At 48.6% G+C, this 115,343-nt stretch carries 99 protein-coding genes and 1 pseudogene (1 of these 100 running past the window's edge); 47 read left to right on the top strand and 53 right to left on the bottom strand.

From position 1 onward, the window contains the following. Positions 1–24 carry the 3' portion of an alanine dehydrogenase gene (locus tag G459_RS0116045; RefSeq protein ID WP_026968551.1) on the top strand. Its footprint begins 1,188 nt before the window's first position, so only the last 24 of its 1,212 coding nucleotides appear in the window; its start codon lies beyond the left edge, outside the window; its stop codon occupies positions 22–24. Here the strand turns inward: G459_RS0116045 and G459_RS0116040 are convergent, their stop codons facing one another. Then, positions 25–498: a response regulator gene (locus G459_RS0116040; protein ID WP_026968550.1), complete on the bottom strand. Its 474-nt coding sequence runs from the start codon at positions 496–498 to the stop codon at positions 25–27. Between the two features lie 210 nt (positions 499–708). Here G459_RS0116040 and G459_RS29480 point away from each other — a divergent pair, with 210 nt between their 5' ends. From G459_RS29480 to G459_RS0116015, 5 genes are all read left to right on the top strand, one after another. After that, entirely contained in the window at positions 709–2,985 is a 2,277-nt protein-coding gene (locus G459_RS29480) for an Rv1355c family protein (RefSeq protein WP_084454540.1), read from the top strand. A gap of 2 nt (positions 2,986–2,987) precedes the next feature. After that, on the top strand, positions 2,988–3,698 hold the full coding sequence (locus tag G459_RS0116030) for a hypothetical protein (RefSeq protein ID WP_026968549.1): 711 nt from the start codon (positions 2,988–2,990) through the stop codon (positions 3,696–3,698). Continuing rightward, the gene (locus G459_RS0116025) at positions 3,691–5,805 is read left to right on the top strand and encodes a sensor histidine kinase (RefSeq protein ID WP_035456185.1); all 2,115 of its coding nucleotides are present in this window, start codon (positions 3,691–3,693) and stop codon (positions 5,803–5,805) included. Before G459_RS0116030 ends, G459_RS0116025 begins: the two co-directional genes overlap by 8 nt. Then, on the top strand, positions 5,795–6,889 hold the full coding sequence (locus G459_RS0116020; RefSeq protein ID WP_026968547.1) for a hybrid sensor histidine kinase/response regulator: 1,095 nt from the start codon (positions 5,795–5,797) through the stop codon (positions 6,887–6,889). Before G459_RS0116025 ends, G459_RS0116020 begins: the two co-directional genes overlap by 11 nt. Before the next feature lie 71 nt (positions 6,890–6,960). Continuing rightward, a complete protein-coding gene (locus G459_RS0116015) occupies positions 6,961–7,500 on the top strand; it encodes an inorganic diphosphatase (protein ID WP_026968546.1) in 540 nt (179 codons plus the stop codon). A gap of 16 nt (positions 7,501–7,516) precedes the next feature. On the opposite strand, the gene G459_RS0116010 is transcribed toward G459_RS0116015, so the two are convergent. Both G459_RS0116010 and G459_RS0116005 read right to left on the bottom strand, forming a co-directional pair. Then, a complete protein-coding gene (locus G459_RS0116010) occupies positions 7,517–7,975 on the bottom strand; it encodes a hypothetical protein (RefSeq protein WP_026968545.1) in 459 nt (152 codons plus the stop codon). Continuing rightward, positions 7,962–8,567 (bottom strand): acyl carrier protein phosphodiesterase, encoded by a 606-nt coding sequence (locus G459_RS0116005; protein WP_026968544.1) that lies wholly within the window; start codon positions 8,565–8,567, stop codon positions 7,962–7,964. The genes G459_RS0116010 and G459_RS0116005 overlap by 14 nt, the downstream gene beginning before the upstream one ends. A 62-nt stretch (positions 8,568–8,629) precedes the next feature. Between G459_RS0116005 and G459_RS0116000 the strand changes: the two genes are divergently transcribed. Next, complete coding sequence (locus tag G459_RS0116000) at positions 8,630–10,555, top strand: AAA domain-containing protein (protein ID WP_026968543.1); 1,926 nt, start codon at positions 8,630–8,632, stop codon at positions 10,553–10,555. Between the two features lie 80 nt (positions 10,556–10,635). Here the strand turns inward: G459_RS0116000 and G459_RS0115995 are convergent, their stop codons facing one another. After that, positions 10,636–11,790: a DEAD/DEAH box helicase gene (locus tag G459_RS0115995; RefSeq protein ID WP_026968542.1), complete on the bottom strand. Its 1,155-nt coding sequence runs from the start codon at positions 11,788–11,790 to the stop codon at positions 10,636–10,638. Positions 11,791–11,999: 209 nt separating this feature from the next. Here G459_RS0115995 and G459_RS27745 point away from each other — a divergent pair, with 209 nt between their 5' ends. From G459_RS27745 to G459_RS0115975, 4 genes are all read left to right on the top strand, one after another. Beyond that, the gene (locus G459_RS27745) at positions 12,000–14,540 is read left to right on the top strand and encodes a DUF7133 domain-containing protein (protein WP_035456182.1); all 2,541 of its coding nucleotides are present in this window, start codon (positions 12,000–12,002) and stop codon (positions 14,538–14,540) included. 16 nt (positions 14,541–14,556) lie between these two features. Next, complete coding sequence (locus tag G459_RS0115985) at positions 14,557–15,639, top strand: sugar phosphate isomerase/epimerase family protein (RefSeq protein WP_026968541.1); 1,083 nt, start codon at positions 14,557–14,559, stop codon at positions 15,637–15,639. Positions 15,640–15,731: 92 nt separating this feature from the next. Further along, positions 15,732–16,439: a DUF2071 domain-containing protein gene (locus tag G459_RS0115980; protein ID WP_026968540.1), complete on the top strand. Its 708-nt coding sequence runs from the start codon at positions 15,732–15,734 to the stop codon at positions 16,437–16,439. Between the two features lie 94 nt (positions 16,440–16,533). Continuing rightward, positions 16,534–17,328 (top strand): SDR family NAD(P)-dependent oxidoreductase, encoded by a 795-nt coding sequence (locus tag G459_RS0115975; RefSeq protein WP_026968539.1) that lies wholly within the window; start codon positions 16,534–16,536, stop codon positions 17,326–17,328. A 139-nt stretch (positions 17,329–17,467) separates the two neighbouring features. Here the strand turns inward: G459_RS0115975 and G459_RS0115970 are convergent, their stop codons facing one another. After that, positions 17,468–18,799 (bottom strand): GntP family permease, encoded by a 1,332-nt coding sequence (locus tag G459_RS0115970; RefSeq protein ID WP_026968538.1) that lies wholly within the window; start codon positions 18,797–18,799, stop codon positions 17,468–17,470. A 179-nt stretch (positions 18,800–18,978) separates the two neighbouring features. Between G459_RS0115970 and G459_RS27740 the strand changes: the two genes are divergently transcribed. Then, positions 18,979–21,030, top strand: coding sequence for a family 20 glycosylhydrolase (locus tag G459_RS27740; protein WP_051315266.1), 2,052 nt, complete (start codon positions 18,979–18,981; stop codon positions 21,028–21,030). 47 nt (positions 21,031–21,077) lie between these two features. Here G459_RS27740 and G459_RS0115960 read toward each other — a convergent pair whose 3' ends face one another. The 6 genes from G459_RS0115960 to G459_RS0115930 all read right to left on the bottom strand — a co-directional run bounded on the left by G459_RS0115960 (position 21,078) and on the right by G459_RS0115930 (position 25,826). After that, complete coding sequence (locus G459_RS0115960; protein WP_026968537.1) at positions 21,078–21,551, bottom strand: acyl-CoA thioesterase; 474 nt, start codon at positions 21,549–21,551, stop codon at positions 21,078–21,080. Positions 21,552–21,601: 50 nt separating this feature from the next. Beyond that, positions 21,602–22,039, bottom strand: coding sequence for a cupin domain-containing protein (locus tag G459_RS0115955; RefSeq protein ID WP_026968536.1), 438 nt, complete (start codon positions 22,037–22,039; stop codon positions 21,602–21,604). A gap of 15 nt (positions 22,040–22,054) precedes the next feature. Beyond that, a complete protein-coding gene (locus G459_RS0115950; RefSeq protein ID WP_026968535.1) occupies positions 22,055–23,344 on the bottom strand; it encodes an MgtC/SapB family protein in 1,290 nt (429 codons plus the stop codon). Positions 23,345–23,372: 28 nt separating this feature from the next. Continuing rightward, the gene (locus tag G459_RS30275; protein ID WP_051315265.1) at positions 23,373–24,002 is read right to left on the bottom strand and encodes a hypothetical protein; all 630 of its coding nucleotides are present in this window, start codon (positions 24,000–24,002) and stop codon (positions 23,373–23,375) included. A 206-nt stretch (positions 24,003–24,208) separates the two neighbouring features. Then, complete coding sequence (locus G459_RS0115940) at positions 24,209–25,096, bottom strand: dienelactone hydrolase family protein (RefSeq protein WP_026968534.1); 888 nt, start codon at positions 25,094–25,096, stop codon at positions 24,209–24,211. Positions 25,097–25,358: 262 nt separating this feature from the next. Continuing rightward, a complete protein-coding gene (locus G459_RS0115930; protein WP_026968533.1) occupies positions 25,359–25,826 on the bottom strand; it encodes a YehS family protein in 468 nt (155 codons plus the stop codon). A gap of 282 nt (positions 25,827–26,108) precedes the next feature. Between G459_RS0115930 and G459_RS0115925 the strand changes: the two genes are divergently transcribed. Further along, positions 26,109–28,280 (top strand): B12-binding domain-containing radical SAM protein, encoded by a 2,172-nt coding sequence (locus G459_RS0115925; RefSeq protein WP_026968532.1) that lies wholly within the window; start codon positions 26,109–26,111, stop codon positions 28,278–28,280. Positions 28,281–28,506: 226 nt separating this feature from the next. After that, positions 28,507–29,202: an SIMPL domain-containing protein gene (locus G459_RS0115915; protein WP_026968531.1), complete on the top strand. Its 696-nt coding sequence runs from the start codon at positions 28,507–28,509 to the stop codon at positions 29,200–29,202. Between the two features lie 157 nt (positions 29,203–29,359). On the opposite strand, the gene G459_RS0115910 is transcribed toward G459_RS0115915, so the two are convergent. After that, on the bottom strand, positions 29,360–31,339 hold the full coding sequence (locus tag G459_RS0115910; protein ID WP_026968530.1) for a tetratricopeptide repeat-containing sensor histidine kinase: 1,980 nt from the start codon (positions 31,337–31,339) through the stop codon (positions 29,360–29,362). Positions 31,340–31,480: 141 nt separating this feature from the next. Further along, entirely contained in the window at positions 31,481–32,053 is a 573-nt protein-coding gene (locus G459_RS0115900) for a Pycsar system effector family protein (RefSeq protein WP_026968529.1), read from the bottom strand. A 224-nt stretch (positions 32,054–32,277) separates the two neighbouring features. Between G459_RS0115900 and G459_RS0115895 the strand changes: the two genes are divergently transcribed. After that, the gene (locus tag G459_RS0115895) at positions 32,278–33,540 is read left to right on the top strand and encodes a hypothetical protein (RefSeq protein ID WP_026968528.1); all 1,263 of its coding nucleotides are present in this window, start codon (positions 32,278–32,280) and stop codon (positions 33,538–33,540) included. 13 nt (positions 33,541–33,553) lie between these two features. On the opposite strand, the gene G459_RS0115890 is transcribed toward G459_RS0115895, so the two are convergent. The 9 genes from G459_RS0115890 to G459_RS0115850 all read right to left on the bottom strand — a co-directional run bounded on the left by G459_RS0115890 (position 33,554) and on the right by G459_RS0115850 (position 41,861). Beyond that, positions 33,554–35,152 carry an ATP-dependent DNA ligase gene (locus G459_RS0115890; RefSeq protein WP_026968527.1) on the bottom strand — a complete coding sequence of 533 codons (1,599 nt, stop codon included), beginning with the start codon at positions 35,150–35,152 and terminating at the stop codon, positions 33,554–33,556. After that, entirely contained in the window at positions 35,149–36,174 is a 1,026-nt protein-coding gene (locus G459_RS0115885) for a ligase-associated DNA damage response exonuclease (RefSeq protein WP_035456177.1), read from the bottom strand. The genes G459_RS0115890 and G459_RS0115885 overlap by 4 nt, the downstream gene beginning before the upstream one ends. A gap of 124 nt (positions 36,175–36,298) precedes the next feature. Beyond that, the gene (locus G459_RS27730; protein WP_051315264.1) at positions 36,299–37,618 is read right to left on the bottom strand and encodes a polysaccharide deacetylase family protein; all 1,320 of its coding nucleotides are present in this window, start codon (positions 37,616–37,618) and stop codon (positions 36,299–36,301) included. Positions 37,619–37,794: 176 nt separating this feature from the next. Further along, complete coding sequence (locus G459_RS0115875; RefSeq protein ID WP_026968525.1) at positions 37,795–38,121, bottom strand: low molecular weight protein tyrosine phosphatase family protein; 327 nt, start codon at positions 38,119–38,121, stop codon at positions 37,795–37,797. Between the two features lie 75 nt (positions 38,122–38,196). Continuing rightward, positions 38,197–38,562, bottom strand: a complete 366-nt coding sequence (locus tag G459_RS0115870; RefSeq protein ID WP_026968524.1) for a VOC family protein — start codon at positions 38,560–38,562, stop codon at positions 38,197–38,199. A gap of 62 nt (positions 38,563–38,624) precedes the next feature. Next, positions 38,625–39,593, bottom strand: coding sequence for a Kelch repeat-containing protein (locus G459_RS0115865; RefSeq protein ID WP_026968523.1), 969 nt, complete (start codon positions 39,591–39,593; stop codon positions 38,625–38,627). 211 nt (positions 39,594–39,804) lie between these two features. Next, positions 39,805–40,377: a YdeI/OmpD-associated family protein gene (locus tag G459_RS0115860; RefSeq protein WP_026968522.1), complete on the bottom strand. Its 573-nt coding sequence runs from the start codon at positions 40,375–40,377 to the stop codon at positions 39,805–39,807. 109 nt (positions 40,378–40,486) lie between these two features. Further along, positions 40,487–41,371: an EamA family transporter gene (locus G459_RS0115855; RefSeq protein WP_026968521.1), complete on the bottom strand. Its 885-nt coding sequence runs from the start codon at positions 41,369–41,371 to the stop codon at positions 40,487–40,489. A 7-nt stretch (positions 41,372–41,378) separates the two neighbouring features. Continuing rightward, positions 41,379–41,861 (bottom strand): MarR family winged helix-turn-helix transcriptional regulator, encoded by a 483-nt coding sequence (locus tag G459_RS0115850; protein WP_035456175.1) that lies wholly within the window; start codon positions 41,859–41,861, stop codon positions 41,379–41,381. 624 nt (positions 41,862–42,485) lie between these two features. On the opposite strand from G459_RS0115850, the gene G459_RS0115845 reads away from it, so the two are divergent. Both G459_RS0115845 and G459_RS0115840 read left to right on the top strand, forming a co-directional pair. Further along, positions 42,486–45,611, top strand: a complete 3,126-nt coding sequence (locus G459_RS0115845) for a SusC/RagA family TonB-linked outer membrane protein (RefSeq protein WP_026968519.1) — start codon at positions 42,486–42,488, stop codon at positions 45,609–45,611. A gap of 33 nt (positions 45,612–45,644) precedes the next feature. Further along, a complete protein-coding gene (locus tag G459_RS0115840) occupies positions 45,645–47,222 on the top strand; it encodes a SusD/RagB family nutrient-binding outer membrane lipoprotein (protein ID WP_026968518.1) in 1,578 nt (525 codons plus the stop codon). A gap of 198 nt (positions 47,223–47,420) precedes the next feature. On the opposite strand, the gene G459_RS0115835 is transcribed toward G459_RS0115840, so the two are convergent. The 8 genes from G459_RS0115835 to G459_RS0115800 all read right to left on the bottom strand — a co-directional run bounded on the left by G459_RS0115835 (position 47,421) and on the right by G459_RS0115800 (position 58,730). Further along, positions 47,421–48,746, bottom strand: coding sequence for a vanadium-dependent haloperoxidase (locus tag G459_RS0115835; protein WP_026968517.1), 1,326 nt, complete (start codon positions 48,744–48,746; stop codon positions 47,421–47,423). Continuing rightward, the gene (locus G459_RS0115830; RefSeq protein WP_026968516.1) at positions 48,743–52,021 is read right to left on the bottom strand and encodes a VCBS repeat-containing protein; all 3,279 of its coding nucleotides are present in this window, start codon (positions 52,019–52,021) and stop codon (positions 48,743–48,745) included. The genes G459_RS0115835 and G459_RS0115830 overlap by 4 nt, the downstream gene beginning before the upstream one ends. A gap of 323 nt (positions 52,022–52,344) precedes the next feature. Beyond that, the gene (locus G459_RS0115825) at positions 52,345–53,193 is read right to left on the bottom strand and encodes a prephenate dehydrogenase (RefSeq protein WP_026968515.1); all 849 of its coding nucleotides are present in this window, start codon (positions 53,191–53,193) and stop codon (positions 52,345–52,347) included. A 100-nt stretch (positions 53,194–53,293) separates the two neighbouring features. Then, positions 53,294–54,439, bottom strand: coding sequence for a pyridoxal phosphate-dependent aminotransferase (locus G459_RS0115820; protein ID WP_026968514.1), 1,146 nt, complete (start codon positions 54,437–54,439; stop codon positions 53,294–53,296). Further along, positions 54,439–55,260 carry a prephenate dehydratase gene (locus tag G459_RS0115815; protein WP_035456173.1) on the bottom strand — a complete coding sequence of 274 codons (822 nt, stop codon included), beginning with the start codon at positions 55,258–55,260 and terminating at the stop codon, positions 54,439–54,441. Before G459_RS0115815 ends, G459_RS0115820 begins: the two co-directional genes overlap by 1 nt. Further along, positions 55,257–56,489 (bottom strand): 3-phosphoshikimate 1-carboxyvinyltransferase, encoded by a 1,233-nt coding sequence (locus G459_RS0115810; protein ID WP_035456170.1) that lies wholly within the window; start codon positions 56,487–56,489, stop codon positions 55,257–55,259. The genes G459_RS0115815 and G459_RS0115810 overlap by 4 nt, the downstream gene beginning before the upstream one ends. An 18-nt stretch (positions 56,490–56,507) precedes the next feature. Next, on the bottom strand, positions 56,508–57,551 hold the full coding sequence (gene aroB, locus G459_RS0115805; RefSeq protein WP_026968511.1) for a 3-dehydroquinate synthase: 1,044 nt from the start codon (positions 57,549–57,551) through the stop codon (positions 56,508–56,510). A gap of 81 nt (positions 57,552–57,632) precedes the next feature. Beyond that, positions 57,633–58,730, bottom strand: coding sequence for a chorismate mutase (locus tag G459_RS0115800; RefSeq protein ID WP_026968510.1), 1,098 nt, complete (start codon positions 58,728–58,730; stop codon positions 57,633–57,635). 607 nt (positions 58,731–59,337) lie between these two features. Here G459_RS0115800 and G459_RS0115795 point away from each other — a divergent pair. Together G459_RS0115795 and lysS are read left to right on the top strand one after the other, a co-directional pair. Beyond that, positions 59,338–60,519 carry a proline dehydrogenase family protein gene (locus tag G459_RS0115795; protein WP_026968509.1) on the top strand — a complete coding sequence of 394 codons (1,182 nt, stop codon included), beginning with the start codon at positions 59,338–59,340 and terminating at the stop codon, positions 60,517–60,519. Positions 60,520–60,593: 74 nt separating this feature from the next. Further along, positions 60,594–62,297, top strand: coding sequence for a lysine--tRNA ligase (gene lysS / locus G459_RS0115790; protein WP_026968508.1), 1,704 nt, complete (start codon positions 60,594–60,596; stop codon positions 62,295–62,297). A gap of 98 nt (positions 62,298–62,395) precedes the next feature. Here the strand turns inward: lysS and G459_RS0115785 are convergent, their stop codons facing one another. Together G459_RS0115785 and G459_RS0115780 are read right to left on the bottom strand one after the other, a co-directional pair. Further along, entirely contained in the window at positions 62,396–63,874 is a 1,479-nt protein-coding gene (locus G459_RS0115785) for an alpha-amylase (RefSeq protein WP_026968507.1), read from the bottom strand. A gap of 286 nt (positions 63,875–64,160) precedes the next feature. Continuing rightward, positions 64,161–64,904 carry a DUF4197 domain-containing protein gene (locus G459_RS0115780; protein WP_026968506.1) on the bottom strand — a complete coding sequence of 248 codons (744 nt, stop codon included), beginning with the start codon at positions 64,902–64,904 and terminating at the stop codon, positions 64,161–64,163. A gap of 261 nt (positions 64,905–65,165) precedes the next feature. Between G459_RS0115780 and G459_RS0115775 the strand changes: the two genes are divergently transcribed. After that, complete coding sequence (locus G459_RS0115775; RefSeq protein WP_026968505.1) at positions 65,166–66,380, top strand: arginine deiminase; 1,215 nt, start codon at positions 65,166–65,168, stop codon at positions 66,378–66,380. 76 nt (positions 66,381–66,456) lie between these two features. Here G459_RS0115775 and G459_RS0115770 read toward each other — a convergent pair whose 3' ends face one another. Continuing rightward, the gene (locus G459_RS0115770) at positions 66,457–68,985 is read right to left on the bottom strand and encodes a putative LPS assembly protein LptD (protein WP_245588192.1); all 2,529 of its coding nucleotides are present in this window, start codon (positions 68,983–68,985) and stop codon (positions 66,457–66,459) included. A gap of 265 nt (positions 68,986–69,250) precedes the next feature. Here G459_RS0115770 and G459_RS0115765 point away from each other — a divergent pair, with 265 nt between their 5' ends. The 3 genes from G459_RS0115765 to G459_RS0115755 all read left to right on the top strand — a co-directional run bounded on the left by G459_RS0115765 (position 69,251) and on the right by G459_RS0115755 (position 72,684). Further along, the gene (locus G459_RS0115765) at positions 69,251–70,051 is read left to right on the top strand and encodes an N-acetylmuramoyl-L-alanine amidase family protein (RefSeq protein WP_026968503.1); all 801 of its coding nucleotides are present in this window, start codon (positions 69,251–69,253) and stop codon (positions 70,049–70,051) included. 132 nt (positions 70,052–70,183) lie between these two features. Beyond that, entirely contained in the window at positions 70,184–71,800 is a 1,617-nt protein-coding gene (locus G459_RS0115760) for an acyl-CoA carboxylase subunit beta (RefSeq protein ID WP_026968502.1), read from the top strand. A gap of 38 nt (positions 71,801–71,838) precedes the next feature. Continuing rightward, positions 71,839–72,684 carry a transglutaminase-like domain-containing protein gene (locus tag G459_RS0115755; RefSeq protein ID WP_026968501.1) on the top strand — a complete coding sequence of 282 codons (846 nt, stop codon included), beginning with the start codon at positions 71,839–71,841 and terminating at the stop codon, positions 72,682–72,684. On the opposite strand, the gene G459_RS0115750 is transcribed toward G459_RS0115755, so the two are convergent. Together G459_RS0115750 and G459_RS0115745 are read right to left on the bottom strand one after the other, a co-directional pair. Then, positions 72,678–73,256 carry a redoxin domain-containing protein gene (locus G459_RS0115750; RefSeq protein ID WP_026968500.1) on the bottom strand — a complete coding sequence of 193 codons (579 nt, stop codon included), beginning with the start codon at positions 73,254–73,256 and terminating at the stop codon, positions 72,678–72,680. The two genes, G459_RS0115755 and G459_RS0115750, sit on opposite strands and share 7 nt — an antisense overlap. Positions 73,257–73,260: 4 nt before the next feature. Beyond that, positions 73,261–73,890, bottom strand: a complete 630-nt coding sequence (locus G459_RS0115745) for a 4'-phosphopantetheinyl transferase family protein (protein WP_026968499.1) — start codon at positions 73,888–73,890, stop codon at positions 73,261–73,263. A 36-nt stretch (positions 73,891–73,926) separates the two neighbouring features. On the opposite strand from G459_RS0115745, the gene G459_RS0115740 reads away from it, so the two are divergent. From G459_RS0115740 to G459_RS0115725, 4 genes are read left to right on the top strand one after another with little or no spacing between them, the layout of a single operon-like run. Beyond that, positions 73,927–74,847, top strand: coding sequence for a WD40 repeat domain-containing protein (locus tag G459_RS0115740; RefSeq protein ID WP_026968498.1), 921 nt, complete (start codon positions 73,927–73,929; stop codon positions 74,845–74,847). Beyond that, on the top strand, positions 74,844–75,839 hold the full coding sequence (locus G459_RS29060; RefSeq protein WP_051315263.1) for a DivIVA domain-containing protein: 996 nt from the start codon (positions 74,844–74,846) through the stop codon (positions 75,837–75,839). The genes G459_RS0115740 and G459_RS29060 overlap by 4 nt, the downstream gene beginning before the upstream one ends. Then, positions 75,839–76,204, top strand: a complete 366-nt coding sequence (folB, locus tag G459_RS0115730; protein WP_026968497.1) for a dihydroneopterin aldolase — start codon at positions 75,839–75,841, stop codon at positions 76,202–76,204. The genes G459_RS29060 and folB overlap by 1 nt, the downstream gene beginning before the upstream one ends. A gap of 9 nt (positions 76,205–76,213) precedes the next feature. Beyond that, positions 76,214–76,669 (top strand): DUF4268 domain-containing protein, encoded by a 456-nt coding sequence (locus tag G459_RS0115725; protein ID WP_026968496.1) that lies wholly within the window; start codon positions 76,214–76,216, stop codon positions 76,667–76,669. A gap of 128 nt (positions 76,670–76,797) precedes the next feature. On the opposite strand, the gene G459_RS0115720 is transcribed toward G459_RS0115725, so the two are convergent. Together G459_RS0115720 and G459_RS0115715 are read right to left on the bottom strand one after the other, a co-directional pair. After that, on the bottom strand, positions 76,798–77,292 hold the full coding sequence (locus G459_RS0115720; RefSeq protein WP_026968495.1) for a DUF6265 family protein: 495 nt from the start codon (positions 77,290–77,292) through the stop codon (positions 76,798–76,800). A gap of 34 nt (positions 77,293–77,326) precedes the next feature. Then, positions 77,327–77,641, bottom strand: a complete 315-nt coding sequence (locus G459_RS0115715; protein WP_026968494.1) for a HesB/IscA family protein — start codon at positions 77,639–77,641, stop codon at positions 77,327–77,329. Positions 77,642–77,754: 113 nt separating this feature from the next. On the opposite strand from G459_RS0115715, the gene G459_RS0115710 reads away from it, so the two are divergent. The 5 genes from G459_RS0115710 to dtd all read left to right on the top strand — a co-directional run bounded on the left by G459_RS0115710 (position 77,755) and on the right by dtd (position 80,622). Continuing rightward, positions 77,755–78,276: a DUF7935 family protein gene (locus G459_RS0115710; protein WP_026968493.1), complete on the top strand. Its 522-nt coding sequence runs from the start codon at positions 77,755–77,757 to the stop codon at positions 78,274–78,276. A gap of 4 nt (positions 78,277–78,280) precedes the next feature. Then, positions 78,281–78,691 (top strand): YkvA family protein, encoded by a 411-nt coding sequence (locus G459_RS0115705; RefSeq protein WP_026968492.1) that lies wholly within the window; start codon positions 78,281–78,283, stop codon positions 78,689–78,691. 29 nt (positions 78,692–78,720) lie between these two features. Beyond that, a complete protein-coding gene (locus tag G459_RS0115700; RefSeq protein ID WP_026968491.1) occupies positions 78,721–79,344 on the top strand; it encodes a thioredoxin family protein in 624 nt (207 codons plus the stop codon). Positions 79,345–79,453: 109 nt separating this feature from the next. Next, on the top strand, positions 79,454–80,173 hold the full coding sequence (locus tag G459_RS0115695; protein ID WP_026968490.1) for an NAD-dependent epimerase/dehydratase family protein: 720 nt from the start codon (positions 79,454–79,456) through the stop codon (positions 80,171–80,173). Continuing rightward, positions 80,170–80,622, top strand: a complete 453-nt coding sequence (gene dtd / locus G459_RS0115690) for a D-aminoacyl-tRNA deacylase (RefSeq protein WP_026968489.1) — start codon at positions 80,170–80,172, stop codon at positions 80,620–80,622. Before G459_RS0115695 ends, dtd begins: the two co-directional genes overlap by 4 nt. Before the next feature lie 2 nt (positions 80,623–80,624). Here dtd and G459_RS27715 read toward each other — a convergent pair whose 3' ends face one another. The 3 genes from G459_RS27715 to mce all read right to left on the bottom strand — a co-directional run bounded on the left by G459_RS27715 (position 80,625) and on the right by mce (position 82,525). Next, the gene (locus G459_RS27715; protein WP_051315262.1) at positions 80,625–80,822 is read right to left on the bottom strand and encodes a hypothetical protein; all 198 of its coding nucleotides are present in this window, start codon (positions 80,820–80,822) and stop codon (positions 80,625–80,627) included. Between the two features lie 145 nt (positions 80,823–80,967). Then, complete coding sequence (gene thiL / locus G459_RS0115680; protein ID WP_026968488.1) at positions 80,968–81,996, bottom strand: thiamine-phosphate kinase; 1,029 nt, start codon at positions 81,994–81,996, stop codon at positions 80,968–80,970. A 130-nt stretch (positions 81,997–82,126) separates the two neighbouring features. Then, on the bottom strand, positions 82,127–82,525 hold the full coding sequence (gene mce, locus G459_RS0115675; RefSeq protein WP_026968487.1) for a methylmalonyl-CoA epimerase: 399 nt from the start codon (positions 82,523–82,525) through the stop codon (positions 82,127–82,129). Between the two features lie 90 nt (positions 82,526–82,615). On the opposite strand from mce, the gene G459_RS0115670 reads away from it, so the two are divergent. The 4 genes from G459_RS0115670 (at position 82,616) to G459_RS29900 (ending at position 85,519) form a co-directional block, all read left to right on the top strand. Continuing rightward, on the top strand, positions 82,616–82,942 hold the full coding sequence (locus G459_RS0115670) for a HesB/IscA family protein (RefSeq protein ID WP_026968486.1): 327 nt from the start codon (positions 82,616–82,618) through the stop codon (positions 82,940–82,942). Positions 82,943–83,120: 178 nt separating this feature from the next. Then, complete coding sequence (gene gcvT / locus G459_RS0115660; protein WP_026968485.1) at positions 83,121–84,215, top strand: glycine cleavage system aminomethyltransferase GcvT; 1,095 nt, start codon at positions 83,121–83,123, stop codon at positions 84,213–84,215. Further along, positions 84,215–84,922, top strand: coding sequence for a 2-phosphosulfolactate phosphatase (locus tag G459_RS0115655; RefSeq protein ID WP_026968484.1), 708 nt, complete (start codon positions 84,215–84,217; stop codon positions 84,920–84,922). The genes gcvT and G459_RS0115655 overlap by 1 nt, the downstream gene beginning before the upstream one ends. Positions 84,923–85,306: 384 nt before the next feature. Then, entirely contained in the window at positions 85,307–85,519 is a 213-nt protein-coding gene (locus G459_RS29900) for a hypothetical protein (RefSeq protein ID WP_157373362.1), read from the top strand. 38 nt (positions 85,520–85,557) lie between these two features. On the opposite strand, the gene G459_RS0115645 is transcribed toward G459_RS29900, so the two are convergent. Then, the gene (locus G459_RS0115645; protein ID WP_026968482.1) at positions 85,558–85,896 is read right to left on the bottom strand and encodes a nucleotide pyrophosphohydrolase; all 339 of its coding nucleotides are present in this window, start codon (positions 85,894–85,896) and stop codon (positions 85,558–85,560) included. Positions 85,897–86,029: 133 nt separating this feature from the next. On the opposite strand from G459_RS0115645, the gene G459_RS0115640 reads away from it, so the two are divergent. Together G459_RS0115640 and G459_RS0115635 are read left to right on the top strand one after the other, a co-directional pair. Further along, a complete protein-coding gene (locus G459_RS0115640) occupies positions 86,030–86,647 on the top strand; it encodes a MarC family protein (protein WP_026968481.1) in 618 nt (205 codons plus the stop codon). Between the two features lie 43 nt (positions 86,648–86,690). After that, entirely contained in the window at positions 86,691–88,247 is a 1,557-nt protein-coding gene (locus G459_RS0115635) for a M81 family metallopeptidase (RefSeq protein WP_026968480.1), read from the top strand. An 88-nt stretch (positions 88,248–88,335) separates the two neighbouring features. Here G459_RS0115635 and G459_RS0115630 read toward each other — a convergent pair whose 3' ends face one another. The 3 genes from G459_RS0115630 to G459_RS0115620 all read right to left on the bottom strand — a co-directional run bounded on the left by G459_RS0115630 (position 88,336) and on the right by G459_RS0115620 (position 90,224). Beyond that, positions 88,336–88,911 (bottom strand): DUF4136 domain-containing protein, encoded by a 576-nt coding sequence (locus G459_RS0115630; RefSeq protein WP_026968479.1) that lies wholly within the window; start codon positions 88,909–88,911, stop codon positions 88,336–88,338. Positions 88,912–88,992: 81 nt separating this feature from the next. Further along, on the bottom strand, positions 88,993–89,589 hold the full coding sequence (locus G459_RS0115625; protein WP_035456162.1) for an outer membrane beta-barrel protein: 597 nt from the start codon (positions 89,587–89,589) through the stop codon (positions 88,993–88,995). Positions 89,590–89,603: 14 nt separating this feature from the next. Then, complete coding sequence (locus G459_RS0115620; RefSeq protein ID WP_026968477.1) at positions 89,604–90,224, bottom strand: DUF4136 domain-containing protein; 621 nt, start codon at positions 90,222–90,224, stop codon at positions 89,604–89,606. Between the two features lie 169 nt (positions 90,225–90,393). On the opposite strand from G459_RS0115620, the gene G459_RS0115615 reads away from it, so the two are divergent. After that, complete coding sequence (locus tag G459_RS0115615) at positions 90,394–90,771, top strand: iron chaperone (RefSeq protein ID WP_026968476.1); 378 nt, start codon at positions 90,394–90,396, stop codon at positions 90,769–90,771. Here the strand turns inward: G459_RS0115615 and G459_RS0115610 are convergent. After that, the gene (locus G459_RS0115610; RefSeq protein WP_026968475.1) at positions 90,768–92,036 is read right to left on the bottom strand and encodes an aminotransferase class V-fold PLP-dependent enzyme; all 1,269 of its coding nucleotides are present in this window, start codon (positions 92,034–92,036) and stop codon (positions 90,768–90,770) included. The two genes, G459_RS0115615 and G459_RS0115610, sit on opposite strands and share 4 nt — an antisense overlap. A gap of 82 nt (positions 92,037–92,118) precedes the next feature. Continuing rightward, complete coding sequence (locus G459_RS0115605; protein WP_026968474.1) at positions 92,119–93,591, bottom strand: ATP-binding cassette domain-containing protein; 1,473 nt, start codon at positions 93,589–93,591, stop codon at positions 92,119–92,121. 175 nt (positions 93,592–93,766) lie between these two features. On the opposite strand from G459_RS0115605, the gene G459_RS0115600 reads away from it, so the two are divergent. Then, complete coding sequence (locus G459_RS0115600) at positions 93,767–94,519, top strand: DUF3575 domain-containing protein (protein ID WP_026968473.1); 753 nt, start codon at positions 93,767–93,769, stop codon at positions 94,517–94,519. A gap of 121 nt (positions 94,520–94,640) precedes the next feature. On the opposite strand, the gene G459_RS0115595 is transcribed toward G459_RS0115600, so the two are convergent. Beyond that, positions 94,641–95,018 (bottom strand): hypothetical protein, encoded by a 378-nt coding sequence (locus G459_RS0115595; protein ID WP_026968472.1) that lies wholly within the window; start codon positions 95,016–95,018, stop codon positions 94,641–94,643. Continuing rightward, a complete protein-coding gene (rlmD, locus tag G459_RS0115590; RefSeq protein WP_026968471.1) occupies positions 95,015–96,421 on the bottom strand; it encodes a 23S rRNA (uracil(1939)-C(5))-methyltransferase RlmD in 1,407 nt (468 codons plus the stop codon). The genes G459_RS0115595 and rlmD overlap by 4 nt, the downstream gene beginning before the upstream one ends. 134 nt (positions 96,422–96,555) lie before the next feature. Here rlmD and G459_RS0115585 point away from each other — a divergent pair, with 134 nt between their 5' ends. From G459_RS0115585 to G459_RS0115570, 4 genes are all read left to right on the top strand, one after another. Beyond that, positions 96,556–97,368: an SDR family oxidoreductase gene (locus G459_RS0115585; protein ID WP_026968470.1), complete on the top strand. Its 813-nt coding sequence runs from the start codon at positions 96,556–96,558 to the stop codon at positions 97,366–97,368. After that, positions 97,369–101,271: an AAA domain-containing protein gene (locus G459_RS0115580; protein ID WP_026968469.1), complete on the top strand. Its 3,903-nt coding sequence runs from the start codon at positions 97,369–97,371 to the stop codon at positions 101,269–101,271. 163 nt (positions 101,272–101,434) lie between these two features. Further along, complete coding sequence (locus tag G459_RS0115575) at positions 101,435–101,770, top strand: helix-turn-helix domain-containing protein (protein ID WP_026968468.1); 336 nt, start codon at positions 101,435–101,437, stop codon at positions 101,768–101,770. Beyond that, on the top strand, positions 101,764–103,065 hold the full coding sequence (locus G459_RS0115570) for a type II toxin-antitoxin system HipA family toxin (protein WP_026968467.1): 1,302 nt from the start codon (positions 101,764–101,766) through the stop codon (positions 103,063–103,065). Before G459_RS0115575 ends, G459_RS0115570 begins: the two co-directional genes overlap by 7 nt. A 2-nt stretch (positions 103,066–103,067) precedes the next feature. Here G459_RS0115570 and G459_RS0115565 read toward each other — a convergent pair whose 3' ends face one another. The 5 genes from G459_RS0115565 to G459_RS0115545 form a co-directional block, all read right to left on the bottom strand. Next, entirely contained in the window at positions 103,068–103,952 is an 885-nt protein-coding gene (locus tag G459_RS0115565; RefSeq protein ID WP_026968466.1) for a DUF72 domain-containing protein, read from the bottom strand. A gap of 23 nt (positions 103,953–103,975) precedes the next feature. Continuing rightward, positions 103,976–104,746, bottom strand: coding sequence for a YdcF family protein (locus tag G459_RS0115560; RefSeq protein ID WP_026968465.1), 771 nt, complete (start codon positions 104,744–104,746; stop codon positions 103,976–103,978). A gap of 136 nt (positions 104,747–104,882) precedes the next feature. Next, complete coding sequence (locus G459_RS0115555; protein WP_026968464.1) at positions 104,883–107,057, bottom strand: c-type cytochrome domain-containing protein; 2,175 nt, start codon at positions 107,055–107,057, stop codon at positions 104,883–104,885. Between the two features lie 33 nt (positions 107,058–107,090). After that, positions 107,091–108,545 (bottom strand): DUF1501 domain-containing protein, encoded by a 1,455-nt coding sequence (locus tag G459_RS0115550; protein WP_026968463.1) that lies wholly within the window; start codon positions 108,543–108,545, stop codon positions 107,091–107,093. 1 nt (position 108,546) lies between these two features. Further along, a complete protein-coding gene (locus G459_RS0115545; protein WP_026968462.1) occupies positions 108,547–110,862 on the bottom strand; it encodes a PSD1 and planctomycete cytochrome C domain-containing protein in 2,316 nt (771 codons plus the stop codon). A 402-nt stretch (positions 110,863–111,264) separates the two neighbouring features. Between G459_RS0115545 and G459_RS0115535 the strand changes: the two genes are divergently transcribed. The 3 genes and pseudogenes from G459_RS0115535 to G459_RS27710 all read left to right on the top strand — a co-directional run. After that, complete coding sequence (locus G459_RS0115535) at positions 111,265–114,210, top strand: FAD-binding and (Fe-S)-binding domain-containing protein (protein WP_026968460.1); 2,946 nt, start codon at positions 111,265–111,267, stop codon at positions 114,208–114,210. A gap of 3 nt (positions 114,211–114,213) precedes the next feature. Continuing rightward, the gene (locus G459_RS0115530) at positions 114,214–115,008 is read left to right on the top strand and encodes a hypothetical protein (protein ID WP_026968459.1); all 795 of its coding nucleotides are present in this window, start codon (positions 114,214–114,216) and stop codon (positions 115,006–115,008) included. Then, a pseudogene (locus G459_RS27710) lies at positions 115,008–115,343 on the top strand (transposase family protein); the annotation flags it as partial. The gene G459_RS0115530 and the pseudogene G459_RS27710, both read left to right, overlap by 1 nt.

The raw sequence follows: 115,343 nt of genomic DNA, 5'->3' as shown, positions 1-115,343 counted from the left end.
CTGCTGCTTGCAGCTCGCTATTGATCAGGAGAGCAGGTTTTGACGGAGTAAAAACTCCAGTTGCTCATTGGTTTTGAGCAAAGCGGCCGTCAGTCGCTCGTTTTCCCTTCTCAGTGCATAGACCTCAAAGGCATTCTTGATGACCGTCCTCAGATAGTCTTCTTCCCAGGGCTTGGTAAGGTAGTGGTACACCTGTCCTTTGTTGATCGCGTCGATCACAGCTTGGATGTCGGTGTATCCGGTCAGCAGCAGACGGATCGGTTTGGGATGGATGGGGATAATGCTTTCCAAAAATTCCACTCCTGTTTTTTCAGGCATTCTCTGATCGGTGATGATCAGGTCAATATCCTCCCTGGCAAGAATCTCCTCACCTTCTTTCGCAGATATCGCCAGAAAAATCTTGTAATCCCTCCTGAATGTTGCTTTGAAGGCCTGGAGGTTATTTTCTTCGTCGTCTACGTATAGAATTTTAATTTTTTCGTCAGGCTGATTTTCCATCCAAAGGGTACCTTAAAAGGGGGGTGATTTTTGACACTCCAAATATTCTGTTTTTCGAACGGAAAACAAATTAGGGAGATTAATTCTGTTAGTTGAGCGCTAAGCTAGGTAGAATTTAGTTCTTTTTTGATATAAATTAGGAGCAGATTAAGTTGACTTCAGTCTGAAAAAATTAACTTTACTGAGCTTTATCACCCCTAAAGTCGAATTATGCTCACCAACCCCAGGATTGATCAAGCAGATCAAGCCCGACCTGTAATTCTCAATCCAAGTGTTTTAAATGATTGGGAAGAGATTCAAAAATTGAGATCTAACGAGTTTATTTATACTATAGATCCGATCGATAGTCAGGTGTCGGATTTAATAAAAGCAGATCACGCAGAGATCCAACTTTCGAAGGAAGAGATAGCCCAAAAGGTCGAGGATTTTTTTCGTGAAAGAGCGAGAGACTTTTATGGAAACTGGGTTTTTTACCCATGGAAAAACACCCTGGTGCATGTGCTGCCAGAGGAAGAATTCATCAAAGTCAGAACCCTACGAAACAACTACAAGATTACTCCGTCAGAGCAAGCCGAGCTTGGGACAAAAAAAGTCGGTATCGTGGGCTTGTCGGTGGGCCAAAGTATTGCCTTGGCAATGGCTCTGGAGAGAAGTTGTGGGGAAATGCGGCTTGCAGACTTCGATACCCTAGAGCTGAGCAATCTTAATCGGCTAAAGGCTGGAGTCACCAGTCTCGGAATTGAGAAAGTAGTGATCGCGGCGAGAGAGATAGCCGAGATAGATCCCTATTTGCGTGTGACTCTTTTCCGTGATGGAATCAATGAAGAGAACATCGAGGATTTTCTGACCGCCAACGGGAAGCTCGATCTTCTCGTGGACGAATGCGATAGTCTCGATATCAAAGTTTTACTGAGAGAACGTGCCAAGCCAGCGCACATCCCTGTGATCATGGAGACCTCTGACAGAGGGATGCTTGACATAGAGCGCTTCGATTCTCATCCCGATCGGCCGATTTTTCACGGCATGCTCGATGGCATTACCAAGGCAGAATTAGCCAATCTCACCAATAAGGAGCGGGTAGCGATAGTTTTGAAAATCACCGGTTTGGAGACACTTTCGCTCAGGATGAAGGCCTCTCTTTTGGAGATTGGCTCTACTATCACCTCCTGGCCACAATTAGCCTCGGGAGTTTTCCTGGGCGGAGCTTCTGTAGCACATGTGGGACGTAGGCTGCTTCTGGGGGACAATGTGCCCTCAGGAAGATTTTATGTGGATTTTGATGACATTATTAAGATAGACCAGCCTCAGGAAGAGGTGGTTGTCCCCACTTTTCAAAATGTTTCGGCGTTTTCGAAACGACTCTTGGAACAGCTGCCGGGTGATATCTTGCAGTCAGGCTATATCCTTTCTCCAGAGGAGCTCAAGAAGATCCTTTCCTCCGCCAACATGGCTCCATCGGGAGGGAATATCCAACCCTGGATTTGGGTGTTTGACCGAAAGGGAATACTTCATCTTTTCCACGACCAAGCGAGGAGCCACTCCATGCTCGATTACAAAGGGACAGGCTCTTTGATTGCTTTTGGTGCAGCGCTGGAGAATCTTAGACTCGCTGCGGCAAAAGAGGGGATTGAAATTGAGCTCATAAACCAAATTCGTGAATTTGAGGAGGAGTTAATCTGCTCTATTCGTTTTGTGGCAAAACTGAAGAACCCGATTCTTGTGCCACATCATGAGCTGTCCGATGGGATATCCATTCGATGCACGAACAGAAAGAATCTCAGCAGACAGTTGCTTGAGCCAGCCCAATTGAAGGAATTGACGGCTTTTGCGCAAGAAAATGGAGTCACCATCAAAATCACCGAAGATAAAGATGATCTCGAAGCGCTCGCGGAGATCGTGGGCGGTATGGACCGGATGCGTTTTTTCCACGAGGATGGTTTGTTGGATTTTATCAAAGAAGTGAGATGGACTGAAAAAGACGCCATCGAAACAAAAGATGGAATAGACATCGCCACGCTGGAGATGTCTGCTACCGACAGAGCTGCCATGGGACTGCTCAAAGATCCGCGAACGGTGAAGTTTTTCAGAAAGTTTCTGATGGGCTTTGGCCTTACCAAGATTTCAAAAGATACCCTGACCACCTCGTCGGCCATCATGCTTTTGCAGGGGAAACAGTTTTCTCCGGCCACCTATCTCGAAGGCGGAAAGGTGCTTCAACGGGTTTGGATAAAAGCAAACATGATGGGAATAAGTGTTCAGCCGGTGGCTGCCATGCTGTTTATTTTCCAGAAGGTACTTACTGAGGCCAACCATGGGTTTACCAAGAGCGAGGAGAATGAAATTAAAAAATTGAAAATAAAATTCGACCGCTTATTCAAAAACGACAATGGATTGCAAGATTTGTTTATGTTTAGACTAAACAAAGCTGGTGAGCCGAGCGTGAGAGCCATCCGTCGCGAAGTCGAAGATACCTTAATTCTTGTTTGACAATGTTTAAGTTTAAGGCGTTTAGGGCAATAGACGAGCCGGAACGGTGTGAGAAATTTGTAAAAGGGCATGCCGATGTGTTAAAGCAATATGGCGTCACTAAAGTCACCTCCTCCAACAATGATTGGGCTCTTAATCCATTTGTCTATGTTGTCACCGTCGAATTGCAGGATACTGGAGAGGTCGTGAGCGGACTGAGAATTCACATCGCCCATCCGAACTATCCCTTGCCTATGGAGATGGCCGTTTCGCAGGTCGATCACAAGATCTTCGGATTGGTAAAGGACTACTCGATCGAAGGGACAGGAGAGGTATCTGGACTGTGGAATTCCAAGTCGATCTCCGGCTACGGTGTGGGAGCAGTTCTTTTGATCCGGGCCGGTATTGCGATCGTCAGCCAACTGAAGTTGGGTTCCCTGCTGGCCTTGGTAGCGGAATATACCCTCAAACCATCTCTTCAGAAAGGTTTTGAGATTGAAGAAGGAATTGGCAATTCAGGCACTTTTTTTTACCCTAAGCTTGACTTGGTCGCTACTTCCATCGTGATGAAAGATCCCTACAATCTGCCGAAGGCCGATGAAGTGGAGCGGGAAATCATCCAAGGCATGAGGAATAATTTGCAATGCTCCAAAACCGAGATTGGACCGAAAGGAGAGTTTTTAGTTGAATATGATTTAGTACTTTCAAATCCAGATTGGAGAAAAGATGTATAAAATAGTTGCTTTGTTATTTAGCCTGGGATTTTTTATCTCCAACCAGATTTTTCCAGAGGAGAGGGCGGCTAAGATTGAATGCTTTTCCTATTTGATGGCTGAAAAAGAAGCGAGTATAGACGATGTATTGACTCAGGTCAATCAGTTTTTAGACAACGATTGCGAGACGTTTAATTTTGGAATCAATGACCAAGTAGTCTGGGTGAAAATTGACACCAAAGAACTCCGTTCATTCTCCAATCCTCTTTTGGCTTTGAATTCAGCTTCTCTGGATTATGTGTATTTGTTTCCGGTCAAGGCCGGCAAAGCGGGAAGAAGTCTGGTCAGCGGAAGGCTCGACGGGATCGAAAACAGGTATTTCAAATCCCATAAGATCGTCTTTCAGCTTACAGAGTTGGAGAAAGAATCCGATTATTTGCTTCTGAAAATTGAAAACACAGACAAGAAAATCTTCACAGGCTCATTTGTCGAGGATTCGGATTTTAAGTCCATTCTTGATTTTGAAAATATACTTTTCGGACTGTTGACAGGAGTCTTTGTGGGACTGTTTTTCTATAACCTGTTTTTGTATTTCTCTGTCAAGGACAAGCTTTATCTGGTATATGTCATTCATACCGCACTGGTTTGGGTGGCGCAGGCTTCCATCTTGGGATTTACCCAGATCTTGCTTTGGCCGGAATGGGACTGGATGAACTCCCGATCCATCGTCATATTCTCCTCGCTCGTAAGCGTGGTCGGGATTTGGTTTTTGAGATTGTTTCTACTTACCAAACAGCACCTCCCGAGACTGGATTTTGGATTTAATATCATTTATCTGGTATACGCGTTCATTCTGAGTAACGCGCTGTTTTTTTCGCCTACTCTTAGCTACCGGTCGATCCTGATCACCCAGTCTGTCGTGGTCTGGTATGTTCTTTTCGTTGCCTGGTCTACGCTCCGGATGGGGTACCGGCCCGCCCGCTACTATCTTCTGGCCTGGTCGATATTTATGATCGGTATATTTCTTTTCGTTTTCAGCGAAATGGGTTTTATTCCAACCAACAATCTGACGGCGTATATCATGCCTTTAGGTTCGGCTTTGGAGGTGGTATTGCTTTCATTTGCCTTGGCGGATAAGATCAACATTCTCAAAAAGGAAAAGGAAGAAGAACAAGCCGAAAAACTCAAAGCGCTGCATGAGAACGAGCTCCTAATCAAGGAACAAAACAACATGCTGGAGGAGAAAGTGAGAATCCGGACAGATGAGCTGGAGCAAACATTAAGAACACTCCAGAATACCCAGAGCCAACTCGTCAACCAGGAGAAAATGGCTTCTTTGGGTCAATTGACGGCTGGTATCGCGCATGAGATCAACAACCCGATCAACTTTGTAAGCTCCAACATCACGCCTCTCAAGCGCGACATCAAGGACATCATGGAAGTGATCGGGTTTTACAGGGAATCGGGCGAAAGGGAATTTTCTGATAAGACCAAGAAGGAGGCCAAGCAACTCGAAGAAGAATTGGAGCTGGAGTATGTGCTGGAGGAAGTAGAGCAGCTACTCAAGGGAATGGATGACGGGGCCAAGCGGACTGTGGAGATCGTCAAAGGACTTCGGATTTTTTCCCGTGTGGATGAACAGGATGTTAAAAAGGTCGACCTGCACGACGGGATCAATAGCACGATCATCTTGCTTAATAGCTCCATACCGGGTAAAATCAGAATCATCAGGGAATTTGCTGAATTGCCGATGGTAGAGTGCCTTGCTGGGAAGATGAACCAGGTGTTTATGAATATCCTCAACAACGCTGTTCATGCGCTGGCTGACAACTTGGATAAAATACCCGATCCCAAAATCACCATTCGCACAAGAGCCTTTGTGGATCATGTCGTGGTGGAGATCGAAGACAACGGGCCGGGCATGCCTGAGCATGTGAAACAGCGGATTTTTGAACCTTTTTTCACTACAAAAGCCGTCGGAAGGGGTACAGGTTTGGGGCTTTCCATAGTTTATTCTATTATTGAAAACCACAAGGGAACTCTGGAAGTAAATACCGAGGAAGGCCAGGGCACTACTTTTATTATTTCGCTTCCGATTTACCAAAATGCCCCAAAGTATGAGTCATAAAATTCACGTACTCTATATTGACGATGAGGACAATAACCTCAAGTCCTTTAGAGCGACCTTGCGAAAGGACTTCAAGATTTTTACAGCGATTGATGCTGAGGAAGGGCTACGAATAGCTAAAGAGGAAGAGATACACGTCGTGATTGCTGATCAGCGGATGCCTGGATTGACGGGTACCGAATTTTTTGAGCAGATGGTAAAGATCAATCCCGACCCGATCCGAATCCTGCTCACCGGGTATTCGGATATTGCCAGCGTGATCGACGCGATCAACAAGGGGGAGGTTTACCGCTTTATTGATAAGCCCTGGAATATCGAGCAGATCAAAAACTCCATCAAAAACGCCGCGGATATTTACTTCATGCGCCGCGAGCTCAAGGAGAAAAATCTCAAGCTTCAGAAGTTGCATTCGGAGATGAACCAGTTCGTCTACAGCTTGTCGCATGAGCTCAGAGGCCCGCTGATGAGCATTTCGGGGGTTTCCAAGCTGGCCAAGATGGAGCTGAGCGAGCCTAATGTGCTGGAGTATTTTGAGATGATCGACTCGGCTACCGGAAAACTGGATGATTTCATCTACAAGATGTTGGACTTCTATCGCTCTACCAAGATCGATCATAAGATCACCAAGATCGACTTTAGGGAGACAGTCGATCATCAAATGGCGGCCTATCGGGAGAAATTTGATTTGACTCATTTTCATGTCGACGTCCAAGTCAACCAGCGCGATGAATTCTACTCCGACGACGCCAAGATCCGGGTGATTCTCAACAACCTTTTCGGCAATGCCGTCCAGTTTCAAAAAGAAGAAGGCGAAAAAAGAATTAGCCTTACCGTCGATGTTTCGGATGGAAAGGCAGTCATCGTGGTGGAAGACAACGGGATCGGCATCGAGGAGCGATATAAGGAGGAAGTGTTTAACCTCTTTGCCAGAGCTACCCAAAAGAATGTGGGCACGGGGCTCGGTCTCTACATGGTCAAAGAAGCCGTGGAGCAGATGGGCGGACAAGTTATTCTCGATTCGGAACCGAATGTGGGGACTACTATGACCGTCAATCTTCCGACTTTGAATAAAGAGGAATTTTAAAAGCTGGAATTTGCTTTCGGATTGTATCTTTGCGCCGGCATTTAGCCATTTTTTATCAAAAATAAAAAGATATGATTAACCCTTGGCATGACGTCAACATTGGGAAAAACGCTCCTGAATTTGTAATGGGCGTGATTGAAATCCCAAAAGGTTCCAAAGGAAAGTATGAACTCGATAAGAAAACCGGCATGTTGATGCTTGACCGCGTTTTGTTTTCGGCAGTTCACTATCCGGCAAACTATGGTTTTATCCCGCAGACATTTTGCGAAGATCATGACCCGCTCGATATTTTGATTATTTCCCAGATCGACATCCCTTCTATGACGCTCGTGCCAGCCAAAGTCATCGGTGTGATGCGGATGGTAGACGGCGGAGAAGCAGATGACAAGATCATCGCTGTAGCGGCCGGAGATCAGTCGGTGAACTACATCAACGACATCGATGAGCTTCCTCCCCACTTGATGAAAGAGGTTCACCGTTTCTTTGAAGATTACAAAAAGTTGGAAAACAAGGAAGTGAAAGTGGAAGACTTCCTTGGCAAAGAGGACGCCATGCGAATCATCAGAGAAAGTATCGACCTCTACGACAAGAATTTCAGAACCAGAAAATAATCCAAAGCCTGAGCGATCAGGCTTTTTTCATTTTTATCATCTGCCTGGCCGCTTTTTTCTTCAAGTAGTTGACCAATTCGGTGTAGGATTCGTGCTCGTGGTTGGATACCGAGATAGAGTTTTTGTCCTGAAAAGCAATCGTCACTTGCTTGAATTCCCTCTTGTTAGCCAAGATGGTTTCCTCCTCCCAAGCCAAAATCTCGGTGACAGGGTACGTCCTTGTCATTCCCCGAAGCGGCAGCCGGACTGTGATCTGTTCCTTGCCGGCAGAGATAAATCTCCAGCCAGCCATCATCTTCACCAGCAGCATCAGGATGACCAGCGTGATCAGCGAACAGGCGATCAGGTAGAACCAAAGCCCAAAGGAACCCTTGTAGGAAAAGTCCCGCAGCAAAAGCACCAAGCCGGTCATCAAGACCAATAAAACGACGCTTAAAGAAATGTAAGTGGATACTTTTGGCTTAATGATGACCATGGATGCGCTGCAGTTCGAAGAGTTTTTGTCGGGCAAAAGTCTCCAATTCTGCGAAGAATGCGAAGAAAATTACCTCAAATTCCGCTTCTTTTTCCAATAGCACTTCCGGCGCTTCGTCCATCTTGGAGTCGAAAACGGTCCGTCTGCTCAGTCCGCTGAGTGATTTTTGGATGCCTGAGATCTCGCGATATTGGTACAGCCAGTTTTGGCTTTTCATCCAATAAAACATCTCGCCAAATCTAGCAGGGAGTTCCTCCAAGTGACGGTCCAGGATTTCATAGGTCTGATTTACAAATATTTCCAACGGAACTGAGGAGAAATGTGCCCAATTTTTTCCCAAAAAATAATCAAAGAAAATATCAGTAATCACGGTTGAGTAGTGCCGGAACTTGGGTCTGAGGTAGCTTTGTCCAGCCCGCACCAGCGGATGTGAGTCGGTAAAAGAGTCAATCTCACGGTGCAGTAAGATTCCCGTCTTTACGTTTCCCTGATAGCGAAGCAACTCCTTTCCTTTTACAAAATCAGCTGCCATATTTCCCACCAGGATTTCTTCCTGACCAAAAGACAGATAGGCGTGGGCTAAAAAGTTCATCTTATTTTTTCCGGAATAAAGCCTCCGGTTTTTGTTTAGTTTGTACCCTAAAGTAAGGATTGATGCCGAATATCATCGAAGAACTCAAGCAAAGTCTCAAACTTCTCAAGCTCGAATGGTCGGAGGATTTGGCGCAGTACAAGAGGAAATTTCTCAACACTTCCCTCGCCGAAAAGAAGAAGGAAGGCATCACTTGGCATCCGATTCATCTAAAAAAGACCAAGATCGGCATGGGCGAGCGGCTGATCGTGGAGGTGGAGAGATTGGACGCGAGTAGCCCATCGGCCTTTTCTTCGGGAAAATCGGTGACTTTCTTCTCAACTCACGAAGGCTATCAAGGCGCCGAAAACCGTGTCAATGGCGTGGTAAATCAGGTTTTTCGCAATTCCATGGTGGTCACGCTTCAGGCAGATGAAGTCCCCGACTGGATGCAGGATAGCAGACTGGGCGTGGATTTGCTGTTTGATGAAGCCAGCTACCGGGAGATGGAGTTTGCACTCAAGAAAGTGATCGCAGGCGAAACTCCCCGACTCGCCGAGCTTCGGGACATCGCTTTGGGAGAGAAGAATCCTCGGTTCAACCAAGAGTATCCGATAGAGCTGCCCAATCTCAACTTTTCCCAAAACCTAGCCTGTCAAAAGATCGCTGCCGCGCAGGACTTTGCGGTCGTTCACGGCCCACCGGGCACGGGCAAGACGACGACTTTGATCGCTGCGATCCGGCAAGCGGTGGAGAAAGGCTTGAGCATCTTGGTCACCGCACCCAGCAATGCCGCGGTGGACTTGCTCGTGGAGAAGTTGGTCGATGCCGACGTATCTACCCTGCGATTGGGGCATCCTGCTCGGGTGGAAGAAAAGATCCTCAGTCAGACCTTGGATGCCAAGATAGCCAATCATGAGAGCTATCGGGATCTGAAAAAGCTCCGCAAAGAAACCGAGGAATACCTCAAACTGGCCAAGCAATACAGGCGAAACTTTGGGCACGAGGAGCGCATGCAGCGCAAATTGATGTACCAGGAAGTGTCCCGAATCCGGGAGGCAGCGGGCCATCTGGAAGACTACATCCGCTCGGATATCTTTCAGAAGACGCAGGTTTTTGCCAGTACGCTGGTTGGGGCATCCAATTACAACCTGAAAGGCATGCTGTTCGACGTTGTTTTTATCGATGAGGCTGCGCAAGGGCTGGAAGCCGCTACTTGGATCCCGATCTTGAAGGCAAAAAAGGTGGTCTTCGCAGGAGATCATTGCCAGCTTCCACCGACGATCAAGTCCTATGAAGCTGCGAAAGCCGGACTTTCGGTGACCCTTTTTGAGAAAATAATCGAGCGTCAGCCCATGACTGCCGAGATGCTTCAGGTCCAATATAGGATGCCGACAGACATCATGGGTTTTTCAAATGCATGGTTTTACGAAGGGAAATTGCAGGCGGCTGAAAACACCCAAACCCACGCTTTTTCGGCTGACGAGCCGGTCCTGGAATGGATCGACACGGCAGGTTCGGGCTACACAGACCAGCAGGAGGCCGAAAGTCTCAGTACCTTCAATCCCGAGGAGGCGAGATTTGCCTGCACTTACCTCAACGAGACGATCAAACGAATTGGGATTGCGCGTTTCAAACAAGAAAACTGGTCGATTGGCTTGATCGCTCCGTATGGAGCACAGGTGCGGATGTTGCGAAATCTGATCTTCGAAACCTTTGACTATCCGAATTTGAAAGCCTTCTCCGACCTGATCACGATTGATACTGTGGATGGATTTCAGGGGCAGGAGCGGGATCTGATGCTGATTTCCCTGACCCGATCCAACGAGAAAGGCGAGATTGGTTTTCTCTCCGACACCCGTCGGATGAACGTCGCCCTGACCCGAGCCAAACGAAAACTGATCCTGATAGGCGACAGCGGTACCTTGGCTCAAAATCCTTTTTTCGACGCGCTGCTCCGCTATTTCGAAGAAAAAGGCGCCTATCGAAGCGTGTATGAGTTTCTATGATCGGTCGACCGACCACTGTCAACGGTCCACGGCCCGCCAGTAGGATTGTTGGTCGAGCAATTCATTTGGGCGACGGAAAATTAAGAAAGGGGTTCCTCCGTCGCCTTGCCGAAATCTTCCGCGTGAGTCAACTGAACCCACTTGCCCATCTTCTTTTGGATTACTTTGAAGTGGTGCATTTCCTCTGGGGTGATCAGGGAGATGGCTTCGCCTTCAGCACCGGCCCGGCCAGTTCGACCGATGCGGTGGATGTAGTCTTTTGGCGATCGGGGCAGTTCGTAATTGATCACCAGAGGAAGAAACTGGATGTCAATTCCTCTCGCAGCCAGATCGGTAGCGACCAATACCCGGGTCTTCCCGGATTTGAATCTGGCAAGTGCCTCTGTTCTTGCGCCCTGGCTTTTGTCTCCGTGGAAAGCAATCGCTTCTATGCCGTTTTTGACCAGTTTTCCGACGACATTGTCTGCCGTTCGTATTGAGGAAGCGAAAATCAGGATTTGCTTCCAATGCCCTGAGTTGATGAGTTGGCGGAGGAAAGGGCCCTTTTCTTCAGCATTGACCCGATAGGCTTTTTGGTCAATCTGATCCGGGGTGAAGTTGGGTGCCTCGACCTGGACTTTCACCGGATCCTTGAGCAGCTTTTTAGTCAAAACTTCCACTTCCTCATCCATCGTCGCCGAAAAGAGAATGTTCTGTCTTCGGCCTGGCAGCAAGTCGAGGATATGCTCCACTTCCTCTCGGAAACCCATATTCAAGACTTTGTCTGCTTCATCCAACACGAGCGTATGTATGCGCGAGATACCTACAGAGTTCCTACCGATTAGGTCGATCAAGCGACCCGGAGTTGCGATCAGAATCTCCACTCCATGGAGTTTCATCATCTGCGGATTGATGGAAACCCCGCCAAAAACCGCCATCGATTTGATATTTCGGGGCAAGAACCGACTGAAATTCTCAGTCACCTCTGCGACCTGCACAGCGAGCTCACGGGTGGGGACGATCACCAAAACGGGGACGAATCGCTCGGTCGGTGCATCCTTGGCCAGCAAACGCTGAAGGATGGGAAGGATGTAAGCGGCGGTCTTTCCTGAACCTGTCGGTGCGAGACCGAGTAGGTCTTTTTGCTGAAGAATGGCCGGAATGGCCTCGACCTGGATCGGGTAGGGGCTTTCGTATTTTGCCCGCTCGGTGGCGGTGATCAGTTCTTTGGAAAGGCCTAGCTCGGAAAAATTCATAGTCGGGATTTTGCGCAAAGTTAGCATAAGTCTGCGAAAGCTTCCTTTTTTCAGCTGTTGGCCGATCTTCGAGGCCGTCTACCCGCCAATTGATTTCTCTACAGAATTGACCTTGTAAATCAGCGGAATAAAAACCAACTTGGAAAAACCTGAGGATGAGGGGGGAATTGCTTTTTCATCCTGACAAAAACCCAAAATACCAGTAATCCATGCTTCGAAGTGCCCTGCTGTGCTGTTCGGTTGTGATGCTTTTTTTTATTGCCTGTAAGGAATCCGGGCCGTTGCCCGAAACCCCCGAGAGTCCCGCACGAACTGCCGAGGAGGAAGCTCTGACTTTCCAGATCGAGCAGGGGTTTGAAATTCAGTTGGTTGCCTCCGAACCGCTTGTGGAATCTCCGGTGATCATTCAGTTTGACGAAGATGGCCGACTGTGGGTAGTAGAGATGCGGGGATATATGAGTGATTTCGAAGGCTCAGAGGAAAACCAACCCGTCGGTTCGGTGGCGATCTTGGAAGATACGGACGGCGATGGTCAGATGGACAAGCGGACCGTTTACCTGGATTCTTTGATCATGCCGAGAGCGTTGGGACTCTTCAAAAACGGAGCATTAGTTGCTGAAAATAACTCACTTTGGATCACCCAAGACCTCGATGGCGACTGGCAGGCTGATTCTAAAGTCCTCCTAGACTCAACTTACGCCGCCAATGGAATTCCGGAGCATTCGGACAATGGCTTTGTCAGAAACGTCGACAACTGGTATTACAGCGCCAAATCCAGTCTTCGCTACCGACTTCAGGATGGGGAATGGATTCGGGATTCGACGGAGTTACGCGGGCAGTGGGGGATTTCCCAAGATGACCGAGGTCGGCTGATTTACAACTACAACTGGTCTCAACTACATGGAGACTTGGTCCCTGCCAATTATTTATCCCGAAATAAGAATCACCAACCGTCTACCGGAATCGACCACGGTCTGACCATCGATCGGAAGATCTTTCCCATCCGATCCAATCCCGCAATCAATCGGGGCTATATCCCGGGGACACTGGACAGTGCTGGGCGACTGTTGGAGTTTACTTCAGCTTCCGCGCCGACGGTATATCGCAGTCACCTTTTTCCGAAGGAGTATCTGGGAAATGTCTTTGTGATGGAAAATGCCGGAAACTTGGTCAAGCGCAATGTCGTCGCCGAAAACGGAGCCTTGTTGGAGGCCCATGATCCCAATCCGGGAAAGGAATTTTTTGCGTCGACTGATGAGCGCTTTCGACCCGTGAATGCTACGGTCGGGCCGGATGGAGGATTGTACGTTGCCGACATGTATCAGGGTATCGTGCAGCATGGCTCGTACATGACGCCCTACCTGCAGGAGCAAACCAAAAAGCGGGGACTGGACTCTCCCGGGCATATGGGGCGGATTTGGAGAGTGGTGCCAAAGGGCTTTGATCCTGCGCAATTTCCGAAGTTGTCTAAAGCGAGCAATAAAGAATTGATCGACTACCTCAGCTACGAAGATGGCTGGTTTCGGGACATGGCACAGCGGATTTTGGTCGAAAGAAATGATCCGACTTCAGTTGTTGGATTGGAAGGGTTAGTGAAAAATGGGAAATCCGACCTGGGGCGTTTCCATGCACTTTGGACCTTGGAAGGGATGGGAAAAGTCAATGCGGAGCTTCTGTTGGAAGTGTTGAAAAGCGATTCAGATCTGCTGAAAGCGACGGCTTTACGACAACTTGAGAAACCTGCTTTTGAAAGCCCCGATCTCTTGGCCCAAGTGGAAAAAGTAGTGAACGCTTGGCCGGATAAGATTTCAGAAACGTTGGCACTTCAGTTGGCGCTGAGTTCGGCTGTTTTCCCAACCGAAACCCGAACGAAAATCATTTCTGGGATTTTTGAACAGCACGGACACCTGGCGCTCATACGCGACGCGATCCTCAGTAGTTTGGAGGGAGAGGAGTTTGTTTTATTGAAAAGGCTAGCCGCTTCTCCGACTTGGACAGAAGCAAATACCGACCGGGAGATTTTCCTTGAGATGCTGACGACTGCGGTAGTGAACAATGGAAAACCGGAGGAAATCAGCGGCCTTTTGACCTTGGCAGACGCAGAGCAGATAGGCTGGAAGGAAACAGTGATCCTCACCGGAATCGCCATCAAGGCGGCAGATATCGAAGCTCCGGGATTTGTCAAGCTAAGTGAAAGCCCTTCGATTTTCTCAAGAAAGGACTTTCCCTTGGATCAAAACCGAACAGCGATGCTGAAGCGCATCTTTTCCTGGCCGGGATATCAACCCGAAAGCAAGCTTGCCGTAGCCGGAGATTTGGACGAAAAAGCAATGAAGCAGTTTGCAGTTGGGCGGACCAAATTCCTGACTTCCTGCGCCGGATGCCATGGCAGCAATGGCAAAGGTGCTGCGAGAATGGGGCCGCCGCTGGCCGGGTCGGAGTGGGTGACTGGTGATGAAGTCAAGCTTTCGCTGATCTTGCTCCACGGAATCGAGGGGCCGATCGAGGTCGCTGGCAAAACGTATGATGCACCCGAAATCCTGCCCGTGATGCCGTCTCATTCGACGATGGATGACGGAGATATCGCTGCGATCCTGACGTATATTCGAAATGAATGGGGAAACCAAGCGCCGCCGGTTACCGGTCGCACCGTGAGTTCTACCCGCCACCTCAATCAGGGCCGTGTCTATCCCTGGTCGGCCAATGAATTGAAAAAGCACATAGCTGGCACTGCCGCTCCAAAACCCTAACCCAAAATCCTACCCCATGGACACCTATCCCAACACTTCCCAATCGAGACGGGAATTTCTCAAAAAGTCCAGTCTAGCTGCCGCGGCGATGACTTTTCCTTTTTCGGCTTTGCCGGAAAGTCTCAAAGGCGTGCCCATGGGCGTGGTGGTTCATTCCTACAGTCGTTACGGTTCCAAGGTCGAAAGTCCAACCTATCCGGGTTTCAAGGATGCTATTGACTTAATGCGCCATTGCCATTCGATCGGTGCTGGGGGGATTCAGACGACCGTGGGAGGTTGGGCGGAAGATTTTGGAAAGAAAGTCAGACATGAGCGGGAAAAACTGGGGATGTATCTGGAGGGAAGTATCGGTTTGCCGAAAACTTCCGATGATCTGGCGCGGTTTGAAACCGAACTTTTGGTAGCCAAAGAAGCAGGCGCTGCGATCTTGCGTACAGCCTGTCTCAGTGGTCGTCGCTATGAAACCTTTAAGACGGAAGCGGACTGGTTGACTTTCAAGGAAAACTCGCTGAAGTCAATCCGCCTAGCAGAGCCAATTGTGAGGAAGCACCAGATGAAGTTGGCGGTGGAAAATCACAAGGACTGGAAAGCCGCTGAACTCAAGCAAATCATCGAAGACCTGAGCAGTGAGTGGGTGGGAGTGACGCTGGACTTTGGAAACAATGTCTCCCTGCTGGAGGATCCGATGGAGGTGATCCGGACCTTGGCACCTTTTGCGTTTTCCACCCATGTGAAGGATATGGGGGTGAAGGCTTTTGATAAGGGTTTCCTGCTCTCGGAGGTTCCTTTGGGGACCGGGATCGTGGATCTGAAAGAAGCGGTGAGCTTGTGCCAAAAATACAATCCCGCGGTGACGTTCAGTCTGGAGATGATCACCCGCGATCCGCTGCAGATTCCCTGTTTGGAGGAAAGCTATTGGGCGACTTTCGATAATCCTTCCGCCCAAGAGCTAGCTAAAACGCTGCGACTCGTTCGTGATCATACTTATCCCAGTTCACTTCCTGAAGTTACGAATCTGAATCCCGAGCAAAAACTCGCATACGAGGAGGAGAATGTGATCAGGTGTCTGGCGTACTCTAAAAAAGAATTGTTGGGTTAAATTGTCAACTGATTGACGTCGAATATCGTTGTCTGCGGCGATGAATCCACGATACATCGACTTTTAACCAATGTGTGAAAAACGAATACCAAATGAAAATTCCTGCAATTCACGGATACATCGACAGAAGAATACTAATCAACTTTACGGCTGACCCAAAAGCTGTGGAGAAGATCATTCCGTTTCCTTTTCGGCCAAAGATTTATAAAGACAAAGCAATCGTCGGTATTTGTCTAATTCGCCTAAAAGACATAAAGCCTAAAGGACTTCCTGACTTTGTAGGAGTTAACTCGGAAAATGGTGCCCACAGAATTGCTGTTGAATGGGATGAAAAAGGTGAAACAAAATCAGGTGTTTTTATTCCTCGAAGGGATACGTCCTTGAAATTAAACGAGTTTGTAGGAGGGCGAATATTTCCAGGGAAACACTATCATGCAAAATTCAACGTAGAAGAAAAAAATGGAAAGTATCACATTGAATTTAAAAGTTCTGATGACACTGAAATATTAATTCATGCTGGCGAAACGCAACTTTTTGACAGTGAATCTATTTTCGGAACACTAAGAAATGCTTCTGATTTTTTTGAAAATGGCGATCTTGGTTATTCACCAAACAAAGAGAAATTTGATGGGCTAAGATTGAAAGCATACAGATGGGAAGTAAAACCACTTGACGTATTGAAAGTGAAATCCAGCTTTTTTGAAAATAAAGAAGTTTTCCCGGAAGGTTCAGTGAAATTTGACAACGCATTGCTCATGACAAATATTGAACACGAATGGAAAAGCGAGACAGACAAATAGTCGCTGGTTTGAATAAGCTCCAATTTATTTCCAAAAGGGGTTGACTGTCGTCTGTCTACTGTTTACCAAAAACTCTAAATCCTAAAACAACCCCATGTCCCAACTCGACTTCTCCCAACTCCCCGGAATCTCACTTTTTTCACTCAAAGGCAAATCAGCCATCATTACAGGCGGTACCAAAGGCCTTGGTTTGGCCATGGCCGCCGGACTGGCCTCTGCCGGAGCAAATGTACTTTTGGTAAGTAGAAATGCTTCTGACGGCGACGCGGCTGCAGCTGAAATCGCGGCCCAATACGGCGTGAAGGCATTGACCTTTGCCGCCGATGTGGTGGACAAAACGGCCATGGAAGCCATGGCAAAGTTTGCAGCCGACTCTTTTGGAAGCATCGATATTCTGATCAATTCTGCTGGCATCAACATCCGAGGAGCCATAGACGAATTGAGTTACGAAGATTTTACGAAGGTGATGGATATCAACGTAACCGGCACCTGGCTGGCAAGCCGAGCCGTGACGCCGTTTATGAAAGATCAAAAGAGTGGCTCGATCATCAACTTGGCAAGTACACTGGGTTTGGTGGGATTGTCCAACCGCACGCCCTATGCCTCCAGCAAAGGAGCAGTGGTGCAGATGACGCGGGCTCTGGCTTTGGAGCTTGCGCCCTGGAATATTACGGTGAATGCGATCTGTCCGGGGCCGTTTTTGACGGAAATGAATCTGCCGATTGCGGACACCGAAGAGGGTAAAAAGTTTGTCGTGGGTGCCACTGCGCTGGGAAGATGGGGAGAATTAAAAGAGATCCAGGGAGCGGCTATTTTCTTGGCCTCCGCCGCCGGAACCTATCTCGTTGGCTCGATGCTTACCGTGGATGGGGGATGGACGGCGAGGTGAAGAATTATGAATTAAAAATGTAAAATGAAGAATGGGGACAGAGTGAGAATTGGCTTTTAGTTTCTTTTGTCTTGGAATTTAGAGGCTTGCAGAATAGAAGTGCAATTTCTAATCTGCAAGTCTAATTTTTTAATTGTTTTTATCCCAAAATCAAGCTCAGCACATAGACTGCAAAAATAGCTGTAACTCCAGCGATGATAGTCCCAAGGCTGTGGGAAAGATTGCCCTGCTTGGTGGTCATGCCGGAGAGCTGGGTGACGACCCAAAAACCGCTGTCATTGGCGTGGGATATCGCCAAGGCTCCCGCACCGATCGCCACAGTGGTAAAGACCTTCATGATTTCTGAATCAAGACCCAAAGGGCCTAAAATTGGAGCGATGATCGAAGCTGTGGTGATCATCGCAACGGTAGTAGAACCTTGGGCGGTTTTAAGTCCAAAGGCTATCAGAAAGGGAAGAAAAATCCCCCAGTTCGCATCGCTCATGGAGGAGGTGACCATGTCACCTACACCAGAGTTTTGTAGCATTTTCCCAAACACTGCCCCTGCACCGGTGATCAAAATGACAGGTGCCGCCACCAAGATCGATTCTCCGATCCAGCCTGTGGACGAAAGCAGCTTTCGGTCGAACTTTTTCGGTAAAGTAAAGGACAGGATCGCTCCAATCAAAAGTGAAATGACGGGTGTTCCCAAAAACAAGATGACCGAAATTAATTTTCCCTCACCAAATGGCTTGGTAGGATAGTTGGCAATGGAGGCGAGGATGATCAGAAAAAGCGGTAACAGGATAGGGAGAAGAGATGAACCAAAAGTTGGTCGGTCTTTTTTGGGAATTTCAAGATTTTCTGTCAAAAGCTGGGGTCTAAGTGGGATTTTAGTCACCCATTTTTGTACAAAAAAGTAAAGCGGGATCAGCGTAATCAGAGAAACCAAACCTCCATAAAAGATCACCAGGCCAAGATCTGCTCCCAGAATTCCCGCCGTAGCAATCGGTCCGGGAGTAGGAGGAACCAAAGAGTGACTCGCCATAGCACCTAAAGACACTGCCACAATGGTGGCCGCGTAGGAAATGGTGCTACGTGCAGAAAGTGACTTGGCGATCGGGTTCATCATGATGATGGTGCTGTCCCCAAACACAGGAATGGATAAAACCCAGCCACTTAGCATCAGAGATAGATTCACCGACTTTTCTCCGACCCATTTCAACACCTTCTCGGCGATGACCATGGCCCCGCCTGTTTTTTCAAGAAAGGTTCCCAGAATCACCCCCAGCAAGATCAGCAAACCGACGCTTCCCATCACCCCGCCAAATCCATCCGAGATCGATTTGATAATAAGTTCCGAAGGCATCTGCATCATCAACCCGTATAAAATCGCTCCTACAAAAAGTGCCAGAAATGGGTGAATGTCGTATTTGACGATGGCAATCAGGATCAGGGCCAGGGCGACCAGGATTATCAGAAGTGTCAGCATTTTGGGTTTGTTGTGGTTAAAGGTTTCCCAACCGGATATTTTTCCAAATTGGAGAATCTAAAAATTAGGCAAAAATGAGGAATATCAAAGGCCGATCATGGATTTCCACCGAATCACAGAATTTTTAGGTGCTAGTGCCCCAGATTTTCCTAATTTTTGGGAAAAATCCAAAACAACCCATGCGCTTCTTTCAACTTGCTGCTGTTGCGGCACTTTTTCTCGTGGTGATCTCCTGCGAAACCAAACCCAAATCCGACGCGAAATTCTTGATTTTGCCCAGCCCGATGACCTTCGAAATTACCGGAGAGTCTCGACTGGATGTCGCGGAGATCGAGCAATCGCTGAAACTGGCAAAAGATAGGTACGTTGCCGCGGAAGACGAACTCGACACCGAAAGCGATGAGGTTGCTTTGGTGCTCGACCCCGCCTCTGGGATTGCTTCAGAGGGCTACGAATTGGAGATTTCCGAGGAGCTTCTGGAGATAAAAGCCAGCACGAAGGCAGGTCTTTGGTATGGGCTGATGACGCTTTCGCAGTTGTTGGAAGACGCCAAGGATCAGGATGCGGCGCTTCCGATCTGCAAGATAACCGACGCTCCGGCCTTGGCCTATCGTGCGGTTCATCTGGATGTGAAGCATCATTTGGAGAAGAAGGAGTATTACTACGAACTGATGGATCGCTTTGCTGCGCAAAAAATCAATGCCGTTATCGTCGAAATCGAAGACAAACTCCGCTATGAACTTCAGCCGAAAGTGGGCTCATCGGATGCTTTTTCCATAGCCGACTGGAAGGCAATCAGCGACTATGCAATGGCGAGAAACATTCGGATCAGCCCGCTGGTGCAAGGTCTTGGACATGCTTCCTTTATCCTAAAGCATGAAGAATACAAGCCTCTTCGTGACGATCCTGAAAGCGATTGGGCTTTTAACCCGCTCGACGAAGAAACTTATAAAGTTCAGTTTAACCTCTACGAAGATGCGCTGAAGGCCTTCCCTTACGTCAATTACCTGCATGTGGGTGGAGATGAAGTCCACACGACAGGGCGTGGCAGTGGGAAATCTCCGCTGGAGCTTCAGCTGACTTGGCTCAACCGGGTGAGTGACTATGCTGCGCAAAAAGGGCTGACTCCGATCTTTTGGGATGACATGCCGCTGAAGAATGCGGAGGTTTACAATTCGATCTACAATCTCAAGTTGACCGGGGCGGAAGTGGACAGCATTTGGACTGCTAACGAACCAAACCTGAATAAGTACGTTGACATGTTTCCAAAAAACTGCGTGTACATGCGCTGGAACTATGACGCGCCTGAGTCTCCGGGGAATATCCGCGCAATCAAATGGTTTTCTGACAATGGACTAAAAGTCATGGGAGCAACCGCAGGCCAAACTCGCTGGAACCTCCTGCCGCAGGATCAAAGCAACACCAACAACATTCGGGATTTTGCCCTGATCTCAATCCGCAACAAGGCGGATGGCCTGCTCCTGACCCTTTGGGATGACGACTCTCCGCATTTTGAACTTTATGGGAGAGGCATTGCAATCTTCGCGGAGTACACTTGGTCCGGGGAAAAGCGAAATACACAGGAACTGCATGCTGCGTACCGTCAGCGCACTTTTGGCCCCGCTCTGGCGGGTGCGGATATGGAGTTTATCAATCAACTAGAGGAGCCGGTTGCTTTCTGGAAAAATGCGCTGTTAGACACAAAGCGGGACAGAAACCAATTAAGAAAATACCAGAATCCAATGGAGGAAGCCGTCATTCCTTTTCCAAATGCCGATTCGGCGGGAGCTTGGACGCAAAAATATCAAGAGAAGGTCGCGCTTGCCAAAGCCAATCAGGCGGCAATTGACTCAGTCCTTCAGGTGATCCAGCAGAGCAAGAAGCTTGCGGTGAGGAATTCCTACACCCTCGAGGTCTATGAGCAAGTCGCTCAGGCCGCGCAATTCTCTAATCGGGCTCTGATCACCCTCGCGGAACTGGATGAACCCAGCGGAGAGAAAAGAAGCCAAGCCCAAGCCAAATTGGCCGGAATGCAGGAGGAGTGGAGCGCAATCCAAGGCCAACTCGAGGCAGTCTATGGTAAAACCCGACAGCTGAATAAACCCGCGGACTATATTCTGGATCAAGACCACCACGTTCATTTGGCCAATCAGGCACTGAAGTTTTCAGATTGGCAGTTTTATGTGGAGGGCTTGTTTTTGGAGAAGGTGGAGGGTGAATTGAAGAAATAGCGCAAACAAAAAGGCCTGCCGAGCTTCAAACTCGACAGGCCTTTTTTTTACTCATTAAAGAACGGCCGCATTTCTTCGTGGATTTCTCCGCGGAGTTTTTTCAGCTTTTCGGCGTATTCTTCTAGTTTCTTTTCTTGTTCTGTCTTTGGAATCCAAGGCTTTACTTTTTTGGGATTGCCATTTTCATCCACAGCGACAAAAATGATGATGCAGTGCGTCTTTTTCTCAAATTTTTTCTCCGAAAAAGCCCTCGAATACACCTCTACCATGATGTGAATGCTTGAGCTTCCGGTCAGGATCACCTGACAGTCGATCTTGATCAGTTCGCCGATGCTGATGGGTTTGTAGAAGCGGATGCCCCCAACATACACCGTCACGCAATAGCTTTCGGCCCAGGTTCGCGCACATGTGTAAGCGGCCTGATCGATCCATTTCATCACGGAGCCTCCGTGGACTTTTCCGCCAAAGTTGACGTCTCCGGGTTCGCTGATAAACTGAAAGGTGGTCTTGTGTGAGGGCATGATAGAAAATGTTGAATTGAGAATTTTTGAATTAGGAATATATGGCACCTTTAATTCGAAACAGAATCTTTTACGACGATTTTCATTTCGTCGGCTCCGGCGTAGAAAACGAGGATCTCGGCGGGCACATCCCCTTTGTTGACTCCATGATGAATCGTGTTGACTACCTCGATGATCGGATCACCGGCTTTCATTTCCAATACGTTTCCTTTCACATCCACCACGGTCAGTTCACCTGAGAGCAAAACTCCGGCATTGATCACCGGATGATAGTGATTGGGTAGCGTGGAGTGGGGAGGTATGGTGACTTTGACGATTGTGATTTTTGGCTTTCCGGCAGGGTAGGCAGGGAGCGAGTCTCCATTCCAGGAGAGATAAGACTCGGCGACGAGTTCGGAGACAGGATTTCCGGACGCAGGTTTTTCTTTTCCGCAGGAAAAAAGTAAGAATGATGACGTCAAAAACGTGAGCAGAGTGCGAAGGGTCATGGTTTTGGGAAAGAGTTAGATGAGGAAAAGCAAGGTAGCCAAAGCCACGAGAAACATGGTGCCATAGCCGATCAGGAGGTTTTTCCGCAGGGCGGCACTTCCTGCGTAGATGCCGATTCCCATCTTGACCAAGGTATTGGATATCGAAGCAACCAGCACTGCAATCGCAGCGATCCCAAGATCCAAAGAACCTCCGGCAAGCTTGGACATGCTGATGGTGATCGCATCGATGTCGGAAAATCCCGCCACCGCACTCGAAATAATCGTTCCGCTGTTACCGAGATTTTCATTGGCGTAGCTGACCAGCAGCAGAATCAAGCTATAGATTACCCCAAAGACCAGCGCTCCTTTCAGATCCAGTGGCTTTTTGAGTGGGATTTCCGCGTTTTCGTCTGTCTTGTTTTGCCTTTTGAAAAAGATATAAAGGGTAATCCCGATCGCAGCCAGGAAGATCGAGCTGATGGCAGGAAGCAGTTTAATGAAGAGGTCTTGACTGAAGATAGACGTCCAGATCCCCACGCGGACAAACATGATCGACGACGCAGCCAAAATGGCTGTGGCGCAGCTTGCGGAGAGGGCTTCGTTTTCTTTGCTTTTTTTGGCATAGATCCAAGTCACGGCTGTGCTGGATACCAAGCCGCCGAGGATGCCTCCGAGTAGGATTCCTTTTTTGGCTCCAAGGAATTTGGTCAAGATGTAGCCGACCAATCCAAGACCGGAGGTCAGGATGATCACCCAGCCAATTTCTTTCGGATTCAGGACGTCGTATGGACCAAAGGTTTGGTCCGGTAAAAACGGAAAAATCAACAGTGCGATCACCACAAACCGGATGAAGTCGTACATCTCCTCGGCGGTGATCTTTCCCACGATCGCCTTGATCCGGAACTTGGAGGAAAGCACTAAAAGGATCAAAACCGTAATCATAAGGCTGATCTCGATCATGCCGATCAAGGTCATGGAGCCAAGTACAAAGGCCAAAAGAGAGCTGAACTCTGTGGTCGCCCCGTGGTCTCCCTGAGTGGCGGTAAACCAATAGGACACTGCGATCAATAGTGATACTCCCAGAAAAAAGGCGAAATAGACCCAAGGCGAAAAAAGGAAATTGAAAAGAGCGGCGATAAATCCCAGGAGAACCAAGAAGACGAAGGTGCGAATCCCTGCGTAGCTCTGTGAATCCTCCTTCATCGCGCTGTATTGGCGCTCTAAGCCAATCACACTGCCGATGCCAATGGCTACCAGCAGGCGGATGATAAAATCCCCCTGAGAAAGTGAAAAAGATTCCTGATCGATGAGTAATGTTTCCAAGTTTAAGTTTTTAACGGAAGTGAAGACCTCAATCTTCCTCTACGTAGTATTGAACTTCCAAGAATACCTCGCTGGCCTTGCCAGCTTCCTCGGACTGATTCAGTGAAGTGAGCATTCCTCCGAGTCGTAGTTTTCGTTCGGGAAGCGGGGATTTCTCCTTGTGATGAGCTACGGTCATGACGACGTGGCCTTCGTCGGAGGTCAGTTCATATACGTCGTAGGCGGAGACGATCGGCACAATGGCGAAACTCGTCACTGCATCGACGATCACGGGAACCATGATGGAGCCGCCGAAGTCGGTGGTGGAGCTGATTTTTTTTGGAGTGCCGACCACCGTGGTGCTGATGCCCGCTTTGCCGAGTCCGGCAAATTGCTCCAAGGTCATGTGCACCGGATGGTATTTTTCATAAAGATCAAACAGCGCAGTATCGAGATGGGCTAAGACCCGCTCTTTGGAGTGATTATCCAAAGTTGAAATAGACATCATCAAGTACAGGATCATCGCCTGCGGATCGTGCGTCACTCCTGCGACCTTTCCCAGCTCAGCGGGGGTCACGACGCCGTCTTTGGCATGGCTCAGAAAGTTGAAAAATCTACCGCCGTTGTCAAACGATTCGATGGCTTCCTTAAAGGTGTGAAAAGGGATGATTTGTTTCATTCGGTGACGGGATTGAAGAGAATACCTACCAAATATTCGGAATTAAAAGAATAGAAGCAAGAGCCTGGATTCCGTCCATCTTAGGCCAGGCTGGAGTCAATCTGGAAATAGCGGAGTTTGGTGAGTGATAGATGGAAATATTGCAAGCAGAGCAGAGGTCTCTAGAGCACGAGTTAAATGAAAAAGGAGGCTTTCGCCCCCTTTTGTTACTTGAGATTTTCCTTGAAAAAAGCGATTGTCTTGTCCCAGGCCTTGGTGGCTGCGGCTTCGTCATACCTTGGAGTGGTATTGTTGTGAAAGCCGTGGTTTACACCCGGATAGTTGATCATTTCGTATTTTTTGTTGTTGGCTTTGAGCGCTTCCTCATACGCTGGCCAGCCCGCATTGACCCGCTCGTCGAGTTCGCCGTAGATTACCAGCAGAGGAGCATTGATCTTTGGTACATCTTCTACCGGCGGTTGCCCTCCGTAGTAAGGAACCGCTGCACCCAGATCAGGGACTCTCACAGCCATCATATTGGAGATCCAGCCACCAAAGCAAAAGCCGACCACGCCGACGTTGCCATCGCAGTCAGGATGTTTCTTGAGGTATTCGTAGGCGGCGATGAAGTCCTCCAACATGGAGTTTCGGTCGAGTTTTGCCTGCAAGGTGCGGCCTTCGTCGTCATTGCCGGGATAGCCGCCTAGCGGAGTCAGCGCGTCCGGGGCAATGGAGATAAAACCCGCTACGGCACATCTTCTTCCCACGTCCTCGATGTAGGGATTGAGGCCGCGGTTTTCATGGACTACTACGATTCCCGGGGATTTGCCGCTTCCGGCTGGCTTGGAAAGCAGCCCTTTGATCTGACCACCGCCTTTGGGAGAGTCATACATGACATAGTCGGAGCTTTGCAGCCGCGTGTCATTGGGTTCGATGGTTTTGGTATTGACGTAGTCGGGCATCATGGAACTCATGAGCGCCGTCACGGTGATGCCGCCGACGGCATAGACAGAAAGCTTTTCCACAAAAGTCCTGCGGTCGAGCTTGTTGTGACAATAGTAGTCATAGAGGTCAAAAGCCTCCTGAGGGATATCTTCCTTTCGTAATTTGTCCATGGGTTTATGGTTTGGTTAGTTCTGATAAGTTATTTAAAAGAATTGGAAGATTTGAAAAATTGGGTGAAGCGGTTAGAATGATTGAGAAATCGGAAGATCTGAAAATTGAAAAATCGCTGAGACCGATGAACGGTTCCATCAGCACAAGCGGTCGGCATAAAAGTGCATGGGAGTTTCCGAGCGCTCTATCGGAACGCCTGTGCTTTTTTTGCGCGAAATCAGAGGTTTCGATGGAATTGAAAACTTGATTCGCGGTGCGTTTTTATTCAGACGTCGGTCTCAGCTTCATCTGCAATCCCTGAAGGAAATTGCGCAAGACCTGATCCTTGCATTGTCTGTATTGGGATTGAGTTGGATTGCGGAAAAAGGCGCTGAGCTCGTGCTTGCTCAGGCGAAAGCCTCTTAGGCCGAAGATCTCCAGCATGTCGTCATCCTTCATGTTGAGGGCGATTTTCAGTTTTCTCAGGATTGCATTGTTGTCCAGGGACTTCTCGGCAACAGGGACACCATCCTCTTTTGGACCGCGCTTCAGGATAATCAGGCCGTTTAAGAACGCCGCCAAATCCTTGTCGTAGATCGCTTTAAACCCCTCGTCTTCATCCCGCTTGAGCCAGTTGCTGACTTCTTCCCGAGTGACTTTTAATCCTCCCTTGCTGAAAATATCTATCATTACAAAGTCATTGAAATCAAAAGAATAGCGAAGGGTGCGGAGGGTGTCGTTGTTGCTCATGGGAGCAAAGATCGTTTTTTTACTCGAGAGGAGATTGATTTTTCACCACTGATGCCACCGGGAAAATCGGAGAGAGCACAAAGATTTTCACCGCAGAGTCGCAAAGACTGCAGAGAGATTTTTTAGATTTTTCAACTACCCGTGTTTATTCTAGAGAATTAGCAGAGCACAGTCGACTGAGGTCTCAACACCCGACTGTTAACCAAACATAATCTTCCGCGCCCTCAGCGTCATTGCGGTGAATTATTTTTCCGACCTTTGGCCTGTTCAACTCCCAAGCCCTTGTCCACAAAAGTACTTTTTGTCACCCCGCCATTTACCCAGCTCAATACGCCCTATCCGGCGACGGCTTACCTGAAAGGTTTTTTGAACACCCTCCAGGTAGAGTCCAACCAAGCGGATTTGGGAATCGAGGTGATCCTGAAGCTTTTCTCCAAAAAAGGATTGACAAAGGTTTTTGAGATCGCTGGACAAAAGGTGGATGAACTCTCCGAGAACGCTGCCCGGATCCTGCGGATGAAAGCTGCCTACCTCCAGACCATCGGGACGGTGATTGATTTTCTTCAGGACAAAAATCCGACACTGGCTTACCACATTTCGGAAGGAGATTTTCTTCCCGAAGCGGGACGCTTTGAGCAGTTGGATGATATGGAATGGGCGTTTGGATCGCTGGGAGTTCGTGACAAAGCCCGATACCTGGCTACACTTTACCTCGAAGATATCGGCGACTTGATCACCGAGGCGGTGGATCCACATTTCGGATTTAGCCGCTATGCCGAGCGGCTGGGGATGTCAGCACTGAGTTTTGACGAGATGAAAGAGGCCCTGAACCAGCCTTTGAGCCTGATTGATTCGATTCTGCTGGAGACATTGGAGGAGAAAATCCAGACCTATCAGCCCGAATCAGTTGCTTTTTCGGTTCCCTTTCCCGGCAATCTCTACGGCGCGCTCAAGTGTGGACAATATTTGAAACAAAATCATCCGACAATAGCCCGCTGGATGGGTGGAGGCTACCCGAATACGGAACTTCGATCTCTGAAAGATCCGCGGGTTTTTGACTATGTCGACTTCATTACGCTGGACGACGGAGAAGCACCGGTTCGCTTGCTGTTGGAACATCTTGACGGGAAGATCCCTGTTTCCGAACTGAAGAGGACCTTTGTGAGGATCGATGGGCAGGTGAAGTTTTTGAATAATTCTGCGGTCAGGGATCTGCCTCAGAGGGAAGTCGGGACGCCGGACTACAGCGATCTTAGGCTGCGGGACTACCTCTCAGTGATCGAAGTAGCCAATCCGATGCATAGGCTGTGGAGCGATGGACGGTGGAATAAGTTAACTCTGGCCCACGGCTGCTATTGGGGAAAATGCACCTTCTGCGACATTTCGTTGGACTATATCGGCCGCTACGAACCGATCAACGCCACCATCTTGTGCGACCGGATCGAGGAGATCATGGCTCAGACCGGCACGAACGGATTTCATTTCGTGGACGAAGCTGCGCCGCCGGCCCTAATGCGCGACTTGGCGATCGAGATTTTGCGCCGCGGATTGGTGGTGGTCTGGTGGACGAATATCCGATTCGAAAGCAGCTTTACGGCTGACTTGTGTCGACTGCTTCGGGCGTCGGGCTGTATCGCGGTTTCAGGAGGACTTGAGGTTGCCTCTGACCGGCTTTTGGCGTTGATCAAGAAGGGCGTGACTGTGGCGCAGGTTGCCCAAGTGGCCAATCATTTTACCCAAGCGGGCATCATGGTTCACGCGTATCTGATGTACGGCTATCCGTCTCAGACCGCCCAGGAGACGTTGGATTCCATGGAGATGGTGAGGCAGCTTTTTGAAGCAGGTGTGCTGCAATCGGGTTTTTGGCACCGCTTTGCGATGACCGCGCACAGTCCGGTGGGCTTGGATCCGAAGGCTTTTGGTGTCAGGAGAACCGATCTTTCCGACGGATCTTTTGCCAACAACGAGCTGGACTTTGACGATCCTGTGGGAGTCGACCATGGGCTTTTTTCCGAAGGGCTGCGAAAGTCGCTCTTTAACTACATGCACGGAGTTGGATTTGAGATTCCGTTGAAAAACTGGTTTGAAACCAAAGTGCCGCCAACTTCGATCCCCAAGAAATACATCGAGAGGCAGATTCAGAGTGAGGTGGGACTGGCCTACAAGGATCAGAATCGCATCGTCTGGATCGGTTCCCAACCCGAACTGATGGAGACGGATCCGGAGCTTTGTGATGTGATATTTTCCGGGAAAAAGGAGGATTTTGCGATCGAACTACCGCTAGAGCTTGGAGAGTGGGTGTGCTGGTTGCTGGCGAAAGTCAGCTACGAAGAAAGCCTTAACACGCTGAAAACCATCCGCGAAAACTACGAGGCGGAACTTGGAGAGTTTGACGAAATGCTGGAATCCGAAGTTTGGGAAATCCTGCGGGAACATGGGTTATTGGTGTTTTAGACTTTCTGATTTTTGATCTGCGATTGCCGTGCGCAGCGCAGCTGCTAGCTCACTCGGGTAGTACGAACAATTCCTCCGAATTCAAGACCGTCCAACTTCCAACCTCAGACGTCCCCCTCTTTCTTAATTTTCCTAAATTCATTGAAGGAAAGTAGAGCTTTCTGTAGCATCTCTATTTTTGGTGCGTCTTTTGACAAAGTATTCATGGAATTAAACTAAAACCACAATGAAAAGACTCCTGACTTTAACTCTCGCATTAGCTTTGGCTTCACCGCTTTTTGCCCAGCAAATCCAACAAATCCCTCTGATCGAGGTCGAGGGCTATGCCGAAAAGAAGGTCGCTCCTGATGAAGCGATATTCTCAATCTCCCTCGAAGAAAAGGCGATGAAGGTCGACGATGCAGTCAATGTCCTGAACAAAAAGACCGAAAACCTAGCAGATGCCCTGAAAAAAGGAAGAATAAAAGACTACAAACTCGTAGCTGACAATTACTCTGTAGACGTTAACCGCATCTATCGTACAGGAACTCAAAAAGACAGCGGCTATGTGGCCCGTCAGAGCTTGCGCATTGTTACTTCTGCTACGAATGAGGACCTTCAGAAGATCGTGGACGCGATCCAAGGTGCCGGCGACATGAGCTATCATCTGGGTTTTGGTATATCAGAGGCGACTCGCAAATCTCTTGAAAACACGTTGCTGACGGAAGCTTTGAAGGATGCAGAAGCTAGAGCGAATCTGATCGGGACCACGCTGAATCTGAAAGGACTTCGGGTATTTAACGTGACTATGGAGCAAAACTTCAATCCTCAGCCGATGTACCGGGCTAATGCCAAAGTAGCAACGGCGGAGTCGGCCGATATGCTGGTGGAGACCGACGAGCAGTCTCTGACCAAGCGCGTATTTGTGAAGTACACTTATTAAAAAGGGATCTGATTTATTTTAGCAGGATTCTGGATAAACGACCGCGGGTGTTCTTACTCGCGGTTTTTTTGTGGATAGATGTTCTGCAACGCCGACCTGAGTGCGAACACGCTTTGTGGCAACAATCTCAGGTCTCGCCAACTTCAATGTTTGGATTTCAGCTTTCTGTTTTTCCCAACAGGATTCTGAACGTAGTCCCCGTTCCGACTTCGCTTTCGGCCAGTATTTTGGCACCGATACTCTCGGCAAACTCCCGGCTGAGCATCAGGCCGATGCCGGTTCCGGATTCGCCTTCGGTTCCCTTTTGCGAGCTTACCCGATCGGAAAATAGCTTGGATATCATCTCCTGAGGCATTCCTGTTCCGGTGTCCGTGATCCTTATTTCGCTGTCGGTGGGATAGTCCACGGTAATTTTTCCTTCGGAAGGGGTGAACTTGATCGCGTTCATCAGGATGTTTCTGACGATAAAACTCAACCGCTCCCTGTCGGAATTCACCATCATTCCTGTCTTGAATTCCTGGCTTAGATTTAGGTTTTTTTGGCTGGCCTGAGACTTTAGCAGGCTGGTGCTCTCTTCGACCAATGCGCCGAGATCAAACGTGGTCAGCTGGACCTTGTCAGAGCCCAGCTGGGAGTGCGCCCACATGAGGAGGTTGTTCAGCATTAGCGACAGCGAGTTCGTCTCTCTGGCAACCAGCGGCATTACCTCAAAAAGCTCCTCCTCAGAGAGGATTTTTTTATCCCAAAGCTGAATAATGCTGTGCAGCGAGGAAAAAGGCGCCCTGAGGTCGTGTGAGATCACCGAGAAAATTTTGTCCCGAAACCGGTTGGCCTCCGTCAACTCCAGATTGGTGGTGTGCAGCCGATCCGCTTGCTCGATGATCTGCGTGTTTTGGTTGGTCGCCAATAAGTGAGCCTCCTCCAGTTGGTTGTGCGCCAGTCTGAGCGCGCGGTGATTTCGCTTCTGAATCCAAAATAAAGCTCCCAGTACTGCCAACAGGATGCCTGTTCCTAGCAACAGTTCATTTCGCCGCTGGAGTGAGAGGTCAAGGTATTCTTGCTCTTGGATGAGACGCTGGTTTTCGAGTTCTTTTTTTTCTGACTCATATTGGATCAGGAGTTCTTCGCGGATTTTTTGACGGTTGTCGTTAAATACGGCTTTGTCGGCTTCATTCTTCACCACGAGGTAGTCGTAGGCTTTTTTGAAGTTATTTTGACCCAGGGCGGCTTCGATCAGATATTCGGAGCTTATGGAAATGTAAAAATGCGATCCGGCGACTTTGGCTGTGCGGTAGGCCTGTAGGGCGTATTCTTCCGCCAGCGCAAAGTTTTTTTCCGTCAGGTAGTAGTTGGAGAGTTCGTGGAGTACGGCCAGTTTGTTTTCGGTATCCTGACTCGCATCGGCGATGGAAAGTGCCCTGACGAGATAGCCCTTTGCCATCTCCCGATCGTCCAGGCTCAGCTGCGAGAGCTGGGTGAGCGTCTTCACCAGCCCGTTGTAGTCCTTGAGTTCTTCTTTGATGCGGAGCGACTCATGCAGGTAGTTGAGGGCTTCTTCGAGATCTTCTTTTTTCTGTGTTTGGGACCAAAGATCTTTGTAGTAATTGCCGAGGTTGTTGTAGATCATCGACTGGCCTCTCAGATTTTTGGTGGCAATGCCAAAGATGAGCGCGGTCTCATACATACCGGCCGCTTTGCCCATTTCTCCATTTCGGTAGTAGACGTTGCCGATGTTCAGGTTGGACTCCAGCATTCCCGTCGAGTCTTGAAGACTCTGGCGGATCTTGAGAGCTTTGAGGTGCGTTTTGAGAGCTTCTTCATAGTCTGAACTGATCAACTGAGCCACGCCCATGATGTTGAGGGCATTCCCTTTGATCTTCTCCAGTCCCAGGCGTTCGGCCAGTTGGATAGAGGTCTGGGCGTAAAGGATCGCTGTGTCCTGCTCGAAGCCGTAGTAGTGCTTTGCCAGATCAAGATAAAGCACAGCCTTGGTCGAGTCGCTTTCTGTGGTAGCGATCACGTTTCGGATACTGTCAGGAAAAGTTTGTGGGGATTGTAGGCCAGTCCAGAAGGATAGTAAAGCAAGCAGCATCAGGGCAATCGTCGGGTGGAAATTGGGGATGGAGTAAATATGCATTCTTCAACCCAAAATCCAAGTTTTGCCGGGTTTGAAATCTGCTGGTTATTTGGCAAAAGCGAGCGTTTTAATGCGATTATTCGGTTTAGGGCTCACCCAGGCTTTTTTTCCAGAGGAGAAATCCGAAGAAAGAAATCAGATCTATAGCACTACAAAGCCGACAAAGATCAAAATCCCGACGGTCAGGCCAAGCACGAATATTTCATAGGCCTTGCGGATGAGGCGGTATTTTTTATTTAAAACTTTTCCCTGATAGTAAAGCGAAATGGACATCTGATCCATGATTGAGGCTCTATTTCCGAGCAAGCGGTGAGTTTCGGCGAGGTAGTCATCCATGGTGTACTTGGCGCTTTCGCCGAAAAAAAGTAAGCTGGATTTGCCGATTTCTCCGGTTTTTTTGTCCGCTCCAATGATCGAAGGCTTAGCGGCCTGTACGGCCAGCATGGTAGAGGTCAGGATTATACTCAGAAATACGAGGACGGGGCCGATGGTATACAGCGAATCAATCTCGAGCCGCTGGGACACTGTACCGTAGCCCAAGACTGCGACCGTAGAGGAAATCACCAGCGAGTTGATCGTGATGATGATGTTGGCTTTGTTGTCTGCGATCTGGAGCAGATTGCAGTTGTTTTTGAAAGCGACTCGATAGAAGGTCTGCTTGTCACGCTGAGTTTTGTCTTTTTCTTTCGGTTTCTCAGGTAGCGGTGTTTCCATATTCTCGGATATTTCTTTGAATTTAAGCAATAATCCAAACTGCCCGTATTTTATCTCTCCTATCAATTTAGAAATAATTGGATTTTTTGGAGGCAGACTTCACCGCTTTGATTCGAAGTCACTTACAAGCTTCTCTTGAAGCAGAAGATCAATATTTTATTTTTAGTTGGTAAATCGAAAAAACTTTTTGATTTTCAGCTTTTCGGTTTCTAACATTCTCGTTCATGCATTCAGAATCACCTCGTTGGTCACTTTTTGGCCGTGTCGCTTTTCGGATCGTCTTTATCTACCTCCTTCTCAATTTCGCTCCGTTTGCAAAGTATTTGCCGGGGATATTCGCTCCGCTGACTATTTTCCTCAACGAGCATTTCTTTCACATCCGTCCCCAGCTAAACCAAATCGGAAACGGGTCAGGGGACACGAGTTTCGCATGGGCCTCAATTTTTACGTATATGCTCTTGGCTGTGACTGGTGGTTTGTTGTGGTCTGCAATAGACAGGAGAAAGGCAAATTACGTCGACTGGAATTACTGGCTCTGCCTCATCTTGCGGTACAGCCTCGCCGGGGTTTCTTTTTCCTATGGCATATCAAAAGTCTTTGCATTACAAATGCGTTTTCCTTCGATGAGCGAGTTGGCCACGCCACTCGGTGACTACTTGCCCATGCGTCTTTCTTGGATGTTTATTGGGTACAGCGAGCCATATCAGATCTTTTCAGGGATTGCTGAGGTATTGGTTGGGCTGCTGTTGCTTTGGAGAAGGACGGCACTTTTGGGTGCAATCCTGGCGGTGGGGGTCTTTGCCAACGTGGTCATGTTGAATTTCAGCTATGATATCCCGGTGAAGATCGATTCATTTCATTTACTGATTGTTAGTCTATTTCTCGTCTGGCAAGAGCGGGAGCGGCTTTTTGCTTTTTTTGTCCAAAACAAGGTCGCTTTACCGTCTTCCTTCTATGAAAAATCTTGGCCAAAAAAGTGGCAGAGATTCTTACGAATCGGTGTAAAGGTGCTTTTCTTTTTTCTCTATTTCGTTCAACATATCTATTACGACTACAACTCCTTTATCGAAAGGAAGACGAGCAGTACCATGATCGTGGGTCCTGTGGATCCGGGGTTTTACCATGTCGAGCTATTTGTGAACAACGGTGACACCATCCCGGAAAACATGGCGGACTCGCTGCGGTGGCGCGATCTAATCTTTGATTACAACGGGCAAGGAAGTCTCGCCGCCCATGACACCAGCCTGTTCATGAACTATGGCAGGGCCTATTTCATCTATCAGGCGGACAGTCTGGGAAAGGAGATGGTATGGAGGAGTCTGGGACGGCGTGCGGCGACATTTTCGATGGACTTTCCTTCAGAGGATCGAATGATTTTAAATGGTACCAAGGGCCAGGACTCGCTACATGTGGTGCTGCGAAAGCTAGAAAGGCACTTTCCCCTGGCCGAGCGGCAGTTTCACTGGATCAATGAATCGAGTCGCTGAGGCGTGCCGGCTATCACTTTGGAATCAATGCCTTCAGATCATCCAGCGTATTTGCGTCGGCTACTTTCTTGTCCCGGCGCCAGCGCAGGATCCTGGGAAACCGGACGGCCACGCCGCTTTTATGACGGTTGGATAGAGCAATCCCCTCAAAAGCCAGCTCAAACACCAGCGTTGGTTCTACGCTGCGGACGGGGCCAAACCGCTCCAGTGTCGTGCGCTTGATGATGTTGTCGACCTGTGCAAACTCCTGGTCGGTAAGGCCGGAATAGGCTTTGGCGAAGGTGACTAGCTCCTTTTCTCCTTTTTCGTTCAGATGCCAGAGTCCAAACGTGTAGTCGGTAAAGAGATTTGTTCGCCTGCCATGACCGCGCATCGCGTAGGTCAGCACTGCATCGATGGTGAGCGGATCGATCTTCCATTTCCACCAATCTCCCTTTTTGCGTCCCACCTGGTAGCTGGCTGATTTCTTTTTGAGCATCAATCCTTCGCTGCGCTTTTCTCTGGATCTTCCCCGCTCGGTGATCACCTCCTCCCAAGACGTGAAGTTCATCTGATGCGAAAGTTGGAGGACTGGATAGTTTGCTGCTTGGACCAAAGCCTCCAGCAGAATCCGACGTTCCCGATAGCTTTGGCTTCTGATGTCTTGGCCGTGAAACTCTAAGAGGTCATACGCTTTGAATATCACCGGGACTTTTGCCAGAACAGCCTTGCTGACATTTTTTCTGCCGATTCGGGTTTGTAGGTCGTTGAACAGGCCGACCTGGTCGTCGACAAAAGCCAATATCTCGCCGTCAATCACGGTTCCTTCGGGAAGAACATTGGCCAGTTCGGCGATTTCGGGATATTTTTCGGTGACAAGTTCCTCTCCGCGAGACCAGATGAATATCTCGTTTTTTCTAAAAATCACCTGCCCGCGTATCCCATCCCATTTATGCTCTGCTGCCCAATCTGAGATGTCGCCCAGTTCATGGATCTCGTTTTCGAGTGCATAGGCGAGATAAAAGGGGTAAGGTTTGGAGACATAGGCCTGTTCGTTTCTTCCAAAGACCAACTCCTCAAACGTGGTATCATTCGCGCTCCAGTTGCCCATCAAGCGGTAAGCGAGTTCGTCTTCTGGAACCGATGTGACCTGCGAAAGCGCCCTGGTCATCAACTTCTGACTGATCCCGATTCGGAAGGATCCCGTCAGAAGTTTGGTGAATACAAACCGGGAATAGTAGTCCAGCTGCATCCAAGTGTGCTGGACATATTCTTTTTTTTCGGGATCTGTTTTGGACTTCAGTTGGACGAGTTCACGGAGAATTGCGCTCAGAGACTTGTCGCTGGTATGTTCATCATTTGGGACGACGAGCGCGATCGACTCTGCCAGATCTCCGACGATGTGATAGCTCTCCTCAAAAAGCCAAAGGGGAATCTCCGCAAGTTCGGCAGCATAAGCCCGGAGCAAGGTGGTATTCACCGGACGCGGGGGCCGTCGATGGGATAGGATCGCGATCGTTGCCAGTTTGTCGCTTTCATCTGCTTGCGCAAAATACCCCGCCAAAGCAGCTACTTTCTGGCTGGTTTTATTAGTGGCATCCAGCTTTTCGATGAGTTCTGCAAATTTTCTCATGTCGACTGAGCGGGTTCAACTGTCGTGATTTCTTCCTTTTCGCCCTCGTAATCTGTATTTTCTACGCTCGCATCATATCCGAGTTCTCGCAGGTATCTGCTGAAGATATCGGTATAGCCGTGCGTGCAGATTACCCGGCTGGCTTCGCTGGCCTTGATACTTTGGAGAAGTCCCTGCCAATCGCAATGGTCGGACAGGACGAAGCCTTTGTCCGTCGCTCGCCGTGCCCTAGCTCCGCGAAAAGCCATCCAACCGCTGCAAGTGCCGGTTTCGAATGGCACCAGCTTTCGCATCCATGGGGTGCCGTGTGCACTCGGAGGTGCGATCACGACGCTTCCCCGGATATCGCTTGCGGGAGTGCTTGGGGTGATGAGGGTTGTCTTGGGCAGCTCCAACTGAGGACGAAGCACCTCAGTCATGTTTTCCACCGCGCCGTGGGTAAAGATTTGACCTATGGAAGTGTCGAGGTGCTTGAGGATTCGCTGGGCTTTACCCAGTGTATAGCCAAAAAGAACCGAGGTTTTGCCGTCTTCTTTGTTGCTTTGCCACCAAGAGTTGATTTCCTCAAAGACAAGCGCTTGTGGCTTCCACTTGAATGCAGGCAGGCCAAAGGTGCACTCGGTAATCATTGTGTGGCATTTGATCAACTCGTAGGGCGTGCAGACGCCGTCATTCTCTGTCTTATAATCTCCGGTGAAGACCCATACTTCGCCTTTGTATTCGACACGAACCTGGGAGGAGCCGATGATATGTCCTGCTGGGTGGAGAGTGAAGATGACTCCATTGATCTGGAAAGGCTCATTCCAGCCGATTCCTTGCACGTTGATCTCGCCTAGACGATGGCGGATGATGGGGATATTGCTGTGATGCGTCAGGTACTTGTTGTGTCCAAATCTGGCGTGATCGGAATGCCCATGCGTGATGATCGCGCGATTTACCGGCTTCCACGGATCGATGTAGACCTGAGCTTGCGGGCAGTAGATTCCTTTGGCGTCGAATATTAAAAGGTCTGATCGCTTCATTGACAAGTGATTGACTGAGTGCCGGCTGATTAAATCCAAGGCAGATTTTAATAGTATCAGACTATCATTTTCTTGCGCCTCAGCAATAAACTCACTCAGAAACTATCGAAGATCTTACGATTTTTCACGAACCTCTGTTCAGAGAAACGGCCTCGCTTCCAGGCTTTATCTCATAAGACACAAAAGCTCCCAGCTCATCCTGCTGAATTTCAAGCGAGCGGCTTTTGCCAGTTTGAGTCAATTGCACGGATGTCCAATCAGCCGGAATATAGGTTTTAAGCGTAAGAGGGACGGAGTAGACTCCCGGATCTAGAGTAGATGAAAGGCTGAGGTTGATAACGTCTTTTTCGACTTTGCTGCTGACTTGCGTGGCTTTTCTTTCCCGAAGATATTTGGTCACATCGCGGAAAGTGGCAACCCAAAGATCGGCTTCCTTGGCTTTCATGTAAGAGAAATATTCCACGAGTTCCGGACGGGTTTTAGGCTCCCAACCCAGATTTTCGACGCCGTGGATGACCAGTACCAGCCAGTTGTTGTCGTGCGTCATGACTGTGTCCACCCAAGCTTTCATCTGATGGATATCAATGCGGGTCACGGGACCGCGCTGCCACTGGACATACTCTTTGGTGGATTGGCCAGGAGTCATCTTGCTTCCCCGGTTGATCTCCTCCAGCCAGTCTTCCGGCATCCGGTTTCGCAGTGCAGGATAGACGGTGTGGGCGTATTCCATGACCCGTTCGTTCTCTGTGCCATAGGGTCCCTCAGCACTGAAGGTGGACTCGGGACCGATGAATTTCAGCAAGTCAGCTTTGCTCTGCTCCAGCTCATACATCAGGTTGACTTCATCCAAAGCCGCCAATCGGGGATGGGTGACCGTGTGGGAAGCGATCTCATGGCCTTGGGCGGAATAGGCCTTGTACTGCTCCCAAGTGGTGGTGTCTTCGACGTTGTTGTGAAAGACCACCTCATCGGTGTCTTTCATCGTTCCCTGACGGATTTTTGCGTAGCCTTCATCGATCAGCGCATGTGCTTCGGCTACTTTTCCCTGCTCAAAAAGTGAACCCGCACGCGCGTGATAGTCTTCAGCCTCGCTGGTGCCGGTAAAGGCAATCAAGGAAGCCCGCTCAAAGAAGTTACTCGAGTCGGTCTTGATCTTCGCTGTTTCGGAAATGATCTCCTGTGGATCTCTCCCGATGAATTTTCCTTTGCAGGAGCCTTCGACTTTTCCCGTGATAATGTAAAACGTCCCGGGAAGGCCCAAGCTGTCCATGATCGGTTTGGCGATGGTGAGTTGGTTGATGATGCCGTCGTCGTAGGTTATGGAGATTGCACCTTTTTTATTTCCCTGGAATTTGGTGATTTCGGTGTGACCGATCATTGGGTCGGCTGGCGTGCAAGCCAAAGCGGATAGGGCTAACAGAAGCAGGGCAAAAGCTGGTTTCATAATGGGCGTGATGATTCGATGCCTAAAATGCTGAAAAAGTGGCAGTAGCGTAAGACCGCTGATCAAGTTTTATGAGGATTGGAGGAGGTAAGTCGCCGCCGGACTTTGAAACTTGAAGGTACAGCTGCACTCAGTTGGAGGCTGCGTGTTGTGGGAGATACGCTTTTATTAAATCTTTAAATACTATCTAAATACGGCGACACGGAGGTTTGGATGCTCTCAACGAGCTCTTCGTCCATGAAGCGGTATTCGTCCGGTATATCAAGGACGACTATCGTTTTGCCGATCATATCCTCTGGAAATTTTTCAAGCAGCCGTTGCTTATGCCGTTTTTCCATCGCAAAAATCAAATCTGCCCATTCCAGCAATTTTCTGTTCACCTTGATCTTAGCAGAAGGTTCTGTCCCTGCCGATCTCACCTCGAGGCCATGTTTTCCCTTGTAGATAGCTTCTGCTGTAGGACTTCTCCAGATATTCCTGCTGCAAATAAAAAGTATGTTCATTGTTGGTTCGGCTATTCGGATAGCCTCCGATTTTTACGGAGCTATATGGAAAGAGGTCTGACTTTTAATTAGTTGTCAGGTGTTTAGGTTAAAGTGGGGATTGTAGATTAAGCCGATGACGTTTCCAAAAGGGTCTTTTACTGTCGCCGTCATTATCTCTCCGCCGACATTCTCGGGCTTTTCGTTTTCGGTTGCTCCCAGGTCAATGAGTCGATCATAGGCTTGCTGGACATCTTCTACGCCCCAATAAGAGACCACACTTTCGGCCTTATTTGTATTGGGAACCTCCTCGGGTTGGAGTCCCAATTCATACCCCGCAATGTTGAATCCCACATAGAAGGGCTCGTTGAAATAGGGATTTGTTTCAAATGCCGCTGCGTACCATTCGGTCGCTTTCTGAATATCTCCGACTTTGTAGATGGTTGTTCTTAGCCCTAACATGTTTATCTCTTACGCAATTTGTTTATAAGCAAAATGTAATCTTCGATTCGATCCTCTAGTCCTTATTTCTTCCACTCTATCACTTCCATTTCGCTGAGTTCTGGACCACCGCCGCGGTTGGCGGAGCCCGCTTGCACGTAGATCTTTCCATCGAGAAAGACGGTGCCGGTTCCGTGCCTTCCTTGGAGGAGGTTCGGCAGCTTACTCCAGGTGTTGGTGCGTGTGTCGAGTACTTCCACTTCGGAATGTGCGGGAACCTGCACGCCGCTTTCTCCATTCATCACTATCAGATAGGGGCCGATGCCCAGGTTGGAGTTTCCCGCCCGCTCAGTTGGGATTCCGGCATCGATGGTCGTCCAGGTTCCGGTTTTGAAGTCGTAAAAGTCCACTTCCTTGATCGTCGTGTCGATCACCCGGTTGATCTTGGCGTGGGAAGTTCGGCCACCGGCGAGGTAGAGGCGGTCTCCGACCATGGCTGCGCTCACATGATCTCTTGCTCTTGGGGCGTCCGCGAGCGTTGTCCATTTTCCTGTTTGGGGATCCAGCTCGTCAAACCAACCCACAAAACCGTCCCAGTGGCCATCCTGAATCCCGCAGACCAAGTAGATCTTGTCGTTTCTCACAAAACCCCCCGCAGAACCGCGCAGTCGATCTTTTGGAATTTCCGGACCTTCTCTCCATGTTTTGGTTTTGGGGTTGAAGATCAGCGCATTTGCGATCGGAGTTTCGTGCGGATAGCCGCCGGTGAAGGCGCCGATCACCCAGATTTCATGGTTGTAGGAGACTGCCTGGAAATGGCTGATCTCCATCGGCGCGTCGGCAACTTTTGTCCAAGTGTTGGTCTTGGGATCGTATTCTTCCACCGGCCTTTCGCTCCGTCCGCCGAGGGAGTACAGCTTACCATCACATTCTACAAAGGAATTTTCATGGCGCGGAGTCGCTTCGTTGGTGGCTTGGACGACCGTCCACGTCTCTTGGGAATATGCCTCAAGGCTAAAAAGTAAGAGAAAAGCGAAGAATAGATTTTTCATATGGTTACAATTTGATGGTTAGAGGGCACACGGAATCTCGCTTGTATCATGATCATTTCACAAAGTTATGCTCGATCTCGTGGGGGAGGATTGATTGACGGCAATAAGTTAGTAAAAGCAATCTGGACTAACTTCGAACCGAAATACAAATCCAGTCACATCGCGTCGCAGGATTAAAATACAGCCGTCGCGTCCTGCTATAGATTGTTGCTCAAAATTGCTTTGGTTTCTGGCGTTTGGATGCTAGCTCCGCGATTTCGTTGATGCGACTTTGTCGGGTTTCAGGTCGTTTTGCAAAGACGAGCCATGCCAGCATCATCTTCCGCACGGACTTGCTGAGGCTTTCGTAGAACTCCCTGGCTCCGGGGTTGGCGTTCAAAGCATCCGCAAAGTCCTGCGGCACGATCAGTTCTTCAACTTGATCCAAGATCGTCCAAGAGCCGTTTTGCTTGGCGATCTCGATACAATCCAATCCCGCCTGGGCCATGAATCCTGCTTCAATCAGCTTCGAGATCTTGTCCTTGTTGATCTTAGACCAAGTACTTTTTGCTTTGCGCTTGCTAAAAAACTGGTGGGAAGTCTCATGGTCTATCTTGATTTTTTTGCTGTCGATCCAGCCATAGCAAAGTGCAATGTCGACGGACTCGCTCCAGGTGAGGGAAGGTTTTTGCGAAGCTTTACTATAAAATACCACCCAAACCGAAGACTTGGCTATGTGGTACTGCTCTAGCCATGTTCGCCATTCGGCGGCATTTCTGGGGTAAAATACTTCGGCTTCTTGCATTTGGCTAAGGTGCAAAAAGTTCCGGAAACCAGCCTGTTCGCTATTAGCTGGAAAGCCTTTTTTATCCCTAAATCGAGAATGAGGGGGTATTCCAGACTCACCTCGAGAGCTAAGTCGGGAGTAGGTCTCGTTTCTTTGACTTGATCAGATTCATCATGACAATGGACGTGAGCATGATGGCTATCCCGACGACCTGAGTCGTGCTCAGACTTTCATCGAGGATAAAATGGGCTGAAATAACCGCCATGGGAAGCTCGACCGTCATCAACAGACTGCTGGTGGTGGCTCCGATTTTTGGAATACCGATGGCGAATAGGACCGGAGGAAGGATCGTTCCGAAAACGGCTAGAAAAACGCCCCATTCCAGCAGTTCAAGTCCAAGATGATGGTCAAAAACCAGGGTTTGCGCGTTGACGAGGAGAATGGATATTGCGGATCCGGTCATCGTCCAAGCACTTTTGTTTTGCCAGTTGACGTCTTTGCCGATTCTGCTGTTTGACACAATGTATGCGGCATAGACCATCGACGCGAGCAAGACATAACCGATTCCTTCTATCGGTAAGGAGATGTCTTGGCTTGGGGTAAGTCCGCTAGCCAGCAGGGTTCCAATCAAAATCAGGACAGTGATCGCAAATTCGGATCGTGATGGCTTCTTTTTGAACACAGCCCATTCGAGCAGAATACTGATCCAGGTAAACTGCATCAGCAGCACGATCGCCACGGATGCGGAGATGTACTTGACCGACAGGTAGTAGAAATAGGTGGAGATGCCAATGAACACTCCGGTGAATAGGAGATAGGGGATTTCCTTGCGTGTCGCGTTTTCTTTTTTGGAAAAAAAGAAGACCAGCCACAATACTACCGCACCGATCAGTGCTTGGACAAACGAGATCTCAGCGGCATTGTAGCCCTGTCGATAGGCCAATTTGACAAAGGAAGTGAGGACCCCAAAACTGATCGCTCCGCCGAGTACCATCAAAATGTTTTTGAGCATCTGACTTCTATAGTAAGTTTTCCAAGGTTCGGTCTTTGTAGCTTTTCCGGGAGATTTGCTTCTCCAGTTTGGTCAAAGCTTCCAGGAAGCTGGGGTTGTCTTCCAGCATTTGCAGCGTGGTCAATACGCCGGCGTCCCAGTATTTTTCGAATTCTTCAAATGTGCTTTTTGCTTTTTCTGTAAGCGTGAGGCTTTGCTTTCTTGAGTCGGTGAGGTCGGTCTCGGCTTGCACATAACCTTTCTGTCGCATGTTGCGGATGATTTTTACCACCGCGGGATGGGACAGTTGCAGCCGTTCGGCGATCTCGGTGATGGTGAGCGTCTGATGCTTTTGAAGGAGCAAAAAAACCAAATGCCAATTGGGCTCGATATCGGCTCCCACTGCTTTGTAAAAATCCCGGGTACTGTAAAGCAGGTTGTCACATAGCCGCTTGATGCGGCTATGTAATCCTGCAGGTCCAATCTCTGTAAGAAAATCTTGTTCTCCCATTCCGAATCGTATAACTGGTTACGTAAAATTAGTCAAATAAAACGTAACTGGTTACAGGAAGAGGCGTTTTTAGTGACGAAACTTTCTTAGGGTTTGTAGGTTTGACTATGCGTGGCAACAGTTCTAGCTGGACGGTTATTCTTTGTGGAAGAAGCATTGGGTGATTCCGATGTGGAATTGGACTCTGTTAGGGTTTCGAAATCGATCTAAAACCTTCTGGTGGCCATTTTAAATATTGTGAAAGTGTCTAAAAAATTTCCGTTTTTTCACTTTTCTAATCAAAACTTGTTCAAAATGTAATTGAAGTGTGTTTGGGAAAATGAAAAATAATCTCTATTCAAAATCTCTTGTCTAAAAAAATTAACAAAGAATTATTGTTTTGGACAAAAATATCTGATTTTCATTTTGTAAGCGTAAATCATTTTTCTAGCTTTAAAATGCGAACCAAAGGGGCTTGAGTCGCTGATCTTTTATTCTCTTAGTCCTTTTTAGATTGACAGGTTTAGGGTTGTGTACCCTGGTGTAGATATATGGTGCAAGATTCTCTTGATCTTATTTCCGTAAAAGCATCCGGTCTTCCGGATAGTCCAAACAATTTATTTCTAACCATTTTACTACCTACTTATGAGAAAGGTTTTACCCATTGCTTTCGCTCTGGTGGTATTACTGAGTCTATCAAGCTCAGTCTATAGCCAACAGCGGGTATTGAAGGGGAAGGTCACTGCGTCGGCAGATGGACTTCCCATGCCAGGAGTCACGGTCCTGGACAAGAGTAATCAGTCGGGAACCACCACCAACGTGGATGGTGAGTACTCGATCTCGGTGACCGAGCAGTCGGTTTTGGTATTTTCATTTATTGGGTTCACCAGCAAGGAGTTTACCGTCGGGAATCAATCCGAGCTGAATGTGGTCCTGGATGAGGAAGCCAGTGAATTGAATGAAGTAGTCGTGACAGCCTTTGGTTTGGAGCGCGAAAAGAAAGCCCTCGGTTACTCAGTGACCCAACTCGACGGGGACAGATTTACCGAAGCCAGAGCGATCAACGCCGGTAATGCGCTTTCAGGAAAAGTGGCGGGGGTGAATGTGACTCCACCGGCTACTGGTGCTGCGGGTTCTACCCGAGTGGTAATCCGGGGAGGATCTTCCCTGACCGGAAATGACCAGCCGCTCTATGTAGTCAATGGTATTCCGATCGAATCTGGAAACCTTGGCAACGCAGGGATGTGGGGTGGCAATGACTCCGGTGACGGACTTGCTTCGATCTCACCGGATGACATCGAGAGCATGTCTGTATTGAAAGGAAATGCTGCCGCTGCCCTCTACGGTGCCAGAGCTGCCAATGGTGTAATCCTGATTACAACCAAAAGCGGAAAGGCAAGAAAAGGCATTGGCGTGTCTTTCAATTCAAGCATTATGTTTGACAATGTATGGGATCAGACCAACTGGCAAAGAACTTATGGCCCGGGCCGTGACGGCAGAGTGTCGTCCTCTTCTACAGAAGCGATGGAAGATGCTACCAACGGTTGGGGATCGATGTACAATGGATCTCCGGTGGTTCAGTTTGACAATGTATCCAGACCTTATTCTTATACAGGCGAGGGACTTTCTGACTTCTATGAGACAGCCTACACCTTGACTAACTCCATCGCGTTCGATGGTGGAAACGAAAGCACCAACTACCGTTTTTCATTCTCTGATTTGACAAACGATGACATCATGCCAAATGCCGAATTCAAAAGAAGAGTGGCCAATGTCAATGTCAACAGCAAGTTGGGCAAGTTTACCCTGGCGGTAAATGGTCAATACACTTTCCAGAAGGCCTTGAACAGACCTAGACTTTCTGATTCCCCGGGTAACGCCAACTTCTCCATGTTGGTGAAGCCTGGTCATATTCCTTTGGATGTGATGAAAGGAGATCCTAACAAACCTGGCGCAAATCCTGACGGAACTGAGCTCCGCTATCAGCAAAACACCTTCTCTACCAACCCTTATTGGGCAGCCTATCAGTTCTACCGTGAAGATGAGACCAACAGACTGTTGGGAAATATGTCTTTGCAGTACGATATCACAGATTGGTTGTATGTGAGAGGCCGTGTAGGTTTGGATTTCCAATCCAGAGTGGATGACAGCTCCGAGCCTTATGGTACGGCTTACAAGCCAAGAGGTGATTACAACGTCACCGAGAGAACCATCAGAGAGGACAATGCTGATTTGTTTATCGGATTCAATAAGACCTTTGGTGACTTTGCTTTAGACGGCTTTGTTGGTGGAAACAGGATGAGAAGAACTGCCGAAAGCCTTAGAGGTGGTGGAAATGACCTAGTTATTCCTTATTGGCATTCTGTGAAAAACGTAGCCGCTCCGACGATCGATTACGTCTTCTCTGAGTATGGAATCAACTCCTACTTTGCTGCAGCTAACCTGGCTTACAAAAACATGATTTTCTTGAACGTTACCGCTCGTGAAGATCATTTTTCAACCCTTTCCCCAGAAAATTTCAAGCTGTTTTACCCATCTGTCAGCGCAGCAGCAGTGATCAGTGATATGATTACTCTTCCTGAAGTGATCACTTTTGCAAAAGTGAGAGGTTCATGGGGCCAAGCGGGTGGTGGAGCACCAAATCCTTATGCACTCAATCTGACATATGGATTGGTTGGTAACGGTCACATGGGTGGAAACTTGGGTCAAATAAACAATGGATCTATTCCTAACTCTACCCTGAAGCCTTATACTTCTACCGAATACGAAATCGGTGCTGATTTGAGGTTTTTCAAAAACAGACTTGGACTGGATGTCGCGTATTACAATAGATTGACCAATGATGATATCCTCAATACTGGTATCTCCAGTACTTCAGGATTTGGATCCACTACTGTCAATATCGGTGAATTGCGAAACAAAGGGATTGAATTGTTGTTGAACATCACTCCGATTTCGAAAGAATTCAGATGGGATATTTCCTTCAACTTTGCCAACAACCGATCTGAGGTCTTGAGCTTGGGCGAAAACGCTGCCGGCGAGGCAATTGAATTTATTAATTTGGGCAACAGCCGTCTACAGCGAGAAGCAATCCGACACATTGTGGGCGAACCACTTGGTATGATTGCCGGCTACAAGCAACTTACGATCGACGGTCAGAAAGTATATGATGCCAATGGCTTCCCTGTGACTACTGCTGGCTTGGAAACTTTGGCCGAAGGCCGTCACCCAATCTCCGGCGGTATCAGCAATACCTTCAGCTACAAAGGATTCAGACTGTACACCCTGATTGATTTCAGAAGTGGAGGTAGCATGGTGTCCGGTACCAACTATTTCGCTTATTCCTACGGATTGCATGAAGAAACCCTGGTGGGAAGAGATGGCAACCTGACTGTGTCTGGAGTAGATGTGAACGGTGAAGCTAATACTTGGACTATCGGTGCAGATGCTGCCAATGCTGCCAATTATACCCTCGATCAGTACTACAACCGATATGCTATGGTGACTGAAAACATCGTGTACGATGCCTCATTTGCCAAACTTAGAGAGTTGAACTTCGGCTATACTTTCTCAAGCAGTTTCTTGAAAAACACTCCGATTCAGACCCTTTCTCTCTCCTTTGTAGGCAGAAATCTGGCGCTGTTGTGGTCTAATGTCCCTAACGTAGATCCTGAATCTGCCTATGCAGTGGACGGCAACTCACAAGGTTTGGAATATTTCGGCATGCCTACCAACAGAAGTTTCGGCTTTAACCTATCGGCTACTTTCTAATCAATTGGTAAAACCAAAAAACACACGCGAATTATGAAATTTACTAATAAACTAGCGGCTATTCTTCTGGCAGGTTCTATTGGGCTTTTTTCCTCTTGTGACGAAAGCGCCCTCTTGGACTTGAACGTAGACAAGAATGCAGCCACTACTATAGATATGGCCTATCTGTTCTCTTTGGGTACTTTGAGAATAGCTTCAGAATATGAAAATACCCGGGTGCCGATGCTCTATGCGGCTACGATGATTCAGCACACAGCTTCTACAGCAAGTTATTTCAGCGGTGACAAATACTTGTATAATGCCCAATACAGCGGAGCTTATATGGAAAGTCACTACACCAATGTGGTTAGATTGCTTCAGCACGTAATCACTCAGACTCAGGATGATCCTACCATGGATAATTTCCGTGCGGCATCCATCGTGTTGCAAGTATTCGATCTGCACAGAATGACCGATATCTACGGTGATATCCCTTATTCTGAAGCTGGAAAAGGTTTGGACGGTCCAGAATATTGGTTTCCAAAGTATGACAGCCAGCAGGAAGTCTATTCTGCAATGATCGCTGATTTGCTTGAAGCCAGAGCGTTATTTTCTGAATCTGCAAGAGGATTTGGAGCTCAAGACTTTATTTATGAAGGTGATATCGCCAAGTGGAGAAAATTTACCAACTCACTTTTGATGAGAATCGCCATGCGTATGAGCAATGTGGATGCAGCAAGAGCTCAGGAAGTGTTTGTGGAAGCCAGCAACAGCGGGGCTTTTGAATCTATCGATGATATGGCAACTATCCAATTTGCAACCGGGCCCCAGGGTGTGAACAGAAATGGTCTGAATGACGGCTACTGGGGAAATAACAAGTACTCTAGAGATTGCAAGATTTCGGAAACTTTCCTAGAGTGGATGAGAACCAATAACGATCCAAGACTTACCATTGTTGCTGGAGCTACCGGTAACCCAGATGACCCGTCTACCTGGGATACTGATGCTGCTGCGCAAAAAGGTTTGCCTAATGGATATACCTCCACCACGCTTAGACCGCTTTTGTCGCCAGAAGAGCTTGCAGAGTTTAACTCTCTTACCAATGGTAACTGGATTTTCTCTATGCTAAACCTGAAATATCTTGATTGGGAAGATCCATATTACTTGATCTCTTATGCTGAGGTGGAATTGATGAAAGCTGAGGCTTCGTTGAAAGGCTGGATCGCTTCAGATGCTTCTGAGCATTTTAACAAAGGTGTGACTGCTGCTATCAGATCTTGGGAGTTGTTTGATCCTTCCTTTGCCAGAACTCCACAGGAAATCCAGGCCTATATCTCAGGAAGAGGCTTTGCTGCGGCAGGCAATGAAGACAAACTCCGCCTGATCGGTGAGGAATACTGGGCTGCTACTTACTTGAATGACATTGAGTCTTGGTCCAACTGGAGAAGAACCGGCTATCCGGAACTGACTCCGACCCAGGATCCAAATGCATTCGAGGGCAACTTTATACCTAGAAGATTGAAATACTGGGAAAATGAAATTGGTTCCAATCCTGCAAACTATCAGGATGCTGCCACCAGAATGGGCGGCGATCTATTCGCCACCAAAATGTGGTGGGACGGAGGAAATTAATTTCTCCCTGAGTTTATTGAAAGAGGTTCTGGATGCGTCCAGGGCCTCTTTTTTTTGCTGAAAAGTTTTTGGACTGAGGAGATGTCGTGCTCTAAGAGTTTTGGATTGGTCGGTAAGCTCCCCACAGAATTCGCCGATAAACGGATCGAGTCGTAGCTATCCGGTATTCCCCAAAAGCTCAGATCAAGCTCTTTGGCTTTATTTGGCTAGATTTTCCCAGATCGATGTGCCGATCTTTTTCCCTTGGGAGACTCCGTTTTCGATCGCATCCCGGAAGTGAATTCCTCCATAGAGCCGTGAAATGGCTGCTTCGTCAGAAGCCTGAAAAAACGAGCTAAATTCCCGCTCAGGCAAGCCGAAATACACTTCAGAATTGTCGGTGAACGCGAAGTCGTCTCCCAAATAGGCCGTTAGGATAACGGAAGCGGCACTGCTGATTACGGAGTGTCCAGAGGAATATTCCGGAAATGGAGGAGTCTGGAGTAGTGGCTTCCAACTTTGATCAATGTGCTGATTGATCACCGTCTCTGGACGGATTCGATGCGTGTCGTATTTGGCCTTCCAGCAAGAGACGAAGGCGTCGTGGAGGGTCATGCCAAGCAGGGCATGGAGGTAAGTGGTTTCGGTAAAATCCAGCCGGGCTTTTTGAGCTGCGATGCCTGTGATCCCCATCCAATGTCCTCCCGGCGAGATTTTCTTCACACCTATCGACATGTGTCCCGCAAACTCCACCTTGAAAGGATTGCAATCCCAGAAATTAGCGATCAAGCGCTCTTCTGTGCTGAGATTTTTACCCAGCTCGTAGACTTCCATGGTCTGTTTTTGAAAAGAACTACCTGTCTCCATGTTAAATGCCGCCATTGGAAGTGGAGCAAAGTCATTGAGATTTTGAAGGAAAAAGGTCCTCATGGTTTTCCATTCCGGCTCTATTGCCGACATGTATGCTGGCGGCGTGGGATACCAATAGCCGGGACCTTCCACCGGCGTATAGCGGTTCATAGCGGTGAGTTGCAGATAGCCGTCAGTCTTGGCGGAGGCCAGTACCTGGTCGGCGATTGACTTTGCAAAAGCCATATGAGCCTCCAGATTCTTGGTGTTGACGATCTTGGTTTTTAGTCCCCACTCTTTCCAGTCGTTTTGTTTTTCCCGAAGCAAGTAGCCCGAAGGCATGACTTTCTCCCCCACCAAAAACATCGCATAGATCGCAGCAAACTCTGGAGAAGCTACTTTTTCCAAGGAAAGAGGAGACATTTGACCCTGGATCTTGGACTGTCTCAGGATGTCTGCGTGCTTGAAGTTCACTCCCGATTCTTGGAGAACCCGATAAGGAGCCAGATTGGTGTAAGCGTAGATTCTGGCTGCCACGGGCGGGCTGGCCACATCCGTCACCATGACTGTGGTGATGTGAAAAAGCTGCTCCGCGTAGATCTTTGACCAATCCGGTTGCTTCTTTTGGGCCAAAAGAAACGGGCTGCTCCACGTCAAAAGCAGAAGAAAGATGACATGCTTGAGATACTTTTTCATCGTATTTGGTAAGCTTCGACTCTTTGTTGATTCACTCCGAAGACGAGAATGTTGTCATCGCCAATCTTGAGATCGACGATTGATTTGATGTCACCTTTGATCGCTAGGCCGGACTCTTTGAGACTCAATGGGCTGAAATTACCGGTGCCGTCCCCCAGCAAAACCAAGCCCAATCCAGCATCGATTTTCCCGATTCGGATGCGGCTTTGACTTTGATTTCCTCCCAAGACCACATCCAGATTGCCATCTCCGTTCACGTCCGTCACCAGTTGGGCATAGACGGGGAAGCTTTGTGCCATCCGAGGCAGGGCGTGAGGTACGAAACCAGCTTCAGTGTTTTCAAAATAAGTCGATTCGAGATGGTTGGCTTCCAAAAGCTGGGCTTGGGAGAGCTCTGCTGGGGTGAAAAGGTCCGTGAGTTTTGCCTTGGAGTAGGAGGCATAGTCCGTAAACTTGCTCCTCATTCCGACCATCTGATCGAGCAGCTCGTCGCGGCTGGCGTAAGGGTAGTAAGCATCATCGATGAAGCATTCCAAAATCGGATCGATGCTGCCATTTTGGTCAAAGTCGGCGGCATAGAGGCGCAGTGACTTTTTCGGATTGGCTACAAGCTGGGTGTTGAGACCGAAGTTTCCTGCAAAGAGATCCAAGTCCCCATCTCCGTCAAAGTCTGCTTGCACGAGACTGTTCCACCAGCCGGACGTGTTGGTGGGGAAGTATCGCTCGGACTGGTCTTCAAAGCGTCCGTCCTGGTTGATCAGCGCTTTTGGACTGAGGTATTCGCCGACGATGACCAAGTCTTTGACCTGGTCCCCATTGAGATCCTGTGCTACGGCGGAGGTGATCATGCCGAGTTTTCCCTGAAGGGGCAGTGCCTCTTCTATTAACGTAAATGCGCCTTTGCCGTCGTTGAGCAAAAGTTTAGAGCTTGGGATCTCGGGGTATCTTCCCGGAATCAACCTCGCTCCGACGAATAAATCCAGAAAGCCATCTCCATTGAAATCCAAAGCTACCGCAGCTCCGGTGCTGATCCGGTAATTGGGAAAATTGGGTTTGGGTACCAGGACGCCATTGCCGTCATTCAGAAATAGACGGTCGCGCAGCGATTCGTCCTCACTGGTATAGTCGTGATATCCCCCGCTCCCGATGAAAAGATCGGTTTTTCCGTCGCCATTGAAATCTTCAAACAGCGCAACAGCATCTGTAAACTCAGATGCAGATCTAAAACCCCGGTAGGGAGCCCAAGTGAGATCCTTGTAGGAAAAGATCTTCGCGGGGAAACCTTTGCTGCCGCCAATAAACAACTCGTCGATTCCGTTTCCATCCAGATCCGCTTTGGCCATCACAGGCCCGAGGTGACTGGGCATGGTGATCATCAGCGGCTGGCGCTTGAAGTCGTTGTAGGAAGCTGATCCGGCCACGAAATCGGGAGATGAAGCTAGTTTGGTCAAGAGACCTTCACTCTTGTCAACGGGTCGATAGGACAGAAGTCCATCTTCCTTTTCAATCTTCAGTAATTGATTCAGACCCGGCTTTGACAAGGTCTGAACAGACTGGTCGGGCCAGATGACCTGTAGGCTGTCTAGCTGCTGATCTTCTCCAAAACCAAGATGAAGGCGAAAGGTGCTGGAGGACTGAAATCCCCGGGTTGGATTTAATTCAAGTACTTGCGTATGTCCTTTTGAGAACGCGGCGAGCTTTGAGCCGACGCCAAACCGGTTTTTGGAGTTTTCTCGCAGCTCTACTTGTAGCCAAGAGCCGGCGTTACTTTTGTTTTCAAAGATTCCTGCAGCTTCATTCAGGCGGGAAACCACGAGATCTAGGTCGCCGTCGTTGTCCAGATCGGCATATGCGGCACCTGACGAGAAGTCTTTGGCTGCAAAGCCTGCTTCCGTCGAGCGATTGGAGAATTCGAGATCTCCCTGATTTTCGAAGAAATAATCATGGACAGGTGTGGAGGTCATCGAGGTCACTAGGTGAAGCGTGTCGGCTTTTTCTCCGGCTATCGCCTGCTTGAAATAATAGTCCCCTTTGTACTTCAAGAAGTCCCGATTGGTATAGTCGCGGTAGTAGCCATTGGTGATGAAGAGGTCTTTGGTCCCGTCATTGTTCGCGTCAAAAAATAGCGCCGACCAGCTCCAGTCCGTGTTGGAGATGCCTGCCATCTGCCCGATCTCGGAAAACGCCCCGCTGCCCTGATTGAGCTGAAGCATGTTACGCATGTTTTGATGGTGAAAGCCCTGCTTGATCATCAGCGCATACTGCTCGTAGTTTTCTGGACCGTAGAGGAGTTTTTGGCGCTGATTGTCCTCGGGCAGCATGTCCAGCGTGAAGACATCCGGCAGTCCGTCGTTGTTGATGTCGGCGATATCCGCGCCCATGGAGAAGTGGGAGATGTGCTGGAAGTTTTCCGTGAGACGATCCGAAAAAGTCCCGTCTCCGTTGTTGATGTACAGGTAGTCAGGCTCGATGTAATCGTTGGTCACCAGCAGGTCGGGCCAGCCGTCCTGATTGATGTCAGCCGCCAGTACAGCCAGGCCAAATCCCAAGGAGTAACCCTTGATACCGGCTTTTTCGCTGATGTCCTGGAATTTTCCATCGACGTTTTCATACAGCTTGTCTCCAGCATAAGGATGCCGCTTGGCCCGCGCTGAGTCAAATTCAATGGCATTGACAACCTGGATGTGGTGGTTAAGGAGAAACAAATCCAGATCTCCGTCAATGTCGAAATCAAAAAACAGTCCCTGGGTGCTGTTGGACGGGTCGGCGATGCCGAATTCTTCCGATTGCTCTGCAAACTTGAACTTGCCAAGGTTGATCCAGAGTTCATTTTTTCGTTTCTCTGGTGCGCCTTTGCCAGAGTAGCAGACATAAATGTCCAGCAGTCCGTCGCCGTTCACGTCAGCCATGCTTACGCCGGTCGTCCAGGTGCTTTTTCCAGCTACTCCCGCAGACTTGGTGATGTCTTCAAACTTCAATCCGCCCAGGTTGCGGTAGAGTTTGTTGTCGGTCATATTTCCGGTAAAGAAAATGTCGTCCAGTCCGTCGTTGTCCAAATCTCCTACGGCGACGCCTCCTCCGTTGTAGAAGTATTCGTACCGTAGAATGTTGTTTTTGTCGTTCTCCGAAAGCTGATTTTTGAAAGTGATATTACTTTTCTTGGGGGGGACGGCTTCGAATTTTGACGAAAATGCCTGTCCCAGTGCGAGCTGGACGAGACAGGTGAGGAAGATCGTTAAAAGCGTTTTGTGCCTGATTTGGGAACGAGGACTCATAAGGGGAATTAGATTCGGATCGACCGAGCTAGGTGATTAAGTCACTAAATGATTTTCATTGACCGCTCGATGGGTTGGCTCTTTTTGAGACAGCCGTTTTCAGCCCCATGTTACTTAAAGTGACCTGAATTAAGGGATTTTTCAGGGCTTTAAAAAGAATACTTTGTATAAAAAATCAATTAATTAGGATGAGTTTTGTCAAGAAATTTGAAGAGTATCATCGCTCGAACGGATGCACTCGTGAGGAGCCTCATTTCAGACTTTTGCAAATGAAAAAACCACGAATTCCTCCGTGGTTTTAAAGTTTCAAACTTCGAACCGTTCTATTTCCCCATGTCCAAGATCTCCCGAATCTTGTTGATCTCTGACATTTCGTCGAAAAGTCCCTTGTGGTCTTCGGCTGCGATTTTGTTGCGAAATGCGGTTAGGTTGGCGATGTAGCCGTCCATCGCGCTGAGGATGTTTTCTTTGTTTTCGGTGAAGATCGGCGCCCACATCGCCGGGCTGGATTTGGCCAGTCGTACGGTGGAGGCAAAGCCGGAACCTGCCATGTCAAAGATGTTTTTTTCGTCAGCCATCTTCTGAAGGACCGTCTCCCCGAGCATAAAGGAGGAAATATGGGATAGGTGCGAGACAAAAGCCAGGTGAAGATCGTGCTCTTCAGGATCCATGAATCTGAGTTTCAGATTCAACGCTTCAAAAAGCCGATAAGCCTTTTCCTTCAGGTGCAAGTCGGTTTTTTCCAGTTCACAGATGATCAGGACTTTTTTGTCCAAGAGGTCTACTGAGGCAGCTTTTGGTCCGGAGTATTCCGTGCCGGCGATTGGGTGCGCAGCCAAATATTGATTCCGCTTCGGATGCTTAGCCAGTAAAGCGCAAAGCTTGCCTTTGGTCGAGCCCACATCGAAAACCAAGGTGTTTTGTTTGACTTCCGCCAATGTTTTCAGAGCCAAATCGCCCAGCGTATCCGCCGGCGTGGCCAGGATTACCAGATCGGTATCGGCATCCGGGGTTTCTTTTGCCTCGGTAATGATGCCCAAGGTCAAGGCATCGGCAAGGTTTTGGGGGTTGGCATCTGCTCCAGTGATGATCAATTCAGGGAACTTCTGTCTGGCACCCAGGCCAAATGAGCCTCCCAAAAGGCCAAGTCCGATGATGTGTATTTTTTTCATGTGTATATAGTTTACTTTTATCGGCCACATGGAATCTCGCAAGGTTGATAATTACTCCAGTGTGTTTGGCCGTCTATATGCTCGATTTCATGACAGGGTTTTATTTGATGCGGTTGATCGCTTCGAGGATTTTGAATTCGGGCATGCAAAGTGAAAACCTGACGTAGTTTTCTCCCTGCGAGCCAAAGATTTTCCCCGGAGTGATAAAAATATTTTTTTCGTATAGCATCCAATCGACCAGTTCCTCGGCGGATTTTCCATCGGGAAGTCTGCACCACACAAATAGCCCCGAGCCTTTAGTGTCATAGCTGAGACCCAGCTTTTCCGCCAGTTTCCAGATCAGTTTTCTGCGGTTGGTGTAGTTTTCGTTTTGATCAGCAAACCAGCTTTTTCCCAAACCCAGGGCCGCGATGGCTCCTTTTTGAAGGCCGAGAAACATCCCGGAATCCATGTTGGATTTGACTTTCAAGACGGCCTCGACCCAGTCCGCCCGTCCGCAAAGCATCCCAACCCGCCAGCCTGGCATGTTGAATGTCTTGCTGAGGGAGTTGAGTTCCAAAGCCACCTCGTTTCCTCCCGGAATCTCCAGGATGCTGAGCGGCTCAGGGTTCAGGATGTGGCTGTACGGATTGTCATTGACCAGGACGATTTGGTGCTTTTGTGCGAAAGCGACGAGCTCGCTCAGGATTTCTTTGGATCCGGGCGCTCCGGTCGGCATGTGGGGGTAGTTGATCCACATCAGCTTGACTTTGCTCAAGTCAAGTTGCTCCAACGCTTCCAGCTTCGGTCTTCCTTTTCTTTCCAAGTCCAGTTCGTAGAAGATCGGCTCTCCCTGAGCTAATCTGGTGACTGAAGTATAAGTCGGATAGCCGGGATTGGGTATCAACACCTGGTCGCCTGGGTTCAGAAATGCCATGCTGATGTGCATGATCCCTTCTTTGGATCCCAAAAGCGGGAGGATTTCCTTGGCGGGATTGAGCATGACACCGTACTCTCTGGAGTAGAGCTCCGCCATGGCGGCTCTCAGCTCAGGAATACCCTGATAACTCTGATAGCCGTGCGCCTGTGGATGCTCGACGGCGCTCTTCAGCGCATCGATCACAGAGCGGTCCGGTGCCCTGTCAGGTGATCCAATGCCAAGATTGATGACGGGTTTGCCATCCGCAATCAACTGATTGACTTCTCTGAGTTTGGCTGAAAAGTAGTACTCTTCGACTGTATTGATTCTATCGGCGAATCCCTTCATTATTTTCTGCTTCTGTATTCACCAAAAATTTTCAAGTCCCCAAATTCCCGGGTTGCCAAGGCCATGGCTTCCCGATACTGGTTGTAATCTGCAAATTCCGCGTCGATAAAAAATGCGTATTCCCAAGGTTTTTCGATCACGGGAATCGACTGGATTTTGCTCAGGTTGAGTTGCTTTTCTGCCAGATAGGTCAGCAGCTTTGCCAATCCTCCGGCCTCGTTGTGGATCGTGATCTTGAAGGAGGCCTTATTTGGCAGGATCTCGGTTTCGATCTTTTCTTTTTGCAGGATGATAAACCGGGTAAAGTTCTCCTTCACCGTTTGGATATCGCGGGTCAAGATCTCCAGTCCGTAGATGTCTGCGGCGATTTCGCTGGCGATTCCGGCCACTCCGAGCAGTTTTTTATCAGCGATTCGCTGAGCGACTGCCGCTGTATCCACATCGTCAAATTGCTGGATATGGGGATACTTGGAAAGAAAAGCCTTGCACTGCAAAATCGCCATCGGATGCGAGCGCACCTCCCGGATGTCGTCGATTGATTGCCCGGGTAGTGCCATCAGTTGATGTGCAATCGGCAGGTAATATTCGTCACGGATAAACAGCTCATAGCGGTCGATCAGGTCGTAATTGGGCAAGATGGCTCCCGCGATGGAGTTTTCGATGGCCATCACACCAAAATCCGCTTCCCCGTGTGAGACGAATTTGGCAAGTGCTTCAAAGGTATTGAACGGGATGATCTCGCAGTCTGCGCCAAAATTTTCCAGTGCTACTTTGTGGTGAAAAGAGCCCGGGACGCCTTGAATGGCTATTTTCAAACTCATAGCTCAGCCAGTTTTTCAGTGGAAATCCCCAACAGTTCGGTATGCTTCCAAAAACTCGGGTAGGATTTGTTGACTACCTCGGGGTCCTCGATGATCACTTCCGTCTTGGTCAGCAAGGGCATGAAGGCCATTGCCATCCGGTGATCTTCGTAGGTGTGAATCTGTACTTTGCGAGGCATGGTCACCGAGGGGATTACCTGGAACACTTCCGGTTCGATCTCTCGGAGTTCCGCATTGAACTTCGCTAATTCTTGCTGTAAGGCATAGATTCGGTCGGTTTCTTTGATCTTCAAGCTTTCCAGGCCGGTGAAGATTGCGGCTTGGCCGAGTATCGCGCAGGTGACGGCGACGGTTTGAGCCAAGTCCGGACAATGGGTGAAGTCCCAGTTTTTCAGGCCTTTTACCGGCTGTTTTTTTAGTAAAATCCCGCCGTTTTCGAAGGTGCTTTTGATGCCCAAATGGCTCATGATCTCCACGATGGCGGAGTCACCTTGAAGGCTGTTTTCCTTCAATCCTTCCAAAAATAGAGCACCTGAATCCGCACAGGCCAATAGGCTAAACCAGTAGCTCGCTCCCGACCAATCGCTTTCCACCGCAAAAGTAGTCGGCTGATAGGCTTGGTTAGCCACCTTGATTTTGTTTTTTTCCCAAGTGTATTTGATCCCAAACTGAGCCATGAGCTCAAGGGTCATTTGGATGTATGTACGGCTGCCGACCTTGCCTTCCAATTCGATTTCCAGTCCCTGTGGCAGCAACGGTGCAATCATCAGCATCGCGGAGATGTACTGGCTGGAGACGTCGCCCCGGATTTTCACCGTGTTAGAAGTTTGCTCTGGAAGGCCGTGGATCGCCAGCGGCGGATAGCCTTCCTTGTTCAGGTAGTGGATGTCGCCACCGATCGCGCGGAGTGCATCGACCAGAACTCCGATCGGACGCTCGCACATGCGGGCCGTGCCGGTCATGACTTTTTTCTCGTTTTTCACCGTGGCAAATGCCGTCAAAAAGCGCATCGTCGTGCCAGCATCTAAGACATCAAACACGGCAGGATTGCTGCTGAGCAATCGGATCATGGTTTGCGTATCGCGGGCTTCTGCCAGATTGGTGAGTTTGTTCTCCCCGGATGTCAATGCATCGATCACCAAGGCGCGGTTTGACTCGCTCTTGGAAGAGGGAAGAGGTATTCGGGTAGGGGTGAAATCGCTTTTTTGGCTTAGGCGAAGTAAAGTCATGGTGTGAGTAGTCAAGGCTCAGGCCGTTTTAAGATTGTGATAGTGGATGATTGCTTCGCGGATTTCCTCGCGGTTGACCGGGATATTGTAGGTGCAGTCGCCGATGGAAGTAAGCAGCGAAAACATCAAAGTGCTGCCTTCGTTTTTCTTGTCCTGCAGACAAAGATCAAGTATCGGATCAAGCTCGTCTACCGAAAAGTCAACTTTCCCGTAGATCTGAAGCATCATTTTCGTCAATTGATCCAATTCCTGATAGCTAAAACCGACCTTCTGAAAGGACAGAAATCCTTCGCAGATCATTCCCAAGGCGATGGCTTCGCCGTGGAGCAGATGATTGGAAGTATCGAGAAAGTGGGATTCAAACGCGTGTCCGATCGTATGGCCAAAGTTGAGAATCTTGCGAAGGCCAGCTTCCTTGGGATCGGCTTCGACGACGGCTTTTTTGATCCCGACAGAATGATGAATCAAACTCTCCCAATCCTGATTCTCCCAGTTTTCCGCATTCAGCTTCGAAAAATAGCTACTGTCGCGGATCAATCCATGCTTCAGGATTTCGGCATAGCCTGATCGCAGTTCGGCTTTGGGTAAGGTTGCGAGAAATTCCTGCGCGACGATGACTGTCTCGGGTTCATTGAATACACCGAGGTGGTTTTTCAAACCCTCAAAATCCACGCCTAGCTTGCCGCCCACGCTGGCATCGACCTGAGAAAGCAAGGTCGTCGGCATGTTGACGAAGCGGATGCCTCTTTTGTATAAGCTCGCGCAGAAGCCCCCCATGTCGGTGATTACGCCACCGCCGAGGTTGAGCATCAACGCTTTCCGATCCAGCGCAGCTTTGGTCATTTGACTCCAGATTTCGGCGCAGGTTTGGAGATTTTTATGAATCTCTCCGGCGGAGACACTGATATAAATTGTGTCCTGTGGTAAGACGGAGGAGATCAGCGGGAGACATTTGGACTGGGTGTTGGAGTCGGTCAGGACTACCAACCTGGAAAAAGAAAGATCGGCTAAGACGCCGCTAAGCGCATGCCTGACTTCTGAGGCGAAAATGACAGGATCCAAAGTGCAGCAGGATTTTGAGACAAAATAAAGGTAAGGAAAGCAGCCTCCAGGAGGGACTGCTTTCCGGGTTTGAGAGCAGATTTATTTCTTGACAGCTTCTCCTTCTCGAAGTTGTTTCTCTTGGCGTTTTACGGATTCTTCATGAATAGAATAAAGTAACTCCTTCATAAACTTCTCGCTGAGGTGCTTAGCAACTCCCTTTTGGGTGCGGCTTTCCATCACGTCTTTCCAGCGATCAGACTGAAATACCGACAAATGGTGCTCACGCTTGTGCGCGCCAATCTGATCGATCACTGCGAATCTTTCCTGAAGAATGTCCAGCAACTGGTCGTCCAGGTGATCCACCGCTCTGCGGAGATCCTGAAGCTTCTCGTCTGGCTTCATCGCTTCGAGAGACTCTTTGAAGTCGATAGAGCTGATCATTTCTTTCAGTCTGGCTGGAGTCACTTGCTGCTTGGCATCAGACCAGGCTTTGTCCGGATCGTGGTGCGTCTCGATCATCAGACCATCCAGTCCGAAGTTCATGGCGCTCTGAGCCACTTCAAGCAGTCCATCTCTCCGTCCTACGATGTGCGAAGGGTCATTGATGACTTCCATTCCGGTCCACTCACGCTTTAGGTGAATCGGCATAGACCAATTTGGCTTGTTTCTGAATCTCTTGTCATACGCATCAGAGAAGCCCCGGTGGATAGCCGCCAGTTTGTCGATGCCTACCGCGTACATTCTTTCCAAAGCTCCCATCCAAAGCTCCAGATCCGGGTTCATTGGGTTTTTTACCATGACGGGAATGTCCACGCCGCGAAGCGCTTCGGCAATTTCCTGTACTGCGAAAGGGTTAACAGTGGTGCGGGCACCGATCCAAAGCACGTCTATCTTGTGCTTCAGCGCCAGCTCTACGTGAGAAGCATTTCCCACTTCCACCGTGATTGGGATATTGAGGTTGTGACGGACGATTTCCATCCACTTCAGACCTTCTTCACCGACACCTTCGAAAGATCCCGGTCTGGTTCTTGGTTTCCAGATTCCAGCCCTGAACACCTGAGGGATCATGTTTTCTTCCTTCATTTCTTTACAGATCTGTTCGATCTGTTCCGGAGTTTCGGCTGAGCAAGGTCCTGCGATGATCAGCGGGGTGGTCAATCCCATTCCCCAATCTTTGATTTGTTTGTGCGGTTTCATAGTTCTGAACGTTTGAAATGAAAAAAGCCCGACTCTTTCGAACCGGGCTTTTTGTGTGTTTATTTTCTTTTAGTTTTTGGCTAGGCAATACACAGCTCCGATTCGATTTTGGCTTCGAAAGTAAAAGTAAAAGAAGGTAAAATAGATCGCTGCTGTAAGTAACATGCCACAAAAATAGAAGCTGATTGTTTAAAAACAAAATTATTTTCCCGAAGCTTTGTTAGCAATTCTTAATTCAAGAGCGGATTCTTTGCTTTTTCTCTAAATCGGCAAAATATTTAATCCAAAACAGAATGATGTTTCGAAATTAATTAAAAAATATTTTTAAAATTTTGAAAAAAATACTTTGGTGATTTTTCGTTTTTAATTTCTGTGATTCTGTGCAATGAAAATTGGCGATGTTGCTTGATCGAAGGTGTTTGCTGGGATCGGGAAGGTGAAGGACTTGTTTCGGTTTTCTATTCAAAAAAGTCGCTGGAAAGAACGTAAGGCAGCTTAGAAACTCGAAATTTTGCCTTCGTTTTGCGCTCGAGTCATCGCCTTTCTCCAAACATTCGACGGATTCAAGCTGTTTTTTTTGATATCTTTGCACCCTTAAAACAGCGGTATGCCGGTCAAACCCACTATTTCTTTCGAGAATCTGGAAGTGGCTTTTGCTTCCAAAAGTGATGCAGAGCTCAGGAAAATGTACCTGATTTTCGCAACCCTCAACAACAATCTGATTTCTGATTTGGGTATTGGCTTGGCCAATTTGGCATTCAAACTCAAGCTTCCTGTAAAAGGAATCATGAAGCGCACCATGTTTGGGCATTTCTGTGGCGGAGAAACCATCGCCGAAAGCATTCAGGCGTGTAAGCACCTGGCCAAGTTTGGCGTTAAATCCATCTTGGATCTCTCCGTGGAGGGAAAAGGGGATGAGGAATCTTTTGACAAAACCTGTGAAGAGATCTACCAAACTCTCGTGGAATCAGCCAAGACCGACTACATGCCATTTGGGGTTTTCAAGGTGACTGGGCTGGGTGACTACCATATCATGGAGAAAATTCAGGCCGGAGAGAAGTTGACTGAGGAAGAGCGTGCCGCTTTTGAAAGAACCCGTGGAAGGGTGGATCGCTTGTGCAAGGCAGCCCACGACTTGGGAGTGAAGATTATGTCTGATGCAGAGGAAAGCTGGTTTCAGGATGTTATCGACGATCTGACTTACGAGGCCATGGAGCGATATAACAAAGATCGCTGCGTAGTCTACAACACGTATCAGATGTACCGTCATGATTCGCTCGCTCGATTGAAAAGGGCACACGGCGAGGCGCTGGACCGCGGCTATATCTTGGGAGCAAAACCCGTAAGGGGCGCCTACATGGAAAAGGAACGAGAAAGAGCCCAGGAATTGGGGTATGCAGACCCGATCCAGCCTAACAAGGCCGCAACGGACCGGGACTATGACGCCGCTATCAAGTATTGCTTGGAAAATTCGGTTTGGTTGGTGTGTGCGACTCACAATGAGAAAAGCGCGCTCAAGCTCACAGAACTGATGAACTTACACGCGATCGATCCCAAGTCTGAGCGCGTGTATTTCTCCCAGCTTTATGGCATGAGTGATAACATTTCCTTCAACCTTGCAAAACTCGGGTATAACGTCGCCAAGTACATGCCTTATGGACCGGTGGAGAAGGTGATGCCTTATCTGACCCGAAGAGCATCCGAAAACACCTCGATTGCCGGGCAAAGCAGCCGGGAATTTGACCTCATCAAAAGGGAGATGAAAAGGAGGAAAGTAAGTAGGCAGTGATCAGTTTGCAGCCGCAGTGATCAGGGTGACAGACCTAATTTCAAATATCGAATTTCAAATATCAACTATAGAAAATGCAACTTCTGAGCGAACAGGAACTTGAACGCAGAAAAGACCGGGAAGAACTGATGGCCTTGGGGATCAATCCCTATCCGGCGGAGTCTTTTCCCATCAACGTCACTGCGGAGGATATCCATAGAAATTACGAAAACAGAAAGACAGACTACAAGGACATCTCCATCGCTGGTCGTCTGATGAGTCGTCGGATCATGGGTTCAGCTTCCTTTGCTGAGATTCAGGACTCGACGGGGATTCTGCAGATCTATGTGCGTAGGGACGATATCTGTCCGGATGAGGACAAAACTTTTTACAACACCGTTTTCAAGAAGCTTCTTGGACTGGGAGATTTTGTGGGGGTGAAAGGCTACATTTTCACCACGCAGACCGGTGAAATATCACTTCACGTCACCGATATTAAGATTCTTGCCAAGTCTGTGAAACCGCTCCCTGTGGTGAAAAGAGATGAAGATGGCAAAGTTCACGACGGTTTCACCGATCCAGAGATGCGGTACAGACAGCGCTACGTGGATCTCACGGTCAATCCAGATGTGAAGAAAACCTTCATCACCCGCTCCCGAATCATCACGCAGATGCGTCGTTATTTCGACGACCACGGATGGCTGGAAGTAGAGACGCCAATCCTTCAGGCGGTCCACGGCGGCGCTGCCGCCCGTCCGTTCAATACGCATCACAACACGCTGGACATGCCGCTGTATTTGCGGATTGCCAATGAACTCTACCTAAAAAGGTTGATCGTAGGCGGTTTCGACGGCGTGTACGAGTTTGGAAAGATGTTCCGAAACGAAGGAATGGACCGCACGCACAATCCGGAATTCACTTCGATGGAGATCTACGTGGCCTACAAGGACTACATCTGGATGATGGAGATGGTGGAAGAGATGATCGAGCAGGTTGCCGAGTCGATTCATGGCAAGACCAAGATCAAGGTCGGCGCCAATGAGATCGAATTTGCCGGGCCATACCGAAGGCTGACTATGTACGATTCGATCAAGGAATATACTGGGGTCGACGTGAGCAAGATGAATGAGGACGAACTCCGCACGGTATGTGCAGAGATGGGTATCGCCACTGACGCGACCATGGGCAAAGGCAAACTGGTCGATGAGATCTTCAGCGAAAAGGTGGAAGCACACTTGATCCAGCCGACGTACATTACCGACTATCCAATCGAGATGACACCGCTCGCGAAAAAGCACAGAACAGAGCCAGGGCTAGTGGAGAGATTCGAACTGTTTGTCAATGGCAAAGAAATCGGAAACGCCTACTCAGAACTGAACGATCCAATTGATCAGCGGGAGCGCTTTGAAGATCAGCTGAAGCTTGCCGAGAGAGGCGATGATGAAGCGATGGCGATGGACGAAGATTTCCTCCGTGCCCTGGAGTACGGCATGCCGCCAACCTCAGGTTTGGGAATTGGAATCGACCGACTGACGATGTTGATGACCAACAATACCACGATCCAGGAAGTGTTGTTTTTCCCTCAGATGAGACCTGAGAAAAAGGCTGTGGAGATGACAGAGGATGAAAAACTGGTGCTGGAACTCTTGAAGAAAGAGCATCCGATGGATCTCGCTAAACTAAAAGGACAATCTGGTCTAAGCGGCAAGAAATGGGATGTAGCAATGAAAGGCTTGACCCAAAAAGAACTGGCCAAAGTCCAAAAAGACGGAGATCTACTGACAGTTCATCCGCTTTGATAGATAATTTGATTTAAGAAAAACCGGGCTGAGAGGCCCGGTTTTTTGTTTTATAAAACTTTCAGAAAACCGATAGCACATGTGGACGGAGTCTTCTGTTAAATCACCTCCGTCCAGACCGACACTGAGCCCGGTGCGCAGTGAAAGTCTGCCCATCCCGAGTCGTCTACCCATACCTCATCGGGGATCTTGCCGAGCATATCTTTGAAGCTTCGACCCGCATATCTAACTCCGATCTCCATGCGTATAGTTGCTCCGTCAGCGTTTGACAGTACCACCGCACATCCGCTGTGCTCCTCGTCGCCTTCCCGCGTCCAGCCAAGTGCATTCGGGTTCTCGAAATAGTCCCGCTGGGTACCAAACGCAAAATCCTTTCTGGCATAAAGTAGGTTTTCCAGCTCTTCCACCCGGTCGAGAAAGATTTCATGATCCTGTCCGTCCCTGCCTTGATCCCAATAGTGCGCTCCAAAAAGGTCGGGATAGAAAACACAAGGATAGCCGTCTTTTCTCAAGAGTATCAAGGCATAGGCCAGCGGTTTAAACCAGGCTTCTACGGGAGCCTCCAAGGTCTGCAGCGGTTGGGTGTCATGATTGTCAACCTGAGTCACTGCCAGCTCTGGCGTGTGCGCCACCAGCGTGCCGTCGAAGATTTGGCGTAGGTCGTAGTCGCTGCCTGCACCGGATGCCGTATGGAAATTATGCTGCAGCGCAGCGTCAAAAAGACTCATTGTACCCTTGGTGGCATCGAGGTATCGGGTCATAAGATCCAGTTGCCCGGGGGCCCAATATTCTCCGACAGCAAAGATGTTTTTGCCGGTTTTTTCCCGGATATGGTACAGCAATTCTTGGAAATATTCCGGCGAAACGTGTTTTACAGCGTCCAGTCTGATCCCATCATAGTAGGTGAGCTCGTGGAGCCAAAGTGCATACTTGAGGATTTCTTCCCGCACAGCAGGATTTCTGAATTCAATGTCGCAAAACATCAGAAAGTCGTAGTTTCCTTTCTCGATATCGATCATCTGCTCCCAGTCGTTTCCGTATTCGCTGATCAGGTTGAAGATTCCCTGTTCTTGATTACGATGATCGTAATCCACTCCTGTGAAGCAGTGCCGATCCCAGATGAAGTCGGAATGCTGACCGCTTCTCCCGGGAAAAGTAAACCGTGTGAAGGCTTCGATCTCGTAAGGTTCGGAGAGGTTTTCCAGCCGGTTTTCTTCATTGACCTTTACCGCTTGGACGATCTCGGATTCATCTCCACCTGCTTTGTGGTTCAGTACAAAGTCTAGGATGACTTGCACGCCGCGGTCGTGTAGCGCTTTCGTGGCTTCGATGAATTCATCTTTGGTGCCGTATTTGGTTCGCACGGATCCTTTCTGGTCAAATTCTCCCAAGTCAAACAAATCATAGGAGTCGTACCCGACGCTCATTCCGCCGACTTCTCCTTTGCCGGGCGGGGGGAGCCAAGCGCTGGTAATTCCCAGATAGCCGAGATATTCGGCTTTTTCTTTGACTTCCTTCCAGAGGGTATCCTCGGGTGTGTACCAGTGAAAATACTGGATCATGGTTCCGTTTTTCATGTGTTTATCACTTGTTTTTAGTTGCCACATGGAATCTCGCATGGCCACTAATCATCCCAGTGTGAGTCGTTGGCGACATGCTTGATTTCATATAAAAATTAGTTGGTTAACTGGTTTAGCAAATCGATAGACGACAAAGCCAATACACGGTTTGAACAGTGCGTCAAAAAACTGCATCGATTAATTTCCCAAAGCTTTGCTGTAGGTCTTTAAGTGAAAATTCGATACAGGTCATCCATTGGATTCAAATTCATAAGTCATTGAAGACCAATGGCGCTTCTGTTCGCTACTTCTTCTGACTGTCGGCATAGCCGAATACTTTCTTCAGCAGCGGGGAGGTTCTCGCTCCGACGCTTTCGCGGATTTTCAGTTCTTCTTTGGCGATTTCTATAAAAAGCCCATCAATCGCTTTTTTGGTCACATAGGCTGTTAGGTCAGCGTCGATTTTTTTAACCAAAGGCACTTTATTGTACTGGGTCATGACGTCGCTCCAGTATTTGGTTGCGTCGACTTTCTTCAGACTTGCGTCGACGATTGGAGAAAACTTGGCAGAAAGCGAATCGGTCGTGGTTCGATGAAAATACTGCGTGGCAGCGTCAGGTTCCCCCAGCAGGATCTGTTGCACATCCTGAAAACTCATCTGCTTGATGGCTGCCGTGAAGATTGGCTTAGCCTCTTTCGCCGCGTCTTCGGCTGCGCGATTGACGCTGGTGATTACCTGATCGCACATCGACCCGAGTCCAAGAGACCGCAGTGTCTTTTCTACGCTTTTTGCTTCCTCCGGAAAAAGGATCTGCACGTCCAGGTTTTTTAGATAGCCATCTGTCAGTGACAGCCGATCCGTGCTGATTCCGGTTCCTTTTTCCAAAGCTTCCTTCAGACCCATGGTGATTTCGGAGGTGCTGGGGTTTCCGGCGATTTGTCCGGCTTTTTCCAGTAACTTATTTATCTGAGCCGTGGATTGGCAGGATTGTATGAAAAATGCCACGGTCAAGATGCACGGAATGGCAAGCTTTTGAAATGAGAACATGAAAGGATTTTTTTAAGTGATAAACACGCCAACGAAATAAGTATGCCAATTGATTTGGTTTGCAAAAAGATAAAAGAGGAAGCTGTACGTGCAGATTTCCATTTTGGTCAGAATGCGACCCTTTTTAGCTAGAAATCAGATTTATTATTTAACTTGAATTATTGACAGGAGTAAGTGTTTTGTTGTGAATATTTTAATGACGTAAAATTTATATTTTGGAAAATGTAACAAAATGTCATTTTTGTTGAAAATGTGGAAATAATGAATCTTAGGATAAACTCGGAATTTGGAACACTGAAGGCTGTGCTGATGCACCGGCCCGGAAAGGAGATTGACAGGCTGACGCCTTACAACAAGGATTTCCTGCTCTTTGAGGATGTACCCTATCTGGAAGCACTTCAGAGAGAGCACGACACTTTCTCGAGCCTTATCAAGGACTCCACAGGCGCCCATGTGTATCAATTGAGAGAGCTGTTGATTCGCGTACTCTACGACGGGGAAATTCTTCTCAGGTTGATGCGGGAATCCCTCAGGCGCTCTGGTCTGACGCATATTGCAGAGGATATCCTGGAGCGGTATTCTACGGCGGAGTGCGCGGGTATCTTGACTGCGGGGCTGAAGATTCACGAGTTGAAGCAGAAGCTGCCGAAATTGAACGCAGGGGAGTTGTATGATTTTGCTTTTGCGATACCTCCGTGCCCTAACCTGTATTTCCAGCGGGATCCGATGGCACTGACACCGGGAGGGATTATTTTTTCCTCGATGAAGATGGAGGGCCGACAGCGCGAGGCGGATCTGCTACGGACGATATTTGAGAATCACCCGGACTTCAAAAGTAACGTGACGACCATCTATCCCATCGAGGGGCATGATACGCCGCCAAGTATCGAAGGTGGGGACGTGATCATCCTTTCCCACGAAGCCGTGGCCATCGGTAACTCCGAGCGGACCGATGAGAAAGCCATCTACCATGCTGCAAAAGCCCTGCTTGCAGAGGGCTCGGTCAAGCGAGTCTACGAGGTTCACTTACCTAAAAAACGCCAATTCATGCATTTGGATACAGTTTTTACGGTCTTGGATGAGAACCTCGTGTTGACCTATCCTGATGCGATGAACTCGGTGCTGCAGACGTCACTCTATACCTTGAAGGAGGCCAACGGCGACAAAGTGAGCATCAAAAGAGAAGTGCTCAAGGAATCGCTTCTGACCGTGTTGTCCAGGGAAATCCCCCACCTGGAGATCTTGAGCACTGGAGACGGCAATGCGGACTATGCGCTGAGGGAGCAGTGGTTTGACGGTGCCAACGTGTTTGCCATAGGCCCGAGAAGGGTGATTTCGTACAATCGGAACATCCACACCAACCGTGCGCTTAGAAATATGGGCGTAGAAGTGCTGGAGATTCCTTCTTCAGAATTGAGCCGCGGCCTCGGCGGTCCAAGGTGCATGACGATGCCGCTGAGCAGGTCGAGAATCTGATTTCGCTGAGAGGTAGGTAGTGGAAAAACTGAAAAGCGCTGTCGAAAAGTGATTTTGACGGCGCTTTTGCATGTCCTTAGAAGTCGTAGAATGACCTCCTTCGGGATACTTTGAGATCCTGAAGAATACTCGACTTGACCCGGATGTCGATGCTATAGGATGTGAACTTTCCGAAGGGCACCCAGTTGACGTTCATCTGCCAGCAGTGAAGATCCCGCGCGATGCCAATCATGGTTTGGGTGATGGCGGCAGCCTGGAAATCAAAGCCGGAGTTGAAGTTGATTTTCCATTTTTCGGAAAGTGACAAATCTCCACTCAAGCTCAAGGTTTGGGTGATGTTTGTGTTATTGTTGATCTGCCTTGAATAGGACAGATTGTAGCCCATGGATAAATTCCAAGGGATGTCCCAATCGATGTATCGACTCGGGTCGGAGACGATCCGGTTGATTTCATTTTGGGCAAATTCGTCCATGACGCCTCCTCGTTGGATGAAATCCTGCGTGATGTCGTCGCGGACTTCGCCGGGTGTTTGTCCGCTTCGGGGATTGATCGACGCGTTCATATTGAGTGAGGCATTGCGGATCGTCCCGATTCCTTGACCGTTGGACCACGCAAATCGATTAACACGTTCGTAGAGAAGGGTGTTGTTTTCACCCTGAGAGGTGACTACGGCATACGGGTCGATGGTGCTGGTCAGGTTGACAGAGAGCTTGCGCTCAAAGAAGCTCGTCCGGGCTGATATCTGAAAAGGAGAAAGCTTGAACGAATCCGCCGCGAAATTGTAGGCAGTGTTGATGTTGAAGGACTCCAGCAAAGGAATTTTCTTGGTGGCGTTTTCGGATGTGCTGTCTTTTAGATTTAGGATTTTGGCTTCCAGCACGTTTCGAATGCCGATGCTGAGCGCACGCGATTCACCCAGCGGAGCTCCGCCAAATACGAATCCCTGATGTCTGGAGAATCGTTGGAATCTACCCGTCGAATCCACCTGAACCTCCTGATAATACCCGTAGGATGGATCAGAGAAATCGGGGGTATAGTTGAAGGCGAAAGTCGGTGCGATGTGATGGCGTATGGTCTGGATTTTGCCGCTTGGCTTGAAATTATAGAAGCCGTAAAAGTTGGTGTTCATCGCAAACGAACTGTTGTAAAATCCAACCCGGTTAAATCCATCTTCGACAATTCGGTCTACCCGTTCTTCGGTCGGGTTGTAGTAGTAGTTGATCCGCTGGAGGTACCAGAGTTCGTTGTAGTTGACCGAGGCGGTACCTGTGAAATAGTTGAAAAGCGTGAAGTTGGAAGAGAGCGGGATCGTGTTTCTGGCGCCGTTATTTGCATTAGCCAGCAGCAAATCCAAGTTGGCCAGATTGAAAGGGATAATCTCCGGCCCGGTGCCAATCTCGGGATTGTTAACTCCAAACTGCTGCTGAACCCGGTTGGATATCGTGTTTTGCATGTTGAAGTTGTAGGCCACGTTCAGCGTTTTCAGGGGCTCAAACTTGACGTTTTTGAAAGGACTCTGCCTGTTCATGTTCACGGCAATCGTCGGCAGATCCAGTCGTACTTCTCCGGTTTGCACACTTTGTGAATGCCGGAAGTTGGCAGACATGCTAAACGGAGTGCCGGAAAAGGTTTTGGAGTAAGAGATGTTTGAGTTAAGATCGGCCGTGACGTTATTGTTGAAATTATTTTGGCTGGCCACGTTATTGAAATAGCTGGTCGAGCCGGCATTCACCGAGGCTGAAAAGCGGCTGGTTCCGCGGCTGACCGGCGTATGGCTCCACTGAACACGGAAGGTGTTGTAGTCGACGGGATTGAGCTCGGTTTCTGGGCTTTTAAATTTCTGAAAATCTACGTTGAATGCCCCGCTGAAGCGATAGCGCTTGGTGTACACCGCCTGCGATTTCAGACCCCAGCCACCTTTGGAATAGATGTCTCCAGTGACACGGGCGTGTATGTAGTCGTTGATGGCAAAGTAATATCCCAAGTCCTGCAGGAATATACCTCGGGTTTGCTCCTTGCCGTATCGGGGAAAGATGACGCCGGAAGCTTTTTCCTCAGGTGTGTCCGGGATCAGTCCAAAGGGGAGTCCCAGCGGCGTCGGAATCCCGTTAAAATACAGGTTGAAAGGTCCCGAGACCACTTGCTTGCCTTGGATCGCTTTGATTTTTTTGGAAGAGATATGCCAATGCGGGTTGGTCAGCGTACAGGTGGTATAGTAGCCGTGATCCAGATAGATACTGCCGTCTTCCATTTTTTTGATGGTTTCGCCCCGCAGTACTCCGTCCTGTTGCTCTGTGACGACATCTTTGATGATGGCTTTTTGCGTCTTGAAGTTGTACCGCATCTCTTTACGAATCTCATAGGAGGTGCCTTGATCTGTGAAAAACGGATTGCCGGTGACGGCTCCCAAGCTGTCGGTGACCCCAGTGGCGTAGAGTTCCGAGTTTTTCCAATCGATCACAATCCGCTCTGCCTCCAGCTTCATCTGACCGTACTCGAACCGGGCGCTTTTGTAGAGGTAAACCTTGTTTTCAGTGAAATCAGTGATGATACTGTCCTCGGCGAAATACAGAATTTCGGTCTGGATCGTACTTGTGGGCATCATTTTTGCCGAATCAAGATTAATCAAAGTGTCTTGCCTGGCAGGAATGGTATCTGTTGGTGGAAGGTTTCGGGGTGGAGGCGTCAAGGTGTCCGGTGCGACGAGGACTCTTTCCCTGTTAGGCTGAGTAGGACGCTGCGCCAATGCCAGTTGTGGGAAGATCCAAAGCCCTGAAATAATCAAAAAAAGGATTCTGAAACCCGACACTGCTGCTTGCGCTTTGTTTAATTTGGTTGAAATTTTGCGTAAAGTTAATTCGATTGCCCTCATGGAACGGTTCAATAACAAAAAAAATCTCTTAAGTTTTCTTATCGCTATTCCCTTTTTCTTTGGCGGATTTATCCCCAATGAAACGATGATGCCGGCTTTTCGGATGAAAAAAATTGTGTTGGATGCAGGTCATGGAGGAAAAGATCCCGGAAATCTCGGAGCCAGGTCCAAAGAAAAGGACATTAACCTAGCCGTGACGCTACTCGTCGGGAAATATATCAAGGAAAATATGCCGGATGTCGAGGTAATTTACACTCGGGATGACGACAGCTTCCCTGCACTGAAGGATCGGCCCAAACTGGCCAATAACAACAAGGCGGATTTGTTTGTCTCGATCCATTCCAACTCTGCGCCTAACAAATCGGCCTTCGGTACAGAAACTTTTGTGATGGGGACCAAAAATTTTGAGGCCAATTTTGACATAGTAAAAAAGGAAAACTCGGTAATTCTCCTCGAAGAGAATCACGAAGCAGAATACGAAGGTTTTGATCCAGCGTCGCCGGAGTCTTACATGATGTTTAACCTCATGTCCAAAGCCAATTTCAGCAACAGCTTGAGCTTAGCTGATCATATTGAGACGCAGTTTCGGGATCGGGTGGGTAGGAAAAGCCGCGGTGTCAAGCAGGCGCCTTTGTGGGTCCTTTGGACCACATCAATGCCATCGGTATTGGTTGAGGTTGGATTTCTGTCCAACTCCACAGAGGAGCAATTTCTAATGACCAAAGAAGGGAAAGAATACATGGCGTCGGCAATCTATAGAGCTATCAAAGATTATAAGGAGCAGATAGAGATCAATTGATCTTCAAATTAACCTCTAAGCATTTAAGCCCTTTTCTTCGCGGAAAAGGGCTTTTTTGTAGCTTAGTTTTTTATCTTCCAAGAGGTATGGACCTTGGGATTTAAGAGTTTAAAATTGACTGGAAGCTTTGGCATGGAAAAATCTAATTCGACTTGGCGGGAATTACTCGATCAATTGAGTGAAAAAACCGCAACAGTGAAGCTGGGAGGTGGAGAAAAGCGAATAGCATCTGAGCACGAAAAAGGCAAACTGACAGCCCGTGAACGGATCGACTACCTAGTCGATCCCGGGTCACGTTTTCTGGAAATCGGTACCTTCGCAGCCGATGGGATGTACGAAGAGGAGGGGGGCTGTCCCTCCGCCGGTGTAGTCATCGGGATAGGGTATGTCAGCGGCCGGATGTGTGTGATCGTGGCCAATGACGCAACTGTGAAGGCCGGGGCGTGGTTTCCCATGACTGCCAAAAAGAGCCTCCGCGCACAGGAGATCGCTATGGAAAACCGCCTGCCGATCATCTACCTCGTCGATAGTGCCGGAGTTTATCTGCCGATGCAGGACGAGATTTTTCCCGACAAGGAGCATTTTGGCCGGCAGTTTAGAAACAACTCCAAGATGTCGGCGATGGGCATCGTGCAAGTCGCAGCAATCATGGGCAGCTGCGTGGCCGGAGGGGCCTATCTGCCGATCATGTCTGATGAGGCGCTGATCGTGGACAAGACCGGCTCCATCTTTCTCGCAGGTTCCTACTTGGTCAAAGCCGCGATCGGCGAAACTGTGGACAATGAAACCCTCGGCGGAGCGACTGCCCACTGCGAAATCTCCGGTGTGACGGATAATAAATACGACTCAGATGCGGATTGTTTGGACGCCATTAAGAAGATTTTTGCGACCCTGGGAGCCAATTCAAAAGCCGGATTTGACCGAATCGAGGCGAAGGAGGCCGGAGCTTCCGGCGATGAGTTGTTGGAGAGGTTTCCGCTGGAGCGGGTGAAGCCTTACGACATGCTCGAGGTCATCGCCGGATTGGTTGATGGTGGGGCTGTCGATGAATACAAAAAGGACTACGGCAAGACACTCATCTGCGGCACTGCCAGAGTTGAGGGCTGGGCCGTCGGGATCATCGCCAACCAGCGGAAAGTAGTCAAGACCGCCAAGGGTGAGATGCAAATGGGCGGCGTGATCTATTCAGATTCTGCTGACAAAGCCGCGCGTTTTATCATGAATTGCAACCAGCGCAAAATCCCGTTGATATTCCTGCAAGACGTGAGCGGCTTCATGGTCGGCTCCAAAGCCGAGCATGGCGGCATCATCAAGGACGGCGCGAAGATGGTCAATGCGATGGCCAACTCCGTGGTACCAAAGTTTACTTTTATCCTTGGTAACTCGTACGGCGCGGGCAACTACGCCATGTGTGGCAAAGCGTATGATCCCCGCTTGATCTACTCCTGGCCATCGGCGCAGATGGCGGTGATGTCGGGTACCTCAGCCGCGAAAACCTTGCTTCAGATCAAAGTCTCCTCACTCAGGAAATCCGGCAAGGAGATATCAGAAGCGGAGGAAAATCGGCTTTTCGAAGAAATTACGCAGAAATACCAAGAGGAACTCAGCCCGTACTATGCCGCTGCCCGAATGTGGGTCGACGGGGTGATCGATCCCAGGGATACCCGTAAGATCATCAGCATGGGAGTCGAAGCTGCCAATCATGCCGAGATTTTAGAAAGATTTAATGTGGGCGTGATCCAGACCTGAACCTTTTTATTAACTTAAAGAAAGCCAATAAAACAAGCATGAGTGAATTGACTATCTCCCAATTGGATGCCTTGGTGTCCCTGCTGGATGATCCCGACTTGGAAGTGAAAAGCCACGTCCGCGAGCGGATTATCTCTTTGGGTGCGGAGATTATTCCTTTTCTGGAAGAAAAGTGGGAGACGAGTTTCAATCCGGAAGTCCAGAAAGAAATCGAAGAATTAGTGCACGATTTGCAGTTTGCGCTCGTCAAAACCAGGTTTGCCGAGTGGCGGGATACCGAAGATAGAGATCTGTTGACGGGGCTTTGGATTCTCAATACCTACCAGTATCCCGATCTTGATTTTGCGAAGCTGAATGCTGATCTGCACCAGATTTATTTTGAGGTTTGGACTTCTTTCAAAAACGACCTGCAGCCCTACGATCAGGTCAGAATCATCAATAATGTCCTATTCAACACCCTGCGTTTTTCGGCCAACACGAAAAATTTTCACTCTCCGGGCAACAGCATGCTGTCCACGGTTTTGGACACCAAGCGGGGAAATCCGATCAGTCTCTGCGCGATCTATCTCTTGGTCGCCAAGAAGCTCGGCCTTCCGATCTACGGCGTGAACCTTCCCAATCTTTTTGTGCTAACTTATAAGTCTGCCGACCTCACCTTCTACATCAATGCCTTTAACAAAGGCTTGGTGTTCAGCAAACAAGACATTTTTAATTACTTGGAGCATTTGAAGATTGAACCCAAGGATTACTTCTTTGAGCCCTGCGCTCATTTGGATATAGTCCTCCGATCTCTGCGAAATCTTGGGAATGCCTTCGAGAAACTCGGGGAGGCCAATAAAGTGGAGGAGGTACGTCAGATGATTGCGATACTTGAAAATCAGTAGGTTCGCAGGTTGCAACCGACGGCACGCACTTGTGCCGGAGTAGCGCCTTCTCCTCTCAGGATCTGATTCAGTGCCCGCTCCAGGTGCTTTTCGCTGACGGCGGATTCGGCCTGGGGATTGTTGTCGATCGCCCCACGGTAGCGGATTTCCAGCCCGTTTTGGCCTGGAGTCAGGACGATCACTTCCGGGATTTTTGTGATATTCAACTGCTTGGCCCAGATATGATCAGCGTCTATCAGGTAGGCCATATTGAGTCCGCTCTGGTCGATGTGGTTTCGCAGCGGAGCCTGATCGCTTTCAGCGGTGCCAACCTCCGGATTGATGAGTGCAAAAGAAATCCCCTGACTTTGAAAAGTCGCTTTCAATGCCTTTATCCTGCCTTCATACATCTTGGTGAATGGGCAGTTCATGGTGTGGAAAATCAATACGATCCCTTTGCCGCTGACCATACTTACGAGGGTTTTTTGAGAGCCAGTGACGGCATCTATCGCCGAAAGCGCACTGAGATCTTGAGCCCGGGTGCTGAAAACCGTCGCTAAAAACAGGATTAAAGTTGCAATCAGATTTCTCATAGCGTTACCAGGTCGTATAGGTCAAGATCACATTTTCCAATTTTCTCACTTCCACCGTATAGTGATGGTCCGCAAAGTCCGTTCCCCGGATCCGTCCTTTAATTTTTCCAGCTCCAACTTCAAAAGGGCTGAGCAGGATATTGTCCCTAAAAGAAACCCCCTTTCGACCCTGACATTTGAAGATCGATTCTTTGGCAGACCAAGCCATTGTATAGTGAATGGGGTCATTTTCCAAGAAATCCAATTCCGATTGATCGAGAAACCGAAATCCGATGCGCAGGATCTTTTCCCGGATCAGGTCCATGTCGATTCCCACAGGATTTTCCCGGTGGTAGATCGCCCCGGCAAACCCGGAGGTGTGTGTCAGAGATACATATCCCTGGCCGTTCATGGAGTGCGATTTCCCATGCTCGTCCTTGAAAAAGCCGGGATAAGGGACATTCAGCACTTCCAAGGCGCCGTGGATTGCCATCCGGGCGGTGGCCCACTCTTTCTTTTTTTCCGGATGGGAGATGTTGGCAAACGAAAGCTTTTCGCGAAAACTCAAGAAATCGAGTTGCTGATCCTCTTGGTCCTCGATAATCTTTACCGCGAGGGCCGAGTAAGAATCAATTTTTTCTATTTTTGCTTGCATAGGCCAAAAGGGCGCCGCTGAGTGATCGTCCAATATATGTCAAAAATCCAAGTAAATAAATCGCATACGCTGACCGGACACAACGATTGCGTCTATGCACTGACGGAGGGGAGCGATCCCCGATTTTTTTATACCGGAGCAGGAGATGGCATGGTGGTGGAATGGGATCTCGATCAGCCTAAAAACGGAAAACTCATCGCCAAACTGCCGCATTCGGTCTATGCTTTGGCGGTGGATCGGGAGCGAAACCATCTGATCATCGGGCATAATTTTGAAGGAATCCATGTCGTTGATTTGAGCGAAAACAAAGAGATCTGGAGTTTGAGACTGACCGACCAGGCGATCTTTGACATCAAAGTTTTCGGAAGCGAAATCCTGATCGGCACCGGAGACGGTGTGTTGGTCGTGGTAGACGCAGACGAAAAGGCTGTCAAAAAACACGTTAAACTGAGCTCAAAAAGCATCCGCGTGATGTCCATCGCTTCCGAAAAAAGGCAGCTGGCCATCGGTCTGAGTGATCACTCGATCAAGATTTTGGATCTGGCCGATGGCTTCCAGCCGATTGCCAATCTGGCGGGCCATTCCAATTCCGTATTCGCACTGAGCTATTCCCCCGACGAGCAGACGCTCGTCTCCGGATCACGGGACGCCCAGATGAAATTCTGGAATACTGCGGATTATACCCTGACCGAAAATATTGTGGCACACATGTATGCCATTAATTTTTTATCTTTCAAAGAGGACGGAAAGTACCTGGTGACCTGCTCGATGGACAAATCCATCAAAGTCTGGGATGCCATCGACCATAAATTACTCAAGGTGATAGATAAGGCCAGGAATGCAGGCCATGGCACGTCAATCAACAAAGTCCTTTGGAGTACCTATTCCGGTGAGGTCGTGTCCATTTCGGACGACCGTACCATTTCTATTTGGCAAATTGAAGCTGAAAACACATGAAAATTTCCCCTACAGCCATTCGGCAAAAAGCATTTGAAACAGCCTTTAGAGGTTATGAGAAGAAAGAAGTTTCGGCATTTCTGGAAGAGATGAGTGTCGTGATGGAGCAGATCAACCAGGAAAACCTCGATCTCCGCTCTAAGCTCCAGCAGGTCGAAGGTGAAGCCAAACGGCTTAAGGATGTGGAGGATTCACTTTTTCGAACGCTGAAAACTGCCGAAGATACCGGCGCGAGTATCATCACCGAGGCATCTGAGGCGGCTGATCAGATCATCGCCGAAGCCAATTCCATCTCCGACCAAGCGACCAAAGAGGCAAACCACTACGCGCAGCAGGTGCAGCGGCATGCGGACGAGCAGGCTAGGATCATCACCTCAGCCGCCGAACTCAAGGCGAAATCTACGATCAAAGAGATCCGTGAAAGCATGCAGAGCTTGGTCAGAAGCTACGAGGGACTACTCGAGCAGCGCGATGCAATGGTGAAGAGTCTGAAACGGCTTTCCCAAGACGCGCTCAATCAGATCGATCTGTCGGACGCTCACTTTTTAAGAATCGACGGCAAAGCATACCAACGGGCAGTGGAAGAACTTAGTCGGTCCAGCCATTTCTCCGTCGCCAATATCGCAGCACTGACCCCGCTAGTCGCACCTACGGCAGCTGCTGAGCCAGAGGAACAATTGGAAGAAGACATGGCATCCGCCACGCTTGATGAGGAGACGCAGGAAACGATCGCGGCCCTGCAGCACGAGCTGGAGGACGAAGGTGAGCTGGCTGTCGAGGAGCAGGAGGAGGAAATAATCGAGGAGGAAATCGCCGAGGAAGAGGTAATAGACTCCACCCCTGTGGCCGATGAGATTGAGGTAGAAGAGGAGGAAGAGCTGGAGATCCGCGAGGAGATCCCTGCAAAGGTTGAGGCGGAAGTTCAGCCTGATCCGCCAAAACAAGAGTCTCCGAAAAACTCCTCCGGTTCCTTCTTTGACCAGTTTGACTGATGGGTAAGGTTGCGCTTGAGGGGATCGAGTTCCATGCCTACCACGGAGCCTATCCCGAGGAATCGATCTTGGGAAACCGGTTTACGCTGGATCTGGAGCTGGAGACTGAGTTTAGAGAAGCGATGCTTCACGACAATCTGAAAGATACCGTCGATTACGCCAAACTTTACCAACTCATCAAGGCCCGGATGGATGTGAAAGTGAAGCTGCTGGAGCATCTTGGGCATCGGATCATCTCTGATATCTTGGAAGTCTATCCCAAGGTATCGTCCGTTCGTCTGACTCTGAAGAAACATCACCCGGCACTCGGCGGAATCGTCCAATATTCGGCTGTCACCGTGTGTTATCCTGAGGATTTTTCGTAAAAACAATCCATGTACAGTCGATCTGAAGCCTCCAAGATCCGGACAGAATTCTGGATCACTTTTGGGCAATACATGAAGCCCGTACCCAATGCCCAGGGCCGACGGATCAACTGGCCCAACTACCGCACAGGAGTCAAAGACATCTACTTTCGGATGAAAGCTGAGCGGGACTTTGCCTCTATCGGCATCGAGCTCGGCCATGCCGACGAGGAGATGCAGGAGCTGTTTTTCGATCAGATGGATCAGATGAGAAAGATTCTCCTAGCCAGCGTCGGAGAAGAATGGGACTGGAAGCTCCACGCTAAAAATGAAATGGGTCAGACCGTCACGAGGATCGAAAAAGTACTGCCCGGCGTGAATGTGATGGAGCCCGAAGATTGGCCCAAAATCATCTCTTTTCTCAAGCCAAGGATCATCGCATTGGACGAATTCTGGGATCAGGTGAAGCCGGGGTTTGAAGACTAGTGTTCGGTGGGCAGTCGCGGTTTGCAGTCGTCTGTCGACTTTGAGCCTTCAGTGGCAAGGAGTTGGTAAACCACTTGTTTTTTTTGCCCTTTACTACTGGAACTCCCCCTGCTACTAATTGCTGACTGCTAAAGTTCCGTTCGTGTAAATCGAAACTCCTCAATCCGTCGCTCTCCTTTGTCGGTCAAAGCTAGGTAAATCACCAGTTCATCGCCTTTTCGCTCATAAGTAATCCCGTGAAACGAAGCGGTATTCGTGCCGAGTTCGATAAGCTTAAACGTCGTCCATTCCTCTTTTTCCTCCCATCCCGTAAGGTCAGGATTGAAGTGTTTGAGTTTGAGAGAGACGCTTTCTCCCTCTTGGACGAAGTTCATGAATTCGGAGAAAATCAATTTTCCCTCATCCCAAAAGCGAAACGTCCCGACCATGTGGCCGTCTTTCGCGGGCAGCCAAACTTCCTCGCACTCTCCGCCCAGTCCTGTACCAGTCCAGTAACCCGCGAGCCAGTTGAGCTCTGCGACGGTTCCCTTTCCGGAGGGCTCGTTTTCCTCAAGTTGGCGCACTTGCGCGGAGGTGAAATGACTAAATGTCAGAAAAACTATGAAGGTTAGGAGTGCTCTCATCGTGTCCGGGAAAAGCGCTCAAGATAGAAAATATTCAGAGATCGTGGCGTTTTGGGATGTCGGGATTGATGAAAGTAAAGCCTCTGGCTTCATCCCCCTCAAAAAAATCAATCTGCATCCCCATCAGAAACATGTAGTGTTTTTTCTCAATCAAGACACGGATTCCATCGATCTCAAACTGCTGATCTTCAGTCTTTGGCTTGTCAAATCCTAGGGCGTAAGACATCCCGCCACAGCCTCCGCCTTTTACACCGACCCGCAAAAAATAGTCTGCCGGGATGTTTTTATTAGCCATGATGTGCTTGATTTCAGCTTCGGCTTTTTCGGTGATGGAAATGGGAATCAGCATGGTTGGACAATCAAACTTTTAGGCTTTTGGTTCGCAATTTCGTGCAAAATTATCGAATCGGCCGGTTTTTTGACAAGCCATAAATACTGATATTCGGATACTACTAATCGCAAATGGACTACTTACTCGACTTGTTGAAAATCATCTTGCCCGCCGGCATCGTACTTTATGGGATGTACCTGGTGGTGGTATCCTTTCTTTCGAAGGAAAGAGAAAAACTGCTCGTAGATCTGAAAACCCAAAACACCCAAGTGGTGCTGCCAATCCGGCTTCAGGCTGCCGAGCGCCTGTGCTTGCTTTTGGAGCGGATCACTCCCAATAATCTGGTAAGACGGTCCAATCCAAGCCAGTTGTCGGCAGCGGAGCTTCACCCAATGCTGTTGTCGGAGGTTCGTGAAGAGTTTAATCACAATCTTAGCCAGCAGGTTTACTTCTCGGAAGAGACTTGGGAAGCGGTACGTCGGGCAGTGGAGGATGTGGTTACTCTGCTGAATATGAGCAGACAAACACTCAATGCGGAAGCGACGGGGATGGATTTGGCGAAAGCCATCTTTGCGCAATCTCTGGATCAAAAAAATGACGCAATCAGCTTTGCGCTGCGAAAAGTAAAATCAGAAATCCAACTTTATTTCTAATCTCATGGAAACGACCAGCAAGACCACCGAAATCATTGACAGAGCCAAGGCACTGTTTGGGAAACAAGTCGATGCGATCGTACGACAGGAGCAGAAAGTGGTGGAGCTGGTGCAGAATGTCGGTAAAAAGCTAGCGAAACTGGCCGACAATCCTAAAGTTAAACTGCTGACCCAGCCGATCCAGATTTTTGTCCGGATGATCAAGGCGCACTTCAGAGGAGAGCATAAGATCTCGTTTGGCACGCTGGGATTGATCATCTTGGCCTTGGTTTATTTCCTTTCGCCGATTGATTTGATCCCGGATTTCCTGGGTTTCTTTGGTTTTGCTGACGACTTGTCGATTGTCCTGGCGGTATTTGCCAAGGTGAAGGATGAAGTCGATGGATTTTTGGAATGGGAAAAAAGTAAACTTTGATTTCCCCTTTTCTCAAGGAAAATAGAAACATGGAACATGTGCTGGGGCCGATTACCCACAATATTGTAAGGAGAGCGTTGTCTTATCCTGAGTTTAGGGAACTGACCGAAACACTGGTGGAAGAGCGCAAAACAACCGGCGCCAATCAAAGCGAGGCCTACCTCGAATATACCCGACTCAACCATCAGCGGATGCATCGCTGGGACAAAACCCTAAAGATCTCTGCCCATATGACTGATCTGGTCAAGTCAATCGAGGAGCATCAGGTGTGGCTCGTGATCACGGAAGCTTGGTGCGGAGACGGTTCACAGTCTATACCATACATGGCGGCGCTCGCCGATCTGAATCCTCTGATAGATTTCAAAGTGATTATGCGGGATGAATATCCCGAGGTGATGGACGCTTATCTGACCAACGGAGCCCGATCGATCCCCAAGCTAGTCGCGATGACGGCGGATTTGACCTGCGAGCTCTTCACTTGGGGACCAAAGCCTAAGTATCTGATAGATCGACAAAAGGCATATAAACACGACGCTCAGGGTCTAAGCTATCAGGACTACCTGGCTGAGGTCTACCTTTGGTATGCCAAAAACAAAAACCAAGACTTGGAACTCGAGCTTTTCCCGTTAATTCAGTCAACTTTGATCGTATGAAATCGAGCTTAGCCAAAGCGTCGCAATGAGAGATGGATATTCAACGTGCGAGATTCTTGATGAAAAATCGGGACGGGCTATCTGGCCTTAAAAAACAATTGACTATCACATGAAAATCGCTTTAATCTCAGGAACCTCAGGTATGGTCGGAATGCAGCTACTGCATCAGCTTTTGCAGAGCAGTGAGCACGAGTTTGTGCTGAGTGTGGGACGGAGAAAACTGGCACTGAAGCATGGAAAATTGATCCAGATTGAAGGAGATTTGGCCAGGATCGGTTCTTGGGAATGGGAGGAAAAGGTCAGGGCCGAATCACTGGGAGGCGCCTATCATTCTGTTCTTAGCGCTATCTCAGGGAAGACTGCTGAAATCCATGCGTTTTCCTGCTTGGGAACCACGATCAAAGTGGCCGGATCCAAGGAGAAGTTCTATGCGATAGACCATGATTTGGTGATTGCTTTTGCGAGCTGGGCAAAAAAACTCGGTGCGGCAAAGTTCCTCTACGTCTCCTCGATGAGTGCAAATGCCAGCTCGTCGGTTTTTTACAGCAAAGTGAAAGGAGAGACTGAAGCGGATCTAAAAGCTATTCAATTTGACTATTTGGGACTTTTCAGACCCTCGTTACTTTTGGGAAACCGACATGAATTTAGGCTCGGGGAGCAGATAGCAGCGATTGTGATGAAACCGCTGGTGTGGCTGAAGCTCGCAAAAAACATCCGCCCCATCTACGATTATCAAGTCGCCAAAGCCATGGTAACTACCGCAAACCAATCCAAAACGAACCAGACGGAAATCGTCACTTCCGGCCAAATGCAAGACCTGACCCAATGATTGTCGTCATCCAGCGAGTATCCGAATCGTCGGTGAAGATCGACGGACAAGTCAAGTCCACAATTGGAGAGGGCTTGATGATTCTCTTGGGGATCGAAGATGCAGACATTCAGGAAGACATTGACTGGCTGTCCAAAAAGATCGTGAATCTGCGGATTTTCCCCGACGAAAACGGCGTGATGAACCGAAGTGTCTTGGAAGCAGGAGGGGAGATCTTATTGATTTCGCAGTTCACACTCCACGCAAGTACCAAAAAAGGAAATCGGCCTTCTTACATCAAAGCAGCCAAGCCGGATTTTGCCATTCCGATGTACGAAAAGATGATTCAGGCGCTGGAAACCGAACTGGGGAAATCCATCGGAACCGGGGAATTTGGAGCCGATATGAAAGTCAGTCTGGTCAATGACGGCCCGGTGACGATCATGATTGATTCAAAGAATCGGGTTTAAAATTAGAACCTTGCTAGCAGCTGGCTGACTTCGACATAATCATCCACAGCCTCTTCGAAAGCAGTTTTTAAGTCTGGCAAAGTGATTCCTTCAAAAGTCACCAAGTCATCGATTCCTTCGATTTTCCCATGAAAAACTGCGTCTTCTGAGGAAAAATAAACAGATCCAATGAAGCCCTTGTATTCAGTTTTGTCTTTCATAATGGATCTTCTTTGGTTCGAGATGATGAGCTTTCCAATTTATCTTAGCTAGAATTTACAGAGCTTAAGTTTTAAATTAGTCAAAAAAGCAAGCTGGATAGTTGAATCCAGCCTTCTTGTTTCTTGTATCTAATCTCTTGCTTCTTTAAAAATGCTTCCAGCCCTGAGCTTTCAGCTGAACCGCTGTTCCGCTTTTGGTCACCAAAAACTTTCCTTCTTCCGCTTTGGTCATATGGCCGATGAAGTGGATGTCTGGATGCTTTTCCAGCTTTGCAAAATCCTTTTGATCAATCGAGAAGAGCAATTCGTAGTCTTCACCACCGTTGAGTACGCAGGTGATAGGGTCGAGATTGAGTTCGACAGCCGTGTCAAAAGTCTGCTTGTCGATGGGAAGCTTATCTTCATAGATCGTTGCTCCGACATTGGATGCCTTGCAGATGTGGAAAATCTCGGAGGCCAATCCGTCCGAAACGTCCATCATGCTGGTGGGCACGACGCCCATTTCCCGCAGCTCGTGGATGATGTCCATCCGCGCATCGGGCTTCAATTGGCGGCCGGTTACGACGTCGTATTTGCTCAGCTCGGGCTTCATGTCCGGGTTTGCCAGATAGACTTGCTTCTCTCTTTCAAGAATCTGCAAGCCAATCAAGGCTGAGCCCAAGTCACCGGTGACGCAAAGGATATCGTTGGTTTTGGCGCCGGAGCGGTAGCTGATTTGATCTTTATGGGCTTCACCGATGGCGGTGACCGAGATCACCAATCCTCCTCTTGACGCGGTTGTGTCTCCACCCACCAAGTCAACTCCATAGTGCTCGCAGGCGGCATTGATTCCGGCATACAGGTCATCCACCGCCTCAACGGAAAACCGGTTAGAAAGCGCGATGCTTACCGTGATTTGGGTTGGAATGGCATTCATGGCTGCGATATCGGAAACATTCACGGCCACAGCCTTGAACCCGACATGGGTCAAAGGAGCATAGGACAGATCGAAATGAACGCCCTCGATCAGCAAATCCGTCGTGATGACCTTCACATGATCTCCCGCCTCGATGACCGCGGCATCGTCGCCGATCCCTTTGAGCGTGGAGGGATTTCTGAGAATTACATTTTGGCTAAGGTGATCAATCAGGCCAAACTCGCCCAATTCGCTGATTTCTGTTCTTACGTCTGACATGGTAGTTTACGATGTTTTATTTTACGAGAGATGGCTTCGACTTCACTCAGTCTGACAATACATCAGATTCAATAAGCTATAATCGTAAGTGACTTCAATCTTCCAATTTTTCAATTTTCAAATCTTCCAATTAAATCTCCTGACACAACTCCACCAGCACGCCGTTGGTGCTCCGGGGATGCAAAAATACCACTAATTTGTTGTCGGCTCCCTGTTTTGGCGTTTCATTCAGGATTTCGAAGCCTGCTTTTTTCAGCCGGATGACTTCGGCATTAATGTCTTCCACGTCGAAGGCGATATGATGCACTCCCTCTGCTTTTTTCTCCAAGTACTTGGCAATCGGACTGTCAGTTCGGGTGGCTTGCAGCAGTTCAACTTTGGTTTCTCCTACTTGAAAAAAGCTGGTTTGGACGCCTTCACCTTCGACGATTTCTGTTTTGAAAAGTGTTTTCCCAAGCAGCCTGGCAAAAAGCTCATTTGACTTTTCAAGATCCGCGACAGCTATTCCGATATGTTCGATTTTCCTCATCCCTTTATTTTGTATCTTTGTGGCTGAATCTTTTTAGAAGAAGGTCTGTTTTGGGCTTAGCTTCAATCATCTAAAGTAAAGGTAAAATTTATGATAGTCGTTTCAGATAAGGCCAAAGAGAGAATTCTCGAACTCAGACAAGAGGAAGGCCGCACCGAAAATGAAAATATACGGGTTTCCGTCAAAGGCGGCGGGTGCTCCGGTTTGATGTATGACTTGGGCTTTGATGACAAGGTGATAGAGACCGATCACGTGTTTGAAGACAAAGGCGTAAAGATCCTCGTGGATCGCAAAAGCCTTTTGTATTTGGCTGGGACAGTGCTTGAGTTTTCTGATGGATTGAATGGCAAAGGCTTCCAATTCATCAATCCCAATGCAAGCCGCACCTGCGGATGCGGGGAAAGCTTCTCGGTGTAATAGGCCAATCATTTTGGAATTTTGGAAAGCAGCTCGGAAGGGTTGCTTTTTTCTTTTTGAATAAAATCGGTTTGGCGAAAAAGGAAGGTCAATGAAGCTGATGGAGGCATTTTTTGGTTTTGACTGACGTAAATTGCCGCCAATCCTTACCTTTGCGACCTATAAAAACAACCCGAATATGGAAGCCCAAATCAAAAATGTCCCTCTTAATGATCTGCACGTAGCCCTCGGTGGCAAGATGGTGCCGTTTGCTGGATACAATATGCCCGTGCGCTATAGTTCCGACAACGAAGAGCATCTCTGCGTAAGAAATGGAGTGGGTGTTTTTGATGTTTCCCACATGGGCGAATTCATGGTAGAAGGCCCTGAGGCGCTCAACCTGATCCAGAAAGTGACATCCAACGATGCGTCCAAACTGGTCGTGGGGCAAGCGCAATACTCTTGCTTCCCCAACGAGACGGGCGGAATCGTCGACGATCTGATCGTTTATAAGTTTGGCGAGGAAAAATACATGCTCGTCGTCAACGCCTCCAATATCGACAAGGATTGGGCCTGGGTAAATTCCCACAACAGCATGGGAGCGAACTTGACCAATGTGTCTGATGACTATTCACTTTTTGCTATCCAAGGCCCAAACGCCATCGCGGCGGTACAGTCCCTGACTCCGGTCAATCTTTCTGAGGTAAAGTTTTACCATTTCACTGTAGGGGAGTTTGCGGGCGTGCAGGATGTCATTATCTCGGGGACGGGCTATACCGGTGCTGGCGGATTTGAGATCTACGTAAAAAATGCAGATGCAGAGCACGTTTGGAAAGCTGTTTTTGAAGCTGGAAAAGACTTCGACATCAAACCAATCGGCTTGGGCGCAAGAGATACGTTGAGATTGGAAATGGGCTATTGCCTCTACGGAAATGACATCACAGATACCACTTCCCCAATCGAAGCGGGGCTGGGTTGGATTACTAAGTTTACCAAGGATTTCACCAATTCAGAAGCCTTAAAAAGCCAAAAGGAAGCGGGAGTTGCCAGGAAGCTGGTGGGTTTTGTGATGCAGGAAAGAGGCATCCCAAGAGGACACTATCCAATCGTAGATGCAGCCGGAGAAGTGATCGGTGAGGTGACTTCCGGCACTCAATCTCCAAGTATGGGAGTGGGGATCGGAATGGGCTATGCGAAGACCGAATTTAGCAAGCCCGGAACGGAGATTTTTATCCAAGTCCGTAACAAAAACCTGAAAGCTCAGGTGGAAAAACTGCCCCTGCTGAAAGGCTGATGAGAAAGATTGAAGTTTGCTTCAGCCCGGAGCTGATTCATTTACACGAGCTGAAAGGCAAAATAGTGGTGGTGGTGGATATCTTTCGCGCCACTTCCACCATGGTAGCTGCCATCGCAAATGGGGTCAAAGAGATCCTTCCATTTCCGGATTTGGAAAGCTGCCGAGTCATGCAGGACGAGGGCTTCCTGATCGGTGGGGAGCGAAACGGACATACTGCGCTGGGTTTCGAAATGGGCAATTCGCCTGTGGCATACCTCAAAGGTGGCTACTCCGGACGTTCGCTAGCCATGACCACGACGAACGGTACCCAAGCGATAGACAAATCCCGAGGAGCTGAGGAGATCCTGGTAGGAGCTTTTCCAAATCTTCAAGCCACGGTTTCTTACATTCAGGCCCAGGACAAAGATGTGTTGATCCACTGTGCGGGTTGGAAAGGACATTTTAATCTGGAGGATTCAATCTATGCGGGTGCATTGGTCAAAGCCCTAGAATCCACACATCCTGCGGATGAGGACGGCGCGCTGGCGATGAAGTCACTCTTCGAGAAAGAAGGCCACAACCTCAAAGGATTTTTATCTCAGGCATCCCATGCCAAACGACTTCAAAACCATGGAATAGAATCGGACATTGACTTTTGTCTGACTTTGGATCTGTATGATTTTGTGGTGAAAGTGGACCAGAGAGGGTTTTTAGTTAAGGTTTAGTGCGAGGCGTCTTAACTTGTTTTTTAGGCGCCGATCCTGACTCAATTCGTTCTTTTTGAGGTCAGTAGCACTGATGTGTTGATTTCGTCAAAAGGAAAATAGTTTGTATTTTCCTTCTCACTTGACGTTCACGCTATGTTTGATCTTTTTTGGAGTATTCTAAACACAGTTCTGTTGCTGGGTTTCATCTATTTCTTTTTTAAAGTTTTTAGAATTGGACTATCCCAGTTACCGAGTAGACAGCGGCTTTTTGCGGCGCCTTTTCTGGTCATAGGTATTATCTCTTTTTTTGGAGGCCGTAGCCAGACCGAAAAACCTTCGAAAATAATTGGGGCTGATTATTCTGTAGAACCAAAAAACACCAAGTTGTCTGTGGTCAATACGTTGGAAATCGTACTAGTGAGACGAAAGTCTGATGGGCGGATCGATCCAGTCCTGTCAGATTCGAATATCTCGGGTTTTGTTTTTGGTAGAAAATGGCGATACGGCGGTATCCGGGAGTACAACAATCAACTCATCACAGAGGGCTCGATGACGTACAGCCTATTGGGACTGGAGATCATGAGCTTTTCCAGGGAAGCGATATTGAATAAATAATCGGTCGGGCGGATTTCTGCTTTTGTCTTCGAGCTTTCCTACTTCAACTTTTCATTGTCCCGGTGTCGGTCAATGTCTCTAATGTTTTTCTTTTCGAAGTTCTTCTTCATGGCTTCGGTCAAATCCACCCCAGTCTGATTGGCCAGACAGATCAGCACCCAAAGCACATCCGCCATCTCGTCACCTAGGTCACGGCCTTTGTCGCTTTCCTTAAATGACTGCTCGCCGTAGGTTCGCGACATGATGCGCGCCAATTCGCCGACTTCTTCCATGAGAATGGTCATGTTGGTCAGCTCATTGAAGTAGCGCACGCCGACGGTCTTGATCCAGTGATCGACTTGCGCTTGAGCTTCGGATAGGGTGATTTCAGATTTCATTTGAGCTTGTTGGTAGTTTTTATCATTTTCGTGAAAGCAGAATTACGCCTCTGGTCAAACGGTTGGCGGAAATTCCGTTTTAAACTTACAAATTATCGATCCAGAACTTCTGATTTTCTAACGCTTTTAGCCCTTGCAAAACGAACTAATAGCATTTACGCTTTCTGTTTTTACGGGATTTTTTGCGATCATGAACCCCATCGCAAACGTGCCGATCTTCTCCTCCTTGGTAGAAGATGCGGACAAGGAGACAAAGCGAAAGATCAGTCGAAAAGCCACTTCCATCGCCTTTCTGATCGTTTTTCTTTTTGTTCTCCTCGGTAAGTTTATCTTCGAACTCTTCGGTATTACGATCCCGGCTTTCAAGATCACCGGCGGGATCTTGATTTTCTTTGTTGGATTTGAAATGCTCCAATCCAAGAGATCCGCGGTAAAACACCTGAAGGAGACCGCCTTTGACGAAAATATTGCGATCTCTCCGCTAGCCATCCCGATCTTGGCAGGACCGGGTACGATCGTCACTGCGATGAACTTCGTCTCCTCCGGAAGCTACGTCCGGATTTCCATCGTGATCGCCGTCTTTGCGCTCATGTGCATCTTGACACATTGGGCGTTCCAATTGGGAGATAAGATCGTACTTCGGGTTGGGAAAAATGTGATCACCGTGATCGGCAAGATCATGGGTTTGATCATCGCCATTATTGGCACCACGATGATTATAGAAGGGATCAAGGTGTCATTTGACCTGTGATTTCCAGAAGACAGAACCACCACTCTTAAAAAATTATAATCACATGAAAAACCTATTATTTGCGCTTCTCATCTTAGGGGCGATTTCCTGCGCTACCAAAGAGGAAACCAAACCACTTCCTCGAATTGCAATTGCGGGATTGGCGATTGAGTCCAGTACTTTTTCGCCCGCCACCAGCGATGTGGCTGCCTTCCGAACCCGAGAGGGAGCCGATATCTTTAGCTATTATCCTTTTCTGGATTCCGCTTCGGTGGACAGAGGCAGAGCAGAATGGTTTCCGGCCCTTCGGGGCCATGCCATCCCAGGAGGAATTGTCACCCGGGAGGCTTATGAGGAACTGGTCGGCAAAACTCTGGCGATGCTGAAGGAAAATTTGCCTTACGACGGCCTGTTTTTCGATATCCACGGCGCGATGAGCGTGGTCGGATTGGACGATCCGGAGGGAGATTTCATCACGCGAGTTCGTGAAGTAGTGGGCTACGAGACTATCATTTCTACGTCGATGGATTTGCACGGCAATGTTTCACTAGTCCTGGCGGAAAACTCCGATCTGATCACTTGCTATCGAATGGCTCCGCATGAGGACGCTTTGGAGTCCAAGCAGCGGGCAGTTGAAAACCTGCTGGATCGTCTGGAAAGCGGAAAGGGAAAGCCAGCCTACAAGGCTTGGATTCCTGTTCCGATCTTGCTTCCCGGCGAAAAGACGAGTACACGCATCGAACCCGGAAAGGGGTTGTATGCCAAGGTTGATCCTGTGACGAAGAGCGAAGGCGTGGTAGACGCTGCGATCTGGATCGGCTATGCATGGGCTGACGAGCCAAGAAATCACGCAGTAGTGATGGTCACAGGAGATGACCAAACTGAGGTGAAAAATGCCGCAGAGCATTTGGCGAAAAGCTTTTGGGACGTTCGTCATCAATTCGAATTCGTGGCGCCCGTGGGGACTTTGGAAGAAAGCTTAAACATGGCGCTGGAAAGCGACAAAAAAACGTTCATGATCAGTGACATGGGCGATAATCCGACCGCCGGTGGTGCCGGAGATGTGACCTGGACATTGACGGAAATCCTCAAAAGACCTGAGTTCAGGTCTGAAAGTGGGCCGACCTTAATCTACGCTTCCATCCCCGGTCCTGAATTGGTGGAGAAAGCAATCGCTGCCGGAGTTGGCGGGAAAGTGGAAGGAACAGCCGGAGCAGCAATCGACAACCGCTTTGCGCCGCCCGTGCTACTGAAAGGAACCGTGGAAGCGATCAAAGTAGGTGATGGAGCCGCAGAAGTCGAGGTCGTGGTGAAAGTCGGCTCGGTGCATGTCATCGTGACCAAAAAGCGGAAGCCCTACCACAATGAAAAGGACTTCACGGATCTTGGCTTGAAGCCAAGGGAAGCGGACATTGTGGTCGTAAAGATCGGATACCTCGTGCCGGAGTTGTATGACATGCGCGGCGATTGGATCATGGCACAGACTCCGGGTGGGGTGGATCAGGATCTGGAGCGCTTGGGACACAAGCGGATCATCCGACCGATGTATCCTTTGGATAAGGATATGGCAGATCCTGATCTAAGCGCCCAATTTGTTCCGCTTTCGGGGACGAAAAAGTAAAGAGCCAAAAAAGCCGGATTGATCTCCGGCTTTTTTGATTTCTGAGTTTTTCAGCGAAGTAGCCGAAAACTTCCAACCTCCCGACTTCCTACTTTACCTTGTGCTTCACAGGCAGTTTCATGAATATATTCCGCACCGCCATCTTCAAATCTGATTCCATGTCGGTTTCGAAGGAGATTTCCTCCTGAGCCCATCCTCTCCAAACGAGCTTTCCGGTCTTTGGCTCCAGCATCTCAACAGTCAGCACGCCTTCTTCATAGTTGGACTGGGTAATCTGCCCGCCTGAAACTGGCATCGCCCCGCCGACATAATAGCCGGGACCGCCAATACCCACTCCCACACTCACGGTCGGAGATTGGTTGTATTTCACTTTGTTTTCTATTTGGGTATCAAACTGAAAGACGGCATCAGGATTTTCGACGTCCAGCACAAATCCTTTTTTCAAAAGCTCGGCATTGGCAAGATCCAGAATGTAGCGCGCGTACCTTTTTTCTCCTTCCTTATTTTCATCCACAAAATGCTCCAGATTGACCCAGGCGTAGGTTTTGTAACTGTCCAGATCGACTCCCTTGGCCTTGTAGGAGTAGGTCTGCATGATGGTGCCACAGGAATACAGCAGTAGGGAAAGGAGAACAACGAGAGAAGCTTTGGTCAGTATTTTCATTTTTCAAAAACAGATTAGGGGTAAAAAAATCAGAGGATGGCTATTCACCATCCTCTGACGTGTTAAGTATCAATCGGCTACTTAATTGCCCATGAACACGTATCCGATGTTGAAGGATAGGTAAGACTGGGTAGTGTCAAAATCACCTGCAGCAAGTCCCATGTTATACTTTGCAGATACTGAGATGCCCGCATAGCGATTTACTGAGTATATAAAACCTACCTGCGGAGTGAATGCAAAGCTCCACGCGTCCTGTGTGAATCGATAGATCCCCATGTCCGTGGCTCTTTCGGTGTAGATGGTACCTACTCCCAAGCCGATATAAGGATTGAAATCCTCGCCCGGCTTCAGGTAGTAATCGGCAGCCACCATCATCGGGGCGCTGTTTACGTATCGGTACTGCTTCCCGGTGACGGTTCGATTATCTACTGTGTATGAGTCAAAGGGTCTTTCGTCGTAGAATACGTTCCAACCGCCGTAGAAACCTACGCCGATATTTGGCTGCACCATCTTTCTATAATCTATTGTAAAGCCTCTTCCACTAAAAGTAGAAGCGTAGTCTCCAAGGTCGCCGGTGGCTAGTCCCATCGAATAGGACACGGTAGTCAGGCTTTGAGAATTAGCACTTGAGGCCAACATCAAAACCAAAAAGGCGGATATAACTAGAAATTTTTTCATCGCTTTGTCTTTGATTAGTTGGTTTTCAAATAGGGAGATTGAACGAATGCCTGATCGATCGCGTCTGTGATTCGGGTTACGTTGTTTGAACCGGAAGCCAGTCCATTGCCAACCATTAACCAAGCAGCACCTACTCTATCGACTGGATTGTCAATATTTGGATCCGCCATGGTGATCACCACAGATCCGGTGGTAATGCTCGAGATGGTGTAATATGGAGGATAATACCATCCCCAACCGCCGTACCATCCGCCATACCACCAGTCATACCAGTAGCTGTAGTAGAAGGTGGTGTTTTTCATGGCAGCAGGAGTAAGCAGCACGTCGGGTGTTGCGCTGATAGCTACTTTGGTCCAGCCGTAGTTTGACATGTTGGCCTCGATCGACTGGAGGATCGGAGTTGCATAGATGTCCTTCATATAGACGTAGGTCGTATCTCCGTTGTCGATTTCGACATCGACTACGATCTTGTCAGGCATTGCATAAGTCTGCTTTGAGCTAAAGTCGAATTCCGCATCAAACTGAGTCAGAGTGATATCGGTGTCGTCGTAGTACTCAGGTCCATCAGGGTAGCAACCCCAAAGACCAAGCCCGCCAACCAGCACGAGCATAAGTTTAGAAAATTTACTTTTCATCATTTTGTAGTTTAGTTTTTCCAAATAAGTGAGATGGATTAGTTCTATAAAAGTAAAGAGGGTGATTGGATGATTTTCATGATTTAAGTCATATTTTATGATAAATTTCTAATATTGTTTTTGAGCTAAAATCCTGCTTATTTTCATCTAAACGTAAAATTTCAACACCATGATGAACCCAAAACCGGAGTCGGTCGAACACTATTTCAGCTGGTTTTCAGGAGAAATCCTGGAGCGATTGCAGCGCATTAGGGAGGTTTTGAAACGCGAAATTCCTGAAGCAAAGGAAGTTATCAGTTACAGCATGCCTGCTTTCAAAACGACAGAGGTGTTGATCTACTATGCTGTTGCAAAACACCACATCGGACTCTATCCGACTGGCAGCGGCGTGAGTGAGTTTAAGAAAGAACTTGAGCCCTATCAGACCAGCAAAGGCGCCATCCAGTTTCCCCACGACGAACCCCTGCCGCTGGACTTGATCGCCGACATTGCCAAGTTCCGTTTTTTGGAAGTCCAAGCTAAGCCTGCAAAAAAGAAGAAAAACTAGCCGAGCGTCTCGAGAAGCACTCGGAGAAACTGATCAATCTCCGCTTTGGAGTTGTAAATATGGGTGGAGATCCGAATCCCGTCGACCCGCCCTTCAGGCACTTGTCTTATTCTGAACCCACGTTTTCCCAACTCCGCTCCGACAGCTTGATAAGTTGTGTTTTTTGGTCGAAAAGTTACCATTGCAATACGGGACTGGGCTTCGACAGGTGAGAGGATATCCAACCGGTCTTTCAGGTCTGTCAGTCCGTCAAACACATATTGATTCAGCTCCCTTACCCGGCTTTCGATTTTTTCTTTTCCAATCTCCAGGTGAAAAGCCGCCGCGGCCGAGACTCCTTTCATGAGGGAAGTGCTCTGAGTTCCGTAGTCAAACCGATGAGCGGTCGCAACATATCCCGCCAAAACGGGCGGATTGCTGAACAAATCCCAGCCGGTATCTCCTCCCGCCCCGATGTGCAAGGGGCGAATCTGGTCTAAGATTCCTTCCCGTACATACAGAAAAGCCGTCCCACTTGGCCCCAGCAGCCACTTGTGACAGCAACCGGCGTATAAGTCGCAGCCGAGCTTTCCTAAGTCCAGGTCAAAGATTCCAGCTCCATGCGCCCCGTCAATGGCGGTAATGATTCCCCTGCTTCTGGCAAATTCAGAGATTTCTTTGATGGGAAAGACCAAACCGGTCGTGCAGGTGACGTGTGGTATGGCAATTACCTTGGTTTTTGGAGTCACCAGCGATTGGATGAGCTGGAGGTTTTCTGCCTGCGTCACCGCGGGTGAAAAGACTTTCAGAACGACGCCGTCTATCTTGGCGCGGTTTAGCCAAGGCACGGCGTTGCCGACATGGTCCTGGTCGGTGACGATGACTTCGTCGCCCTTCTCCAACGACACTCCCCAAGCCATGATGTTGATCCCTTCGGTGGTATTGTGAGTCAGGCTAAGCTCGGAAGTTTTGGTTCCCAGAAAAGTCGCCAAGAGCTCACGTTCCCGATCGATGCTGCCATATTCTCCAGAGGTATTGATCTCCAAGAGAGACGATTCCAAGGCTTTCTGAACCGGATAGGGAGCGGGACCAAAGGTGCCGTTGTTCATGTACACCCGGTCTTTGGTCAGAGGAAACTGAGCTCTGACCTGGCTCCAGAAGTCTTCGCCGGAGAGATTTTGGTCGATCTTTTGGCTGATATGCTCTTTTGCTGGCGCAAATCCCACCAAACCCGGAAGCGCAATTCCTGTTGAGAGTTTTTGGATAAAGTCCCTTCTGCTTGTCACGTTGCACGATTAGTTTCAAGTAGTTAGGAAATCTTTCCCGGAAAGTAAAACGCGAATGTTTCGAAAGACTGTAAAATTATCCTCACAGCTCTTTGAGCTGGGTCACAGCGTCAGGAATATCTTCGGCATAGTGGCTGACATAGATCAGCGTGATCGAACTCAATTCGCAGATTTTCTGGACCGTTTCTTTAAAAAGCGCCCGCTGAAGATCGTCCAAGCCCTGAGAAGCTTCGTCCAGAACCAAGATCTTGGGTTGCTTGATCAATGCTCTGGCAAGGAGCGTCCAGCGCTGCTGCGCGAGCGTGAGCCGTTGGATTGGAATGTCCTTGACCGCTTCAAGTTCAAAGACTTTGAGCCAGGCCGCTGAGCCGGACTCTTGGTCAGATGTGGTTTTTTTGAAGAGTCCCATCGTATCAAAAAAGCCGGAAAGGATCACTTTGTGGCAGGTCTGGTTTGCCGGGAAAAATCGCGGCAATTCCGGCGCGACGAAGCCGATCGGTCGCTTCACATCCCAGATGCTTTCGCCGCTCCCTCTTTTTCTTCCAAAGAGAAAGATCTGCTGCGAATAGGATTGCGGATTTTCCCCGATCAACAGACTGATTAACGTGGACTTTCCAGAGCCATTTGGACCTTTCAAAAGCCAACGGTCCCCGGACCGGATTTTCCAGCTGAGATCTTTTAAGATTTGCTTTTCCCCATACTTGATGGATACATTTTCCAATTGAATCAAAGTTTCATCGGAAGGAGCCGTCGCGGGAATCAGTTTTCCCAAAAGCTTCCAATCCCATTCCAACTTCAGCTGAGCCATTTCCCGGTGGGGAAATGAGGCACGGGTCCAGATCTGAGCGATTCCTGAAGCGTTTATTTGCGCCACGTGCGTGATTCCTGCCGGTATCTCATCCGGCGAGGTGGTCATCATCACGTGGATCCCAGCCTGGATTATCTCGTGGAGTATCGCCCCAAACTCCTGCCGGGTCTTGGCATCCAGCCCCGTGAGCGGCTGATCCATGAGATAGATCAGCGGCTGCCGCATCAGACCCAGCGCCAAAACCAACCGACGCGTCTCTCCATTGGACAGCTTCAACAGCGACCGATCGAGCAGATGCCCGAGGTTCAAGGCTTGACTGACTTTTTCGATGGTCCAGAAGTCGGAGAGCGACGAATGACCCTTTTGAAGGTATTCTCTGACGGTTTCTGTTTGCTCCGACTCTGAGGAATTGAATCGCTGCTGGAAATAGAAATTTTGCTGATTGGATCGGTTCTTCAGCTCATATCTCTGAGAAACATACGCGATCAAATCCCGGAAACTATGCACCTCTCCGTCTACATTCTTTTGCTGCGAATATTCCTTGGCAAAGGGGCGGACTATTTCACCGGATCGCACGACCGTATGTCCCTGAAGCGTTTCCAGAAACGCGGTCAGTTCTTTCCCGGAGTTCCCGATTATAGCCCAGTGCTGGCCCTTCGTCCAGGAGAAATCAAGATTCTCGAAAAGCTGGGTGCCTCCGTGCAGGATTTTGGCAGACTTGATTTCGATTAGAAGGTCGTTGGTCACCGCTGGTTATGTTTCGGGAAAAATAGAAAACTCAAGGCAATTGAGGTGTCTAAATTCCATGAAGGTCAAAATATGATTTTTATCATTCGCGTGAATTAAGCTGCAATTCTTGGAATTGGCGATAAAAGGCGAAATTCAAGGTAGAATTGACCAACTTATTTTTAAATCGAAACCTATGAAAGCTATCCTATTTGTACTGCTCGTCACCTTTTACGTTCCGGTCGCTTTTGCGCAGGACAGCGTGAAAGTTGGCTCGCGAATGAACACCATCAAGCTGGATTTGACGCACAGCCTGCTTTATCGCAACGCCTACAATCTGTCTTGGGAGCGGATCATGAAGCCGAACCAAACATTGGGAATAACTGTGGGTAGGCAAGAATTTCCCCAAATTCTAAACTTGGGAGAGAACATCAAGGGGGAAAGATCAGACAATAGTGGGGGGTATAAGGTGGGGGCCGAATATCGATTTTATCTCAAAAAGGAAAACAAGTTTGCCGCTCCACGTGGCGTCTATATCGGTCCCTATTTTTCGGTACTGGGATTTAACACTGCGCGGGACATCACTTACACAGGCGGAGAAACTCCCCAAGAGGCGCGGTATAATGCACGGTTTAATCTCTTCAGCTTGGGAGGACAGTTGGGGTACCAGTTTGTGTTCAATGACCGGTGGACGCTGGATTTGGTAGTGGTCGGACCCTCGCTCACCAGATACGATGCGAGGATGAGACTGGAAGGGGATTTCGAGTTTGACCCAGATGATGTGCAAAATGAGATCCTCGACGCCCTGATCGACAAATTCCCCGGACTGGACGATCTGCTCGAGGACAAAGAACTTGACTCGTCTGGGAAGGTGGATGTGGTCGGTATTGGCTACCGTTATCAGTTTTTGATCGGCTATCGTTTTGGTAAGAAGTTCAAAAAGAACTGATATACCACCAAAAAAATCAAAAATCCGGGATGTCTCGACACTTGACCTAAGCTGCTTTAAGACTCTGTCGATCAATAAACAAAAGAGCTTTATCTAGATGATAGATAAAGCTCTTTGTTGCTCAGTCGTTCGGGTAGGGGATGTAGACAAACCGAGTGAAAGCGCCGTCCATGACAAACAGGCAGCAGAACTCATCCGGGTCTTTGTAGGCACTTTTGAAGTCTTCGAGCGCTTCCTCAGCGATCAGTTTCCGCTGCACAAACTCGTCCACGTAGGTGATGAAGTAGTTCCAGTCGAGGTCCTTTTCGGCCTTTCCCAAGAAGATTTTCCCAATCGGCTGCATGTCCTTGGAAATCGGAAATACCGGAAAATCAGAAAATCCCCTGGTGCGAATCTGATAAGAAGCTTCCTTGAGCACGTCAGAGACTTTTATAAAATCGCTGGTGATCGTACCCAGATATTTTCCGCTCAACTCTGGATCATTGAAGTCTGAAATCATTTTTTGAGTGTTAAGAGTACCACATTCTCGACATGAAAAGTCTGCGGAAACATGTCCACTGGCTGTATTTTTTTCACCTGATATTTCTCCCCCAGCAGCGCCAAATCTCTAGCTTGCGTAGCAGGATTACAAGAGACGTACACAATCTTGGGAGACTCCAGCCGCAGCAGCATTTGTACGACTTTCTCATCCATTCCGGCGCGCGGCGGATCAGTGATGATCAGATCCGGAGCCGCGTGACTAGCCACAAACTCATCGGTCAAAATATCTTTCATATCCCCTGCATAGAACAGGGTGTTGTCGATTCCATTGAGTTGCGAGTTCAGCTTGGCATCCTCGATCGCAGCCTCGACATACTCCACGCCGATGACTTGTTTGGCTTTTTTTGCCACAAAGTTGGCAATCGTCCCCGTGCCGGTGTACAGATCATAGACCACCTCATCGCCTTGCAGATTGGCAAAATCACGGGCGACTTTGTAAAGTTCATAGGCTTGCTCCGAATTGGTCTGGTAGAACGACTTCGGACCAATCCGAAATCTTAGACCCTCCATCTCTTCCTCAATGTAAGGAAGACCGGAAAAGGTCACCAGGTCCAAATCATTGTAAGTCTCGTTGCCTTTGGTATTGACCACGTAGATCAGGGAAGTGATTTCGGGGAATTTCTGTTTCAAAAACTCCATCACTAACCCGATTGACTCAGGATTATCTTCTCCAAACTGCACGATCACCATCGTCTGGCCAGTACTTGTGGAGCGAATGATCAGATTGCGAAGAAGTCCGGATTGTCCCTTGATATCATAGAAGCTCAGCTTGTGCTCCAGAGCAAAAGCCCGCAACTCATTGCGGACGTCATTGGAGATCCCGCCCTGCAGATAACAATGATCGATGTCGATGATCTTGTCAAACATCTTTGGGATATGAAAGCCCAACGCATTTCGATCAAAATCCTCTTCTGAGCGAATTTGATCCAATGTCAGCCACTTTTTATTCGAAAAAGTGAAGTCCAGCTTGTTGCGGTAATATTGAGTTTTGGCAGAACCCAGGATTGGCAATACCTCGGGAATCGGCACTTTGGCGATCCGTTCAAACTGGTCCACCACCTGCTGTCGCTTGTATTCTTTTTGCAGATCGTAGTGGATATGCTGCCACTTACACCCTCCGCAGGTACCAAAATGGGAGCAAAACGGCTCGATCCGGTCTTTGGAATATTCATGGAAATGAATGGCTTCTCCTTCCATAAAAGAACTCTTTCCTTTGGTAATGCGTACATCCACCACGTCGCCAGGAGCCACGTTGGCGACAAAGACCACTTTTCCGTCATGATGCCCGACACATTTTCCTTCGGAAGCGATCCGCTCAATCTTGAGGTTGGTGATCACCTTATTTTTCATTTTTCGCGACATGGCCGCAAAATTAGGGAAAAAACAGAAGACCTCGTTTCAGGTTTTGAAATCCAGTGCGTTCTAATGAGATTGATACCCGATATTTTCGGTCTATAACTTTTCAATTTCCTATCTTAGCAAGTGAAAATAGGCCCATGAGACTCAAAGACAAAGTAGTGATCATTACAGGTGGCACCTCAGGAATCGGGGAGGCTTGCGCCCTTATTTTTGGTAGGGAAGGATCTAAGATTGTGATTACCGGCCGCAGTAAAGAAAAACTTGACTCAAGTTCGAGGACTTTGGAGGAAAACGGAATAGAGTTTTTGGCAGTCTTGGCCGATGCCGGATTGGAGGCTGACAACAAGCGAATGGTCGAGGAAACTCTGCGGGTTTTTGGGCGGATCGACATCTTGATCAATAACGCAGGTATATCGATGCGGGCGCTGTTTCAGGATTTGGATTTGGAAGTGTTTCGTAAAGTGATGGATACCAATTTTTGGGGTACCGTCTACGCGACCAAGTATTGCCTTCCTTCGATCATAGCAGCGAAAGGGTCCGTCATCGGGATTTCGTCCATCAATGGGTTCAGGGGCACACCTGCCCGTACGGCCTATACTGCCAGCAAATATGCAATGAATGGATTTTTTGAAGCGTTGCGAACCGAAGTCATGCATGAGGGAGTCCACGTGATGGTGGCGGCGCCGGGTTTTACTGCTTCTAATATCCGAAACAACGCACTGACAGCCAACGGGAAAACCCAGGGGGAATCTCCCCGTGACGAGGGGAAGATGATGACCTCTACCCAGGTCGCCGAAGAGATATTGAAAGCAACTCAGCGAAGAAAAAGAGACCTTGTCCTGACTGTGCAGGGCAAAGTCGTTGTATTTCTCAACAAGTGGATGCCCGGGATTATGGATGGGGTAGTTTTTCGTGAAATGGCCAAGGAAAAGGACTCACCATTTCATTAAATGGCCGAATCGATCTTTCAAACCTATCTCAACCGACTCACCGACCTGTCTTCCAAAAACAGGTCGCTTTATTTACCCCGGTTGGATGGAGCTGGTCTGATAGATGTCAGGGAGTTTGATTTTTTAAACGGCGAGCCAGCATTTGAGATCCTCCGAAAATTGATTCAGGGTAAAAAGCAGATCCCTCTGATCCCAGAGGTTGACCCAAGGATCGGAGAGACCAATTCACTTTCAAAAAAACTTTCCAGAATGTACTTTCGGGATCAGTTGACCCAAGAGGAGACCGGCGACCAAACCCTGTATTTGGCCTGGCCTTTTGTGGAGGGAAAGCTGATCAACGGTCAGATCGTTCGGGCGCCCATTTTACTCATCCCAATTCGTTTGGTGTTGAAAAAAGGGGATTGGAACCTCGTCCTTGAAGACGCTTGGGAATGGAATCCGGCGTTGCTGTTGGCTTATCGACATGCCTACGGCAAAGAGATCAACCGGGAACTGTTGGACGAATCGTTACAGAATTGCTCGGACGATCCCGTTGAATTCCGAGTCCAACTTAACAAGATCCTTTCCGAAAATTTCCCGATACAGCTGAGTTCAGCACTCTTTGAGGATCAAATCACGCCGTTTCCAGTTTCGCAGATTGCTTTGGATCAAGGTCGTTTTGAGGATGGGAAGCTGGCTCTGAAAACCTATGCCACGCTGGGGCAACTTTCGCAAAAAGGCAGCTTTCTGTTTCGGGATTACGAAGAGTTAATGGCGGCGTACGGAGAACTGTCTCTCGAAGAAATGTTTCTGGAGTTTTTTGCAACGGATGAGAAGTTGCCAATCCCCCGGGAGGAGCAGCTGTTTCCGGTCTTTCCGCTCGATGCGTCCCAAGAGAACGTATTATACAAAGTTCGTCAAGGCAGCAGTTTGGTGGTCGAAGGGCCTCCGGGCACAGGCAAGTCCCAGCTGATTGCCAATCTGGTTTCGGATTACATCGCCCGGGGGAAAAAGGTTCTGGTTGTTTCCCAAAAGCGGGCGGCGTTGGACGTGGTTTTTGAGCGGATGGAAAAGGCCGGATTTGGAAGTTTTCTGGCGCTCGTTCACGATTTCAGAGGAGATCAACGCTCGCTGTTCGAGAAGCTCCGCCTTCAGATCGAGGCCATTGAATCATATCAGGATCAAAACCGGGGGATCGATTCGATTCAACTGGAGCGGGAGATTTCGCGGCTTTCGGGAAGGATCAGTCTACTTTCTGAGAAATTTGAAGAGCTGAGAAAAGAGCTGTTCAATGACGCTCCGGCCGGGCTTCCGGTCAAGGCGATGTATCTGAAGGCGGAATTGGCTAAGCCGGCGTTGAATGCGACTTCTCAATTGATGAAAATCGACTACCGACAAGCCCTTGAGTTCGAGTCAGACTTCAGGGTTTTTCATTCCTATCATCAAAAGATCTCCGGTAGTTTTTGGGAGAAACGTCTCTCGTTTGCGCGGATGGAACCTGCGGATTTTGAGAGGATACATCAATCGTTAAATACTTTAGAGCGGTTTCGAAAAGCTATTCCAACTGAATTAGACCCTGACAGATGGATAGAATTGGTGACTTTAGGTATCGAATTGAGCCCGCTTACGAATCGGTTTTTTTCGCTTCAAAAATCCCTTGCTGAACTTCCGGATTCTGAGAAAACCTTCCAGTTTGCTTTTAGGGAGAAAGAAATCAAAGCGCTAAGCAAGCGTCAAAAGTGGCTTATCGAGGCTGTTCAAAAAGCTTCTGAGATGGAGTTGAGACTTTTCGAGAATATAGGGCAGCTTGAGAAGCTTGTGGCTGAGCTGGCAGTCCTGATTCCAAAGGCAAGTTCGTTTTTTGGGGTTGTTTCAGCAAGATGGAATAAAGGTAAGTATCCGCTGACCTTCGGCTCCTTGGCTGAAAACGGACTAAAATTCGATTTGGATTCGCTCTTCCAGCTACAAAAGGGAGCCAAGAATTTGTTTGATTTGCGGGCCGAGTACCAAGCTCTTCCAAATGTGGGAGGATTTTCATCTCTGGATTTCTCTCTGGAATCCCTTCGGTCTCAATTGAATGATGTTGCGGGTATTTTGAATTGGGACGAGGATTGGAAAAATTTTCCCCAAATCCACGGCTTGACTGACTGGCAGGTTTTGGATTTGGAAGGATTCCGGTCTCGATTGCAGGCGGTCGCGAATTGGTTCCATGATTTTGAGCAAGCGTCGCCGGGATTGAGGCTTTGGCTTAGTTCGGAGCAGCTTGTTAAAATCCTACAGGAAGGTATTTCCAGTCTTTCCATTGATCACGAATTGAGCCTGAGCAGCACTTTCGTCGAGCTGATCGGTTTTGACCGGTTTCTTGGAGATTGGAGTGTGGAGCGGCGGGAACTGGCCAGGGAGATTGAAGATCAATTTTCGGATTTTACGCTGGAAGCGAAACTTTCCGCGTTCCGAAATGGCTGGTATCTGGCGTGGATTGGAGAGATAGAGCGAAGAAGTCCATTCCTCGCAGAGGCTGGGAGTTTGAAGCTAAGCCAAGAGATGGACGAGCTGAAAAGATCGATTCTGGAGAAAAGGAAGATATCAAGACATATGGCCTTGCTCCGGCTTCGTGAGCAGGTGGGCAATCATCTGGAGTTTAATCGACTGGGTAACCGTGTGACCTACCGCGAGCTCCATCATCAGGTGAGCAAAAAACGCCTGCGTTGGCCTATCCGAAAACTGATCGGAGAAATGGAGTCGGAGGTGTTTCGCTTGCTTCCCTGTTGGCTGGCAAGCCCGGAGACGGTGTCTGCGCTTTTTCCAATGAACGAGAAATTTGACTTGGTCATCTTTGACGAAGCGTCCCAGTGTCAGGTGGAGCGTGGCTTGCCGGCTATGCTTCGCGGTAAGCAGGTGGTAGTGGCCGGAGACTCCAAGCAGCTGAGGCCCTCTGATTTTTATCAAGTCAAGTGGGAGTCGGATGAAGAAGGGATGGAGTATGAGTCTGAGTCACTTTTGGAGCTGGCAGGACATTTCTTCGAAAAGCATCAGCTCAAAGGCCATTATCGATCGACGGACCCTGCGCTGATTCACTTTTCCAACTCACACTTTTACCGAAATCAGTTAGAGACATTGCCAGATTACCAGACGGTGAAGTTAGGAAAGACTCCATTTTCTTGGGAGAAAACCGAAGGAATCTGGGAGAATCAGGTGAATAAAACCGATGCCGATACGGTTGTTGAAAAAGTGAGAATAATCCGAAAACAGATTCCCTTGGATTCAATCGGTATTGTGACGGGAAATTATTTTCAGATGGAACTGATTCGGGAGAGGCTCTGGAAAGCGGGGATTCAGGACAGTGAAATCAAAGTCCGGAATATCGAAAACGTCCAAGGAGATGAGTTTGATCAGGTGATTTTGTCGCTGGGCTATGCTCCCAACCGAGAGGGGAAGCTGGTGACCAACTTTGGTCTTTTGGGCAAATCGGGAGCTGAAAATCGGCTCAATGTGGCGATCACCCGAGCGCGAAAGGCGATGCATGTGATCAGTTCGGTGGAGCCGGAGGATTTCCGTGCAGGTCAATTGCAGAATCCGGGTTTGGCCTTACTCAGGGAGTTTTTTGGTTTTGTGAAAGCCCAAAGTATGAAGCGGAGCATTGCACCGCCCGACGTAAAGCCGATTGGATATGAGCTGGACTGGAGTTTTAAAAATAGGCTTTTGGATTTGGAATCGAGCTTTTCGAAGGAGATTCCCTCTTCGGTGATGGATTTGGTCAGATCGGATTCAGAGGGAAATCAGGCGGCAATCTTGACCGATGATCAGCGGTTTTTTAATGCGCCGACTGCCAAGGCAACTATGGCTTATCATCCAATCTTGCTGGAGGAAAAAGGTTGGACCTGGGAATGGAGATGGTCAAGAAGTGATTTTTTGAAAGGCTAAATTTATACAAAATGTAGTATGTGAAATTAATGAATTATAAATCATTCACTAATTTAGTTTTCATGATTTAATGAGTGATTTATAATTCTTTAAAATTATTTATTTTTGTATGAATTTCCATTCAATAAGTCTATATTTGGATATATTGAATGATATTTGAGTCATGAATATAACACAGCTTTCGGATATTGCTATTCTCCGTATGATCGGAGACTTCATCAAAAAGAAGCGGATTGACCGTCAGAAGACCCAAGATACACTGGCGTATGAGGCAGGGATCAGCCGGTCTACGCTCAGTTTGCTAGAGCGGGGGGAGAAGGTGAATCTGATCACACTGATTCAGGTTTTGCGGGTGTTGGATGAGCTGCAGATCTTGGAAATCTTTGAGATTCGGCAGCAGATCAGTCCCATCGAGTATATCAAGCTCCAAAAGAAGCACGAGCGTCAGCGGGTTCGCAATGCTGACAGGGCTGCTGAGCCTCCCCCGTCAGAATGGTAGTCGCGGCAGAGATATGGCTCTGGGATAAGCTGGCTGGAGCGGTGCTATGGGATGAGAGCCAGCAGCTGGCAAGTTTTGAGTTTGATAGCGGGTTTTTGCGGTCGGGATGGGATATTTCACCTGTTTTGATGCCTTTGGCTCAGGGCAAGCGGCTGTACTCATTTCCGGAGACCCGGCGTGGGAGGGGAGATGCTTTTGATACATTCAAAGGTTTGCCTGGATTGCTGGCTGACATGCTTCCTGACAAGTACGGCAACCAGCTGATCAATGCCTGGCTGGTACAAAATGGTCGACCTGCCGACAGTCTGAACCCGGTTGAATTGCTTTGTTTTATTGGTAAGAGAGGCGTGGGGGCTTTGGAGATTAGGCCTTCGCTGCGTCAGGAGGCTACCCGGGCAAGTTCGCTGGAGATAGAGAGCCTGGTGGATATTGCTGCCAAAGTGCTTAATTCCAAGGAAGGCTTTGTGAGTGATCTGTCAAAAGACGAAGAATCGGCTCTGGCGGATATTCTCAAGATCGGAACCTCAGCAGGCGGAGCAAGGGCGAAGGCAGTGATAGCCTTTAACCCTAAAACTGGCGAAGTGAAAAGTGGTCAGGTCAAAGCTCCGGTGGGTTTTTTCCAATGGATCATCAAGTTTGACGGAGTGCATGACTCACAGTTTGGAGCCACGGCAGGCTACGGCAGAGTAGAAATGGCCTACTACCTGATGGCCCAGGTCGCGGGAATCGAGATGAACGAGTGCAGGATTTTGGAGGAAAACGGACGGGCGCACTTTATGACCAAGCGCTTTGACCGAACCGATGACGGGGAGAAAATCCACATGCAGAGTCTCTGCGGACTCAGGCATTTTGACTTCAACCAGGTGGGATACTATAGCTACGAACAGGTCTTCGAGACGATGCGAATGCTTCGCTTGCCCTATCCGGATGCCGAGCAGATGTATTTGAGGATGGTGTTCAACGTGCTCGCCAGAAACTGCGACGACCATACCAAGAACTTTGCTTTTCTTATGAAAAAAGACGGCAAATGGGCGCTTTCACCGGCTTATGACATTTGTCACGCCTATCGTCCGGGCAGTCTTTGGGTGAGTGCCCAGTCACTCACCGTCAACGGAAAAAGAGACGCGATAAGCGATGATGACTTTCTGGAAGTAGCTCGAAAGATGAACATCAAAAAACCGCTGGACAAGATCAGTCAAGCAAGACTTGCTGTTGGGAGATGGTCGGAATTTGCCGAGGAAGCCAAGGTAGAGTCCAAGCTTAGCGAGTCAATCAAGAAGACTTTGCTGGTCTAGGCTTACAGAAGTCGGTTCGACGGGTCGTTTGGAATCCGCAGGTTCAGTCCTAATCTGCCATTCAATCTCTCGATAAAATGGGCAGAAAGGAGTGGGGACGCCTCTTCGATATTTTGATGAACGAAGAAATAGAGTTTTTGAAGTCCCTGTTCTTTCCACGATTCGATGCGATCCACCCATTCGTCCAATCTGGTGTAGTCGCTGGGCGCATTTGCGCCGACAAAGCGCACGAAAGCCTCTTCACTCGACAGGCGCATGTGAAGCATGTCCCGTCGGCCGGCGGTATCCACGATGATGTTGGAGACGTGGTAGTTCTGAAGGATCTTGTAAAAATCGTCAGCGGCTTTGCCTTCAAACCATGCTTGGTTCCTAACTTCGATGGCCAAATGAGCGCTTTTCGGGAATTCGGAGACGAACCGCTCCATCCGGCTCATGTCCTTGGGTTGGAAATTCTCATGAACTTGGAGAAAGATCATTCCGAGTTTTTCGTCCAGATGGCTCATGGTTGCCACGAAATTTTCCACTTCCTCTTTGACCTCGATCAGGCGCTTGAAATGGCTGATCGTCTGGGGGATTTTTGGGAAAAACTTAAAGTCAGCCGGAGTTTTTTGTTTCCAGACAACTACTTGCTCATTTTTTGGAACTCCATAATGTGTGGAGTTGAGCTCAATCGAGTTAAACTGCTGAGAATAGTAGCTCAGCTCATCTTTGGTTCCTTTGGGATAAAACCCTTTCAGATCGGCCTTGTTCCACTTTGCGCAGCCTACAAATACCTCAAATTCGCCCTTAGCCGACTTGTACTCAGCCAGTGTCTTTTTCGTGTCAGGATGGTCTGCCGGGAGGGTAAAATCTATGGCTTCTGGGTTGTCGACGGCTCCGAATTTCATCTCAGTGAGGTTAAAAGTTACCCCTAAATATATCCAGCGACTTTGTACATCGCAATCCCCAGCCACTCTTTAATCAGTTTGTCCCAAAAAGTCAGGGAGTTCGCAGCTGGATAAATCAGCGAGGGAATGTCGTATTTGATGTCGTGGGAATAGTAATCTACCGGAAATGTCTGTGTTTTCAGACCGGCTTTGTCAAAACATCCCTTCGCCCGAGACATGTGAAAAGCGGAGGTGATCAAGATAAATTCCTGGTCTGTGGAGATGTTCCGTTGTTTAAGAAAGGCCTTGGTAAAAGCGGCATTTTGCGCGGTGTTTTTGCTTTGATCCTCAATCAAAACGTCTGATTCGGGGACGCCTGTCATCAAAAGAAAACGCTGGAGCAGCTCCGCTTCGCTTTGCGGATTGACGGGATTGAGGCCCTGGCCTCCGGTGATGAAGATTTTTTTGATCTTGCCCATGCGATAGAGCTGGAGGGCGTGGGTGATCCGATCTGCTCCTTTGTTGAAAAAAGTCCTGTCGTACGCGGTCTTGCTTAGGTTGGTCACTCCTGTAAGGACAATTCCGATTTCGTGGTTTTCGATTTCCTTAAAATCCTTGAATTCTGGCTCCCAAGCCAATAAAGCCAGATTGGAGAGAAAAGGGTTTGTGAAAAAAAGCAGGAGGAAAATCCCGGTCCAGAGACTTTTTTTGCCCCATTTTTTTCTGAGAAAAATGGCTCCACCAATGATCAAAATCAGGATGATCGTCAGCGGCATGGCCAAAAAACTCAGAAACTGGGAGAGATAGAAAAACATGAGACGATTGTGGTTTGGGGGCAAAGAAAGGAGGAAATTCGTCTTGATTCAAAACCTGAACTCAAGAGTGAGGGAATTGTCTTTCAGTAGAACTTAACAATCTGCCACCCCGTAGCTGCATTTCCCTGTGGGTGGCTCAATTCACGAACAGCTCATCTACCAACAAAAGCGCCTGCCTGCCCTTTTGACTACTCCAATTCGCGATTTTTTCTACGGGCTTGGCTACTACTTTTAGGTATTTTCCCGTGAAGGGTTTGAATGTGCAAGTGACCAGTTCGATGTAGGGTTCGCCGCCTTGAGTAGGCAGGCTGGGTTTCATCTTGCCGACCAATGTTAAGGACTCCGGATCATCTCCACCCCAGATTTCAATGGATTCAGGTGGGAAGATCACATTGTTGGGCTCTACCAAGACTCGCATGCTGAGCGAGCTGGTCTGGATTTCTTCGCCATATTCCAATAGAAGTTCCATGTCATTTCCACGGAAACCGGCCCAATTGTTAGCCCAAGCGGGGCTGTTGGCATTGTAGGTTCCGAGCTCTTTGTCGAAGAATGTTTTAGACCCATTGGCTGGGTGGACTTTGCTCATTCGGCTCAAGATCATCACGGTATCAGGGCTGAAGTGATTTCTGTACACATCGAAAGTGGCCACTTCACTGGCATTCCAACCCTCCTTGTAAGCGCGGGCTTTAATCATTTTTCCCTCGGTCAGGAGGGTTTCTCCAAAGACAAACTCAGGCGAATTCTCCCGATTGGGTTCTGTCCCATCCAAGGTAAAGCGAATCTCCACTTCCCGGATCGGGTGGCCCAGCTTGAGTGCCAGCGTATCTTTGAAAATATTGGAGGTATTAGCCAGTTTGGGCAAATTCAGTTGCAAAGTATCAGCTTCGAGATCTTCTCTTCCCGAAACCCACGTGATTTTAGGATATTCTTTTCTGAGAGTTTTCAACTCCGAATGAGTTATCGGAGTATCCCAGACGGTCACTGTCCGCAAGCTTGCGAAGTTCTTTCCCAAGACCTGCAAAGCAGCAAAGTCCACGGCTGTCCCGGAGAGAGAAAGGTGGCGGAGATTTTTAAGCTTAATCAATTCCTGCAGACCTGCTGAGGTGATTTCGGTGTAATTCAGATTGAGCCTGATCAGGTTTTCCAAGCTTGCCACTGTCTTCAGATCCTGATCGGAGACCGGCATTTTGTTCAAGTTCAACCCTACGACTTGTTCTTTCACCGAGGTGAGTTCTTCGAGCGAGGCCGGTTTATAGTTTGACGGACTGAAAAGCGCCACATCCAACGCCGGGGAATTTCTGGCCAAGGAGATCACGGATCGGTAGGAATTATTCAGATTTTGAACGGTTTTGGGATTGGCTGCCGCAAATTCAAAAACAGGCTCATCGGAGTCATTGTCCAGAAAATTCATGGCAAGAACCCTCAAGGAATCTGCCTGTGGAAGTGATGCGACTTTTGTGTCCGGTTCGAGGTTTGATTTGACCCATTGCAGCAGTAAGGCCTTTTCGCCGGCGGTCAACTGAGGCTTCTCGACAGGCGGCATGTGATCTTCGTTTTCTTCCTCCAGATGAATTCGCTCAATGAGGGAGCTTTCTTCGGGGTTTCCTCCGACGAAAATCACCCCGTTTTCACCCCCTTTGAGCAGAGCCTGCATGCTGCTCATGTCCAGTTCGCCCTTGGCTTTGGAAGCATTGTGGCAGGAGTTGCACTTTTTCTCCAAGACAGGAAGGATCAGATGATTGAAGACCTCGGCTTCTTCGAAAGGAACGACTTCTACGTTGGAAGCTAAAATAGGATCGAAAATAAACGTCTCGCCATGAGTTAGCGACGCTCCGAAATGTCCCGCCAAAACCAGCGTAAGTGTAGTAATCCCAATTCCGACTTTGGCGATTCCTTCGCGATACCATCGGTGGTTTCTAAATGCATAAAGGATCGATGCCAGGAAAACCATGCCTGCGCCGGACCATTTGTGCCAATCCAACAACTGACCAGAATATCCTTCCTCCTGTGCCAAAAACAGGCCCATGATTGCGGTGACCAGGCCCGTCAGAACGGCAAATAAAAGCAGTTGACGGGTGAATTTGTGAAAAAAGGATTGTGTCTTGAGCTCCGGGCGAAAGCGGAAAAACTCCAGCAAAAATGCCAGAAGCAACAGCGCAATCGGGAAATGGAGGATCATGGGATGCATCCGTCCGATGGGTTGCAGCCACTGGGGAATGCTCAGATGCGACTCAAAGAGTAGGAGGAAAAGCAACAGGATATTTCCAGCAAATAGGATCGTCTCTGAAATGCTGACAATTCTGCTTTTCATGGGTTGGTTCGGGTTATTGTTAAGTGTCGTTTTTTAAGAAATAAGACCTTTGACGACTTGGCCGGAGACATCAGTCAATCTGAATCTTCTGCCCAGGTGCTTGTAGATCAGTTTTTCATGATCGAGGCCCATCAAGTTTAGCACCGTGGCCTGAAAGTCGTGGATGTGGACGGGATCTTTGGCCACATTGTATCCCAATTCGTCTGTTTCGCCATAGACCAGTCCGGGCTTCACTCCTCCGCCGGCCATCCAGATACTGAAGCAGCGGGGGTGATGATCACGTCCGTAGTCCTTGGGGTCAAGTTTTCCCTGACTATAGTTGGTCCGGCCAAATTCCCCTCCCCAGATCACCAAAGTTTCGTCCAATAGGCCACGTTGCTTCAGGTCAGTCACCAAAGCCGCCGAGGCCTGATCGGTATCCTTGGCCTGATGGGTGATTTCATAAGGCAAGTTTCCATGCTGATCCCATCCCTGATGATACAACTGCACGAACCGAACCCCGCTTTCGGAGAGCTTTCGGGCCAAAAGACAATTGGCAGCATAAGTCCCCGGAACCAGACAATCTGGTCCGTATAGTTTGATGATCGAGTCAGGTTCTTTGTTCAAGTCCATGATCTCCGGCACGGTCGTCTGCATCCGGTAAGCCATTTCATATTGCTGGATTTTGGCGTTGATCTCAGGGTCGCCAAACTTCTCATAGGACAGATGATTCAGTTCGGAGATATTATCCAACATGACTCTCCGCTCATCACGGCTGAGTCCTTTGGGATCTTTGAGATAAAGAACCGGATCTTCTCCGCTGCTGAATTGCACTCCCTGATGTACAGAATCCAGAAAACCATTGGTCCAAAGCTTGGAATAAACCCCTTGCCCATTGCCAATTCCCCGGGAAAGCAAGACGGTGAAAGCCGGTAAATTTTGGTTTTCGCTGCCCAGTCCATAGCTCAGCCAAGCTCCCATACTCGGGCGGTTGCCCTGTTGCGCTCCCGTTTGGAAAAAGGTCAGTGCCGGATCATGGTTGATCGCCTCGGTGTGCATGGACCGAACGATGCATAGATCGTCAACGATTTTGGCAGTATATGGCATCAGATCACTGATCCAAGCGCCGGATTGTCCGTACTGCTTAAAGTCGGTAAAGGAGCCGATCAGGGGAAAAGAGGACTGATTGGCCGTCATACCGGTTAATCGCTGACCTCCCCGGACTGAATCGGGGAGCTCCTGTCCAAACATCTCTTTCAGCTTGGGCTTGTGGTCAAAAGTCTCAATCTGAGAGGGCGCGCCGTTTTGAAAGAGATAGATCACCCGCTTGGCTTTGGGGGCAAAATCCCTCAACCCGGGAACCATATCCGCATCCACACTTCCGGTTCCTTTGAACAAGTCCGGCATCAGCAGCGAGCCCAGGGCTACACTGCCCACTCCCATACTCAACTGGGACAAAAACCTTCTTCGGTTGATGTTTAGGCGATATTCGAAAATATTCTTATCCATATCAGGTCTTGGAGATGGTTTCTTCGAGATTATAAATGCTGGCAATCACCTGCATCATAGAGGCTAACTCCACGGTGTCCAGCCCGACAGGACTTGGATATTCTCCTACCGCCAAGAGTTCTTTGGCAGCTTCGTCATTCAAGACTTGGAGTCTTCCGTCGTAGTATTTTTTGAGAATCGCTACCTCTTGGTCGCTGGGGTTTCGACAGACGATGATGCGAAACGCCTTGCGGATGTGTGCCTCCGAATCACCAGACTCTTGGAGTAGCTTTCCCGCCAAAACCCGACTAGCCTCCAGCATGGTGGGATCATTGAGCATCACCAGAGCCTGGAGTGGAGTATTAGTGATGGATCTTTGAACCTCACACTGATCCCGATTGCTGCCGTCGAAGATGGTCATCGCTGGAGGAGGGACAGTCCGCTTGATAAAATTGTACAACCCCCGGCGGTAAAGCTTCTCATGGTGATCCTGCTTGTAGGTTGACAAGATCCCTCTGCCTGAGGTCGCGCCCTCCCAAAGTCCGGCTGGTTGATAGGGTTTCACGCTCGGTCCGCCGATTTCCCGATTGAGCAGACCACTGCTTGCGAGGATCAGGTCACGGATGAATTCTGCCTTGAGTCGATGACGCGGCGCTCGGCTCAGCAAGAGGTTGTCAGGATCTCTTTCCAATTGCTTTTTGCTGACGACAGCGGACTGGCGGTAGGTGGCCGAAGTGACCATTTGCTTGACAAGTCGCTTTACGTCCCAGCCATTGTCCATCAGATCTGCCGACAGCCAGTCCAGCAATTCCGGATGGGTAGGCAAGGCTCCCTGCATTCCAAAGTCTCCGGGAGTGCTCACGATCCCTCTTCCAAAGATCTCTTGCCAGATCTGATTGACGAAGACTCTTGAGGTAAGCGGATTTTTTTTGCTAAACATCCACTTGCTTAATCCAAGCCTGTTTTTTTCAAATTCGGGACCGAAAGAAAGAATCGATTCGGGTGTCTTGACAGTCACCGGGTCTCTGGGCTGATCGTAAACGCCGCGCTCAAGGACAAAGCTCGGTCGAATAGAGTCGAGTTCTCCCATGACGGAGACTATCAGGTCCAGCGTGTCTTTTTTATTGATAAAGGTCAGGATGGAGTCTACGTCAGCATTGCTGATTTGCATCATCGGGCGCTTGGCATAAGTCTCCGGACCGCCGACGGTGGATTCAATTCCTTTCTCCTTGATGTTGTTGAAAAAGGAATAAAACGAATAATATTCCTTTTGGGAAATAGGATCATATTTGTGGTCGTGACAGGCAGCACACTCCATGGTGATTCCCATGAGGGATTTGCCGACGGTATTGGTTCGATCGGTCACGTACATCACCCGATATTCCTCATCCACGACGCCGCCCTCTTCCGTGATCTTGTGGTTTCGGTTGAAGCCTGTCGCTAACAGTTGTTCTTTGGTGGCATTGGGGATCAGGTCGCCTGCCAGCTGCCAGGTAATAAACTGGTCGTAAGGCATGTTTTCGTTGAAAGCATGGATTACCCAATCCCTCCAGGGCCACTGACTTCGGTAGCTATCATCCTGAAATCCATGAGAGTCGGCAAACCGGGCAATGTCCATCCAATAAACCGCCATCTTTTCCCCATAAGCCGGGCTTGCCAGCAGCCGATCGACGGCCTTTTCATAGGCATCAGGTGCATCATCGGCGAGGAAGGCGTCCATCATCTCCAAAGTCGGAGGCAAGCCCGTCAGATCCAAACTTGCTCTTTTCAGAAGGGATTCTTTATCAGCTTCGGCATTGGGCTTGAGGCCTGATTCTTCCTGCTTTGCCAAGATGAAATAATCCACTTCATTTCTTGGCCAGTCTTCATTGTCTACCTCTGGAAGCTCACGCAGCGTTGGCGGGACAAAGGCCCAGTGTTTTTCGTACTCGGCACCTTGGCTGATCCACTTTTCGATCAGGCGGATTTCCCGATCGGTTAGTTTCAAGTTGGATTCCGGCGGGGGCATCATGATACTCGGATCTTCGGATGTAATCCTCCTGTACGCTTCGGATTCAGCCGGCTTGCCCGGCACCCAGCCATGTGCACCTTTGGTTTCCTTCAGCGCCTTGTAGGCCTCCTCCGCGATGTCGAGTCGCAAGCCTGCTTCCCGTTTGTTGGCATCCGGACCGTGACAGGCAAAACAATTGTCAGAAAGAATCGGACGGATATCGAAATTGAAACTGACTTCCTTGGGAATTTTTTGATTTTCGGCACCGCTTCCCCCTTCTTCACAGGATGGGAAGAGAAATATGCCAAAAACCAGCACGGTAGCGAATTGACCCAGTTGTTTTTTCATAGCCTTTACTCTTTGGCCTAAATACCTCTTCAGACTTTTTGGGGGTGATTTTCTAAAATAGAATCTTTAATCAATTCAACTGTCCCGAGATGCATTTTAAGAAAGGATTCTTTTAAAAAAAGAATCAACAACGTCCTGCAGACTCGCAAATTCAGATCTGGAACCGGCAACTGCTCCCGGTGAGAAAATCCTCTTGGAAGACCGATGATTTGTCCGGAAAAGAACAAGTCATTCTCCCTCTTCAAACCCAATTTACTGGCACAAGGACTACTTTCAAACCAAAAAAAGCATAGATGAATCGCGACGGACTCCAATTTAATCCTTGGTCTTGCCGGAAAAGTCGAAAAAAAATTCTTTTCCCGCGACTTTTCCTTAATCTGATCGGGAAAGCTATTTTTGGGCATGAGTTCAAGTCAGCCTAACCTATTGCCCCTGTTGCAGACCCTGTCCACCCAGCTCGAAGGAGCGCTTCAGGTGGATCGATTGACCAAGACCCTTTATGCCACCGACGCGTCCGTCTATCGTGAGATGCCTCTGGCGGTGGCTTTTCCCCAATCGGTCTCGGATATCCAAAAGCTGATCCGCTTTGCTTCTGAAAATGGCACTTCGCTCATCCCCAGAACAGCGGGAACGTCACTTGCCGGGCAATGTGTCGGCAACGGAATCGTGGTAGACGTCTCAAAGACTTTTACCCAGATCCTTGAATTCAACAAGGAGGAGCGCTGGGTACGCGTGCAGCCGGGTGTGGTGCGCGACGAACTCAACCGCTTTCTGAAACCTCACGGGCTTTTCTTCAGCCCGATCACTTCCACCGCCAACCGTGCGATGATCGGTGGAATGGTGGGAAATAATTCCTCCGGCACCACATCCATCGTGTATGGCGTCACGCGCGACAAAGTGATTTCTCTGAATACGATTCTAAGCGATGGCAGCGAGGTGGTTTTTGGAGAGATTTCCCAGGATGATTTTGACCGGAAATGCGGGCAAACCGATCTCGAGGGACAGATTTATAGACAGCTTTTTGACGAACTCAACAATCCGGAAATCCGGGAGGAGATTCACGCGCAGTTTCCCAAGAAGTCCATCCATCGCCGCAATACTGGCTATGCCGTGGATGAATTGATGAAGGCGGAGCTCTTTGAAGGGAAAGAGAAATTCAATTTCTGTAGGCTTTTGACAGGTTCGGAAGGGACCTTGGCTTTCACAACTGAAATCAAAATAAGCCTTGATCCGCTTCCCGACCCAATCGAAATCGTCGTGGCCGCGCATTTTGTAAGTATCCACGAAAGCATGAAATCGGCCCAAGTGGCGATGAAGCATCCAACCACCGCGGTGGAGTTGATGGACAAAATCATCCTGGACTGCACCAAAGAAAGCATCGAATACAGCAAAAACCGGTACTTCGTTGAGGGTGATCCCGAGGCGATTTTGATGATTGAGTTTCGCGGCAAGACCCTCGAAGAGGCGATGGGCAAGGGAGAGGCTTTAATCGCAGATCTTAAAGCGGCTGGCTATGGTTACGCTTTCCCCATCATTGAGCCGGCCATGGTGACCTCTGCGTGGGCACTTCGTGCTGCCGGTTTGGGACTTTTGGGAAATATACCCGGCGATCCGAAGGCTGTGGCATGTATCGAGGATACGGCTGTGGACATTGAGGATTTGGCGGACTACATCGACGAGGTGGATGCGATGATGGCTGGTTTTAACCAAAAGCCAGTTCACTATGCGCATGCCGGAGCCGGTGAGATTCACCTTCGTCCGATCTTGAATTTGAAAGAAGCCGAGGATGTGGAGGAGTTTTACCGAATCTCGCTGGCCTCTGCCCAGTTGGTCAAAAAGTATCAAGGCTCCTTGAGTGGCGAGCACGGAGACGGACGGGTTCGTGCTGCTTTCATTCCGTTGATGGTTGGGGAAAAGAACTACGAGCTTTTCCGCAGGATCAAATTCACCTGGGATCCGAAAAATATCTTCAACCCGGGCAAGATCGTCGATGCCGCTCCGATGAATAAATTCCTGCGCTATGAGCCGGGTATGAAAACTCCGGAGCATGAGACCATGATTGACTTTTCATCAGTGGGCGGGATTCTCCGCTTGGCTGAGAAATGCAACGGTTCGGGCGATTGCCGCAAGTTGCCGGGATCTGGCGGGACGATGTGTCCGTCTTACATGGCGACGCGAAACGAGCGGGACGCAGTGCGTGGCCGGGCCAATACCCTTCGGGAGTTTTTGACCTTGGACAACAAGGAAAATGCCTTTGACCATCCGGAGATCAAGGAAGCGATGGATCTCTGCCTGAGCTGTAAAGGCTGCACGGCCGAATGTCCTTCCAATGTCGACATGGCCAGCATGAAGGCCGAGTTTCTCTATCAATATCAGAAAGCCAACGGCGTCCCTTTGAGATCCAAGGCCTTCGCTTACATCAATGAACTGAACGAACTGGGATCTCTGGTGCCTGGTGTTGCCAATTTCTTCCTGAATAATTCCTTAACGGGAGGGCTGATGAAGTCTTTTCTGGATGTAGCCCCTGAGCGAAACCTGCCGGAAATCAGCCCGCTCAGTCTTCGGAAGTGGTACAAAAGAAACTACGAAACGCTACCCGGAGCAAACTTGCCGATCAAGTCGGTCTATTTCTTTGTGGATGAATTCACCAACCACAACGACACCCAGATCGGGATCAAAGCAATCTCTCTTTTGAAAAAACTGGGCTATGAAGTCATGATCGTGGATCATGAAGAAAGTGGTCGCTCGGCGCTTTCGAAGGGACTTTTGCCGAAGGCGAAAAAACACGCCGAAGCCAACGTCCGAATCTTCGGAAAGCTGATCAACGGAAATACACCGCTGATCGGCATTGAACCTTCAGCGATCTTGTCTTTCCGGGATGAATATCCTCGAATCGTGGGGCCTGAACTGGTAGAGGATGCGAAGAAACTCAAATTTCACGTCAAGCTGATTGACGAGTTTTTGGCTCAGGAGGCAGCCGCTGGACATATCAAGTCCGAGTCTTTTACTACCAAACCGCAGAAGATCAAACTCCACGGACACTGCCATCAAAAGGCGCTTTCTTCCTTGACCTGGACTCAAAAATTACTTTCCCTACCTGAAAACTACACCGTTGAAACCATTCCGAGCGGGTGCTGCGGCATGGCGGGAAGCTTTGGCTATGAGGTGGAACACTACGAAGTTTCGCAACAGGTAGGAGAGCTCGTGTTGTTTCCGGCGGTGCGAAAAGCAGAAGCCGATACCCTGATCGCCGCTCCCGGCACGTCTTGCCGCCACCAGATTGCAGACGGCACGGGCCGCAAAGCCAAGCATCCGGTGGAGATACTTTGGGAGGCGTTGAATGTTTAATCTATGGAGCAGATAAAAGAATTTTTAATTCAATGTTTCTATCTCTTTAAAAATGATCCTCTATCGTTTTTTGCCCTTATTTTTTCGATAATTGCAGCCTATTATGCGAGATTAGCAATTTTGCTTAAAACCGGAAATAATTTTGGCTTTTCATATTTATTGTCGGATAATTTTGATTCTAATGGATATGAAATTTCAGAATATATTGTTGAAAACAAAAAGGATAAGAGTGCTATTTTATTTAAAATATATCTAAAAATAGGATATAATAATTTTTTATTATTAGATGATTTCACTGGCAATCCTGTGACATTAAAGCCTTTTGAGTATTATAGGAAGAAATTGGAACAGTCAATTTTTTATAGTATGAATATGAATATAATTAAAATTCCAAATTTAATTAAAAAGTATTCTTTAAAAATTTTAATTGAAACTTCAGAAGGCACATTTTTTGCAAAACCAATGAATATTAAAGATTCAGTGTTGTCCAAATATTTCTCGAATCATTATACAAACATTATCCATTCAGAAAACATATCCTTTCATAATATTCCAATAAAAAAATCAGATAAGTATGGAATTGAATTGATTTTTAAAGCTGAAACAAAGCATTTGGTTATTTCTGAAGAGGATAGGAAATTCAGGTTGAATAAGGATTCTGAATTATCTGAATCAGACCTTGTAAGCAAGGATTTTTTAGAAAGTAAAATTCATGATTTAATTAACGGGGGAAGTTTGAATTGTTTGGATTTTAAAGTTTATGATATTCAAATGTTTATGGTTCTACCACGAATTTAATGGAAATGGTATCTTTAGGCAAAAAGATGTTCACAGAGAATTTTTTCACAAAGCTGCTTGATCTGGAAGACGGTTGGATAGTTGAATCTGTAGATTCGGATTTAACAAAGGAGGAGATCTACATACAGGTTGTTTGTGTGTTGGATCAATTGGAAGACGCTGGATCCGGAGAGTTCTGCAAGGTTTATGATTATGCGCCGGAGCGTTCTTGGAGGCATTTGGACACGATGCAATATAGGACTTACATCAAGTGTCGGCTCCCTCGAATCAAAGCCTCCGACGGAAAAGTAAAGACTGTTCAGCCCAACTGGGCCTCGGGTTATGAGCGCCATACG

The sequence above is a fragment of the Algoriphagus terrigena DSM 22685 genome (genome assembly GCF_000429445.1).
GTDB lineage: Bacteria > Bacteroidota > Bacteroidia > Cytophagales > Cyclobacteriaceae > Algoriphagus > Algoriphagus terrigena.
The sequence above is the reverse complement of the archived record's forward strand: the minus strand, read 5'-3'. Positions and strand labels throughout refer to the sequence as shown.

Bases quoted from the DNA above. Each gene is read 5' to 3' on its own strand.
- G459_RS0116040 (WP_026968550.1), bottom strand. From the start codon at position 498: ATGGAAAATCAGCCTGACGAAAAAATTAAAATTCTATACGTAGACGAC.
- G459_RS29480 (WP_084454540.1), top strand. From the start codon at position 709: ATGCTCACCAACCCCAGGATTGATCAAGCAGATCAAGCCCGACCTGTA.
- G459_RS0116030 (WP_026968549.1), top strand. From the start codon at position 2,988: ATGTTTAAGTTTAAGGCGTTTAGGGCAATAGACGAGCCGGAACGGTGT.
- G459_RS0116025 (WP_035456185.1), top strand. From the start codon at position 3,691: ATGTATAAAATAGTTGCTTTGTTATTTAGCCTGGGATTTTTTATCTCC.
- G459_RS0116020 (WP_026968547.1), top strand. From the start codon at position 5,795: ATGAGTCATAAAATTCACGTACTCTATATTGACGATGAGGACAATAAC.
- G459_RS0116015 (WP_026968546.1), top strand. From the start codon at position 6,961: ATGATTAACCCTTGGCATGACGTCAACATTGGGAAAAACGCTCCTGAA.
- G459_RS0116010 (WP_026968545.1), bottom strand. From the start codon at position 7,975: ATGGTCATCATTAAGCCAAAAGTATCCACTTACATTTCTTTAAGCGTC.
- G459_RS0116005 (WP_026968544.1), bottom strand. From the start codon at position 8,567: ATGAACTTTTTAGCCCACGCCTATCTGTCTTTTGGTCAGGAAGAAATC.
- G459_RS0116000 (WP_026968543.1), top strand. From the start codon at position 8,630: ATGCCGAATATCATCGAAGAACTCAAGCAAAGTCTCAAACTTCTCAAG.
- G459_RS0115995 (WP_026968542.1), bottom strand. From the start codon at position 11,790: ATGAATTTTTCCGAGCTAGGCCTTTCCAAAGAACTGATCACCGCCACC.
- G459_RS27745 (WP_035456182.1), top strand. From the start codon at position 12,000: ATGCTTCGAAGTGCCCTGCTGTGCTGTTCGGTTGTGATGCTTTTTTTT.
- G459_RS0115985 (WP_026968541.1), top strand. From the start codon at position 14,557: ATGGACACCTATCCCAACACTTCCCAATCGAGACGGGAATTTCTCAAA.
- G459_RS0115980 (WP_026968540.1), top strand. From the start codon at position 15,732: ATGAAAATTCCTGCAATTCACGGATACATCGACAGAAGAATACTAATC.
- G459_RS0115975 (WP_026968539.1), top strand. From the start codon at position 16,534: ATGTCCCAACTCGACTTCTCCCAACTCCCCGGAATCTCACTTTTTTCA.
- G459_RS0115970 (WP_026968538.1), bottom strand. From the start codon at position 18,799: ATGCTGACACTTCTGATAATCCTGGTCGCCCTGGCCCTGATCCTGATT.
- G459_RS27740 (WP_051315266.1), top strand. From the start codon at position 18,979: ATGCGCTTCTTTCAACTTGCTGCTGTTGCGGCACTTTTTCTCGTGGTG.
- G459_RS0115960 (WP_026968537.1), bottom strand. From the start codon at position 21,551: ATGCCCTCACACAAGACCACCTTTCAGTTTATCAGCGAACCCGGAGAC.
- G459_RS0115955 (WP_026968536.1), bottom strand. From the start codon at position 22,039: ATGACCCTTCGCACTCTGCTCACGTTTTTGACGTCATCATTCTTACTT.
- G459_RS30275 (WP_051315265.1), bottom strand. From the start codon at position 24,002: ATGAAACAAATCATCCCTTTTCACACCTTTAAGGAAGCCATCGAATCG.
- G459_RS0115940 (WP_026968534.1), bottom strand. From the start codon at position 25,096: ATGGACAAATTACGAAAGGAAGATATCCCTCAGGAGGCTTTTGACCTC.
- G459_RS0115930 (WP_026968533.1), bottom strand. From the start codon at position 25,826: ATGAGCAACAACGACACCCTCCGCACCCTTCGCTATTCTTTTGATTTC.
- G459_RS0115915 (WP_026968531.1), top strand. From the start codon at position 28,507: ATGAAAAGACTCCTGACTTTAACTCTCGCATTAGCTTTGGCTTCACCG.
- G459_RS0115910 (WP_026968530.1), bottom strand. From the start codon at position 31,339: ATGCATATTTACTCCATCCCCAATTTCCACCCGACGATTGCCCTGATG.
- G459_RS0115900 (WP_026968529.1), bottom strand. From the start codon at position 32,053: ATGGAAACACCGCTACCTGAGAAACCGAAAGAAAAAGACAAAACTCAG.
- G459_RS0115895 (WP_026968528.1), top strand. From the start codon at position 32,278: ATGCATTCAGAATCACCTCGTTGGTCACTTTTTGGCCGTGTCGCTTTT.
- G459_RS0115890 (WP_026968527.1), bottom strand. From the start codon at position 35,152: ATGAGAAAATTTGCAGAACTCATCGAAAAGCTGGATGCCACTAATAAA.
- G459_RS0115885 (WP_035456177.1), bottom strand. From the start codon at position 36,174: ATGAAGCGATCAGACCTTTTAATATTCGACGCCAAAGGAATCTACTGC.
- G459_RS27730 (WP_051315264.1), bottom strand. From the start codon at position 37,618: ATGAAACCAGCTTTTGCCCTGCTTCTGTTAGCCCTATCCGCTTTGGCT.
- G459_RS0115875 (WP_026968525.1), bottom strand. From the start codon at position 38,121: ATGAACATACTTTTTATTTGCAGCAGGAATATCTGGAGAAGTCCTACA.
- G459_RS0115870 (WP_026968524.1), bottom strand. From the start codon at position 38,562: ATGTTAGGGCTAAGAACAACCATCTACAAAGTCGGAGATATTCAGAAA.
- G459_RS0115865 (WP_026968523.1), bottom strand. From the start codon at position 39,593: ATGAAAAATCTATTCTTCGCTTTTCTCTTACTTTTTAGCCTTGAGGCA.
- G459_RS0115860 (WP_026968522.1), bottom strand. From the start codon at position 40,377: ATGCAAGAAGCCGAAGTATTTTACCCCAGAAATGCCGCCGAATGGCGA.
- G459_RS0115855 (WP_026968521.1), bottom strand. From the start codon at position 41,371: ATGCTCAAAAACATTTTGATGGTACTCGGCGGAGCGATCAGTTTTGGG.
- G459_RS0115850 (WP_035456175.1), bottom strand. From the start codon at position 41,861: ATGGGAGAACAAGATTTTCTTACAGAGATTGGACCTGCAGGATTACAT.
- G459_RS0115845 (WP_026968519.1), top strand. From the start codon at position 42,486: ATGAGAAAGGTTTTACCCATTGCTTTCGCTCTGGTGGTATTACTGAGT.
- G459_RS0115840 (WP_026968518.1), top strand. From the start codon at position 45,645: ATGAAATTTACTAATAAACTAGCGGCTATTCTTCTGGCAGGTTCTATT.
- G459_RS0115835 (WP_026968517.1), bottom strand. From the start codon at position 48,746: ATGAAAAAGTATCTCAAGCATGTCATCTTTCTTCTGCTTTTGACGTGG.
- G459_RS0115830 (WP_026968516.1), bottom strand. From the start codon at position 52,021: ATGAGTCCTCGTTCCCAAATCAGGCACAAAACGCTTTTAACGATCTTC.
- G459_RS0115825 (WP_026968515.1), bottom strand. From the start codon at position 53,193: ATGAAAAAAATACACATCATCGGACTTGGCCTTTTGGGAGGCTCATTT.
- G459_RS0115820 (WP_026968514.1), bottom strand. From the start codon at position 54,439: ATGAAGGGATTCGCCGATAGAATCAATACAGTCGAAGAGTACTACTTT.
- G459_RS0115815 (WP_035456173.1), bottom strand. From the start codon at position 55,260: ATGAGTTTGAAAATAGCCATTCAAGGCGTCCCGGGCTCTTTTCACCAC.
- G459_RS0115810 (WP_035456170.1), bottom strand. From the start codon at position 56,489: ATGACTTTACTTCGCCTAAGCCAAAAAAGCGATTTCACCCCTACCCGA.
- G459_RS0115800 (WP_026968510.1), bottom strand. From the start codon at position 58,730: ATGAAACCGCACAAACAAATCAAAGATTGGGGAATGGGATTGACCACC.
- G459_RS0115795 (WP_026968509.1), top strand. From the start codon at position 59,338: ATGCCGGTCAAACCCACTATTTCTTTCGAGAATCTGGAAGTGGCTTTT.
- lysS (WP_026968508.1), top strand. From the start codon at position 60,594: ATGCAACTTCTGAGCGAACAGGAACTTGAACGCAGAAAAGACCGGGAA.
- G459_RS0115785 (WP_026968507.1), bottom strand. From the start codon at position 63,874: ATGAAAAACGGAACCATGATCCAGTATTTTCACTGGTACACACCCGAG.
- G459_RS0115780 (WP_026968506.1), bottom strand. From the start codon at position 64,904: ATGTTCTCATTTCAAAAGCTTGCCATTCCGTGCATCTTGACCGTGGCA.
- G459_RS0115775 (WP_026968505.1), top strand. From the start codon at position 65,166: ATGAATCTTAGGATAAACTCGGAATTTGGAACACTGAAGGCTGTGCTG.
- G459_RS0115770 (WP_245588192.1), bottom strand. From the start codon at position 68,985: ATGATGCCCACAAGTACGATCCAGACCGAAATTCTGTATTTCGCCGAG.
- G459_RS0115765 (WP_026968503.1), top strand. From the start codon at position 69,251: ATGGAACGGTTCAATAACAAAAAAAATCTCTTAAGTTTTCTTATCGCT.
- G459_RS0115760 (WP_026968502.1), top strand. From the start codon at position 70,184: ATGGAAAAATCTAATTCGACTTGGCGGGAATTACTCGATCAATTGAGT.
- G459_RS0115755 (WP_026968501.1), top strand. From the start codon at position 71,839: ATGAGTGAATTGACTATCTCCCAATTGGATGCCTTGGTGTCCCTGCTG.
- G459_RS0115750 (WP_026968500.1), bottom strand. From the start codon at position 73,256: ATGAGAAATCTGATTGCAACTTTAATCCTGTTTTTAGCGACGGTTTTC.
- G459_RS0115745 (WP_026968499.1), bottom strand. From the start codon at position 73,890: ATGCAAGCAAAAATAGAAAAAATTGATTCTTACTCGGCCCTCGCGGTA.
- G459_RS0115740 (WP_026968498.1), top strand. From the start codon at position 73,927: ATGTCAAAAATCCAAGTAAATAAATCGCATACGCTGACCGGACACAAC.
- G459_RS29060 (WP_051315263.1), top strand. From the start codon at position 74,844: ATGAAAATTTCCCCTACAGCCATTCGGCAAAAAGCATTTGAAACAGCC.
- folB (WP_026968497.1), top strand. From the start codon at position 75,839: ATGGGTAAGGTTGCGCTTGAGGGGATCGAGTTCCATGCCTACCACGGA.
- G459_RS0115725 (WP_026968496.1), top strand. From the start codon at position 76,214: ATGTACAGTCGATCTGAAGCCTCCAAGATCCGGACAGAATTCTGGATC.
- G459_RS0115720 (WP_026968495.1), bottom strand. From the start codon at position 77,292: ATGAGAGCACTCCTAACCTTCATAGTTTTTCTGACATTTAGTCATTTC.
- G459_RS0115715 (WP_026968494.1), bottom strand. From the start codon at position 77,641: ATGCTGATTCCCATTTCCATCACCGAAAAAGCCGAAGCTGAAATCAAG.
- G459_RS0115710 (WP_026968493.1), top strand. From the start codon at position 77,755: ATGGACTACTTACTCGACTTGTTGAAAATCATCTTGCCCGCCGGCATC.
- G459_RS0115705 (WP_026968492.1), top strand. From the start codon at position 78,281: ATGGAAACGACCAGCAAGACCACCGAAATCATTGACAGAGCCAAGGCA.
- G459_RS0115700 (WP_026968491.1), top strand. From the start codon at position 78,721: ATGGAACATGTGCTGGGGCCGATTACCCACAATATTGTAAGGAGAGCG.
- G459_RS0115695 (WP_026968490.1), top strand. From the start codon at position 79,454: ATGAAAATCGCTTTAATCTCAGGAACCTCAGGTATGGTCGGAATGCAG.
- dtd (WP_026968489.1), top strand. From the start codon at position 80,170: ATGATTGTCGTCATCCAGCGAGTATCCGAATCGTCGGTGAAGATCGAC.
- G459_RS27715 (WP_051315262.1), bottom strand. From the start codon at position 80,822: ATGAAAGACAAAACTGAATACAAGGGCTTCATTGGATCTGTTTATTTT.
- thiL (WP_026968488.1), bottom strand. From the start codon at position 81,996: ATGTCAGACGTAAGAACAGAAATCAGCGAATTGGGCGAGTTTGGCCTG.
- mce (WP_026968487.1), bottom strand. From the start codon at position 82,525: ATGAGGAAAATCGAACATATCGGAATAGCTGTCGCGGATCTTGAAAAG.
- G459_RS0115670 (WP_026968486.1), top strand. From the start codon at position 82,616: ATGATAGTCGTTTCAGATAAGGCCAAAGAGAGAATTCTCGAACTCAGA.
- gcvT (WP_026968485.1), top strand. From the start codon at position 83,121: ATGGAAGCCCAAATCAAAAATGTCCCTCTTAATGATCTGCACGTAGCC.
- G459_RS0115655 (WP_026968484.1), top strand. From the start codon at position 84,215: ATGAGAAAGATTGAAGTTTGCTTCAGCCCGGAGCTGATTCATTTACAC.
- G459_RS0115645 (WP_026968482.1), bottom strand. From the start codon at position 85,896: ATGAAATCTGAAATCACCCTATCCGAAGCTCAAGCGCAAGTCGATCAC.
- G459_RS0115635 (WP_026968480.1), top strand. From the start codon at position 86,691: ATGAAAAACCTATTATTTGCGCTTCTCATCTTAGGGGCGATTTCCTGC.
- G459_RS0115630 (WP_026968479.1), bottom strand. From the start codon at position 88,911: ATGAAAATACTGACCAAAGCTTCTCTCGTTGTTCTCCTTTCCCTACTG.
- G459_RS0115625 (WP_035456162.1), bottom strand. From the start codon at position 89,589: ATGAAAAAATTTCTAGTTATATCCGCCTTTTTGGTTTTGATGTTGGCC.
- G459_RS0115620 (WP_026968477.1), bottom strand. From the start codon at position 90,224: ATGAAAAGTAAATTTTCTAAACTTATGCTCGTGCTGGTTGGCGGGCTT.
- G459_RS0115615 (WP_026968476.1), top strand. From the start codon at position 90,394: ATGATGAACCCAAAACCGGAGTCGGTCGAACACTATTTCAGCTGGTTT.
- G459_RS0115600 (WP_026968473.1), top strand. From the start codon at position 93,767: ATGAAAGCTATCCTATTTGTACTGCTCGTCACCTTTTACGTTCCGGTC.
- G459_RS0115595 (WP_026968472.1), bottom strand. From the start codon at position 95,018: ATGATTTCAGACTTCAATGATCCAGAGTTGAGCGGAAAATATCTGGGT.
- rlmD (WP_026968471.1), bottom strand. From the start codon at position 96,421: ATGTCGCGAAAAATGAAAAATAAGGTGATCACCAACCTCAAGATTGAG.
- G459_RS0115585 (WP_026968470.1), top strand. From the start codon at position 96,556: ATGAGACTCAAAGACAAAGTAGTGATCATTACAGGTGGCACCTCAGGA.
- G459_RS0115580 (WP_026968469.1), top strand. From the start codon at position 97,369: ATGGCCGAATCGATCTTTCAAACCTATCTCAACCGACTCACCGACCTG.
- G459_RS0115575 (WP_026968468.1), top strand. From the start codon at position 101,435: ATGAATATAACACAGCTTTCGGATATTGCTATTCTCCGTATGATCGGA.
- G459_RS0115570 (WP_026968467.1), top strand. From the start codon at position 101,764: ATGGTAGTCGCGGCAGAGATATGGCTCTGGGATAAGCTGGCTGGAGCG.
- G459_RS0115565 (WP_026968466.1), bottom strand. From the start codon at position 103,952: ATGAAATTCGGAGCCGTCGACAACCCAGAAGCCATAGATTTTACCCTC.
- G459_RS0115560 (WP_026968465.1), bottom strand. From the start codon at position 104,746: ATGTTTTTCTATCTCTCCCAGTTTCTGAGTTTTTTGGCCATGCCGCTG.
- G459_RS0115555 (WP_026968464.1), bottom strand. From the start codon at position 107,057: ATGAAAAGCAGAATTGTCAGCATTTCAGAGACGATCCTATTTGCTGGA.
- G459_RS0115550 (WP_026968463.1), bottom strand. From the start codon at position 108,545: ATGGATAAGAATATTTTCGAATATCGCCTAAACATCAACCGAAGAAGG.
- G459_RS0115545 (WP_026968462.1), bottom strand. From the start codon at position 110,862: ATGAAAAAACAACTGGGTCAATTCGCTACCGTGCTGGTTTTTGGCATA.
- G459_RS0115535 (WP_026968460.1), top strand. From the start codon at position 111,265: ATGAGTTCAAGTCAGCCTAACCTATTGCCCCTGTTGCAGACCCTGTCC.
- G459_RS0115530 (WP_026968459.1), top strand. From the start codon at position 114,214: ATGGAGCAGATAAAAGAATTTTTAATTCAATGTTTCTATCTCTTTAAA.